91 protein-coding genes, 11 tRNA genes, 1 other RNA gene, 2 pseudogenes and 1 riboswitch (1 of these 106 only partly in view) are annotated in these 114,798 nt (G+C 73.3%); of the genes and pseudogenes, 51 read left to right on the top strand and 54 right to left on the bottom strand.

The features are described 5' to 3' along the window. Positions 1–401 precede the first annotated feature (401 nt). Positions 402–947, bottom strand: coding sequence for a MarR family winged helix-turn-helix transcriptional regulator (locus tag ACFY60_RS03400; protein ID WP_388610188.1), 546 nt, complete (start codon positions 945–947; stop codon positions 402–404). Between the two features lie 130 nt (positions 948–1,077). Here ACFY60_RS03400 and ACFY60_RS03405 point away from each other — a divergent pair, with 130 nt between their 5' ends. After that, entirely contained in the window at positions 1,078–2,370 is a 1,293-nt protein-coding gene (locus tag ACFY60_RS03405) for an MFS transporter (protein WP_388610186.1), read from the top strand. Between the two features lie 186 nt (positions 2,371–2,556). Here ACFY60_RS03405 and ACFY60_RS03410 read toward each other — a convergent pair whose 3' ends face one another. After that, positions 2,557–4,206 (bottom strand): SpoIIE family protein phosphatase, encoded by a 1,650-nt coding sequence (locus ACFY60_RS03410; RefSeq protein ID WP_388610184.1) that lies wholly within the window; start codon positions 4,204–4,206, stop codon positions 2,557–2,559. A 106-nt stretch (positions 4,207–4,312) separates the two neighbouring features. After that, positions 4,313–5,677, bottom strand: coding sequence for an NAD(P)/FAD-dependent oxidoreductase (locus ACFY60_RS03415; RefSeq protein WP_388610181.1), 1,365 nt, complete (start codon positions 5,675–5,677; stop codon positions 4,313–4,315). A 350-nt stretch (positions 5,678–6,027) separates the two neighbouring features. Here ACFY60_RS03415 and ACFY60_RS03420 point away from each other — a divergent pair, with 350 nt between their 5' ends. After that, positions 6,028–6,843: a TetR/AcrR family transcriptional regulator gene (locus tag ACFY60_RS03420; RefSeq protein WP_388610233.1), complete on the top strand. Its 816-nt coding sequence runs from the start codon at positions 6,028–6,030 to the stop codon at positions 6,841–6,843. A 966-nt stretch (positions 6,844–7,809) separates the two neighbouring features. Further along, positions 7,810–9,534 carry a sigma-70 family RNA polymerase sigma factor gene (locus ACFY60_RS03425; protein ID WP_388610232.1) on the top strand — a complete coding sequence of 575 codons (1,725 nt, stop codon included), beginning with the start codon at positions 7,810–7,812 and terminating at the stop codon, positions 9,532–9,534. On the opposite strand, the gene ACFY60_RS03430 is transcribed toward ACFY60_RS03425, so the two are convergent. The 3 genes from ACFY60_RS03430 to ACFY60_RS03440 all read right to left on the bottom strand — a co-directional run bounded on the left by ACFY60_RS03430 (position 9,521) and on the right by ACFY60_RS03440 (position 16,041). Continuing rightward, entirely contained in the window at positions 9,521–12,994 is a 3,474-nt protein-coding gene (locus ACFY60_RS03430) for a BTAD domain-containing putative transcriptional regulator (RefSeq protein ID WP_388610180.1), read from the bottom strand. The two genes, ACFY60_RS03425 and ACFY60_RS03430, sit on opposite strands and share 14 nt — an antisense overlap. A 67-nt stretch (positions 12,995–13,061) precedes the next feature. Then, complete coding sequence (locus ACFY60_RS03435) at positions 13,062–13,670, bottom strand: Uma2 family endonuclease (RefSeq protein ID WP_309051563.1); 609 nt, start codon at positions 13,668–13,670, stop codon at positions 13,062–13,064. 112 nt (positions 13,671–13,782) lie between these two features. Beyond that, positions 13,783–16,041 (bottom strand): asparagine synthase-related protein, encoded by a 2,259-nt coding sequence (locus tag ACFY60_RS03440; RefSeq protein ID WP_388610230.1) that lies wholly within the window; start codon positions 16,039–16,041, stop codon positions 13,783–13,785. A 538-nt stretch (positions 16,042–16,579) separates the two neighbouring features. Between ACFY60_RS03440 and ACFY60_RS03445 the strand changes: the two genes are divergently transcribed. The 4 genes from ACFY60_RS03445 to ACFY60_RS03460 all read left to right on the top strand — a co-directional run bounded on the left by ACFY60_RS03445 (position 16,580) and on the right by ACFY60_RS03460 (position 21,677). Further along, on the top strand, positions 16,580–18,037 hold the full coding sequence (locus tag ACFY60_RS03445; RefSeq protein ID WP_388610178.1) for an MFS transporter: 1,458 nt from the start codon (positions 16,580–16,582) through the stop codon (positions 18,035–18,037). Between the two features lie 75 nt (positions 18,038–18,112). Then, a complete protein-coding gene (lhgO, locus tag ACFY60_RS03450; RefSeq protein ID WP_388610176.1) occupies positions 18,113–19,297 on the top strand; it encodes an L-2-hydroxyglutarate oxidase in 1,185 nt (394 codons plus the stop codon). 187 nt (positions 19,298–19,484) lie between these two features. After that, a complete protein-coding gene (trmB, locus tag ACFY60_RS03455) occupies positions 19,485–20,225 on the top strand; it encodes a tRNA (guanosine(46)-N7)-methyltransferase TrmB (RefSeq protein ID WP_388610228.1) in 741 nt (246 codons plus the stop codon). Positions 20,226–20,321: 96 nt separating this feature from the next. Further along, on the top strand, positions 20,322–21,677 hold the full coding sequence (locus ACFY60_RS03460) for a PrsW family intramembrane metalloprotease (RefSeq protein ID WP_388610175.1): 1,356 nt from the start codon (positions 20,322–20,324) through the stop codon (positions 21,675–21,677). An 88-nt stretch (positions 21,678–21,765) separates the two neighbouring features. On the opposite strand, the gene ACFY60_RS03465 is transcribed toward ACFY60_RS03460, so the two are convergent. The 8 genes from ACFY60_RS03465 to ACFY60_RS03500 all read right to left on the bottom strand — a co-directional run bounded on the left by ACFY60_RS03465 (position 21,766) and on the right by ACFY60_RS03500 (position 29,417). Next, positions 21,766–22,914 carry a M23 family metallopeptidase gene (locus ACFY60_RS03465; RefSeq protein WP_388610173.1) on the bottom strand — a complete coding sequence of 383 codons (1,149 nt, stop codon included), beginning with the start codon at positions 22,912–22,914 and terminating at the stop codon, positions 21,766–21,768. An 11-nt stretch (positions 22,915–22,925) separates the two neighbouring features. Further along, positions 22,926–23,073: riboswitch (cyclic di-AMP (ydaO/yuaA leader) on the bottom strand. 201 nt (positions 23,074–23,274) lie between these two features. Then, complete coding sequence (locus ACFY60_RS03470) at positions 23,275–24,471, bottom strand: PP2C family protein-serine/threonine phosphatase (RefSeq protein ID WP_388610171.1); 1,197 nt, start codon at positions 24,469–24,471, stop codon at positions 23,275–23,277. Positions 24,472–24,637: 166 nt separating this feature from the next. Further along, positions 24,638–25,963 (bottom strand): MFS transporter, encoded by a 1,326-nt coding sequence (locus ACFY60_RS03475; protein WP_388610169.1) that lies wholly within the window; start codon positions 25,961–25,963, stop codon positions 24,638–24,640. Beyond that, positions 25,960–27,195 (bottom strand): PLP-dependent cysteine synthase family protein, encoded by a 1,236-nt coding sequence (locus ACFY60_RS03480; RefSeq protein WP_388610167.1) that lies wholly within the window; start codon positions 27,193–27,195, stop codon positions 25,960–25,962. Before ACFY60_RS03480 ends, ACFY60_RS03475 begins: the two co-directional genes overlap by 4 nt. A gap of 117 nt (positions 27,196–27,312) precedes the next feature. Beyond that, entirely contained in the window at positions 27,313–27,867 is a 555-nt protein-coding gene (locus ACFY60_RS03485; protein ID WP_388610165.1) for a hypothetical protein, read from the bottom strand. 84 nt (positions 27,868–27,951) lie between these two features. Beyond that, positions 27,952–28,692 carry a MerR family transcriptional regulator gene (locus ACFY60_RS03490; RefSeq protein WP_388610164.1) on the bottom strand — a complete coding sequence of 247 codons (741 nt, stop codon included), beginning with the start codon at positions 28,690–28,692 and terminating at the stop codon, positions 27,952–27,954. A gap of 115 nt (positions 28,693–28,807) precedes the next feature. After that, positions 28,808–28,881, bottom strand: a tRNA-Met gene (locus ACFY60_RS03495). A 53-nt stretch (positions 28,882–28,934) separates the two neighbouring features. Beyond that, complete coding sequence (locus ACFY60_RS03500; protein ID WP_388610162.1) at positions 28,935–29,417, bottom strand: rhodanese-like domain-containing protein; 483 nt, start codon at positions 29,415–29,417, stop codon at positions 28,935–28,937. Positions 29,418–29,644: 227 nt separating this feature from the next. Here ACFY60_RS03500 and ACFY60_RS03505 point away from each other — a divergent pair, with 227 nt between their 5' ends. Continuing rightward, a complete protein-coding gene (locus ACFY60_RS03505) occupies positions 29,645–30,580 on the top strand; it encodes a sigma-70 family RNA polymerase sigma factor (protein ID WP_388610161.1) in 936 nt (311 codons plus the stop codon). Between the two features lie 67 nt (positions 30,581–30,647). Here the strand turns inward: ACFY60_RS03505 and ACFY60_RS03510 are convergent, their stop codons facing one another. The 11 genes from ACFY60_RS03510 to ACFY60_RS03560 form a co-directional block, all read right to left on the bottom strand. Continuing rightward, complete coding sequence (locus ACFY60_RS03510) at positions 30,648–31,358, bottom strand: phosphatase PAP2 family protein (protein ID WP_388610159.1); 711 nt, start codon at positions 31,356–31,358, stop codon at positions 30,648–30,650. Next, entirely contained in the window at positions 31,355–32,746 is a 1,392-nt protein-coding gene (locus ACFY60_RS03515; protein ID WP_388610157.1) for a diacylglycerol/lipid kinase family protein, read from the bottom strand. Before ACFY60_RS03515 ends, ACFY60_RS03510 begins: the two co-directional genes overlap by 4 nt. A gap of 116 nt (positions 32,747–32,862) precedes the next feature. Further along, the gene (locus ACFY60_RS03520) at positions 32,863–35,016 is read right to left on the bottom strand and encodes an ABC transporter permease (protein ID WP_388610155.1); all 2,154 of its coding nucleotides are present in this window, start codon (positions 35,014–35,016) and stop codon (positions 32,863–32,865) included. A 92-nt stretch (positions 35,017–35,108) separates the two neighbouring features. Next, positions 35,109–35,813 carry an ABC transporter ATP-binding protein gene (locus ACFY60_RS03525; RefSeq protein WP_388610153.1) on the bottom strand — a complete coding sequence of 235 codons (705 nt, stop codon included), beginning with the start codon at positions 35,811–35,813 and terminating at the stop codon, positions 35,109–35,111. A gap of 76 nt (positions 35,814–35,889) precedes the next feature. Continuing rightward, positions 35,890–36,081: a hypothetical protein gene (locus tag ACFY60_RS03530; protein ID WP_388610151.1), complete on the bottom strand. Its 192-nt coding sequence runs from the start codon at positions 36,079–36,081 to the stop codon at positions 35,890–35,892. Positions 36,082–37,299: 1,218 nt separating this feature from the next. Beyond that, positions 37,300–37,372, bottom strand: a tRNA-Lys gene (locus ACFY60_RS03535). Positions 37,373–37,498: 126 nt separating this feature from the next. Further along, positions 37,499–40,594, bottom strand: a complete 3,096-nt coding sequence (locus ACFY60_RS03540) for an FG-GAP-like repeat-containing protein (RefSeq protein ID WP_388610150.1) — start codon at positions 40,592–40,594, stop codon at positions 37,499–37,501. A gap of 281 nt (positions 40,595–40,875) precedes the next feature. Then, positions 40,876–44,148, bottom strand: a complete 3,273-nt coding sequence (locus ACFY60_RS03545; RefSeq protein WP_388610148.1) for an FG-GAP-like repeat-containing protein — start codon at positions 44,146–44,148, stop codon at positions 40,876–40,878. A 256-nt stretch (positions 44,149–44,404) separates the two neighbouring features. Further along, entirely contained in the window at positions 44,405–46,681 is a 2,277-nt protein-coding gene (locus ACFY60_RS03550; RefSeq protein WP_388610146.1) for a DEAD/DEAH box helicase, read from the bottom strand. A gap of 202 nt (positions 46,682–46,883) precedes the next feature. Next, positions 46,884–47,531 (bottom strand): hypothetical protein, encoded by a 648-nt coding sequence (locus tag ACFY60_RS03555; RefSeq protein WP_388610144.1) that lies wholly within the window; start codon positions 47,529–47,531, stop codon positions 46,884–46,886. A gap of 273 nt (positions 47,532–47,804) precedes the next feature. Further along, a complete protein-coding gene (locus ACFY60_RS03560) occupies positions 47,805–48,155 on the bottom strand; it encodes a metallopeptidase family protein (RefSeq protein ID WP_309050248.1) in 351 nt (116 codons plus the stop codon). 128 nt (positions 48,156–48,283) lie between these two features. On the opposite strand from ACFY60_RS03560, the gene ACFY60_RS03565 reads away from it, so the two are divergent. The 3 genes from ACFY60_RS03565 (at position 48,284) to ACFY60_RS03575 (ending at position 48,569) form a co-directional block, all read left to right on the top strand. Further along, positions 48,284–48,356: transfer RNA gene (locus tag ACFY60_RS03565), tRNA-Glu, on the top strand. A 40-nt stretch (positions 48,357–48,396) separates the two neighbouring features. Then, a tRNA-Asp gene (locus tag ACFY60_RS03570) sits at positions 48,397–48,470 on the top strand. A 22-nt stretch (positions 48,471–48,492) separates the two neighbouring features. Next, positions 48,493–48,569, top strand: a tRNA-Phe gene (locus ACFY60_RS03575). Positions 48,570–48,669: 100 nt separating this feature from the next. On the opposite strand, the gene ACFY60_RS03580 is transcribed toward ACFY60_RS03575, so the two are convergent. The 3 genes from ACFY60_RS03580 to ACFY60_RS03590 are packed head-to-tail and all read right to left on the bottom strand — an operon-like array spanning position 48,670 to position 50,783. Next, on the bottom strand, positions 48,670–49,515 hold the full coding sequence (locus ACFY60_RS03580; protein ID WP_388610142.1) for a cytochrome c biogenesis CcdA family protein: 846 nt from the start codon (positions 49,513–49,515) through the stop codon (positions 48,670–48,672). Further along, positions 49,512–50,246, bottom strand: a complete 735-nt coding sequence (locus ACFY60_RS03585) for a DsbA family protein (protein ID WP_388610140.1) — start codon at positions 50,244–50,246, stop codon at positions 49,512–49,514. The genes ACFY60_RS03580 and ACFY60_RS03585 overlap by 4 nt, the downstream gene beginning before the upstream one ends. Before the next feature lie 57 nt (positions 50,247–50,303). Next, positions 50,304–50,783: a hypothetical protein gene (locus ACFY60_RS03590; protein WP_388610138.1), complete on the bottom strand. Its 480-nt coding sequence runs from the start codon at positions 50,781–50,783 to the stop codon at positions 50,304–50,306. Between the two features lie 124 nt (positions 50,784–50,907). Between ACFY60_RS03590 and hrpA the strand changes: the two genes are divergently transcribed. After that, complete coding sequence (hrpA, locus tag ACFY60_RS03595) at positions 50,908–54,888, top strand: ATP-dependent RNA helicase HrpA (RefSeq protein ID WP_388610136.1); 3,981 nt, start codon at positions 50,908–50,910, stop codon at positions 54,886–54,888. Positions 54,889–54,977: 89 nt separating this feature from the next. After that, a tRNA-Asp gene (locus tag ACFY60_RS03600) sits at positions 54,978–55,051 on the top strand. Positions 55,052–55,619: 568 nt separating this feature from the next. On the opposite strand, the gene bldC is transcribed toward ACFY60_RS03600, so the two are convergent. Both bldC and ACFY60_RS03610 read right to left on the bottom strand, forming a co-directional pair. Beyond that, positions 55,620–55,826, bottom strand: coding sequence for a developmental transcriptional regulator BldC (gene bldC, locus ACFY60_RS03605; protein WP_003949541.1), 207 nt, complete (start codon positions 55,824–55,826; stop codon positions 55,620–55,622). Between the two features lie 561 nt (positions 55,827–56,387). Further along, positions 56,388–57,248 (bottom strand): hypothetical protein, encoded by an 861-nt coding sequence (locus tag ACFY60_RS03610; protein WP_309050253.1) that lies wholly within the window; start codon positions 57,246–57,248, stop codon positions 56,388–56,390. 156 nt (positions 57,249–57,404) lie between these two features. Between ACFY60_RS03610 and ACFY60_RS03615 the strand changes: the two genes are divergently transcribed. Beyond that, positions 57,405–58,496, top strand: a complete 1,092-nt coding sequence (locus tag ACFY60_RS03615; RefSeq protein ID WP_388610134.1) for a Leu/Phe/Val dehydrogenase — start codon at positions 57,405–57,407, stop codon at positions 58,494–58,496. Positions 58,497–58,784: 288 nt separating this feature from the next. Beyond that, positions 58,785–59,039 carry a DUF3073 domain-containing protein gene (locus ACFY60_RS03620; protein WP_309050255.1) on the top strand — a complete coding sequence of 85 codons (255 nt, stop codon included), beginning with the start codon at positions 58,785–58,787 and terminating at the stop codon, positions 59,037–59,039. Positions 59,040–59,219: 180 nt separating this feature from the next. Here ACFY60_RS03620 and purM read toward each other — a convergent pair whose 3' ends face one another. The 4 genes from purM to ACFY60_RS03640 all read right to left on the bottom strand — a co-directional run bounded on the left by purM (position 59,220) and on the right by ACFY60_RS03640 (position 63,761). After that, the gene (purM, locus tag ACFY60_RS03625) at positions 59,220–60,299 is read right to left on the bottom strand and encodes a phosphoribosylformylglycinamidine cyclo-ligase (protein ID WP_388610132.1); all 1,080 of its coding nucleotides are present in this window, start codon (positions 60,297–60,299) and stop codon (positions 59,220–59,222) included. Positions 60,300–60,345: 46 nt separating this feature from the next. Further along, positions 60,346–61,872: an amidophosphoribosyltransferase gene (gene purF / locus ACFY60_RS03630; RefSeq protein WP_309057839.1), complete on the bottom strand. Its 1,527-nt coding sequence runs from the start codon at positions 61,870–61,872 to the stop codon at positions 60,346–60,348. A gap of 230 nt (positions 61,873–62,102) precedes the next feature. Next, positions 62,103–62,918: an META domain-containing protein gene (locus ACFY60_RS03635; RefSeq protein WP_388610129.1), complete on the bottom strand. Its 816-nt coding sequence runs from the start codon at positions 62,916–62,918 to the stop codon at positions 62,103–62,105. A 54-nt stretch (positions 62,919–62,972) separates the two neighbouring features. Beyond that, positions 62,973–63,761, bottom strand: coding sequence for a sterol carrier family protein (locus tag ACFY60_RS03640; protein WP_388610126.1), 789 nt, complete (start codon positions 63,759–63,761; stop codon positions 62,973–62,975). A gap of 74 nt (positions 63,762–63,835) precedes the next feature. Between ACFY60_RS03640 and ACFY60_RS03645 the strand changes: the two genes are divergently transcribed. Further along, a complete protein-coding gene (locus ACFY60_RS03645; RefSeq protein WP_388610123.1) occupies positions 63,836–64,246 on the top strand; it encodes a nuclear transport factor 2 family protein in 411 nt (136 codons plus the stop codon). 89 nt (positions 64,247–64,335) lie between these two features. On the opposite strand, the gene purL is transcribed toward ACFY60_RS03645, so the two are convergent. Genes purL through purS form a run of 3 tightly spaced genes read right to left on the bottom strand, consistent with a single transcriptional unit; the run spans position 64,336 to position 67,504 of the window. Next, complete coding sequence (gene purL, locus ACFY60_RS03650) at positions 64,336–66,585, bottom strand: phosphoribosylformylglycinamidine synthase subunit PurL (RefSeq protein WP_388610122.1); 2,250 nt, start codon at positions 66,583–66,585, stop codon at positions 64,336–64,338. Continuing rightward, the gene (gene purQ, locus ACFY60_RS03655; protein WP_388610120.1) at positions 66,582–67,262 is read right to left on the bottom strand and encodes a phosphoribosylformylglycinamidine synthase subunit PurQ; all 681 of its coding nucleotides are present in this window, start codon (positions 67,260–67,262) and stop codon (positions 66,582–66,584) included. Before purQ ends, purL begins: the two co-directional genes overlap by 4 nt. Next, the gene (gene purS, locus ACFY60_RS03660; RefSeq protein ID WP_015035032.1) at positions 67,259–67,504 is read right to left on the bottom strand and encodes a phosphoribosylformylglycinamidine synthase subunit PurS; all 246 of its coding nucleotides are present in this window, start codon (positions 67,502–67,504) and stop codon (positions 67,259–67,261) included. The genes purQ and purS overlap by 4 nt, the downstream gene beginning before the upstream one ends. Before the next feature lie 367 nt (positions 67,505–67,871). Here purS and ACFY60_RS03665 point away from each other — a divergent pair, with 367 nt between their 5' ends. From ACFY60_RS03665 to ACFY60_RS03700, 8 genes are all read left to right on the top strand, one after another. Next, positions 67,872–68,219: an Lsr2 family protein gene (locus tag ACFY60_RS03665; RefSeq protein ID WP_388610118.1), complete on the top strand. Its 348-nt coding sequence runs from the start codon at positions 67,872–67,874 to the stop codon at positions 68,217–68,219. Between the two features lie 227 nt (positions 68,220–68,446). Further along, a tRNA-Gly gene (locus ACFY60_RS03670) sits at positions 68,447–68,518 on the top strand. Between the two features lie 80 nt (positions 68,519–68,598). Then, positions 68,599–68,671: transfer RNA gene (locus ACFY60_RS03675), tRNA-Gly, on the top strand. A 142-nt stretch (positions 68,672–68,813) separates the two neighbouring features. Continuing rightward, positions 68,814–69,806 (top strand): ABC transporter ATP-binding protein, encoded by a 993-nt coding sequence (locus ACFY60_RS03680; RefSeq protein WP_388610116.1) that lies wholly within the window; start codon positions 68,814–68,816, stop codon positions 69,804–69,806. Next, positions 69,803–70,633: an ABC transporter permease gene (locus ACFY60_RS03685; RefSeq protein WP_388610114.1), complete on the top strand. Its 831-nt coding sequence runs from the start codon at positions 69,803–69,805 to the stop codon at positions 70,631–70,633. Before ACFY60_RS03680 ends, ACFY60_RS03685 begins: the two co-directional genes overlap by 4 nt. Before the next feature lie 46 nt (positions 70,634–70,679). Beyond that, positions 70,680–72,128 carry a histidine kinase gene (locus ACFY60_RS03690; protein WP_388610112.1) on the top strand — a complete coding sequence of 483 codons (1,449 nt, stop codon included), beginning with the start codon at positions 70,680–70,682 and terminating at the stop codon, positions 72,126–72,128. Then, entirely contained in the window at positions 72,125–72,739 is a 615-nt protein-coding gene (locus ACFY60_RS03695; protein ID WP_309057501.1) for a response regulator transcription factor, read from the top strand. Before ACFY60_RS03690 ends, ACFY60_RS03695 begins: the two co-directional genes overlap by 4 nt. 22 nt (positions 72,740–72,761) lie before the next feature. Further along, positions 72,762–72,837, top strand: a tRNA-Gly gene (locus tag ACFY60_RS03700). A gap of 51 nt (positions 72,838–72,888) precedes the next feature. Here the strand turns inward: ACFY60_RS03700 and ACFY60_RS03705 are convergent. The 6 genes from ACFY60_RS03705 to ffs all read right to left on the bottom strand — a co-directional run bounded on the left by ACFY60_RS03705 (position 72,889) and on the right by ffs (position 81,469). After that, positions 72,889–73,788, bottom strand: coding sequence for a phosphoribosylaminoimidazolesuccinocarboxamide synthase (locus ACFY60_RS03705; protein ID WP_388610110.1), 900 nt, complete (start codon positions 73,786–73,788; stop codon positions 72,889–72,891). A gap of 147 nt (positions 73,789–73,935) precedes the next feature. Continuing rightward, positions 73,936–75,396 carry a N,N-dimethylformamidase beta subunit family domain-containing protein gene (locus tag ACFY60_RS03710; RefSeq protein WP_388610108.1) on the bottom strand — a complete coding sequence of 487 codons (1,461 nt, stop codon included), beginning with the start codon at positions 75,394–75,396 and terminating at the stop codon, positions 73,936–73,938. Positions 75,397–75,622: 226 nt separating this feature from the next. Beyond that, entirely contained in the window at positions 75,623–77,548 is a 1,926-nt protein-coding gene (locus ACFY60_RS03715; RefSeq protein ID WP_388610106.1) for a hypothetical protein, read from the bottom strand. A 254-nt stretch (positions 77,549–77,802) separates the two neighbouring features. Next, positions 77,803–79,071 carry a phosphoribosylamine--glycine ligase gene (gene purD, locus ACFY60_RS03720; protein ID WP_388610104.1) on the bottom strand — a complete coding sequence of 423 codons (1,269 nt, stop codon included), beginning with the start codon at positions 79,069–79,071 and terminating at the stop codon, positions 77,803–77,805. Positions 79,072–79,132: 61 nt separating this feature from the next. Continuing rightward, the gene (locus ACFY60_RS03725; RefSeq protein WP_388610102.1) at positions 79,133–81,334 is read right to left on the bottom strand and encodes a DNA polymerase III subunit gamma and tau; all 2,202 of its coding nucleotides are present in this window, start codon (positions 81,332–81,334) and stop codon (positions 79,133–79,135) included. Positions 81,335–81,370: 36 nt separating this feature from the next. Beyond that, positions 81,371–81,469, bottom strand: an RNA gene (ffs, locus tag ACFY60_RS03730) — signal recognition particle sRNA small type. A 130-nt stretch (positions 81,470–81,599) separates the two neighbouring features. On the opposite strand from ffs, the gene ACFY60_RS03735 reads away from it, so the two are divergent. From ACFY60_RS03735 to ACFY60_RS03750, 4 genes are all read left to right on the top strand, one after another. Next, positions 81,600–81,687, top strand: a tRNA-Ser gene (locus ACFY60_RS03735). A 491-nt stretch (positions 81,688–82,178) separates the two neighbouring features. Beyond that, a complete protein-coding gene (locus ACFY60_RS03740; RefSeq protein ID WP_388610100.1) occupies positions 82,179–82,586 on the top strand; it encodes a hypothetical protein in 408 nt (135 codons plus the stop codon). Positions 82,587–82,641: 55 nt separating this feature from the next. Then, entirely contained in the window at positions 82,642–83,316 is a 675-nt protein-coding gene (locus tag ACFY60_RS03745; RefSeq protein WP_388610097.1) for an ABC transporter ATP-binding protein, read from the top strand. Continuing rightward, the gene (locus ACFY60_RS03750) at positions 83,313–85,574 is read left to right on the top strand and encodes an FtsX-like permease family protein (protein WP_388610094.1); all 2,262 of its coding nucleotides are present in this window, start codon (positions 83,313–83,315) and stop codon (positions 85,572–85,574) included. The genes ACFY60_RS03745 and ACFY60_RS03750 overlap by 4 nt, the downstream gene beginning before the upstream one ends. A 64-nt stretch (positions 85,575–85,638) precedes the next feature. Here the strand turns inward: ACFY60_RS03750 and ACFY60_RS03755 are convergent, their stop codons facing one another. Continuing rightward, on the bottom strand, positions 85,639–86,850 hold the full coding sequence (locus ACFY60_RS03755; RefSeq protein ID WP_388610092.1) for an MFS transporter: 1,212 nt from the start codon (positions 86,848–86,850) through the stop codon (positions 85,639–85,641). A 125-nt stretch (positions 86,851–86,975) separates the two neighbouring features. Here ACFY60_RS03755 and ACFY60_RS03760 point away from each other — a divergent pair, with 125 nt between their 5' ends. Genes ACFY60_RS03760 through ACFY60_RS03770 form a run of 3 tightly spaced genes read left to right on the top strand, consistent with a single transcriptional unit; the run spans position 86,976 to position 89,984 of the window. Next, positions 86,976–87,962 carry a DUF5937 family protein gene (locus ACFY60_RS03760; RefSeq protein ID WP_388610090.1) on the top strand — a complete coding sequence of 329 codons (987 nt, stop codon included), beginning with the start codon at positions 86,976–86,978 and terminating at the stop codon, positions 87,960–87,962. 22 nt (positions 87,963–87,984) lie between these two features. Next, the gene (locus tag ACFY60_RS03765) at positions 87,985–88,881 is read left to right on the top strand and encodes an alpha/beta fold hydrolase (protein ID WP_388610088.1); all 897 of its coding nucleotides are present in this window, start codon (positions 87,985–87,987) and stop codon (positions 88,879–88,881) included. Between the two features lie 41 nt (positions 88,882–88,922). Continuing rightward, positions 88,923–89,984 (top strand): aldo/keto reductase, encoded by a 1,062-nt coding sequence (locus tag ACFY60_RS03770; protein WP_388610086.1) that lies wholly within the window; start codon positions 88,923–88,925, stop codon positions 89,982–89,984. Between the two features lie 219 nt (positions 89,985–90,203). Here ACFY60_RS03770 and ACFY60_RS03775 read toward each other — a convergent pair whose 3' ends face one another. After that, positions 90,204–90,833, bottom strand: a complete 630-nt coding sequence (locus tag ACFY60_RS03775; RefSeq protein WP_388610084.1) for a MarC family protein — start codon at positions 90,831–90,833, stop codon at positions 90,204–90,206. Between the two features lie 137 nt (positions 90,834–90,970). Here ACFY60_RS03775 and ACFY60_RS03780 point away from each other — a divergent pair, with 137 nt between their 5' ends. Further along, complete coding sequence (locus ACFY60_RS03780) at positions 90,971–91,387, top strand: YciI family protein (RefSeq protein WP_388610081.1); 417 nt, start codon at positions 90,971–90,973, stop codon at positions 91,385–91,387. 60 nt (positions 91,388–91,447) lie between these two features. Here the strand turns inward: ACFY60_RS03780 and ACFY60_RS03785 are convergent, their stop codons facing one another. Further along, positions 91,448–92,920, bottom strand: coding sequence for an MFS transporter (locus tag ACFY60_RS03785; protein ID WP_388610079.1), 1,473 nt, complete (start codon positions 92,918–92,920; stop codon positions 91,448–91,450). A gap of 65 nt (positions 92,921–92,985) precedes the next feature. On the opposite strand from ACFY60_RS03785, the gene ACFY60_RS03790 reads away from it, so the two are divergent. After that, a complete protein-coding gene (locus ACFY60_RS03790; RefSeq protein ID WP_388610076.1) occupies positions 92,986–93,708 on the top strand; it encodes a TetR/AcrR family transcriptional regulator in 723 nt (240 codons plus the stop codon). A 147-nt stretch (positions 93,709–93,855) separates the two neighbouring features. Then, entirely contained in the window at positions 93,856–94,143 is a 288-nt protein-coding gene (locus tag ACFY60_RS03795) for a metal-sensitive transcriptional regulator (RefSeq protein WP_388610074.1), read from the top strand. Positions 94,144–94,213: 70 nt separating this feature from the next. On the opposite strand, the gene wrbA is transcribed toward ACFY60_RS03795, so the two are convergent. Then, positions 94,214–94,822, bottom strand: coding sequence for an NAD(P)H:quinone oxidoreductase (gene wrbA / locus ACFY60_RS03800; protein ID WP_388610072.1), 609 nt, complete (start codon positions 94,820–94,822; stop codon positions 94,214–94,216). A 185-nt stretch (positions 94,823–95,007) separates the two neighbouring features. Here wrbA and ACFY60_RS03805 point away from each other — a divergent pair, with 185 nt between their 5' ends. From ACFY60_RS03805 to ACFY60_RS03815, 3 genes and pseudogenes are all read left to right on the top strand, one after another. Continuing rightward, a complete protein-coding gene (locus tag ACFY60_RS03805) occupies positions 95,008–95,643 on the top strand; it encodes a TetR/AcrR family transcriptional regulator (RefSeq protein ID WP_388610070.1) in 636 nt (211 codons plus the stop codon). Between the two features lie 161 nt (positions 95,644–95,804). Further along, positions 95,805–96,386, top strand: a pseudogene (locus ACFY60_RS03810) (HhH-GPD-type base excision DNA repair protein); the annotation flags it as partial. Positions 96,387–96,722: 336 nt separating this feature from the next. Continuing rightward, entirely contained in the window at positions 96,723–98,276 is a 1,554-nt protein-coding gene (locus tag ACFY60_RS03815) for a M28 family metallopeptidase (protein ID WP_388610067.1), read from the top strand. A 25-nt stretch (positions 98,277–98,301) separates the two neighbouring features. Here ACFY60_RS03815 and ACFY60_RS03820 read toward each other — a convergent pair whose 3' ends face one another. Then, positions 98,302–99,888: a helicase HerA-like domain-containing protein gene (locus ACFY60_RS03820; protein WP_388610065.1), complete on the bottom strand. Its 1,587-nt coding sequence runs from the start codon at positions 99,886–99,888 to the stop codon at positions 98,302–98,304. A gap of 96 nt (positions 99,889–99,984) precedes the next feature. Between ACFY60_RS03820 and ACFY60_RS03825 the strand changes: the two genes are divergently transcribed. Next, complete coding sequence (locus ACFY60_RS03825; RefSeq protein ID WP_003999914.1) at positions 99,985–100,281, top strand: type II toxin-antitoxin system VapB family antitoxin; 297 nt, start codon at positions 99,985–99,987, stop codon at positions 100,279–100,281. Between the two features lie 87 nt (positions 100,282–100,368). Further along, a complete protein-coding gene (locus tag ACFY60_RS03830) occupies positions 100,369–101,004 on the top strand; it encodes a LytR C-terminal domain-containing protein (protein WP_388610063.1) in 636 nt (211 codons plus the stop codon). A 58-nt stretch (positions 101,005–101,062) separates the two neighbouring features. Here the strand turns inward: ACFY60_RS03830 and upp are convergent, their stop codons facing one another. Next, positions 101,063–101,698: a uracil phosphoribosyltransferase gene (gene upp / locus ACFY60_RS03835; protein WP_309052066.1), complete on the bottom strand. Its 636-nt coding sequence runs from the start codon at positions 101,696–101,698 to the stop codon at positions 101,063–101,065. Positions 101,699–101,790: 92 nt separating this feature from the next. Between upp and ACFY60_RS03840 the strand changes: the two genes are divergently transcribed. The 9 genes from ACFY60_RS03840 (at position 101,791) to ACFY60_RS03880 (ending at position 107,645) form a co-directional block, all read left to right on the top strand. Beyond that, positions 101,791–101,988: a hypothetical protein gene (locus ACFY60_RS03840; protein WP_309052065.1), complete on the top strand. Its 198-nt coding sequence runs from the start codon at positions 101,791–101,793 to the stop codon at positions 101,986–101,988. Positions 101,989–102,246: 258 nt separating this feature from the next. Next, a complete protein-coding gene (locus ACFY60_RS03845) occupies positions 102,247–102,789 on the top strand; it encodes a hypothetical protein (RefSeq protein WP_388610061.1) in 543 nt (180 codons plus the stop codon). Positions 102,790–102,908: 119 nt separating this feature from the next. After that, entirely contained in the window at positions 102,909–103,337 is a 429-nt protein-coding gene (gene tadA, locus ACFY60_RS03850; RefSeq protein WP_309055590.1) for a tRNA adenosine(34) deaminase TadA, read from the top strand. A gap of 67 nt (positions 103,338–103,404) precedes the next feature. After that, a tRNA-Ser gene (locus ACFY60_RS03855) sits at positions 103,405–103,489 on the top strand. A gap of 445 nt (positions 103,490–103,934) precedes the next feature. Further along, positions 103,935–104,099 carry a hypothetical protein gene (locus tag ACFY60_RS03860; RefSeq protein WP_345288341.1) on the top strand — a complete coding sequence of 55 codons (165 nt, stop codon included), beginning with the start codon at positions 103,935–103,937 and terminating at the stop codon, positions 104,097–104,099. A gap of 9 nt (positions 104,100–104,108) precedes the next feature. Further along, positions 104,109–104,402: a Dabb family protein gene (locus tag ACFY60_RS03865; RefSeq protein ID WP_309054367.1), complete on the top strand. Its 294-nt coding sequence runs from the start codon at positions 104,109–104,111 to the stop codon at positions 104,400–104,402. A 233-nt stretch (positions 104,403–104,635) separates the two neighbouring features. Next, positions 104,636–105,484 (top strand): RNA polymerase sigma factor SigF, encoded by an 849-nt coding sequence (locus ACFY60_RS03870; protein ID WP_309054369.1) that lies wholly within the window; start codon positions 104,636–104,638, stop codon positions 105,482–105,484. A 235-nt stretch (positions 105,485–105,719) separates the two neighbouring features. Continuing rightward, a complete protein-coding gene (locus ACFY60_RS03875) occupies positions 105,720–106,730 on the top strand; it encodes an RNA polymerase sigma factor SigF (RefSeq protein ID WP_388610059.1) in 1,011 nt (336 codons plus the stop codon). Between the two features lie 63 nt (positions 106,731–106,793). Further along, the gene (locus ACFY60_RS03880; protein WP_388610058.1) at positions 106,794–107,645 is read left to right on the top strand and encodes a hypothetical protein; all 852 of its coding nucleotides are present in this window, start codon (positions 106,794–106,796) and stop codon (positions 107,643–107,645) included. On the opposite strand, the gene ACFY60_RS03885 is transcribed toward ACFY60_RS03880, so the two are convergent. Further along, positions 107,632–108,570: an oxidoreductase gene (locus ACFY60_RS03885; RefSeq protein WP_388610056.1), complete on the bottom strand. Its 939-nt coding sequence runs from the start codon at positions 108,568–108,570 to the stop codon at positions 107,632–107,634. The two genes, ACFY60_RS03880 and ACFY60_RS03885, sit on opposite strands and share 14 nt — an antisense overlap. Before the next feature lie 81 nt (positions 108,571–108,651). On the opposite strand from ACFY60_RS03885, the pseudogene ACFY60_RS03890 reads away from it, so the two are divergent. Further along, positions 108,652–109,188, top strand: a pseudogene (locus ACFY60_RS03890) (TetR family transcriptional regulator); the annotation flags it as partial. Between the two features lie 285 nt (positions 109,189–109,473). Here the strand turns inward: ACFY60_RS03890 and ACFY60_RS03895 are convergent. Next, a complete protein-coding gene (locus ACFY60_RS03895) occupies positions 109,474–109,698 on the bottom strand; it encodes a hypothetical protein (protein ID WP_309053124.1) in 225 nt (74 codons plus the stop codon). Between the two features lie 160 nt (positions 109,699–109,858). Here ACFY60_RS03895 and ACFY60_RS03900 point away from each other — a divergent pair, with 160 nt between their 5' ends. Continuing rightward, positions 109,859–110,308, top strand: a complete 450-nt coding sequence (locus tag ACFY60_RS03900; protein ID WP_388610054.1) for a MarR family winged helix-turn-helix transcriptional regulator — start codon at positions 109,859–109,861, stop codon at positions 110,306–110,308. A gap of 38 nt (positions 110,309–110,346) precedes the next feature. Beyond that, positions 110,347–111,975, top strand: coding sequence for an MDR family MFS transporter (locus ACFY60_RS03905; RefSeq protein WP_388610052.1), 1,629 nt, complete (start codon positions 110,347–110,349; stop codon positions 111,973–111,975). Between the two features lie 170 nt (positions 111,976–112,145). Here the strand turns inward: ACFY60_RS03905 and ACFY60_RS03910 are convergent, their stop codons facing one another. The 3 genes from ACFY60_RS03910 to ACFY60_RS03920 all read right to left on the bottom strand — a co-directional run. After that, positions 112,146–112,919, bottom strand: coding sequence for a TetR/AcrR family transcriptional regulator (locus tag ACFY60_RS03910; RefSeq protein WP_388610049.1), 774 nt, complete (start codon positions 112,917–112,919; stop codon positions 112,146–112,148). A 34-nt stretch (positions 112,920–112,953) separates the two neighbouring features. Further along, on the bottom strand, positions 112,954–114,534 hold the full coding sequence (locus tag ACFY60_RS03915) for a DHA2 family efflux MFS transporter permease subunit (RefSeq protein WP_388610047.1): 1,581 nt from the start codon (positions 114,532–114,534) through the stop codon (positions 112,954–112,956). Between the two features lie 119 nt (positions 114,535–114,653). Beyond that, positions 114,654–114,798, bottom strand: partial view of a response regulator transcription factor gene (locus ACFY60_RS03920; RefSeq protein ID WP_388610044.1) — the 3' end only. 626 nt of this gene lie beyond the right edge of the window; only the last 145 of its 771 coding nucleotides appear in the window; the start codon falls outside the window, past its right edge — the gene reads right to left on this strand; it ends in the stop codon at positions 114,654–114,656.

Here is a 114,798-nt window from a genome sequence, read left to right on the forward strand (position 1 = left end):
GGCGCTTCCTTCGTTTCCGACTCTATCAGATCTTTCCGATCCGATTTCCTCGGTGCTTTCCGGTCCCTTTCGCTTTCGCTCCGGGCCCTTCCGGCGGTTCCGACTCTATCAGATCCTTTCGGCGTCCGATTCCCCGTCAGAAGGGGTTGTCTTTCCGGCTGTTGGGCCGTTCCGACGTCTCAAACTCTAGCGGATTTCCCCGGCGACTCATAATCGAGTCATTCGAAATGAATTTCGGCATGCCGAAAATCGTCCCGAGAGGGAGATCGTGCTGAGGTGAGGTGCCGCGTCAGCGGCGGGAGTGGCTGTCGAAGAACCGTTCCGGCTCCGTGACAACTCGGAGAACACTACGTATCCGTGCGGGGCGTGTCAACCCCCGCCTGGTGAGGTCTGCGGGGCTCTCAGTCCAGGTCCGTCAGGCGGCCGCCGGCGTCGGGCTGGGTGAGCTCCACGCGGCGGAGGAGGCGGATCAGGACGTCGCCCAGGACGCCGCGCTCCTCGGGGGTGAGGTCCTGCAGGAGGTCCTCCTCGAAGGCGGTGGCCATGCGCATGGCCTCCAGCCACTTCGAGCGTCCCTCGTCCGTCAGCTCGACGATCACGCGCACCCGGTTGTTCTCGTCGCGGTCACGGGTGACCAGGCCTTCGCCCGCCATGCGGTCGATGCGGTGGGTCATCGCGGCCGGGGTGAGCCCGAGGCGCTTGGCCAGCTCGCCCGGGCCCAGGCGGTAGGGCTCGCCGGCGAGGACCAGGGTCTTCAGGACCTCCCACTCGGCGTTGCTGATGCCGAGGTCGGCGAGCTGGCGGCCGTACGCCACGTTCATGCGGCGGTTCAGGCGGCCGAGGGCGGAGACGACCTTCTCCACCTGGGGATCAAGATCGCGGAACTCGCGCTGATAGGCGGCGATCTGCTCGTCGAGGCTCGGCTCCTGCGGAGCGGTGTCGGACATGCGGGGAGTATCCCACGGCAGTCGTTGGCGTTGAAGTCCTTCCATGTGTACAGTTAAGCATCGAACTTTAGTGTTGAAGTCTTGAGGTTTCAGGGGTACACCTCTGAACCTCCGACCGAAGTGGGTGAGTGTGACCAAGGTGAGGGGCGCCGCGATGCGCCGCATTCAGGCAGGCAGCGCGCTGAGCGCGTTCGGACTCGGCTTCACCGTGCCGTACCTCTATGTGTACGTCGCACAGGTGCGGGATCTGGGCGCGACGACGGCGGGCATCGTCCTCGCCGTCTTCGCCATGGCCGCGCTCGTCGTCCTCCCCTTCAGCGGCCGGGCCGTCGACCGGCGCGGTCCCGTGCCGGTGCTGCTCGTCGCCTCCGTGGTCGCGGCCGTGGGGGCCGTGGCCATGGGGCTCGCGTCGAGCGTGCCGGCGGCCGTGGGGGCTGCGGCGCTGCTCGGCGCCGGTACCGCCGTGCTCCAGCCGGCGCTGGCGACGATGATCGTCTGGTGCTCCTCGCCGACCGGCCGCACGCGGGCCTTCGCCCTGCAGTTCTTCCTGCAGAACCTGGGGCTCGGTGTCGGTGGACTCATCGGCGGTCAGCTCGTGGACGAGAGCCGCCCGGGCAGCTTCCTGCTGCTGTTCTCGATCGAGGCGGTGATGTTCCTCGTCCTCGCCGTGGTCGTGGGCACGGTCCGGATGCCGGGCTCCCCCGCGCTGCGCGACACCCGTCCCGCCGAGGGCGGTGCGGGCGGCGGACTGCGGACGCTCCTCGGCCACAAGGCGATGGTGCAGCTCTGCGTCCTCGGCTTCGTCCTCTTCTTCGCCTGCTACGGACAGTTCGAGTCGGGTCTCGCCGCCTACGGCACCGAGGCCGCCGGCATCCAGCCGTCGACCCTGGGCATCGCCCTGGCCGCCAACACCGCGGTCATCGTGGTGGCCCAGTTCCTGGTCCTGAAGTTCGTCGAGCGCCGCAGGCGCACCCGCGTCATCGCGGCCGTGGGACTCATCTGGACCGTGGCCTGGATCTTCGCCGGATACGCGGGGCTCGGGCACGGCAGCCAGGCCATGGCGACGGCGGCCTTCGTCTCCACGTACGCCCTCTTCGGGCTCGGTGAGGCGATGCTGTCGCCGACCGTGGCGCCGCTGGTGGCCGACCTGGCGCCGGAGGCGATGGTCGGGCAGTACAACTCGGCCTTCGCCCTGGTGAAGCAGCTGGCGCTGGCCGTCGGCCCCGCCGTGGGCGGCCCGATGGGAGCGGCCCTCCACGGCCCGTACATCGTGACCTTCATTCTCTTCTCGCTGGGCATCACCTTCCTGGCGGTCCGGCTCGGCCGGCAGCTCACGCCCGAGCAGAACCAGCCGTCGCTCGCCGCGAAGCCGTCGAAGGTGATCGCACAGCACCGGCCGGAGCGGGAGACGGCCGCGGCCTGATCCGGCCCGATCCGGAAGACACCCCTAGGCCGTGTCTTTTGGATCAGGCCGGATCAGGGAGCGGCGTCTGGCGCCGTGCATCGCAAGGCGGAGGAGGGAGTCCATGCGGAGCATCGGCGACCGACGACAACGCAGCGAGGCGCGGTGCCAGACGCCGCGAGCCCGGCAAGATCCGAAAGACACGGCCTAACCCGCGCGGGACGGAAGGGCGAATTCGCACCACACCGCTTTGCCGCCGCCCGGAGTGCGGCGGCTCCCCCAGGACGAGGCGATCGTCGCGATGATCGAGATACCGCGACCCGCCTCGTCCTCCGTTTCCGCCCGGCGGCGGCGCGGCAGGTGGTCGTCGCCGTCCGTGACCTCGATGATCAGGCGCCGGTCGGTACGGCGGAGGCGCAGCCGCATGGGCGGTGTGCCGTGCTGGAGGGAGTTCGCCACCAGCTCGCTGGTGGCGAGGACGCCGAGGTCGCGCAGTTCGACCGGGAAGCGCCAGCTCGCCAGGACACCGGAGGCGAAGGCACGCGCGCGGGGAGCGGCCTCGACACCGCCGAGGAGCTCCAGGGCCGCGTTGTGGAACAGCTCGGCGTCCGCGCCTTCGCGGGACGGGTGCTGGACCACCAGGACCGCCACGTCGTCGTCGTGCTCGGCGGTGACGCCGAGGGAGCGCAGCAGCCGGTCGCAGACGACCTGCGGGGTGCCGCTCGCCCCCGAGAGGGCCCGGGCCAGCGCGGCCACGCCCTCGTCGATGTCCTCGCGGCGGCGCTCCACCAGGCCGTCCGTGTAGAGGACGGCGGTGGAACCGGGCGGCAGGGCGATGGACCCCGAGGCGTGGAGCCAGCCGCCGGTGCCGAGCGGCGGGCCGGTCGGGTCCTCGGCGCGGCGGACGGTGCCGTCCTCGTCCCGCACGAGGATCGGGAGGTGGCCGGCCGAGGCGTAGACGAGCTTGCCCTCGTTGGGGTCGTGGACCGCGTACACGCAGGTGGCGATCTGGCTGGCGTCGATCTCGGCGGCGAGGCCGTCGAGGAGTTGCAGCACCTCGTGCGGGGGCAGGTCCAGGCGCGCGTAGGCGCGGACGGCGGTGCGGAGCTGGCCCATGACGGCGGCGGCGCGGACCCCCCGGCCCATGACGTCGCCGATGACGAGCGCGGTGCGCCCGGCGCCGAGGGTGATGACGTCGTACCAGTCGCCGCCGACGGCCGCGTCGGTGCCGCCGGGCTGGTAGGTGGCGGCGATCCGCAGGTCGTCGGGCTGCTCCAGCTCCTGCGGCAGCAGGGACCGCTGGAGGGTGACGGCGGTCTCGCGGTGGCGCCGCTCGCTGGCGCGGAGCCGCTCGGCGGCGTCGGCGTGGTCGGTGACGTCGGCGGCGTGGACGAGGACCGCGCCTCCCGTCCGCGGACTGTCGACGGGCAGGCAGGTGACCGTGTACGAGCCGCCGTCCTGGGTGCGCCGGGACTTGACCGTACGGGGCGTGCCGCTGCGGAGCACCTGGTCCATGAGCGGCAGCAGGCCGAGCTCCTCCGCCTCCGGGCAGGCGGCGGCGACGGTGGCGCCCGCCGGACGGGGCCCGAAGGCGGCCGCGTAGGCCTCGTTCACGTACGCGATGCGGTGGTCGGGGCCGTGCACGAGCGCGACGAGCCCCGGGAGCCGGCCGATGAGGTCGCGGACGGAGAACTCCTCCAGGGCGGGCACGTCGGCCCGCCCGGCGGCGCCGTCCTCGGCGGACTGCTCCGGCTGCTGACCGTACTCACCGCGGGCGGCGGGCACGGAGCGTTCGGTCCCCCGCGCCGCGCGGCGCTGCGTGCCGGGGAGCCGGGCGCTCCAACGGGTGAAGTTCACGGATCTGTATGCCTCGTGGTGTGGGTGCCGTGCGGAGTCACGCTGTGCAGGTGTGGATCCACCTATGGTCACACGTCCAGTGTGGAGGAGTGCACTGACAGTGATGTCAGGCCGACGGCTTGTCGCCGGGACCGGGCGGTGGAGAGGCGGCCAGTTCGAATTCGGCCCGGGGATGTTCCAGGGATCCGAGGGAGACGATTTCCCGTTTGAACAGGCCTGAGAGGGTCCATTCGGCCAGGACTCGGGCCTTCCGGTTGAAGGTGGGGACCCGGCTCAGGTGATAGGCGCGGTGCATCAGCCACGCCGGGTACCCCTTGAGCTTGCGCCCGTAGACGTGCGCGACGCCCTTGTGGAGGCCGAGGGAGGCGACGGAGCCGGCGTACGCGTGCGCGTACTCCTTGAGCGGCTCCCCCCGCAGGGAGGCGGCGAGGTTCCCGGCGAGGACCCGCGCCTGGCGGACGGCGTGCTGCGCGTTGGGGGCGCAGGTCGTGCCGGGTTCGCGGGCGGTGACGTCGGGGACGGCGGCGGCGTCGCCGGCGGCCCAGGCGTGTTCGACTCCGTCGACGGTGAGCCGGGCGGTGCAGCGGATGCGGCCCCGCTCGTCGAGGGGCAGGTCGGTGGCGGCGAGGACCGGCGCGGGTTTCACCCCGGCGGTCCAGACGACGGTCCGGGTGGGCAGGCGGGTGCCGTCGCTGAGGACGGCGACGCGGTTCTCGCAGGACTCGAGCCGGGTCCGCAGCCGTACGTCGACGTTCCGGCCGCGCAGCTCGCGCACGGCGTACCCGCCCATCTCCTCGCCGACCTCGGGGAGGATGCGGTCGGTGGCCTCGACGAGGACCCACTTCAGGTCCTCCGGTGTGACGTTGTGGTAGTAGCGGGCGGCATAGCGGGTCATGTCCTCCAGCTCGGCGAGCGCCTCCACGCCCGCGTAGCCGCCGCCGACGAAGACGAAGGTGAGGGCGGCGGCGCGGAGCGCGGGGTCGCGGGTGGAGGAGGCGATGTCCAGCTGCTCGAGGACGTGGTTGCGCAGACCGATGGCCTCCTCGACGGTCTTGAAGCCGATGCCGTGGTCGGCGAGGCCGGGGACCGGGAGGGTGCGGGAGACGGACCCCGGGGCGATGACCAGCTCGTCGTAGCCGAGCCGGGTGTCGCCGGTGCCCTCCTCCTCGGTGGCGAGCGTGGAGAGGGTGGCGGTCCGGGCGGCGTGGTCGACGGAGTGGACCTCGCCGATCAGGACGCGGCAGCGGGGCAGCACCCGGCGCAGGGGGACGACGACGTGGCGCGGGGAGATCGATCCGGCCGCCGCCTCGGGCAGGAACGGCTGGTACGTCATGTACGGATCGAGGGTGACCACCACGATCTCGGCGGTACCGGCTCTGAGCTCGGCACCGAGCTGCCGCTGGAGGCGCAGCGCGGTGTACATGCCGACGTAGCCACCGCCGACCACGAGAATGCGCGCAGGTTCGGTCACTGTCCCATGACGCAACGCCGACCGTGGTTTGTCCACAGGCTCGACGGATTGTGTGACCGGAGGGGTACGGAGGCGTGGGGTGGCGTGCGCCCGGCTCGCGCGGAGAACCCCGCAGGTCAGGGTGGGGGTGGCGGGCGGGGAGCGGGGTCGGAATCGGGTGAGTTCCGGTCCTTGCTCCGATCGGGGGGCGGACCGTGCGGAACTCCCCCTTCTGAATTGACTCCGACTCAACTATGTTCGTACTTCATCGGGGTTCCGGGGCTGAGCGCGTGACCGCTGCGCTCGCGAGCCGGACCCCGTGTCAGGGCGGGGAGTCTCCGGGGGGAGACATCATGAGCGGGGGAACGCTTATGCACATGCAGGAAGCACGCTGGCAGAGCGTCGTCGGCACGGCCGGCGACGAGCAGGGTACGGCCGTCGCCGAGCTGCGCAACGGCAGCGGCGCGGGCACCTCGCCGGTGTCCGGCGGCCGGTCCGCGCCGCTGCGGGTGGACGCCCAGCGGAATCTGGAGCACGTCCTGCGCGCGGCGCGCGAGGTGTTCGGCGAGCTGGGTTACGGGGCGCCGATGGAGGACGTGGCGCGGCGCGCCCGGGTAGGGGTGGGCACGGTCTACCGGCGCTTCCCCAGCAAGGACGTCCTGGTGCGGCGCATAGCCGAGGAGGAGACCTCCCGGTTGACGGAGCAGGCGCGGGCCGCGCTGGGCCAGGAGGACGAGCCGTGGTCGGCGCTCTCGCGGTTCCTGCGGACCTCGGTGGCCTCGGGCGCCGGGCGGCTGCTGCCGCCGCAGGTGCTGCGGGTCGGCGTGGACGAGAGTGTGGTTCCGGCCGTCGCCGGAGCGGACGCCGAGCCGGGAACGGTCGCGGAGGACGCGCGGGTGCCGTCCCAGCGCGCCGTCGTGGCCGAGCAGGCCGACGCGCGGGTGGTCGCGCCGCGCGCGGTGCCCGCGGACGAGCGGGACGACGCGAGCGCCGCGGAGCTGCTGGAGGTCGTCGGCCGGCTGGTCGAGCGGGCCCGGGCGGCGGGCGAGCTGCGCAAGGACGTGACCGTGGCCGATGTGCTCCTGGTGATAGCCACCGCCGCTCCGGCGCTGCCGGACGCGGCCCACCAGGCGGCGGCCTCGGCCCGTCTCCTCGACATCCTGCTCGAAGGACTCCGCTCCCGGTAGGGACGGGCCCCGGGAGGGCCTGCCCCACGGGGCGGTGCGAGCGGCGGAGCGCGTCTTTCCTGGTCCGGGCGGACCAACGAGCATGCCACGCACGTGTGAGCGGTCACGCCCGGATACAGGAAGTCGCCCCGGACGAGTGGTAAGTGGACGCGGCGCTTCGGCGTGCCCGCGCGCTGTGGCAGGCTTGGCCGATGTTCGGATCCGAGCGTGCTTACGGGGGCTTCCGCCATGAGCGGTGACAGTCGGGACGATCCACCGGGCAACGGCGGCGCCACGGAAGCCGGGGGCCTGTCCTCCGGACACGTACCGAGCCAGGGCGGCCCGCCGGGGCTTCCCGCCGTTCCGGCACAGCCGACCGCGTCCACCGGCGACGGTCCGGTCCCGGCCGACGCGAGCGTGCCACCGCAGCGCGAGGGCAAGGCGCCCGCCGGGAGCGAGGGCGCGGGAGCGAGGGCGGGGGCGGGGACGGGGTCCGCCGGAGCCTGGCCGGGGTCCGCGGGCTCCGGAGGTGCTGAGGCCCGTCCGGGACCCGCCGGTGCCGGAGGTGCTGAGGCCGGGGGCGTCGCGGGGGCGACTCCCGGGACGGCGCCGTCCGGGTGGGACAGTACGGGGGCCGCCGGCGCGCAGCCGGGCGGGATCGCCGATTCGGGCACCGCCGGCTCGTACACGGGAGCCGCGTGGGGCGGAGAGCCCGGCGCCTACACGGACAGCGCGGGGACCACGGGAGCCGGAACTGCCGGCGCGTACACCGGGACCACGGGGACCGAGGCTGCCGGCGCGTACACCGGGACCACGGGAGCCGGGGCGCCCGGCGCGTACACGCGGGCTGCGGAGACCGGGGCCGCGGGTGCCCTCGTGGACGGTGGGGAGGGGGCGGGACCGGGGGCCGGCGGCGATGAGGGGTACGACTCCGTGCTGCCGCCGCCACGGGAGCTGCCGCCGTCCGACGCCGACCTCGTCCAGCGCATGCGCGAGGGCGACGACACCGCGTACGAGGAGCTGTTCCGCCGCCACTCCGAGGCCGTCCGGCGCTACGCCAGGACCTGTTGCCGGGACGCGCACACGGCCGACGACCTCACCGCCGAGGTCTTCGCCCGCACCCTCCAGGCGGTACGCGGCGGCGCCGGGCCCGAACAGGCCGTGCGCGCCTACCTGATGACCACGGTCCGCCGGGTGGCCGCCACCTGGGTCAGGTCGCAGAAGCGTGAGCACCTCGTCGACGACTTCGCCGTCTTCGCCGCCGAGGCCGCGCGCTCCTCCGAGGTCTCCGACCAGGACACGATGGACCTGGGCGCGGACGTGAAGGCCATGCACGAGGCCGAGCAGTCGCTCGCCATGCAGGCCTTCCGGTCCCTGCCCGAGCGCTGGCAGGCGGTGCTCTGGCACACCACCGTCGAGGAGGAGTCGCCCAGCGATGTCGCCCCGCTGTTCGGGCTGACCGCCAACGCCACCGCCGTTCTCGCCAGCCGCGCCCGCGAAGGGCTCAAGCAGGCCTATCTCCAGGCCCACGTCAGCCAGTCCCTCACCGCGGGCGGCGACTGCGCCCGGTATGCGGACCGGCTCGGCGCCTACGCCCGCGGCGGTCTGCGGATGCGGGCCGAACGCGGACTGCGCAAGCACCTGGAGGAGTGCGTCAAGTGCCGGCTCGCCGCAGGTGAACTCGCGCACGTCAACGCCGGGATCCCCGCGCTCCTGCCGGTCGCCGTCATCGGCTGGTTCGCCGCCGGGTACTCGCTCAAGGCCGCCGGAGTCGTCGCGGGCGGCGCCGTCGGCGCGGCCGGTGCCGGGGCGGCGGCCGCGGCCAACGGCACCTCGGGCGGCGCTGCCGCCGGCGGGGCCGCCGCGGAGGGGCTCGGTGCGCCCGCGAAGGCCGGTATCGCCGCCGCCGTGGCCGTCGCCGCGGCGGCCGGCCTCGTCTGGGCGATGGCCGGAGACCCCCGGCCGGTGGCGGCGCCCGAGCCCGCGCCGACGGTCACCACTCCCGTCGCGCCGCCCCCGTCGGTGAAGCCGAAGCCACAACCGGTGCCGAAACCGGTGCCGCCGCCGCCCGTATCCGCCGAGGCGCCGGCCCCGCCTCCGGCCCCCACCCAGGCCCCGACTCCGACGCCGACCCCTCAGCCGACCGCCCCACCGACCCCCACTCCCACGCCCACGCCGCCCCCCTCACCCACGTCGGCCCCGCCCCCCACCCGGACGCCCACGCCGACGCCGACACCCACGCCGGAGAAACCTTCCCCGAAGCCGTCGCCACCGGCCGTCTACCAGGTCAGTGAGCTGGAGTACGCGACCTTCGGGGACGGTACGAAGCCCGAGGTGTCCCTCGCCGACAGCACCTGGATGTGGCAGCGCGGCGGGCTCTCGATCGGCGGCACCCCCTACGCGCACGGCGTGAGCGTCCAGGCGCCGTCCTCCCTGGTCATCCGGCTCAACCGGCAGTGCACCGGTTACGACGCGACGGTCGGTATCGACGATCTGAGTGCCCCGCTCGGGGTCGGCGGCGTCCGCTTCTCCGTGTACGGGGACGACGAACGGCTCTGGCGTTCCGACGTGGTCAGGCCCGGTGACCCGCCGCAGCCCGTGCACGTCGACCTCACCGGCCGTTCCATCCTCCGGCTCGTCGTGGAGGACCACACGCCCTTCGGCCGGGTCGCCGTCGCCGACTGGGCGATGTCCAGGATCAGCTGCGCCTGACCTTCCCCGCCGGCCCGGCGGGGACGGGAGAGCCGACGGAGCCGACGGCCCGGGCGAACGGCTCGACCAGATCCAGGACCTCGTCCACGCCGAGTCCCGCCCCCGCCGCGCGGGCGGCCGTCACGGCGGAGGCGTCCAGCCGGGCCCGGGCCCGCGCCGCCACCCGTTGGGCGTCCTGGAGCTCCGGGAACGAGCGGGGCGTCCCCTGCCGCCAGTCGTCCACGGCGGCCAGGACCCGTACGGCGGCGGCGGTCTCCCCCGCCTCCGCGAGGGCGACCGCCAGCCCGTCCCCCATGCCCGCCATGATGAAGTCCGCGCACCGCAGGTCCCGTGCCGAGCGCAGGGCCCGCGCGGCCCTGGCGACGGCGGCGGCGCCCTTCCCCTCGTACGCCTCGACGCGGGCGGCGAGCCCGGTCATCACCGCCTCGAAGTGCGGCGGCGGCGTGCCGATCGCGACGGTCCGGTCCGCCTCCTCCAGCTGGGCGCGGGCCTCCGTGACATCGCCCCGGTGGAGGGCGAGGGAGGCGCGGAGGAAGCAGATGTACGTCTGCGTGCCGCGCACGCGGTAGCGCTCGGCCTCGCGGGAGGCCTCGTCCAGGCCGGCCTCGGTGGCCTCCAGGTCACCGGCCCGGTAGGCCAGTTCGGCCAGGCGTCCGAGGAGGAACGGGGCTTCGGCGTGGGCGCCGACCTCGCGGGCGAGGGCGAGCGCCTCCTCGTACGCCTCACCGGCCTCCGCGTGGCGGCCCCGCATCGTGTGGGCCTCGCCCGCCGCGCTCGCGATCTGCGCCGCCATCCAGCGGTCGCCGACGCGCCGGGCGATCTCCCGGAGCTCGACCAGGGCCTCGTCCACCCCGGGCAGGTCACCGGGCATGTCGATGACCATGTGCGTACGGAACATGAGGCTGACGCCGACCTCCCAGTCACCGCCGTGCAGGCGGCAGTTGTCCACGGCGGTGTCGAGCAGGTCCCTGATCACGGCCGCTTCCTCGGTGAGGTAGGCGGTGAACGGCCAGAGCAGGCCGGGGAAGTGGGCGGCCTCCGGGCCCGGCCGGTCCTCGAACGCGGCCCGCACGCGGCGGACGAGTGCCTCCGTCCACCCCCGGTCCTCGAAGGCGCCCGTCGAGTCCTCCGTCTCGACCGCGAGGAAGAACTGCAGCATGCGCAGGCGCATGCGCGGCCAGTGGCGCGGGTCGGCGGGGTCCTCCGGGTCGTCGCCGAGCGCCACCGCGCGGGCCACCCAGGCCTGGGCCTCGGCACGGTAGTTGCGCAGCCACCAGAACCAGCCCATGGCGAAGACCAGGCGGAGCGCGGCCGTTTCGTCGGGGTCGGTGACGAGGGTGCGGTGGAGCGCGGCGCGGATGTTGTCGAGGTCCCGCTCGATCCGGTCGATCCACGGCAGCTGCTCGCGGGAGCGGAGCTTCGGCTCGGCCTCCTCGACGAGGGCGGTGACGTGGGCGGTGTGGGCGGCCTCGGCGGCGGCGCGGAGCTCCGGGGTCTCGGCGGCCCGCTCGGCCGCGTACTCGTGGATGGTCTCCAGGAGCCGGTAGCGCATCTCGCCCGCCTCGGTGGGGGTGGCGACGACCAGCGACTTGTCGACGAGCGCGCCGAGCGTGTCGGCCGCGTCCGGTGCCAGGGCCTCGGCGGCGGCCAGGTCCCAGCCGCCGGCGAAGACGGACACCTGGCGGAGCAGGGCCCGCTCGTCCGGGTCGAGGAGGTCCCAGGACCAGTCCACGACCGCGCGGAGGGTCTGCTGGCGCGGCAGCACGGTGCGGGCTCCGGAGGTGAGCAGACGGAACCGGTCGTCCAGGCGGTCGGCGATCTGCCGGGGCGTGAGGAGCCGGAGCCGCGCGGCGGCCAGTTCGATGGCGAGCGGCAGTCCGTCGAGCCGGCGGCAGATCTCGGCGACGGCCGCCGCTTCCCGGTCGGGGTCGAAGGAGGGGCGCACCGCGCGGGCGCGCTCGGCGAAGAGGCGGTGCGCCGGGTCGGGCGGGAGCGGTTCGACCGGGCGGACGGTCTCGCCGGGCACGCCGAGGGGTTCGCGGCTGGTGGCGAGGACACGGAGCCGGGGGCAGTGGGTGAGGAGCGTCTCGGCGAGCGCGGCGGCCGCGTCGATCACGTGCTCGCAGTTGTCGAGGACGAGGAGGAAGGGGCGCGCGGAGAGGTGCTCGACGAGGTGGGCGGTCGGGTCGTTCTGGAGCGGCGCGCCGTCGCGCCCTATGAGGCTGGTCTCCCGGAGCCGGAGCGCGGAGAGGACGGCGCCGGGGAGGGCGTCGGGGTCGTCGAGCGGTGCGAGTTCCGCGATCCAGGCACCGGCTCCCGCGGCCCGCCGCGCGGCCTCCTCCGCGAGCCGCGTCTTGCCCGACCCCCCGGGGCCGGTGAGCGTGACGAGCCGCGAGCCCGCCAGGTCCTCCCGCAGAGCCGCGAGGTCGGGCTCCCGCCCGACGAAGGAGGTGAGGCGCGGCCGGATGTTGCCGGTGGCGGGGTGCGGGGTGTGCGGGACGGTGGGGGCCGCGGGGGCGGTGTGCGCCGGCGGGGCGGTGGGGGCGGTACGCGCCGGTTCCGCGGCGGCGGTGCGCGTCGGCGCTTCGGCAGGGGTCAGGGCCCGCGTGCCGCTGGTCTCCGCGGTCGCCGGTGACGCCGCGCCGGTGGCCCGTTCCGGGGGCGGAGGCCCGGCGGCGGCCGGGGTCGCCGGATCGGCGGGGTGCCGGGGGAAGGCAGGGGCCGGCGTACCGGGCCCCGCGCCCACCTCCCCCGTCAGCAGTTCGTGGTGGAGGGCCGTCAGGGCCGGGCCGGGGTCCGTGCCCAGCGAGTCCGCGAGGGTGCGGCGGGCGGAGGCGAAGGCGGCGAGGGCGTCGGCGGGGCGGCCCTCGGCGCGCAGGGCGCGGATCAGCTGGGCGTGGAAGGCCTCGTCGTAGGGGTACGTGGCGGTGAGTTCGGTCAGCTCCGGTACGAGCCCGGGGGCGCCGCGCCGCAGGTCGGCCTCGACGCGCCGGCGGAGGGCGGCGAGCCGCTGGGCCTCGGGGCGCAGGCCCGCCGGACCGGGCAGGTCGGCGAGGGCGGGGCCGCGGAAGAGGGCGAGCGCGTCCCGGAAGAGGGCCGCGGCGGTTTCCGGGTCCCCGGCGTCGAGCCGGGCCGTCGCCTCCGCGGCCCGGCGGCGGAAGACGTACAGGTCGATGTCCTCGGGCCGGGCGGCGAGCCGGTAGCCGGGGCCGGGTACCGACAGGACGGCCTCCGGGCCGAGGGTCCGGCGCAGGCGGCCGGCGAGGGCCTGGAGGGCGGCGGGGGCGTCCCGGGGCGGTTCGTCGCCGTAGACGTCGTCCACGAGTTCGGTGACGGAGGCGGGCCGGCCGCCGCGCAGCGCGAGTGCGGCGAGGAGCGCCCGGAGCCGGGCACCGCCGAGGCGGAGGGGGCTGCCGTCGGGGCCGAGGGCCTCGGTGGTGCCGAGGATGAGATACCGCACCGGGTCATTGTGGCCGGTGGGCGGGGCGGGCGCCTCGGGGTTTACCGGGAGCGGGGCCGTCCCGGGGTCACTCGGCCGGGGACCCGCGGAAGGCGGCGGAGTCCAGGGTGAAGCCGAGGGGCGCGGGGAGCGGGACCGCCGTCCCCAGCTTGTGGGCGGCCTTGTGGGCGTAGTCGTCGCCGACGGGTTCCGAGCAGACGACGGCCTCGTCCGCGGCGCGGTCGATGAGCAGGTAGACCGGGATGCCGGCGCGGGCGTAGGCGCGGATCTTCTGGAGGCGGTCGCGGCCGGCCGTGGCGGCGGAGGTGACCTCGGAGACGAGGAGCACGGGGTCGGGGGCGTGCCACGCCTGCTGGTCGTCGAAGCTGCCCCTGGGGGCGATGACGAGGTCGGGGATCACCCGCACCGGGTCGGTGGCGCCGGGGAGGGTGAGGCCGATGCCCGTGTACCGGCCAAGCCGCTTGTCATGATCACGGACCTGACCGGTCAGTTCCGACACGATCTCCTCGTGTTCGCCATTGGCCGGTGGTACCACGTAGATCTCCCCTTCGATCAGCTCCACGCGCCAGCCCTTGGGGGCGGCCGCACTGAACAGCTCGAAGGTCTCCCGCACACTCGCACCCTCACGGTCGGGCAGCTCCTCGGGGAACACGTCCTCCGGAACCGGCATCGCCATGACGGACCTCCTTCGCTCGGTGCGAGATTCTCAGCGTAGGGCCTCACCCGGGGCGGAAACGGGTGCCCTTCACCCGAACGAGCGTGCGGAACGTTTCGCCGGTCCTCCCCCTTCAGGCGGACAGCGATCGCGAGGCGGGGATCAGCGGACCCGGCACCGCGCGGGGCGGGCGGGGGGCCGTGGTGTCGGTCCAGCAGGAGCCGCGGCGGGCGAGGAGGCGGCGGAGCCACAGCTCGGTGGAGATCAGGTCGGCGAGGCCGTCGAGGGGGACGGGCGCGCCGTCGGCGGCGGAGCGCAGCGCCTCGCGGACCACGCGGGCCTCGATCAGGCCGGCGTCGGCGAGGAGCGGGGCCTCGAAGAGGGCCAGGAGCTGGGGCAGCGCCGCGCGCAGTCCGGCGCGGGCGGCGGCGGCCGGGACGGCCGGGTGGGGTGTGCCCCAGCCGGGCGGGAGGTCGTGGATGCCCGCCCCGGCGAGGACGGTGCGCAGGACCCCGGCCCGGGCGTCCGGCTGCACGCGCAGCGATTCGGGGAGGTCGCGGCAGGCCCGTACGACCTGGTTGTCGAGGAAGGGGGCGTGCAGGCGCTGGCCGCGGATCTCCGCCGCCTGTTCGAGGACCCGGTGGTCGGCGGCGGCACGGGCCAGGGCGGCACGCGCGCGTGCCTCGCCGGGGCGCTGGACGGAGGTGGGCAGGGTCGCCGCCCGGTGCAGGCGAACCGATACTTCGGCGAGGGCCTCCCCCGTCAGCCAGCGCGCCGCGGGTCCCGGCCGCGACCAGGCCAGGGCGGACAGCGAGGCCTCCAGGGGGCCGAAGTCGTCGGGGGCGGCGCGGTTGGCCTCCAGGACCCGGCGGGCGGCCGCCTCCAGGCCGGTCCGGTAGGGCGTACGGGCCAGGCGGCGCGCCGCGCGGTAGACGGTGAGCGGCACCAGGAGCGCGCCCGCCGAGGGGCCCGACGCCTTGGCGAGGGCGGTCACGGGCCGCACCAGGGAGCGCCGCCTGCGGTCCATCAGGAGGTCGGCGAGGCGCGCCGGGTGGGCGTCCAGGACCTGCTTGGCGCCCATGCCGGTGAAGTGGTCGGCGCTGCCGCCCGCGAGGCGCCTGCGGTGGCGTTCGGCGGAGACCAGCGCGGGACCCGGTTCGTCGGTGAGGGGGCCGTCGAGCGAGGCGTACGGGAGGGCCTCCTCGCCGGCCGCGACGACCACGTGGTGCAGGCGCGGGTCGGCGGCGAGGGCACGGGCCCGTTCCAGTTCGGCGGTGCGGCCGGGCCCCGGCCGGGTCGCCAGGTCGTTGAAGGTGACGGCGAGCAGCCGCTCCCCCGCGCCCGTGCCGTGACCGGCGATCGTGCCGGGGACGCCGGGCAGACCGGCGGCGAGGAGGGCGAGCGTGCCGGAGGCGCTGCCGCCGGACAGGTCGGCGCCGATGCCGGGCGCGGGGCCTCCGCCCCGGGCGGCGCGCCGGTCGGCCGGCCCCATGCCCGGGACGGGACCGGGGTCGGGCAGGGGCGCCTCGGGGGCGTGCCGGGGGGCGGTGAGCCGGGCGCGTACGGATGCGACGAGGGCGTCCCGTACGGATGCGACGGCCTGGCGCGGGTCGGCCTCGGGCGCGGCGACCGCGAGCGAGGCGACCCGCTCGTACCCGGCGATCTCCCGCGAGCCCTCGCGGAGGATCAGGGCGTGGCCCGGCGGGACGCGCCGCACCCCTTCGTAGGGGGTGGAGTCGCGCAGCGCCTCCGGTGTCTCGGGGCAGGCGAGCAGGGCCGCGAGGTGGCCGATGTCGAGCTGGGCCTCGATCAGGTCGGCCAGCGGCAGGGCGGCGGTGGCGTAGGCGGTGCCGCCGGCCCACGGGGTGTGGAAGACGGGCCGGGCGCCCGCGAGGTCGCCGGTGACGGTGATGCGGCGGCCGGCGCGGACGACGGCGGTGTAACTGCCGGGCCAGGCGGTGAGGTGGCGCAGGGCGCCGCCGCGGGCGGTGAGGAGGCCGAGGCGGAGTTCCTCGTCGCCGGCGGCGCAGCAGCCGAGGACGGCGAGGCGGGTGTGGTCGTCGACGGCGACCACGCGGATCTCGTCGGGGCGCCAGTCGCCGACCGCCCACAGCGGGTCGGGGTCGCCCCACAGGAGCTGTGCGCCCACCGGCTGCACCGTGCGCCCCTCGGCCGCCGGGCCGGCCGTGCCGCCGTACCCGGAGCCGTACGAGGAGCCGGGGCCGTACGAGGAGCCGGGGCCGGAGCCGTACCCCGGGCCGTACGCCGGACCGGAGCCGTGTCCGCCGCCCGCCGGGCCGGTGCCGTACGCGCCGCCGGTCGCCCCGGCGCGGGCCCCCGCGGCCGTCGCGAAGCTCGCGGCGACACTGCTCCAGCCCACCAGCCATCGCATCGGCGCCTCCACATCCGTTTCGGTGGGAGACATGCTGCCACGACAACGGCGCACGGGGCGGGGTGCGGGCGCACGCGCGCGAAAGCCGAATGCGCCCCTGGCATGGGCCAGTTGGCGACGGCGTCATTCGGCCGATTCTCGACCGCCCCCGGATGTTTCGCGGGCGTCCGGCACAGAGCGGCGGTCCGGGAGGCGCTCCCGCCTCCCGGTGCCGTCCGCCGCCCGCGGGGAATGGGGCGGCGGCGTCCCCCGGCCCGCGGCGCCGGGACTCCTGCCCCGGCCGGACGGGCCGACCCACGCGTTCCTCATGGAAGCGCTCCCCCCGGACCCGGACGAGAGCGCACGGCCGGGCGCACGGCCACACGGCGGGAGCACGTCCCGTACCGCCGTCGGCCGCCCGCCGATCCGTCACACAACAATCTCGCCATACGGAACACCGACCCTTAACGGTAGGGATGCGGCGAACTACGCTGTGTTCACGAATGCCGCGCGCCGTGCCCGGCGTCGTGGCGGCCGTCTGGGTGTCGAGGGGTGGCGCATGTCCAGGGAGCAACGCGGGCCGAACGAAAAGCTCGGCACGGTTCTCGCCCTCGCGGGAATCAGCAACGCCGGCCTCGCCCGGCGGGTCAACGACCTCGGCGCGCAGCGGGGTCTGACCCTTCGTTACGACAAGACGTCGGTGGCCCGGTGGGTGTCGAAGGGCATGGTGCCGCAGGGCGCCGCCCCGCACCTGATCGCCGCCGCCATAGCCCAGAAGCTGGGCCGGCCCGTCCCGCTGCACGAGATCGGGCTCGCCGACGCCGATCCGGCGCCCGAGGTGGGACTGGCCTTCCCCCGCGACGTCGGCGAGGCGGTCCGCTCGGCCACCGACCTGTACCGGCTGGATCTGGCCGGCCGGCGGGCGGGCGGGGGCGGCATCTGGCAGTCCCTGGCGGGCTCCTTCGCCGTCAGCGCGTACGCGACGCCGGCCTCCCGCTGGCTGATAACCCCCGCCGATCCGTCGGTGGAGCGCGAGCTCGCCCGGCCCCCGGCGGCGGGCGGCACGGGGGGCGCGGCCCCGGCGGACGGCCCGGAGCACGTGCGCGTGGGCCACAGCGACGTGGCCAAACTGCGCGAGGCGGCCGAGGACGCGCGCCGCTGGGACTCCAAGTACGGGGGCGGCGACTGGCGCTCCTCCATGGTGCCGGAGTGCTTACGCGTGGACGCCGCGCCCCTGCTCCTCGGCTCCTACTCCGACGAGGTCGGCCGGGCCCTCTTCGGGGCGACCGCCGAGCTGACCCGGCTGGCCGGCTGGATGGCCTTCGACACCGGCCAGCAGGAGGCCGCCCAGCGCTACTACATCCAGGCCCTCCGGCTCGCCCGGGCCGCCGCCGACGTGCCCCTCGGCGGCTACGTCCTCGCCTCCATGTCCCTCCAGGCCACCTACCGGGGCTTCGCCGACGAGGGCGTCGACCTCGCGCAGGCCGCCCTCGAACGCAACCGGGGGCTCGCCACCGCCCGCACCATGTCCTTCTTCCGGCTCGTGGAGGCGCGCGCCCACGCCAAGGCCGGTGACGGCGCGGCCGCCGCCGCCGCGCTGTCCTCCGCCGAGGGCTGGCTGGAGCGCTCCCGGCGGGGCGACGCCGATCCGACGTGGCTCGGCTTCTACTCGTACGACCGGTTCTGCGCGGACGCCGCCGAGTGCTACCGGGACCTGCGGATGCCGCACGAGGTGCGCCGCTTCACCGCGCAGGCGCTGTCCCGGCCGACCGAGGAGTACGTACGCTCGCACGGGCTGCGGCTGGTGGTGTCGGCGGTGGCCGAGCTGGAGTCCGGCAACCTGGACGCGGCCTGCGCCGCCGGCACGCGCGCGGTGGAGGTGGCCGGGCGGATCTCGTCGGCCCGGACCACCGAGTACGTACGGGACCTGCTGCACCGCCTGGAGCCGTACGGGCACGAGCCGCGCGTGAGGGAGCTCAGGGAGCGCGCCCGGCCGCTGCTCGTCGCCCCGGCGTGACACGCGTCCCACCCCGTGGGCGTTTAGCGGCTTTGTCAGTGGGCCAGTGCACTATCGGGGTGGGAGGTGGCGCTGGTGTTTGACTGTGACGTGCTGGTGGTCGGCGGGGGGATCGTCGGTCTGTCGACGGCGTACGCCCTGACGCGCCGCGCCCCCGGCACGCGCGTCACGGTCCTGGAGAAGGAGCACGCCCCCGCGCGCCACCAGACGGGCCGCAACAGCGGGGTGATCCATAGCGGTCTCTCCTACCGTCCCGGCTCGCTGAAGGCGCGGTACGCGGTGCGGGGCGCGGCCGAGATGATCAAATTCTGCGCGGAGTGGGGCCTTCCGCACGAGGTGACGGGGAAGCTGGTCGTCGCCACCGCCCGCGAGGAGCTCCCCCGGCTGCACGCGCTCGTGCAGCGCGGCCGGGAGAACGGCATCCCGGTGCGGGAGCTGGGACCGGCGCAGATCACGGAGTACGAGCCACGGGTGCGCGGGATCGCCGCCATCCACGTCGGCACGACCGGCATCTGCGACTACCGGGCCGTCGCGGTCCGGCTCGCCGAGGCCTCCGGGGCGCGGATCCTGTACGGGGCACGGGCGGCCGCCGTCGACCGGCGCCCCTGGGGTGTGGCCGTGCGGACCACGGACGGGCGGATCGTCCGCGCCAGGGTCCTCGTGAACTGCGCGGGTCTCCACTGCGACGAGGTGGCCCGGCTCGCGGGCGACGACCCGGGCATGCGGATCGTCCCCTTCCGGGGGGAGTACTACGAGCTGGCCGACCCCACGCTGGTGCGCGGCCTCGTCTACCCGGTCCCCGACCCGGCCTTCCCCTTCCTCGGCGTGCACCTGACCCGGGGCATCGACGGCGGCGTCCACGTCGGGCCGAACGCGGTCCCGGCGCTCGCCCGGGAGGGGTACGGATGGTCCGTCGTCCGCCCCCGCGAACTGGTCGGCACGCTGGCCTGGCCGGGCTCCTGGGCGATCGCCCGGCAGCACTGGAGACACGGGGCCGGTGAGGTGCGGCGCTCCCTGTCGAAGCGGGCGTTCACCGAGGAGGTGCGGCGGATGCTGCCGGTCGTGGAGGAGTCGGATCTGCGGCCCGCCCCCGCGGGGGTACGGGCGCAGGCGGTGCTGCGGGACGGGACGCTGGTGGACGATTTCCTGATCCGGGAGGCACCCCGCACGGTCCACGTGCTCAACGCGCCCTCCCCGGCGGCGACCGCGGCCCTGCCGATCGGCCGCGACATCGCCGCCCGGGCCCTGGCGCACCTGTAGGGACCGCACCGCCGACGGCCCCGGCTCCCGGCCGTCCCCGGCTCCCGGCGGGTCGCCGTCCGTGCGGGGCTGCCCGGCGGCTCGGCGGCGTCGTGCCGGGCAGGCGGGGGCGCCGTAGGATTGGCGCATTGTGGGTGAGCAGCCAGAGAACGTCAGTCAGCAGAACATCGCACGCCGCGGCAGCCGGATGTTCGCGCCCGGAGAAGGGCCCTCGCCCGACCCCGCCGGCGCGCACTTCGAGCGGCGGATCCGGAGCTTCCAGCCCCGCCGCAGCCGGGTGACCGCCGGGCAGGCGGAGGCGATGCTGAGGCGGTGGCCCGACTGGGGTCTCGACATCGACGGCAAACGGGTCCTGGACCTCGGCGAGATGTTCGGCGGGCTGCCGGTCGTCCTGGAGATCGGCTTCGGGATGGGCGAGGCGACCGCGCAGATGGCCGCCGCCGACCCCGGCACCGGCATCCTCGCCGTCGACGTGCACACCCCCGGCCAGGGCAACCTGCTCGGCCTCGCCGACCGCAACGGGCTCACCAACGTCCGCGTGGCCAACGGCGACGCGATCATCCTGCTCCGCGAGATGCTCACCGAGGACTCCCTCGACGGCTGCCGCGTCTACTTCCCGGACCCCTGGCCCAAGAAGCGGCACCACAAGCGCCGCCTGATCCAGCCCGACTTCCTCACGCTGCTCGCGACCCGGCTCAGGCCCGGCGGGGTGCTGCACTGCGCCACCGACTGGGAGCCGTACGCCGAGCAGATGCTGGACGTCCTCTCCGCCCACCCGGACTTCGAGAACACCGTGCCCGACGGCGGTTACGCCCCCCGGCCGGCCTTCCGCCCGCTCACCCGCTTCGAGGGGCAGGGGCTGGACAAGGGCCACGTCGTCCACGACCTCCTCTTCGCCCGGAAGCGGCGGGACCGGGACGACCGGTAGCGACCCCCGGACGGTCAGGGCCCGTACGGCCGGGCCGGGACAGCCTGGCCCGTAACCCCGTCGCCGCTGTCGGCGGCCCTCGTTAGGGTCGTCGACGTGTCCCAGTCGCCCGCCGAAGCCCCCGCGTCCGAACACCCCGCCCACGGCGGAGCCGCCGCGCCCGTTCCGCACCGCGCCCCGGGGGACCCCGCCTTCCCGGTCGCCGCGGACCGCTCCCAGTGGCGCTACCGGCCGCGCCGCGCGTTCTGGCGCAGCCGGCTGGTCCGGGCCGTCGCCGTGATCACCGTGCTGGCGCTCTGCGCCCTGGTCATCCTGGCGCTGGTCCGCGAACAGACCGGCACCGAGGGCTTCCTGGTGGGCCTCGGCCTCGCCGTGCTCCCCGTACCGCTGCTCATGGCCGCCTTCCGCTGGCTCGACCGGGTGGAGCCGGGCCCGTGGAAGAACCTGCTGTTCGCCTTCGCCTGGGGCGCCTTCGCCGCCGCGCTCGTCGCGATCCTGGCCAACTCCTTCGCGGTCCGCTGGATCGCGACCGCCACCGCCGACCCGGACGCGGCGGACAACCTGGGCGCCACCGTCATCGCGCCGGTGGTGGAGGAGAGCGCGAAGGCCGCCGCGATCCTGCTCCTGTTCCTCTTCCGCAGACGCGACTTCGGCGGCCCCGTCGACGGGGTGGTGGCCGCCGGGTTCACCGCCACCGGCTTCGCCTTCACCGAGAACATCCTCTACCTGGGGAACGCCTTCGGCGAGGACCAGGAGTTCGGCACCTCAGGACTCGGGTCGGTCACCGCCGCGACCTTCTTCGTCCGGGTCGTCATGTCCCCCTTCGCCCACCCGCTGTTCACGGTCCTGACCGGCCTCGGCTTCGGTTTCGCCGCGCTCGCCCCCCGCGGCAGGCGGCTGCGGAAGGTACTGCTGCCGCTCGCCGGACTGCTCCTCGCCATGGGGGTCCACGCCCTCTGGAACGGCTCGGCCACCTTCGGCGGCCCGCTCGCCTTCTACGCCGTGTACGCGGTCTTCATGGTTCCGGCCTTCGGGCTGCTGACCTGGCTCGCCGTGTGGAGCCGGCAGCGCGAACTGCGCACGATCTCGCGGGTGCTCCCGGCGTACGCGGCGGCCGGCTGGCTCGCCCCCGCCGAACCTCCGGCACTCTCCTCCCTGCGCGCCCGCCAGGTGGCCCGCGCCTACGCCGCCCGCGCGTACGGGCCCGAGGCGGCGCGGGCGGTGGGCGAGTACGAGTCGTTCGCGACGACCCTCGCGTTCCTGCGGGACCGGGCCCGGCGCGGGGTGGCGGGCCCGGACTTCACGGCGCGGGAGCAGGAGCTGCTGCACCATCTGTGGCAGCGCCGCCCGGTCGCCTCCCCGGCGCTCACGTACGCGGCGCGGGCCACCGGGCTGGCGTGGGCGCCGCCGCAGTATCTGGACTACGGCGACTTCAATCCGTACCGGAGCTGATCACACGCCGGGGGACCGGCGCGCCTGATCCGGGAACACCGGCGGGCATGTTCCGGGATTTTCGAGGTAGACGGTCCCCGTGCTGCTGCTAGAGCGACAGACCCTTGGAGCGGAGCCACTGCGCCGGGTCGATGCCGTCGCCGCCGGGCGTGTGGACCTCCAGGTGGAGGTGGGGGCCGGTGACGTTGCCGGTGGCGCCGACGCGGCCGATGGTCTCGCCGGTGCCGACGGTCTGGCCCGCCGCGACGGTCATCGAGGAGAGGTGGCAGTACCAGATCTCGGTGCCGTCGGCGAGCTGCAGCACGATCCGGTAGCCGTAGGAGCCGGACCAGCCGGCCGAGGTGATGGTGCCGCCGTGCACGGCCTTGAGCGGGGTGCCGGTGGGCGCCGCGAAGTCGAGACCGGTGTGGTAGCCGGAGGACCACATGTTGCCGGACTGCATGTAGGTGGAGGTCAGGGTGTACGAGGAGAGGGGCATCGCGTAGTCGGCGGCGAGCTTCGCCAGGCGCTCCGCCTCGGCCTTCTCCGCCGCGATCCGCTCCGCCTCGGCCTTGGCCTCGGCCTCCGCCCTGGCCTTCGCCTCCGCTTCCGCCTTGGCCTTCGCCTCGGCCTCGGCGGCCGCCTTCTCGGCGGCGGCGCGGGCGTCGGCGGCGGCCCTCTCGGCGGCGGCGCGCTCCGCGGCCTCCCGCTCGGCGGCGTCGGCGGAGGTCTGCTGCTGCTCGGCCTGCTGGAGGATGCGCGCGCGCAGCGCCTCGCCCGCGTCGGCGGCTCCGGCCGTGGGCCCGGCCGTGCCGGTCGCGGCGCTCGCGGTGGCGGCCGCCGTGGTGCTCTCCTCGGAGAGCGTGGTGTACGCGGCGGCGGTGAGCGGGTTCGGGTTGGCGCGCTCGGCGCTGACCGGCTCGGGTGCCTCGTCGGGAAGCAGGTCGCCGACGCCGGGCAGGTCGTGGGCGTCCGGCAGACCGAGGTCCGGAAGGTCCGGGAGCGATATGGCGACCGGGGGCCTGTCCTGCGCGGTGGCGAGACCGCCCGCGCCGACGGCCGCGATGACGCCGACGCCGAGGACGGTGGAGGAACGGGCAAAGTTGGAGCGCTGCTTGACGACGCGGTGACGGCCGCCGGAGCGGCTCTCGGCGCGGAGGGTTCCCTCGGTCGGGTTCCACTCCCCGGCGGAGCCGGCGGCACCCGCGCCGCCGAAGGGATCGAACGAGGCCTCGGGTGCAGGGGTGTTGGACGCCACGGAGGCGCGCTCCTTTCCTTCCTTCTCGCCTACCGGGTTAGCTGACGGGTTCGGAGCAGGAAGGTCTCCTACGGGCGGTTTCGCACGAGGTGCGAGGGGCCCGATTCACCCCAAGTGGTGGTTCCCCGGTTCCCTTTCGGGATTCGGCGCGTGCGCACGGTGTCGCCTCTTGCGACGACTGGGACGACCGCGCTGCGTTATCGAACGTTAATAGAGACGAGGGTCCTATTCCAAGCCGTTCCCGGTGATCGTTCATTGAATTGGCAGGGAATCGCCCGAGTTGACCCCCTCTCAAAACGGAAGCCCCGTCCACACTAAAACTGACGGTAAGTCAATTGTTATCACTGGGAGACCTCTCGGTCACGGGTGGTGACGGCGCCCACCGCCGGGCGCCACCACCGGCATCGTCCGGCGCCGCTCCGGCTGTCCGGTCGCCGGCCGGCTCACCGCGAGGAGCGCCATGTCGTCCGTCGCCCCGCCGCCCGTGTGCCGCCGTACGTCGTCCACGAGCGCGTCGAGGAGTTCCTCCGGCCCCGGGAAGATCCGCCCGGCCAGCCGCTCCGCCGGATCGTAGAAGACGCCCTGCGCGTTCCGCGCCTCCGAGAGCCCGTCGGTGTAGAGGAGGAGGGTGGCGCCCGGCGGGTAGGCCCGCTCGTCGGCCCGGTCCGGCCAGGCCGCCAGCTCGCCCATGCCGAGCGGCAGGGCCGCCTGGCCCGGCTCCAGCGTCTCCAGGCCGCCGTTCGCCCGCAGCAGCAGCGGGGGCGGATGTCCCCGGTTCACGATCCGTACGACCCCGGCGCCCGGCGGCACCTCCGCCAGGACCGCCGTCGTGAATCCCTCGAAGGCGTCGAGCCCGTGCCGCCGGGTGCCCTCCCGGGCCAGGGCCCGTTCGAGTCGCTGCGCCACCCCCTCCAGGGTCCGTTCCTGCTCGGCGGCCTCCCGGAACGCGCCGATCACCACGGCCACGGCCTCGACCGCGTCCAGGCCCTTCCCCCGTACGTCCCCGACGATCAGCCGCACCCCGTGCGGGGTGTCCTGGACGGCGAAGAGGTCGCCGCCGATGAACGCGTCCGCCTGCGCCGCCTCGTACCGCGCCGCGCAGTGGAGCCCGCCGATCCGTTCGGCCGGCGTCGGCAGCACCGCCTTCTGCGCCGTCTCCGCGATGACGCGCGCGGAGGCGAGCCGCTCCCCGCTGATCCGGACGACCCGGTTGATCAGCAGGCCGAGCGCCGAGACGGTCATGACGGTGAGGGCCTCGGTGAGGGACGGGACCTCGGTGAGGGTGTCGTTGTAGGCGTGCAGACCGAGGCAGGCGAGGACGGCGGCGATGCCCGTGAGCAGGGTCGTCAGGGTGGAGAAGAACGGCGCGGCGATGAGCGGGGCAGCCGAGAACATCGGCGCGGCCGTGAACTGGGGCGGCGTCGACAGGTCGAAGACGGCACCGCCCGCGATGACCAGCGGGGGCAGCGCCCGGAGGAAGCGGCGCGCACCGCGGTACGGGCGGCGGGGCTCGTCGTCCCGCCGCCCGTCACCCGTCGCTCCCAGAGGGTGCCCCACCTGTGCTCTCCTGCCCGGTCGATACCGGCCGCGGCCCGTACCGCGCCCTCCCAGGGTCCCCGCGCCCCCGCCGGGCGGCGACTCCCGGACGGCCGACCGGGGGACCCGGGCGATCAAGGAGCCCCGGGACGCCCAGGGCGTCGACCGGCCGGAAGGAGCCGGGCGATCAGGCGGGGCCGGGCTTCGACGACTCCGGCGGCGCGGACGACTCCGACGACGCGGGCGGCTCGGGCGATGCGGACTGCTCCGACGACGCGGACTGCTCGGGCCGCTCGGGCGGGGGCGCCGCGAGCCGGCCGCCGCGGGCCAGGAGTGCGACGGCCCCCGCGCACACCAGTCCCACCGCGCACAGGGCCAGCCACGGCACCGCCGACCAGCCCGTGACGTCGAGCAGGGCGCCGGTCCCCAGGTTCCCCAGGGTGATGCCGATCCCGCACACGGTGTTGTAGAGCCCGTAGTGGGTGGCCACCCAGCGCCCCCGGGACAGGGCGACGACCGTGTCCATCTCGTACGGGTAGAGCACCGCGTTCGCCACGGCCAGGACCGCCGCGCACAGCAGCAGCCCCGCCACTCCCCGCCCGAACGCCGCCGGGAGCAGGAAGGCGGCGCCCATCAGGGCGAGGCCCAGCACGAGACACCGCTCGCGCCGCAGCCGCGCCTTGCACCAGGCCGTGATGCGCAGCTGCCCGGCCAGCGCCACCAGCGCGGACACCACGAACAGGGCGGTGGTCAGGCCCGTACCCCCGGCCGCGAGCGGCAGGGCCAGATAGACCTGGAAGGACAGCACGTACGAGCCGGTCATGGCCAGCGAGAACAGCCAGAAGGTGCGGTGCGTGAGGACCGTGCGGAACTGGCCCCGGCCGCCGTCGCCGCCGGCCCGGTCCGCCTCCCGGCCCCGTACGGGCAGGTGCCGGAGCTGCACCAGGGTCAGCCCGGCGAAGAGGACGGCCGCCACCACGCACGTCAGCCGGAACGACACCCCGGTGAGCGCCACCCCGACCAGCGGCCCGAGCAGGATGCCCGCCTGGTAGTACGCGTGGAAGAGGGCGAAGGCCTCCACCCGCCGCGCCTCCCCCGCCTCTGCGGCGAGGAAGGCCCGTACCGCCGGGTTGAAGAGGGCGCCCGCGAGCCCCGTGGCGAGCGAGGCGGCGATCAGCACCGGCAGCGACTGGGCGAAGGCGAGCGCGCCGAAGCCGAGGGTCCGCAGGGCGCAGCCGGCCACGATCAGCGGCTTGAAGCCGAGCCGGTCGGCGAGCGCGCCGCCGACCAGGAACATGCCCTGCTGGGAGAGGTTGCGGGCGCCGAGGATCAGCCCCACCGCCCAGGCCGCCATGCCGAGCCCGTCCGCGAGGTGCGCGGCCAGGAAGGGCATGAGCATGTAGAAGCCGAGGTTGATGGTGAGCTGGTTGAGGAACAGCAGCCGGACGGCCGGTTCGAAGGTACGGCTCTGCTTCCAGATGCCGCCCTTGGGCGGCGCGGCGGTGGCGCTCAACGGGTCCGCCCCGTCCGTCCGGCCCGGTCGGCCCCGGAGGGACCGGGGAGACCGGGGAGACCGGGAAGGCCGGGGAGTCCGGACCGGCCGGCGGCACGGTCGGTGTCGCGCGGGCCCGGGCCCCGGTCCGTACCGCAGACACCGGGGGTCCGGGGGCCCAGGCCCGCCGGTGGGTGCGGCCGCGCGGCCCCGTGGGTCCGCCGCTCCGCCCGGTTCAGGACCCTGCGCGTCCAGCCGTCGACGCGCTCGGCGCTCACGTACGGCGCCGGCTCCTCGCGCACCGGGCCGTCGAGGAGGCCGTGCGCCGCGCAGAACTCGTCGTTGAAGACGGTGTCGAAGTACCGCTGCGGCCCGTCCGGGAAGACGGCCGCGATCCGGGTCCCGCGCGGCCGGGTCCGGGCGAGCCACCCCGCGACCAGCGCGACCGCGCCCACGCTCCAGCCGCCGGTCGCGAACTGGCGGGCGGCCAGGCGGCGGGCCGACCGCACCGCCTCCGCCGGGCCGACCCAGTGGACCTCGTCGAAGGCCGCGTGGTCCACGTTCGCCGGGTGGATGGAGGAGCCGAGGCCCCGCATGAGCCGCTCGCCGGCCGGAAGACCGAAGACGGTGGAGTTCACGGAGTCGACGCCGACCAGTTCCAGGGCGGGGCTGCTGGTGGCGCGCAGCGCGCGGGCGATGCCGGCCGAGTGGCCGCCGGTGCCGACCGCGCAGACCAGCACGTCGATCCGGTCGAGCTGGTCGGAGAGTTCGGCGGCGAGCCCGGTGTAGGCGCCGGGGTTGTCGGGGTTCCCGTACTGGTCGGGGCACCAGGCCCCGTCGAGGTCGGCGAGCAGTTCGGCGACCCGGTCCTTCCGCGCCTGCTGCCAGCCGCCGTGCGGACTGGGCTCGGGCACGACGTGGACGCGGGCCCCGTGGGCGACGAGCATCCGCTCGACGATCGGTTCGAGGCCGGGGTCGGTGACGACGTGCACGGGGTGGCCGTGGAGGACGCCCGCGAGGGCGAGCCCGAGGCCGAGGGTGCCGGAGGTCGACTCGACGATGGGCGCGCCGGGGCGCAGCTGCCCGCGCCGCCGGGCCTGTTCGACCATGTGGAGGGCGGCGCGGTCCTTGATGCCGCCGAAGTTGAAGCCTTCGAGCTTGGCCCAGTAGCCGTCGTCCGTCCACAGGACGGGCGTGTTGCCGACGGTCTGACCGGCGATGCCGGGCGGCGGCGGGTACAGGGGCAGGGTCATGGGGGGTACGTCCTTGGAGTGAGTACGCCGGAAGGAAGCCTTGCCGTGTCCGGGGCCGTACGCGTGGCGCCCGGGGCGACCCGAGGGGGCGCCCCAGTGGTCGTACGGCGACAGGGCTCAGTTCCGGTTCACTCCGAGGGCGATGAGCAGGTGCCCGGGCGCCGGCCCGGGGCCCGCCCGGTCCCGTACGCGGCGGGCGTGCGGGTCGGCGGGGAACAGCGCGTCGTGCGCGACGAGCGGCGCTCCGGCCGTGTCCGGGGCGGTGAGCTGGGGGCCGGCGGGTGTCTGCGCCGCCGGCAGATGGACGTCGTGCGGCAGACCGTCGTCGCCGCCCTCGTGACAGCCGTGCGTGGGCGTCCCGGGCACGGGGGACGCGGAGGGGGCGGGCGCCCCGGAGTGGACGGCGGCCACGAAGGGGGCGACGCCCCGGGCCTCGGGTCCGGCATCCGGGACGAGGAAGGGGTCGGGGGCCCGGTCGGCGGCCGCGGGGGCCGCGCCGTGGGCCGGAACCGGCGAGGGGAGGGCGGCCGGGAGCGCGTGGCCGTGGGCCCCGTGGCAGATCCCGGCGAAGAGGGCGAGCACCGTGAGCAGCAGCAGGAGGGCGGGCGCCCGCCGTCCTGCCTGTTCCCGCGTGATCGCCACGCGGTCCGTCACTCCGGTCCCGTCACTCATGGTGCGCGCGAGGCTACGGCGCGCGCTCGGTGGCGGGCAACGGGACGGGCCCTGTTTTGGCCAGCGTTTACTTCGGGACGGTCGCTACAGGTTGCGCTCGGCGAACACCTTCAGCGCGTCCCGCACCAGGATCGCCGTGCCCTCGCCGTGCCGGTCGTAGTTGGCCGTGAAACGCGGGTCGTCGACGTACAGCCGGCCGAGGCCGATCACGTACTCCTTGCTCGGCGCCGTCGTGGCCGACAGCCAGTCGCAGTGCCTCCGGGCGAGCGTCTGCACCTCCGTGGAATCCGCGGCGAGCCCGGCCCGCGCCGCCGCCGCGAAGCCGCGGGCGATGTCCTTCTGCTCGTCCATGAACGCCTTCTTCTCCGCGTCGCTCAGCGACCGCCACCAGCGGTCCCCCTGCTCGTACGCGTCCCGGCCCCAGCGTTCGGTGACCTCCGCCTCGTACCGGGTGTGGTCGAAGCCGTCGAAGACTTCCTCCGCCATCAGTTCCTCTCCTCTCTCGGTCTTGTGGAGAGTGGTCCGCACGGCCTCGATCTGCCGGCCGATGCGCTCCCGTTCCCGCTCCAGCAGGCGCAGGTGGGTACGGAGGGCGGCGGAGGTGTCCCGCTGCCCTTCGAGGACCTCGGCGATCGCGGGCAGCGACAGGCCCAGCTCCCTCAGGAGCAGGATGCGCTGCAGCCGCACGAGCGACGCCTGGTCGTAGTACCGGTAACCGTTCGCGCCGATCCGGCTCGGTTCCAGCAGCCCCAGCTCGCCGTAGTGGCGGAGCGTGCGGCTGGTGGTCCCGGCCTTCCTGGCGATCTCCTGGATCGACCACTCCATGACGCAGACGCTAGAACTTGACGTTGCGTAAAGGTCAAATGCCACTCGGAAGGTTCACCGGGGGAACGCCGAAGGCCCGGATCCGTTTCCGGATCCGGGCCTTCGGGCTACTGAGTAGCGGGGACAGGATTTGAACCTGCGACCTCTGGGTTATGAGCCCAGCGAGCTACCGAGCTGCTCCACCCCGCGTCGGTGAACACCACACTACGGCATGGAGGAGCGAACACGGAAATCGGTTTCCGTCAGCACCCGCAGTCGGCGGATTCCGCCGGTGCCGTGAGGGTGTCCGGGGCCTGCCGCGCGGGGCCCTCCCAGGTCTCGTACGGGAAGCCCTCCCGCGCCCAGTACTCGAAGCCCCCGAGCATCTCCTTCACCTGGAAGCCGAGCTGCGCGAGGGCCAGCGCGGCGCGCGTGGCACCGTTGCAGCCGGGGCCCCAGCAGTACGTGACGACGGGGACGGCCTTGTCGAGGAGCTGCTCGGCCTGCTCGGGGATGAGCGCGGTCGGCAGGTGGATCGCGCCGGGGATGTGGCCCTGGTCCCAGGAGGCGGTCGAGCGGGAGTCCAGGAGGACGAAGCCGGGGTCGCCGCCGTCGGCGAGCGCGGCGGCGACATCGGAGACGTCCGCGTGGAAGGCGAGGCTCGCGGAGAAGTGGGCGACCGCGGCGGCCGGGGAGGCCGGCGGGGTGCGGAGAACGGCATTGACCTGCGGCGTTGTCGTCGTCATGGTGATCAATCTACGGATGCTGAGCACGGGCTTGAAGGAGCGTTCCCCGGCGGTCGGCGGCCTCGGCCGGGGATTCCCGGGCGTTCGGCGCGGAGCGGCGTGGATCTCACGGAACGGACGCGGCGGAGGTTCGCGGGCCCTCCCGGGGCCGTGTCACATTCACGGGTTGCGATCCGTCATGACGCATGACGGGACACGGAGGGGGAGTCCGAGGGATGGATGAGCGCATGGGTACGGCAGTGGGTGGCCCGGGTGGGCGGCCCGGTCACGAAGACGCGGACGAGGAGGCGCTGGCCCTGCGGTTCGAGGCCGACCGGCGGCACCTGCGGGCCGTGGCGTACCGGATGCTGGGCTCGCTGAGCGAGGCCGAGGACGCCGTGCAGGAGACCTGGTTCAAGCTCAGCCGCAGCGATGTCAGCGGGATCACCAACCTCAGCGGCTGGCTCACGACGGTGGTCGGCCGCGTCTGCCTGGACATGCTGCGCTCGCGCGGCTCGCGCCGCGAGGACCCGCTGGAGTTCCACGTCCCCGACCCCGTGGTCCGGGCCGCCGACACCACCGACCCGGAGCGCGCGGCGGAACTCACCGAGTCCGTCGGCCTCGCGCTGCTGATCGTCCTGGAGACCCTGTCACCGGCGGAGCGGCTCGCGTTCGTGCTGCACGACATGTTCGCCGTCTCCTTCGACGAGATCGCGCGGATCGTGGACCGCAGCCCGGCCGCCACCCGCCAGCTCGCCAGCCGGGCCCGCCGCCGGGTGCAGGACGCCTCCCCCGGGCCGGGGCCGGACCCCCGGCGCCAGCGGGAGATCGCCGACGCCTTCCGGGCCGCCGCGAACGCCGGTGACTTCGAGGGCCTGCTCGCCGTCCTCGACCCGGACGTGGTGCTGCGGGCCGACAGCGGCAGCCTCGCGGCCTCCCGGCTGGTACGGGGCGCCGAGGCCGTCATGGCGCAGGCCGTCATGTACTCGAAGTTCCGCCACGCGGTCCTGCCGGTCGTCGTCAACGGCGCGCCCGGCTTCCTGTCGGTGGTCGACGGGCGGCCCGGCTCGATGCTGTCGTTCACCATCTCCGGAGACCGCGTCGTCGCCCTCCAGGTCCTCGCCGACCCGGCCCGCCTCGCGGCGCTCCCGTTCACGGAGGAGGACCTGGCGCGGGCGAGCTGAACGGGCGGGGCCGACCGGGTGGGGCTCGGGCCGGTCCCGTACGGCTCCGGCGGCGGCCGCGCGGGGGTCAGCGCGGGCCGGCGCCTCCCGCGCCCCGGGCCGCCGTCCAGGAGGCGACCGCCGTGAGGGAGGCGGCGGCGCTGGCGACGCCCAGGACGGCGCCGGCGGCGACGTCGCCGGGGTAGTGGACGCCCGTGTGGACACGGGAGTACGCCACCGCCGTCGCGAGCGCCCACAGCGGCGCCGCCGCCGGGGGCAGCGTGGCGCCCACGGCCGTGGCGAAGGCGACCGCCGAGGCGGTGTGCCCGGAGGGGAACGACGCGGAGTCGGGCATGGGCACGTGCCGGCCGGCCACCACCCGGGCCGCCTCGCGGTCGGGGCGGGGCCTGCGGACGAGACGCTTGCCCAGCAGGTTGGCCGACGCGGAGGCGACGGCGACGGCCCCCGCGCCCACGAGCGCGGCCCGGCGGGGCCGGCCGGGGGCGAGGGCGAGGAGCGCCGCGACCGAGAAGGAGATCTTGGAGTGGTCGGCGGCGGTGGAGAGCCGGCGCAGAGCCGCGTCGAGCGTCGGGGTGGAGGTGCCGGCCACCGCCGCGTACACGGCGCCGTCCACGGCCCGCAGGTCCTGCAGGACCGCCCGCGCGGTCCCGGCCCAGCCCCGGGCCTCCTTCCGCGGCCCCCCGCCGTGGCCGGGGCCGGGGGCCTGGCCGCCGTACCCGGAACCGGGGTCGGGATCCTGGCCGCCGTCACCGTGGCCGTGGGTCCTGGGGTCCGTCATGCGCCGCTCCTTGCCGAGGATGGGTTGCCGAGCGCGAGCCGGAGGATCCGCCGCCAGTCCAGGGGCGGCGGCGGGGGCGTGGTCCCCGGCCGGTCGCGCGGTACACGTACCCGCAGAGCGCGGGGACGCAGCACGCACACCACGGGTGTCGGGAGGTTCAGCGCCTCACCGTCCACGGCGACGGCGATGCTGCCGGCGCCGCTCCCGTTCCCGGTGCCGTCGGTGGTGCCGTTCCCGGTGACCTCGACCCGCCGGGCCGTCAGGACGTTCAGGGCCTCCGACTGGGTGCCCCGGACGGCGAGTTCGGCGGCCTGGACCGCGCCTTCCACCCGGATGCCGATGACCCCGAGCCGGCCGCCGTCGAGCCGTGGCCGCTGGGCGGCGCCCGGCGCGAACGGATCGGGGGCGGCGTAGGGGTTGTTGCTGACGAGCAGCGCCTGCTGCGCCGGAAGCCGCTTGCCGTCGGCCCGCGCGTCGAGCCGGGCGCCCGCCCCGCCCTGGAGGAGGTCGGGGAGCAGCTCGATGGCGGTGCCCGCCTTGGCGTCCCGGTAATCCGGGTGCTGGACGACGTCCGCGTACACGCCGAAGGAGACCGTGTTCACGAACGGCCGGCCGGAGACGGAGCCCAGGTCCACACGGAGTTCCTCGCCGTCGGTCAGGGCGTCCAGGCAGGTGGCGGGGTCCGTGCGGTCGAGCCCCAGGTCCAGGGCGAAGTGGTTGCGGGTGCCCGCCGAGATCACCAGGAACGGCAGGTCGTGCTCGGCCGCCACGGCGGCGACCAGCGCCTGCGTACCGTCGCCACCGGCCACGCCGAGCAGGTCGGCCCCTTCGGCGACGGCGCCGCGGGCCAGCGCCTCGACGTCGTTCTCCCGCTCCGGATCGATGAGGATCACGCGGGCGCCGAGCTTCTCCGCCCGCTCGACGAGCCCGAACCGGCCGACCTTCCCGCCGCCCGACTTCGGGTTCATGATGAGCACCGGCCGCAGGGGCCGCCGCGCGGGCACGCCCCGGACCGTCCTGGGCCCCTCGCCGGGCCGGCGCAGCGCGGACCGGGCGAAGCCGAGGGCCACGGCCCACAGGGCGAGCGAGACGAGGGCGATCACCCACACGCCGCCGAGGACGTACAGGGCGAGGACCGCGGCGGGCGACCCGACCGCCAGAACCGCCCCCAGCAGCCGCAGGAGGCCGCGGTGCGCGGCGAACCACCACAGCCCGACGGCCGCGGCGGCCAGCCCCGCCAGACCGCTCAGCAGTATCAGGAAACCCCCGCTGCCCAGCGCCGTCAGCAGCACCACCACGGCACCACCCGCGGCCGCCAGCGCGCACCGCGCCAGCCTCCGGGCCGTCCCCGCCGGATCACCGGGACCCCTCGCCGTCACCGTACTCACCCGCCCACCTCCACCCTCCAGCTTCGCCCCCGCACCCCGTGCGGAAGGGACCGCTCCCGGCCCTCACCCGCGGCCGGTCCGCGCGGCCCGGCGGGCGCGCGTGGAGCGCTTGGGCGTCACTCCCCGCCGGGACGCCACGTCCGGGCCTGCCGGACGGCGACACGGGAGGCCCAGACCCACAGGAACACACCGACCACGAATACCACGCCGATCGTCGCCGCGATCAGCTCACCGGTGACGGAGGACTCGCCGTGGACGCCGACCGGAGCGGCGAGCGCGGCGGCGACGGCGGTACCCGCGGTCGCGGCGACGGCGAGCGGGGCGAGCACCGACCAGGCCGCACTCGTCCGGAAGACGCGCAGCCCTCCGGTGAGGACGGACAGAGGGGCGAGGGCGCGGCCCTGGCGCAGGAACTCCGCCAGGGCGGCGAGACCCGTGGTGAGGGCGAGCACCGCGATGCCGGCCATGCCGAACAGGGCGCTCCAGCGGCCCTGGTCACGGTTGGGGGCGCCCGCGGTGAGCTGGTCCTCGCCCGGTGCCCGGACGACCGCGCCGCGCGGGAACACCTCGTGCGACCACCGCTTGACGGCGGGTACGGAGAGGGGCTTCCCGTCGGGCCGCAGAACGGCGAGGGTCGCACCGCCGTCGTCGGACGCGGCGCGTTCCGCCAGTGCCCGGGCGTCGGTCCTGCGGAGGACGAGCGCCGTGTCGGGGCGGGGGGTCCACCGGAGCAGCTCGCGCAGCTTCACGTCCGCCGGGGGGCCGTCGACGCGCGTCTCGCGGACGGGGCAGGGCAGGCGCAGGGCGGTCAGGGCAGCGCAGTCGCCGTGCAGGGTCGAAGCGGTGCCCCGGTCGCCGGGCGGTGTCAGCAGGACGGCTCGCGTGCCGGGCACGCCGGCGAGGAAAGCCGCCACGGCGGAGGCGGATGCCTCGCCGCGGATGCCGACGGTGACCAGACTCCGGCCGACACGGTCGAGGCTCCGCCTCGCCTCGGCGGTCTGTGTGCCGAACAGCCCCTGCCACGCGACGGCCTGCATGAAGACGATGAGCGCGATCGAGACGCCGGTGACGAGGCGGGCGGTCCCCCCGGGGTGGGTGGCCGTACAACGGCCCGCCACGAGCGTTCCGGGCAGACCGGACGCCCGTCCCCGGCGGGCCAGCAGATGCCCCGCCCGCGCGGTGACGGTCGCGAGGGCGGCCGGGAGGGTCAGAACCGTGAGGGCGATGCCCGTCCAGCTGGTGAGCGTGCGCAGCGCGGTGTCCGGTGCGAACAGGTCGGGGCCCCGCACCGCCAGGACGACCGCGAGGGGACACACCACGGCCAGCCGCGGCAGCCACCTGCCCCGTGCGGTGGCGCGCGGCCGGGTTCCGGACGCGTTCCGGCCCGGGAGGAGGTCGGCGGCCACCACCGCCGCCTGCACGAGCAGGAAGGCTGCGGCCGGCACGAGCACCGCGGCCCAGCCGTACGGGCGCAGGTGCGAGGAGGAGAGGACGTAGTCGGTGTACGGGATGCGGATGTCGCGCAGGCCGGCCGCGGTGACCAGCGCGGCCCCGACGGCCGCGCCCAGGGCGGCCGGTGCCGCGGCCTCACCGAGGGCGATCAGCGCGCGGTCCCGCCGCCGCCCGCCGAGCGCCGCGACCAGCGCGCTCCTGCGGTCACGGGCGTGCGCACCGGTGCGCGCGGCCACGACCAGGAGAGCGACGGCCGGCAGCACGAGCATGCCGGTCACCGCCGCCTGGAACATCCACTCGGGCTTGTCGTCCAGCCGGCCCGAGCCCGGCTCCAGGGCGTGCCGGACCGGTCCGGCCGCCGGGCCGAATCCCGTCACGACGTCGGCGGGCCGCTCGGCGCTCAGGCCGTCGCGCGGCCGGACGTAGGCGAGCCATTCGGACGGCTCGTCCAGTCCTTCCTCGCCGATCGTTCCGGCCAGGGGGCCGTAGCGGTGGTCGATGTCCTCGGTGGCACCTGCCCGGCGCAGGGCCGGCGACAGGACCGCCTGGCCCGGGTCCGGCCAGCGGGCGAGCCCGGGAGGCAGCGGTGCGTCGCCCTGATGAGGAGCCAGGTACACGACGCTGAAACGGCGTTCCCCTTCCAGCGAGTCGGACCCCACCAGCCACGTCGTCGCGCCGGTGGCGCCGCCCGGAGACCCCTCGGGCGCCACGGGCGTCCGGGCCGTCCGGCGCTCCTCCTTGCCCGCGTACACGGCGTGTACGGCCACGAGACTGCCCAGGCCGAGGGTGAGGACCAGCGCCGCGAGCAGCAGCGCCACGACACGTACGCTTCCCGCCTCGGCACGGCGGCCGGCCACCCGCCCGATGGAGAGAAGCCGGCCCGCGAGGCTCCCGGTCCCGCCGACCGGCGTCACGCGGACGCCCCGGTGGCCAGCGGCTTCAGAACGCCCGCGTCGAGCCGCAGGGCGCGGTCGGCCCGCCCGGCGATGCCCGCGTCGTGGGTCACCACGAGCAGCCCGCACGCGTGGCGGCGGGGCAGGCCGAACAGCACCTCGGCCGTACGGTCGCGCGACTCCGTGTCCAGCGCGCCGGTCGGCTCGTCGGCGAGCAGCAGCGCGGGTTCGTTGATCAGGGCGCGGGCGACCGCGGTCCGCTGCCGCTCACCACCGGACAGCTCCTCGCTCGTCACCGCCGACGGCACGCCGAGTTCGTCGAGGAGCGTGCGCGCCCGTTCCCGGGCGCCGTGACGTTCGGTACGGGCCAGCAGCGCCGCGAGAAGCACGTTGTCCAAGGGGCTCAGCTCCGGCAGGAGTTCACCGAACTGGAACACCATGCCGACCGACCGGGCCCGCAGCGCGGCCAGCCGCCCGGGCCGCAACCCCACGACCTCGGTGCCCGTCACCTTGACCGATCCGGCGTCCGGTGCGATCAGGCCCAGCACGCAGGACAGCAGCGTGCTCTTGCCCGACCCGCTCGGCCCGGTCACCGCGACCGACTCCCCGGCCCGCAGGCTCAGCGAAAGCCCCGAGAACAACTCGCGCGCGCCCAGGGAGTGCGTCAGTCCCACGATCTCCAGAACGGGTTTCCCGATGTCCGTGCCGTCTGCCCCGCCCACGTGCTGTCCTCACTGTCTCGCCAGGTGAATGAGAAGGCGCGGTGGAGCGGCCTGGACCGCTCCACCGCCGGGATGCTCAGCGCCCGTCGCCGGGGCGGTCGTCGGGCCCGCACCGGTCCGGGTTGAGCTGGACGTTCAGACAGGCAGTCACCTTGCTCACGTAGTTGGTGGTGTCCATGCCGCTGAACTTCGTGGAGCCATTGCCGTCGTGGTTGTCGAGCCGCAGCCCCGTGTTGTTCTTGCGGTCGTACAGCGTGTAGACAGCCATGCTGTCCCCCGCTGTGTCAGCTATCGCCACCTGGCCGTTCGTACCATGACTGTATGCGTACGCGGAATTCTCGTACCTTGAATCCAGATTTTCCCCGGCGCCGGCGAACGCTTGACCGGCGCCCATCAGTGCTGTCACGGCTGCGGCTGCGACCATGGCCCTGACTGTAATTCCGAAGGACATGTCCCTCCCCTTTCAGTCACATACAAGGACGTGCTGCATCATGACGCGTCTCCCTCACTCGCCATTGCAGCCACCTCAGCCTCACACGACTCAAAGAATGCCTCAAGCACCTTTCTCTTTTTAGCCACCACCGAACACTCGCCATCTGACCGAAGCACGCTGACGCGTTTCGATGCACCTCGACAGCCACCTTGTCCTGCACGGAAGCCACCGGGGTGACAGCGAACGGGAAGGCAGACTCACCCCAGCCGCTTGACCTCCGCCTTCCCCTGAGGTTTCACAATCAACTTATCGAGACGATCTGCCACTCCTCAAGCGCGCATCCCGGCCAGGACGAACAGTGCACTTGAGCCAATCACTCGATCACTCGGACTCAAAATCAATGAAACATCCGCCTCCCACGGCTGGAAATCGCCGCGCCCTGCCTTTCGGCCTGTCACTGCGAGGTGGATTCTCCCGACCAATTGGTGAATGACTGGTTAATGGAACGAAAAATTCGGTGCCCGTTCGAGGCCGATTCTGATCCCATCCGTGCCGACACCGATTCGCGACCGGTTCGCGTGACCGTACGCTGCGACAGCGGTCATGTCGGCCGGCCCCCACAATGGACGGCCACTCATGGGAGCTGTGCCCACGCTGCACGCCCCTCACCGCCGATGGCCGAGGCGTGCCGGCTGATGCCCGCCCCGTCCAGATCGGAACCTACTCTCGGGACGGCTACGCGAGGTGGGAGTGCCGGTGACCGTGCGAACGGCGATGAGCGGGAACCGCAGCACAGTTCAACTTTCACGTCACCGGCTCCGGGGGCGGTCCCGGCCGCAGCGACCGGCTCGAACCGGGCTGCTCCACCGCGCGCGGTCCATGCGCCGTCACGTGCCTCGGGGCGCCACACCGCTCCATGTGAGGAACCTCAGCCCTCGCAGGAGCCGCCGCCTCCGCGGGGCGGCCACGCGGAACGACGGAGCGCCCCGCCCGGTCGACACCGGGCGGGGCGCTCCGTAGCAGGTCGGAGGGTCTCCCCTCCCCCGCTCTCGGTAGGCCGTGTGGGACTCGAACCCACAACCAATGGATTAAAAGTCCACTGCTCTGCCAATTGAGCTAACGGCCCGTGGACAAGCACGCCCATGCAGCATAGCCCGAGAGGTACGCGGAACAGATCGAGTATCCGACACACCCCGCCCCGCGCCGCGCCGCAGGGGTGCGGGGCGGGGCGGGGCGGGTGGTGGGGCGGGGGTCAGAAGAGGCCCTTGAAGCCGTTCCAGCCGCCGGTGCCGATGAGGACGCGGCCGCCGAAGGCGCCGGAGCCGGTGCCTTCGTAGCTGTAGAGGCGGCCGGCGGTGTCGCGGGCCACGAGGTCGGTGACGCCGTCGCCGGAGAGGTCGCCGAGGCCGACCAGGGACGAGTAGCCGTTCCAGCCGCCGCCGAGCTTCACGCGCGGGGAGAGGCCGCCGGTCGCCGTGCCGTAGTAGCGCCAGAGGACGCCCGCCGTGTCGATGCCGAGCAGGTCGTCGCGGCCGTCGCGGTTGAGGTCTCCGGCGCCGATCAGCTTGGTGTAGAGCTTCCAGCCGGTACCGATCCGTACGCGCGGCTTCAGCCGGTGGTCCGCGGTGCCCCCGTACAAGTAGAGGTCGCCGTTGGAGGCCTGGCGGGCGATCAGGTCGGTGAAGCCGTCGCCGTCGAGGTCGCCGGGCGAGGTCAGAACGTCGAAGCCGCCCCAGCCGGAGCCGAGCGGGGTGTACGGGGAGGAGGCGGAGACGACCTGGCCGCAGCCCGGGCGGTAGGACCGCAGCTGGTCCCCGACGCGGGCGAGGACGTCGGCGCAGCCGTCGGCGTTCACGTCGCCGAACGGCACGAGGACCGAGGTGGTGGGGAACTTCGCGCCCGTACCGGCGATGCGGGACGACAGGCCGCCGTACGCGTTGCCCCGGTACATCGAGACGAGTCCGGCCGTGTCCATCACCAGCAGGTCGCCCTGCCGGTCGTTTCCGGCCAGATCCCGCCGGCCGGGGGTGCCGCCGGTGACGGTGATGCCGCCGGAGAGGGCGAGGTCCCGGCCCTGCCCGTCGGCGGTGTTGGCGGTCAGGTCCCAGACGTACGGCCCGTTCGGAGCGGCCTTGCCCGCCGCCGTGCGTCCGTCCCAGGCGATGCCGAGCCGGCCCCGGGTCTCTCCGCCGCCGTAGCTGCGGACGACCGTCCCGGTGTGCGGGTCGCGGATGTTCAGGCGCCACGTCGAGGCGGGCTTGGACAGCGTCCAGGACGCTTTCCAGCCGTCCTTCGACCGCGCGGAGGCGGGGGCGCTCGCCGAGGCGGCGGTGAGGTCGGAGGCCGGCACGCCGGTCCACACGGCGTGGACGCGCTGGTCCGCCCCGCGGTACGCGACGGCCCCGCCGAACCGGTCGACGGTCCACGTCTCCCGGCGCGGGCCGGAGACCGGCTCGGCGTCGACGAGCGTCCGCGTCCGGGCCGTACCGGTGTGGAAGTCGGTGACCCGGAGGTACGAGGCGGCGTCCCGGGACACGTAGAAGCCGTCCCCGAGGAGCCCGCCGCCGGCCACACCCTGTCCGAGCGCGAGCCGCGCACCGGTCCGCAGGTCGTGGACGCCGTGGGCACCGGTCTGTCCGCAGGCCCAGTAGAGCCAGCGGCCCGCCGAGACCTGGAACTCGGTCGCCGGGCAGCCGGCCCCCGTCGAGAACGTCCCGGTCGCCCTGCCCGTCGTCAGGTCGGTCCGGGCCACCTCGCCGTTGACGGCCGTACCCGTGAAGAGGGTGTCGCCCCAGACGGCCGCCGCCGTCCGCGGCTGCTTGCGGACGACGGGCGAGGTGCCGGCCGGTGCGTCCAGGTTCAGGACGAGCGTCTGGCCGCTGCCGCCCTGGAAGACCGCCCACCGGCCGAAGACGTCGGCGAGCTGCCCGTGGTTCTCGCCGGTGAGCGCCCGCGTCACCCGGCCGGAAGCGGTCCGGGCGACGACCTCCAGGGGCTTGAAGTCCTCGTGCGCGAGGTGGACGGTGCGGCCGTCGCCACTGTCGAAGAGCGGGTTGTTCCGCTCCAGGCGCTTCTGCTCCGCGCCCAGCGGGGCCGGCTTCGACTGCCCGGTGTGGAGGGGACCGACCGGCAGCGTCCGCTCGAAGAAGCCGGAGCCCCGCGAGCCGCCCCACTCCAGCGAGGAGAGGCGGCCGGCGCCGAGCGCGATCGACTCGACCGTGGCGGCGACCGGCTCGACGGGGGCGGCGAGCTTCTCCAGGAGCGGCGTGCCGTCCTTGCCCGGCACCACCTTCTGGAGGGCCCAGTCCGTCGGACCGGTGCCGCCGACGACGGCCGCGGCGGCCGTGTCCTGGCCGGTGACCTGGTTGAGTTCGGCCTGGGCCTTCTCCAGGAGGGTCAGCGTCCGGCCGTCCGGGTGGACGGCGACGAGCTTCCGCCGCAGGACCGGGTCCGCGCCCCCGGGCTTCGTGAGGGCGAGGACCCAGTCGCCGACGAGGCCGATCCGGCCCGTGGCGTCCAGGTCGGCGGGGAGGGTGAAGGTCTGCTCGGCGGCGGCGGTCGGAAGGGCGCGGTCCCGTACGTGCACGGTCCGCGACCGGTCCACCCAGGCGATCCGGTCGGGGCCGAGGACCACCGGGCCGGTGGAGTCACTGCTGTACGCCGTGGCGGCGTCCTCGATCGCGGTCACGCGACCGGTGGCGAGCTCGACGAGGCCGAGCCCGGTGAAGTCGTAGGCGCTTCCCTGGCGCGCGTAACGGATCACCGCGACGGTGTCGTCGCCCGCCACGAGCTGCGCCGTGCTCAGGTCGGCGTCGGCGGGCCAGCCCGTGACCGGCGTCTGGGGGCCGGTGAGGTCGGCGGCCTGCACCAGGAAGAAGCCGGTGTTCCGCTGGAAGAGCAGGGAGCCGCCGAGGAGTCCCACGTAACTCGCGTCGGACGGCGGGGTGAACGGCTGCTGGGCGCCGGTCGCCAGGTCGCGGACGGCGTGCTCACCGGGGGCGGGCTCGACGTACACGTAGCGGCCGCCGATCCCGGCCTCGGCGAAGCGCAGGTGGGCCTCGTAGCCCAGCGGGACGCTCGTGCCGGTCGCGAAGTCCGTCCACACGAGCCGGTCGCCGTTGAGACGGTCGCCGTCCTCCGTGGCGTGGGCGTAGCCGCCCGCGGAGACGGCGGTGACGATCTCGCCGCGTGGCACGGCCCGCCAGTCGGGGTCGATGTCCAGCTGGTCGATGCCCACGATCGGCGAGGCGCTCACGGACGGCGCGGCGCCGATCCCCGAGGCCAGCAGCGCGGCGGCGAGGACGGCGATGCGCGCGCGGGGTCGCCGCGCGCGGGGGTGACGAGTCAAAGAGGGGTCCCTCCCCGGGAAACCTGATGTGCGAGAAGGCGGGGCGGGGCGGTTCTCCGCCGGGCCCCCTGGCCGGCGCCCGCGCTCCCGTCGAGAACGTGAGCGTATCCCGCCGCCGTCGCACCCGCGGACGAGGGCGGCTCGACGGGCAGGGCCCGTACGCCACCGAGGTGTCGTACGGGCCCTGGGGACGCGCCGGCGGGCAGGCGCCCCGGTCCGGGAGGCGCCCCGAGCCGGAAGTGCCGCGCCGCGTCGGGCGCCTCGGCCCGGCGGCGCGCCGGTCAGGCCAGCCGCGCGTACATCTGCCAGCCGGTGCCGATCCGGGCCCGCGCGGAGAGGGTGCCGGCGCCGGTGCCGTTGTACCGCCACAGAGCGCCCGCCGCGTCGCGGGCGACCAGGTCCGCCTTGCCGTCGGCGTTGAGGTCGCCGACGCCCACGACCGTGTTGTAGGTCTGCCAGCCGGTGCCGATCCGGACGCGCGGGCCGAAGGTGCCCCTGCCCGTCCCGTAGTACCGCCACAGGGCGCCGGTGCTGTCCCGGGCGAGCAGGTCGCCGGCCTTGTCGCCGTTCAGGTCGCCGGCCGCGACGACCGTGTCGTAGATCTGCCAGCCGGTGCCGACCCGGATCCTCGGCTTGAACGCGCCGGCGCCGTTGTCGGCGTACATCCACAGCTCACCGGCGGGTGTGCGCGCCAGGAGGTCCGTCCGCCCGTCGCCCGTCAGGTCGCCGGGGGCGGACAGGTGGTTGTAGATCTGCCAGCCGCTGCCCAGACCGGCCCGCTTCCCGTTGGGCGAGAACGCGGTGCCGCAGCCGCCGTCGTAGCGGGTCAGGGCCCCGGCGGCGTTCCGCACCAGCAGGTCGCCGCACCCGTCGCCGGTGAGGTCCCCGAAGGGGACGAGCAGGGAGGAGGAGGCCCAGCCGGTCGCCGACGGCCCCGTGCCCACGGTCCCGGTGCCCGTGCCCGGCCGCACGGCCAGCGTGCCGCCCGGCGTGAGGCCGAGCAGGTCGCCCTTGCCGTCGCCGGTGACGTCGTGCCAGGCGGGCCGGGCGGCGGGGGCGCCGCCGGTCACCGTCAGCGCGCCGGTCAGGGAGAGGTCGGCGCCGATGCCGTCGGCGGGCCGGGCGGTGAGGGTCCAGGTGTAGCCGCCGTTCCGCGCGGCCTGGCCGGAGGCGTTCCTCCCGGTCCAGGCGGCTTCGATCCGGCCGCGCGCCTCGGGCCCGGAGGCCGTGTGGACGACCGTTCCGGTGGCGTTCTCCTTCACGGTGACCTGCCAGGCGCCCGTGGGCTTGGAGGTCCACCAGCGGCCGGACCAGCCGGTGCCGGAGGCGGCCAGGTTCAGCGCCGCACCGGTGACGGCGGAGTCGATCACGGTGACGGGCGGCGCGGGGACCCCGGTGGCGACGATGCGGATCCGCTCGTCGGTGCCGGCGTACGCGACGTGGCCGCCGAAGCGGTCGACGGTCCAGTCCCGGCGGGCGTGGGCGTCAGGGCCGAGCTCGGCCGCGGTCGCCAGCGTCCGCTGGGGCACGTCGGCGGCGGAGCCGGAGGCCGGGAGCCCGGCGTGCAGGTCGTACAGGCGCAGGCCCGCTTCCGGGTCCTGCCGCACGACGTAGCCGTCCCCGAGCAGCACGTTGCGGATGTTGCGGCCCGGCAGGGTCATGGACCGCCCGGTCTGCCGGTCGTAGACGCCCGAACCCGTCCCGGGGCTCCAGCCGTCCTGGTCGCAGGACCAGTAGACCCAGCGGCCGGCGGCCTGGAGGTGGGCCGGAGCACACGCGTTGGGGGTGGTGAAGGACGGGCCCGCCGCGCCGGACACCAGCGACTTCGAGGTGACCCGCGGACTGTCCTTGGCGGCGCTCCACAGGGTGGATCCCCACAGGGCGGCGGTGAGGTCGGTGCGCCGTTCGCGGACGGTTCCGGCACCCGACTTCGGGAACTCGACGACGTACGGTTCCTCCCGCAGGACGGTGCTCGCCGAGGCGACGAGCCCGAACCGGCCGGAGAGGTCGACCAGTTCACCGCTGGTCATGCCGGTGGTGACGCTCGGCCCCCCGGCGGTGCTCCTCCCGTTCTCGTACAGCACGGTGTCATCTCTGTACGAATCGTTCCGGCGCCCGTGGAAGCCGTCACCGCTCGCCCACATCACGACGCAGCGGCCGGTGTAGGAGGAGCAGTCGCCGTCGTCGCCGCTCAGCAGCCCGTCCACGGTGGTCCGGAGCGGCTGCGGCTGCCCGGTGGCGGAGAGCCAGGTGGAGCGGTAGACGCCGTAGTAGTCGGCCGGCTGGAAGTAGGTGCTGTTCTCGCCCTGGGTGAGGATGCCGCTGCCCAGGGCGAGGCCGTGGATCTTCGCGGGCATGGGCTCGACGGTGGTGAGCCGGCGCGTCTCCACACCGCCGCCGGAGGCCGGTACGAGCCGGTGCACGGCCCAGTCGAGGTCGCCCCGCGGTTCGGCGGCCGTGGTCCCGGCGGCGAGCGCGGTTCCGTCGGGCGTCACGACGATCTGCCCGCCGGCCAGTTCCAGCACGGGAGGCTTCAGGTCGTCCTCGTCGGTGCCCGGGAGGACCCACAGGGCCGTCCCCCGGTACTCGTTGCTCCCGGGGTTCTGCCGGCTGACGCCGAGGACGGTCGTGCCCACGGCGGCGAAGGTCGCGTCGTACGCGAGGGAACCGGACTCCACCGTGCGGATCAGGGTCTCCGGCGCGGTGCGGTCCAGGACGTCGATCTTGTCCCGCCCGGTGCGCAGCCGCAGGATCGTTCCGGCACCGAGGCGGAAGCCGGTCACGTCCTCCGAGCCGTCCTGCGGTCCCAGGAGCGGCTCGGCCACCCCGTCGGCGAGGTCGGTGAGCGCCCAGTTCTCCTGGCCGCCCGCGGAGTTCCGGTGCCGGAGGACGAGTGAGGTCGCGTCACCGTCCTCCACACCGGTGGGAACGGTCCCCTCCGGCAGTCCGGTGACGGGCGTGTCCGTCACCTTCCCCGCCTCGGACCGCAGCAGGTGGAATCCGGTGGGCGCGTCCGCCTCGCCGGTGCGGGTCACCACGGTGTCACCGAAGGTGCCCACGTACGTCTGGCCCTCCGGGAGGGCGATCTCCGCGAAGACCGCGCCCGCGCCCTTCTGGAGGGTCACGCGCGGGCTGGGGGTGGCGGAGTGCACGGCGACCGTGTCGGAGCCCCTGCCCCAGTGGCCGCCGCCTCCGATGGGCAGCTTCTGCCGCCAGTCCCAGTAGCCGGTCTCGTAGTCGTAGCGCGGCGCCTCCGGCAGGGTGACGGCGAGTGGGGTCGCGGTCCCGGTGGCGTAGTCGATCCACTGGAGGCGGACGTCGCCCTCCTGCGCCAGCAGATAGCCGGTCTCGCCGGCGTTGAGGATCGAGGTGGCGCGCGGCGAGAAGCGCGGCGCGGCCGGCAGCACGGTGGTCTGCGGCGCCGTGTCGGCGACCGCGGGCGGCGCCGTGATCCCGGCGGACGTCGCCGCCGTGACCGTCGCGAGCGCGAGGACGAGGGCGGCGCGGGTGCGTCGGCCCGAACCGCGCGCGCGGTCGTTGCCCTGATGGATCAAGGAAGGTCCCTCCCGGAAAACATGGGGTCAGGGAGGGCGCGGCAGCACCTCTGCGGCGGCACGCGGACGGGAGATCCCGGTCTCGGTCGTCCCCCCTGAGCGGGGTGACCCTACCAACACCCGGCCCGGCGTCGCGACGGTGTTCCGAACCCGTTCAAGACGAAGGGCCCGTACGCCACCGAAGTGTCGTACGGGCCCTTCCCGTCAGGTCGTCACCCGCTCACGCGGACTCGCGGTTCCGCGCGGGTCGACCGGCTCAGCCGTTGCGCTTCCAGCGCGGCTTGTCGTCGCGGCGGCCGCCGCCGAAGGAGCCGGAGCCGGAGCCGGAGGGGCGGTGGTCGTCACGGCGGCCCGAGGGGCGGTCGTCGCGGCGGAAGCCGCCCGCGGGGCGGTCGTCACGACGGTCGCGGTTGAACGGGCGGTCGCTGCCACGGTGGCCGCCGGAGGGGCGGTCGTCGCGGCGGAAGCCACCGGCCGGGCGGTCGTTGTCCCGGCGGTCGTCGCGGCGGAAGCCACCCGACGGGCGCTCGTCACGGTCGCGGAACGACGGACGGTCGTTGTCGCGGCGGAAGCCGCCCGAGGGACGGTCGTCACGGCGGAAGCCACCGCGGTCGTCACGACGGTCGTCCCGGTTGAAGCCGCCGGAGGGGCGGTCGTCGCGGCGGAAGCCGCCCGAGGGACGGTCGTTGTCCCGGCGGAAACCACCCGAGGGACGGTCGTCACGGCGGAAGCCACCGGACGGACGGTCGTTGTCCCGGCGGAAACCACCCGAGGGACGGTCGTCACGGCGGAAGCCACCGGACGGACGGTCGTTGTCCCGGCGGAAACCACCGGACGGACGGTCGTTGTCCCGGCGGAAACCACCGCGGTCCTCACGGTCCCGGCGCTCGTAGCCGCCCCGGTCGTCACGGTCGCGGAAGGCCGGGCGCTCGTCCCGCCGCTCCTCGCGGCGCTCCTCGCGCTCCGCCGCCACGGCGGCGGCCGCGACCTCGGCCTCGGCGGCCTCGGTCACCTCGGCGACGGCGGTCTCCGGGTCCTCGCCGCGCTCGCGGGCGGCGCGGGCGACCAGACGGTCGGCCTCCTCGCGCAGCTCGACGGCCCGGCGCTGGAGGCGCTCCAGCTGCTTGGTCAGGTCCACGACCTCGCGCTCGGCCTGCTTGGCGGCGTTGTTCGCGGAGTCGGCCTGGACCTCGGTCAGCGAACGGGCACCGGTGATCTCGGCGACCTCGGGGTCGAAGGCACCGGCTCCGCCGACGATGTGGCGCGAGGCGTCGACGCCCGCGTCCTCCATGAGGCGGAAGATCTGGCGACGCTGGTGCGGCAGGGCCAGCGACACGACCACGCCGGACTTGCCGGCGCGGGCGGTACGGCCCGAGCGGTGCAGGTAGTCCTTGTGGTCGCCGGCCGGGTCCACGTTCAGGACCAGGTCGATGCCGTCGACGTGGATGCCGCGGGCGGCGACGTCGGTGGCGACGAGGGCGTTGACGTAACCGTCCTTGAAGTCGGCGAGCGTACGGGTACGCGCGCCCTGGGTCATGCCGCCGTGCAGCGCGTCCGCCTTGACGCCCGCCTCGCGCAGCTGCTCGGCGATGCGGTCGGCGCCCAGCTGGGTGCGGACGAAGATGATGGTGCGGCCCTTGCGGGCGGCGATCGCGGCGGTGACCGGCGCCTTGTCCTTGGGCTTCACGACCAGGACGTGGTGGGTCATGGTCGTGACGTTGCCCTGGGCGCTGTCGACCTCGTGGACGACCGGGTCGGTCAGGTAGCGCTTGACCAGGGTCGCGATCTCGTTCTCCATGGTCGCGGAGAAGAGCAGGCGCTGGCCGCCGGCCGGGACCTGGTCGAGGAGCTCGGTGACCTCGGGCAGGAAGCCCAGGTCGGCCATCTGGTCGGCCTCGTCGAGGACGGCGACCTGGACGGCCTCCAGGGAGCAGGCGCCGCGGTTGATGATGTCGCGCAGACGGCCCGGGGTGGCGACGAGGATGTCGACACCGCGCTCCAGGGCGTAGATCTGGTTGCCCATGGAGGTACCGCCGCAGACGACCTTCATCTTGAGGCCGAGCACGTCGCCGTACGGCTGGAGGGCGTCCGCGACCTGCATCGCGAGCTCGCGGGTCGGGGTCAGGATGACGCCGCGGGGCTTCTTCTTCTCGGTGTGGCCGTCGGCCAGGGTGGCGAGCAGCGGCAGACCGAAGGAGAGGGTCTTGCCGGAGCCGGTACGGCCGCGGCCGAGGATGTCCTTGCCGGCCAGGGCGTCCGGGATGGTCGCGGCCTGGATCGGGAAGGGGGTGGTCACGCCGTTCTGCGCGAGCTTGCGCACGACGCCCTCGGGCAGGCCCAGGTCACCGAAGGTGATCTGCGGGGTCTCGTCGGCCTCGTCGGCGTCCGTCGCCTCGTCGGTGTCGGCGGCCAGGTCGGCCTCTGCGGCGTCGAGGGCCTCGACGACGTCGACGGTCTCGGCGGCCTCGGCCGCGTCGGAGACGATCTCGTCGTTCTCGGGCAGGACGGCGTGGTCAGAACTGAAAATGGACATGCGAAATGCGAAACCTTCCGGAGTCTCGGCACGCGCCCGTCAACTCCGTGTTTCGCACTACGACCGCCTCGATGCGGTCAGTCACGGCAAGGGAGAGTACGCGCCAGTCGCGGCGCTCATCGATAGTGGCGCCGGGGGCAAATGGGATCAAACGATCTACCACCATACGCACCCTCCCCCACTCATGGCAAACCGGCCCGGGTCACACCGGCCCGACCTGCGGTGATGCCGTCGGCTCGGACGGTTCACCGGCCTCCTGCGCCGCCCACATGGCACCCATCTGGGTGTCCGGACCCGGCGCCGGCGGGTCGCTGGGATGGGTGGTCGGCTCGGGCGTCGGTTCCGGGGTCGGTTCGGGGGTGGGCTCCGGCGTCGGCTCGGGGGTCGGCTCCTGGGGCTCCGGGGTCGGGGTGGCCCCGCCGCCGGTGTCACCGGTCCCGCCGCCGACGGTCCCGCCACCCCCGCCCGTACCGCCGCCGCTCCCCGTGCCGCCCCCACCGCTGCCGCCGCTTCCCCCTCCGGAACCGCCCGAGCCGCCGTCCTGGCCGCCGTGCCCACCGCCCGCCGAGGGCAGGGGCTTCACCGGGCCGCCGGGTGCCGGGGTCCGGTCCGCGGGTCCCTTCACGCCGGGTGAGGACTGCGCCGGGGCCGAGGCGGAGGCGGAGCCGCCGGGCACCGGGGTCTCGGTCACCTCACCCGCCGCGTCGGGCCCGCTCCGGGCGGTCGGCCCCGCCCAGGCGCCGTCCTGGCCTGCCGCGCCCCCCGCGCCGCCCTCGGCCTCGGCCGCCGCGCCCCGCTCGGAGCCGGAGGCGCCGGGCGCCGGCTTGGCCCCGTCCTCACCGACACTCATACAGCCGCTCAGGCCGGCACAGGCGGCGACCGCCAACGCGGTGGCGGCCCATCTCACACGGGTGGGCAAAGTGCGCACAGGGGGACCTCCAGGACACAACGGGCAGGAACGGAACGCGTTGCCCTGCCCAACTCCCCCGGCGCCGCGGGGGACACGCCCCGAACGCGCCCGGTACGCGCCCCGCACGCGCGGGCCCGCCCCATGCCGCCCCCGTCCGCCGGTCACTCCTGGGGGTGTCCGGGCCCGGGCACTTCCCGTACGCCCCCGGTCCGATCAGCCGTAGCCCAGCGCGTGCAGCCGCTCGTCGTCGATGCCGAAGTGGTGGGCGATCTCGTGGACGACCGTGATCTCGGTCTCGGCGACCACGTCCTCGCGCGACGCGCACATCCGCAGCGTCGGCCCCCGGTAGATCGTGATCCGGTCCGGCAGCACCCCCGCGTACCACTCACCCCGCTCGGTCAGCGGCGTCCCCTCGTAGAGCCCGAGCAGTTCGGGGTCGTCCGCCGGGGGCTCGTCCTCGACGAACACCGCCACGTTGTCCATCAGCCGGGTCAGTTCCGGCGGGATCCGGTCCAGGGCCTCGGCGACAAGCTCCTCGAACTCCTCGCGCGTCATCTCCAGCACGGGCCCATTCTCCCCCGGAAGGAGCCCGTTCCCACGGGCCCGGGGAAACCGTTTTGGCGATACCGGCCGACATCCCATATGCTTCTCACGTCCCCGACGCGCTGAGAAGCGCCCAGGTGGGGCCGTTAGCCCTCATCGTCTAGTGGCCCAGGACGCCGCCCTTTCAAGGCGGTAGCACGGGTTCGAATCCCGTTGGGGGCACGCATCACCCTGTGCGAGACTTGTCTCGCACAGACAGCAAGGTCCTGTGGAGCAGTTGGTTAGCTCGCCACCCTGTCAAGGTGGAGGTCGCGGGTTCAAGTCCCGTCAGGATCGCTGAGGTCAGCAATGGCCTCGTGGCTGGGTAGCTCAGTTGGTACGAGCGATCGCCTGAAAAGCGATAGGTCGCCGGTTCGACCCCGGCCCCAGCCACCACCGGAAGGCCCCGTTCGAAAGAACGGGGCCTTCCTCGTTCCCCGGCCCCCTGGTCGGGGGATCCCGTACGGGGAGGGGCGCCGCCCCCTCCCCGTACGGCTCAGGCCTCCTCGCGCTCCACCGGGGGCCCGGCCCCGCGCCTGCCCCGCACCGCGACCACCACCGCCACCGCGGCCACCACGGCCACGAGCAGCGCCCAGTCCGGCACCGACCGGCCCAGCTCCGCCACCCGCCGCTCGACCGCGAACGAGTCGTCGACCGAGAGCAGCCCCGGCAGGGCGGTCGTCCCGTCGAAGACCAGGAACATCGCCCCCAGGGCCACGAAGAACAGGCCCGAGAGCAGCGAGGTCGAGTGGACCGTGAGCGGTCCGAGGCGGACCGGGCGCCCGCGCAGCCAGCGCCGCCGCCCCAGGTCGTACCGCTCCCAGAGCAGCGCCAGCACGAACAGCGGAACCGCCATGCCCAGCGCGTACACGGCCAGGAGGAGCCCCCCGTACACCGGGCTGCCGCTCAGCGCCGCCACCGTCAGGACGCTGCCGAGGATCGGGCCGGCGCAGAAGCCGGCCAGCCCGTAGACCAGGCCCAAGGCGTAGACCGAGACGGCGCTCGTCGGGCGGATCCGGCCACTCGCCTCCGCGATCCGGCGGGAGGCGAAGCCGAGCCCGAGGATCTGGAGGACGCCGAGCCCGACGATCAGCCAGCCGCCGGCCGTGACCAGCAGATCCCGGTGGCCGTGGAAGAACCGGCCCGCGAAGGACCCGGCCGCGCCCAGCGGGACGAGGGTGGTGGCCAGACCGGCGTAGAGGATGCCGGTGCGGGCGACCAGCTTCGCCCGGGTCTCGATCGAGTACGCGAAGAAGGCGGGCAGGAGCAGGGCGCTGCACGGGCTGAGCAGGGCGAGCAGGCCACCGAGGAAGGCCGCGAAGTAGCCGATGCCCGAGGTCATCCCCGGCCCTTCGCCGAGGCCGTCTTCGCGGCCGCCGCCGCCTCGATGGCCTCGGTGAAGGTCTCGAGGGGCTGGGCGCCGGCGATCGGCCGGCCGTTGATCAGGAAGGACGGGGTGGAGGTGGCGCCGAGGCTGTAGCCCTGCTCCTGGTCCTTCTTCACGGCCTCTCGGGCCTCCGTGCCCTCGCTGTCCCGCGCGAACCGGTTCAGGTCCGGGACGCCGGCCTCCTCGGCGAGGGCGGTCAGCCGCTCCTTGCCGAAGCCCTTCCGCTTGGCGTCCTCGGCGTACGCGGCCTTGTGGAACTGCCAGAACCGGCCCTGCCGACCGGCCGCCCAGGAGGCGCGGGCCACCGCCTCGGACTCCTCGCCGAAGATCGGGAAGTTGCGCCACTCGATGCGCAGGGTGCCGCTGCGGACGTACTTCTCCACCAGGACCGGTTCGGTCTCGCGGGCGAACTGGCCGCAGTAGCCGCACTTGAAGTCGGCGTACTCGATGAGGACGACCGGCGCGTCGGCCCGGCCGAGGGCGAGGCCGTCGGACGCGTCGCGCCGGGCGTACGCCTCCAGCTCCGGATAGACGCCCTCGGACGGGCCGGCCGACACCTCGGCCACCGCGGAGGTGCCGGCGGCGCCGGGGGCGGCGGGCTTGGTGGCGGTGTACGAGGCGAAACCGGCGAGCACGGCGGCGACGGCCACCCCGGACACGATCGTGATCGTCTTGGACCTGGACATGCGGAAGCGCTCCTGAGGGAGGAAGAAGGGGAGAGGGGTACGGGGAGGCCTGCGCCTCTACACCCTCAGGACCGACAGCTCCACCGGTGACGGCGGTACGAGCTCCGGCGGCTCGCGGCCCGGTGCCGGGCGCCCCGCCTCCGGGTCGGCGCCCCAGGCGCCCGCGGCGGGGGCGCGGCCGGTGGTGAGCGCGGGAAGCAGGTCGGCGAAGCCCTGGGCCCGTGGCGGTACGGCGGGGCCCTCGGCCCCGGCCTCGGCGGGGTTCCGGTGCCCGCAGCCCGGCACGGGACCGTCCCCGTCCGGCGCGCTCACCCCACCGGTCCCGTGGGCGACGGCGGTCACCACCGCGGCCGCCTCCGTCCCGGAGACCTCGTACGGCACCCGGTCCGGCCCCGCCCCGGGGTCCCCGTACGGCACCGGAGCCGCGCAGAGCAGGAGTCCCAGGACCAGGCCGAGCAGCGACGTGAGGAGCGGGCCCCGCCGCGCGACCGCCGGGGCGGCGCACGCGGGGTGCGCTCGGGCGGTGGTGCGGAACATGCGAAACCCCTCGGATCCGGTCGGTGTGCCCGAAATATTACGCAGGCGTACGGGGCCCGCCCCCGGACGCGGCCCGGAAATCGGTTCGCCGGTTCTCGGCCGCAGGTGCGATCCTGGAATCCGTATGTCTACTTCCTTCGCCGCCCTCCAGACCGTCCTGGCCGGGGTCTCGCTGCGGGACGCCCACCGGCTCGGCCGCCGTCTCGAAGGCGCCCGCCGCATCCGCAAGCCCGAGGCCCGCGCGGCCGTCCTGGACGAGATCGCCGCCGAGGCCGGCAAGGCCAAGGAGCGGGTCGACGCACGCGCCGCCCTCGTGCCCGCCGTCACCTATCCCGAACAGCTGCCCGTCTCCCAGAAGAAGGACGAGATCCTGGAGGCGATACGCGACCACCAGGTCGTGATCGTCGCCGGTGAGACGGGCTCCGGCAAGACCACGCAGATCCCGAAGATCTGTCTCGAGCTGGGCCGGGGCGTCCGCGGCATGATCGGCCACACGCAGCCGCGCCGGATCGCCGCCCGCACGGTCGCCGAGCGCGTCGCCGAGGAACTGAGGACCCCGCTCGGCGGGGCGGTCGGCTGGAAGGTCCGCTTCACCGACCAGGTGAACCCGGACGAGACCTTCGTCAAGCTGATGACGGACGGCATCCTGCTCGCCGAGATCCAGACGGACCGCGAGCTGCGCGCCTACGACACGATCATCATCGACGAGGCCCACGAGCGCTCCCTCAACATCGACTTCCTGCTCGGCTATCTGGCCCAGCTGCTGCCGAGGCGCCCCGACCTGAAGGTCGTGATCACCTCCGCGACCATCGACCCGGAGCGCTTCTCCCGCCACTTCGGCGACGCGCCCATCGTCGAGGTCAGCGGCCGCACGTACCCCGTCGAGGTCCGCTACCGGCCCCTCCTCGAAGAGGACTCCGAGGACGCCGACCGCGACCAGATCACGGCGATCTGCGACGCCGTCGACGAGCTCCAGGCCGAGGGCCCCGGCGACATCCTGGTCTTCCTCTCCGGCGAGCGGGAGATCCGCGACACCGCCGACGCGCTGCTCAAGAGGAAGCTGCGGAACACCGAGATCCTCCCCCTGTACGCCCGGCTCTCCCACGCCGAACAGCACCGGGTCTTCCAGGCGCACTCCGGCCGCCGGATCGTCCTCGCCACCAACGTCGCGGAGACCTCCCTCACCGTCCCCGGCATCAAGTACGTGATCGACCCGGGCACCGCCCGCATCTCGCGCTACTCGCACCGCACCAAGGTGCAGCGGCTGCCGATCGAGCCGGTCTCGCAGGCCAGCGCCAACCAGCGCAAAGGCCGCTGCGGCCGTACGTCGGACGGCATCTGCGTCCGGCTCTACTCCGAGGACGACTTCCTCACCCGTCCCGAGTTCACGGACGCGGAGATCCTCCGGACCAACCTGGCCTCCGTCATCCTCCAGATGACCGCGGCCGGCCTCGGCGACATCGAGAAGTTCCCCTTCATCGATCCGCCGGACCACCGCAACATCCGGGACGGCGTGCAGCTCCTCCAGGAGCTGGGGGCCCTGAACCCGGCGGAGAAGGACCCGAGGAAGCGGCTGACCGAGCAGGGCCGCAAGCTCGCCCAGCTCCCGGTCGACCCGCGGCTCGCCCGCATGGTCCTGGAGGCGGACAAGAACGGCTGCGTCCGCGAGGTCATGGTGATCGCGGCGGCCCTGTCCATCCAGGACCCGCGCGAGCGGCCGGCCGAGAAGCAGGCGCAGGCCGACCAGATGCACGCCCGCTTCAAGGACGAGACCAGCGACTTCCTCGCCTTCCTCAACCTGTGGCGCTACATCCGCGAGCAGCAGAAGGAGCGGGGGTCGTCCAGCTTCCGCCGCATGTGCAAGCAGGAGTACCTGAACTTCCTGCGGATCAGGGAGTGGCAGGACATCTACGCGCAGCTCCGCACGGTCGCCAAGCAGATGGGGATCCACCTCAACGAGGAGGACGCGCCGGAGCAGTCGGTCCACGTGTCCCTCCTGGCCGGCCTGCTCTCCCACATCGGTCTGAAGGACGTGAAGGACGCCAAGGACGGCGGCGGAGGCGGCAGGGACGCCAAGCGCGAGGGCACCCGGAACGAGTACCTGGGCGCCCGCAACGCCAAGTTCGCGATCTTCCCCGGCTCGGCGCTCTTCAAGAAGCCCCCGCGCATGGTGATGTCGGCCGAGCTGGTGGAGACCTCCCGCCTCTGGGCGCGGGTCAACGCGCGGATCGAGCCCGAGTGGATCGAGCCGCTCGCCCAGCACCTGGTGAAGCGGACGTACAGCGAGCCGCACTGGGAGAAGGACCAGGCGGCCGTGATGGCGTACGAGAAGGTGACGCTGTACGGCGTGCCGATCGTCGCCGACCGCAAGGTGAACTACGGGCGCATCGACCCGGAGGTCTCCCGCGAGCTGTTCATCCGCAACGCGCTGGTGGAGGGCGACTGGCGCACCCACCACAAGTTCTTCGCGGACAACCGCAAGCTGCTCACCGAGGTCGAGGAGCTCGAACACCGGGCCCGGCGCCGGGACATCCTGGTCGACGACGAGACCCTCTTCGACTTCTACGACAAGCGGGTGCCCGAACACGTTGTCTCGGGTGCGCACTTCGACTCGTGGTGGAAGCACAAGCGCCGTGAGGAGCCGGAGTTCCTCGACTTCGAGCGCGAGATGCTCATCAACGAGAAGGCGGGGGCGGTCACCAAGGACGACTACCCGGACTCCTGGCGGCAGGGGCCGCTGAAGTTCCGGGTGACGTACCAGTTCGAGCCGGGCGCGGACGCGGACGGCGTGACCGTCCACATCCCGCTCCAGGTGCTCAACCAGGTCACCGACGAGGGCTTCGACTGGCAGATCCCGGGGCTGCGCGAGGAGGTCGTCACGGAGCTGATCAGGTCGCTCCCGAAGCCGATCCGCCGCCACTACGTGCCCGCGCCCAACTTCGCGACCCGCTTCCTGGACTCCACCGTCCCGGTGCAGGAGCCGCTGACGACGGCGCTCGCCCGTGAGCTCCGGCGGATGGTCGGAGTGCCGCTCACCCCCGAGGACTTCGACTGGGCGAAGGTCCCCGACCACCTCAGGATCACGTTCCGGATCGTCGACGAGCGGCGCCGGAAGCTGGCCGAGGACAAGGACCTGGAGGCGCTGAAGCTGACGCTGCGTCCCAAGGCCCGTCAGGCCCTCTCGAAGGCCGCCGCCGCTGCCACGGCGGGCCCGGACGGCTCGGGGCCCTCGCTGGAGCGCTCGGGGCTGCGGGAGTGGACGATCGGCACCCTCACCAAGGTCTTCGAGACCCGGCGGGCTGGCCAGCCGGTCAAGGCGTACCCGGCGCTCGTCGACGAGGGCGACTCCGTGGCCGTACGCCTCTTCGACACGGAGGCCGAGCAGGCGCAGGCGATGTGGCGGGGCACCCGGAAGCTGATCATGCTGAACATCCCGGTGAACCCGGCGAAGTTCGCCTCGGACAAGCTGACCAACCAGCAGAAGCTGGCCCTGTCGGCGAATCCGCACGGTTCGATCCAGGCCCTCTTCGAGGACTGCGCGACCGCGGCGGCCGACCGGCTGATCACGGACCACGGCGGCCCGGCGTGGGACGAGGAGTCCTTCCGGAAGCTGTACGACAAGGTGCGCGCCGACCTCGTGGAGCTGACCGTCCGCACGGTGGGCCAGGTCCAGCAGGTGCTCGCGGCCTGGCAGGCCTGCGAGCGGCGGCTGAAGGCGACGAACAGCCCGGCGCTGCTGCCGAACCTCAAGGACGTCCGGGACCAGCTGTCCTGGCTCATGCCGCCCGGTTTCGTGACCCGTACCGGCCTCAAGCGGCTGCCGGACCTCATGCGCTATCTGGTGGCGGTCGACCGGCGGCTGCAGCAGATGCCGACCGGGGTCCAGCGGGACACCACCCGGATGGAGAAGGTCCACGAGATGCTGGACGAGTACGCCTGGCTGCTCGAACAGCTCCCGCCGGGCCGCCCGGTGCCGGCGGAGGTGACCGACATCCGCTGGATGATCGAGGAGCTGCGGGTGAGCTACTTCGCCCACGCGCTGGGGACGGCCCATCCGGTCTCGGACAAGCGCATCGTGAAGGCGATCGACGCCGCGGCCCCGTGACGGGGGCACCGGCCCGGGTGCCGGAGGCGGCCCCCGGCACCCGGTTCGACCAGAGCCCCGAAACTGCTGTACAGTCGTTCTCGCAACGAGGTCCTGTGGAGCAGTTGGTTAGCTCGCCACCCTGTCAAGGTGGAGGTCGCGGGTTCAAGTCCCGTCAGGATCGCCTCGGAAAAGGCCCGCATCACACGATGCGGGCCTTTTCGCTGTGCGCGGGCGGACGGTCCCGCACGGATGGACGGTCCCGCGCGCGGATGGACGGGCGGACGCGGGGTAGGCGGACGGGCAGGCGCCAAGGGCGCGGACCACCTGGGGCCCCGGGACATCCCGCACGGGGCCGTGCGAGCCCCGGGCGGACACCCGGCGGCCGGGGACGAAAGTCCCATCGGCCGGTGACCAACGGCGGGTTGGGGGCGTTCCCGGGAGTGGGAGGCTGTTCCTTGGCAAGAGTTGGCCTCTGTGACGGGTGTCACTGAAAGTGTTTCAGAAACCGCTTCACTTACACCCTCCCTACACCAGCCGGATTTAATATGTGCAATTGCACGGGCAGGCGACGCTCGGCCGGGGCACAAAAAAGATCGCGCCGGACCCGGCGGAGTCCAGCGCGATCGGTGACGGAGACCTGTTGGGGCAGGTGACCGCCGGCAGAGCTAGGGGTGGGCGACCGGATTGGGGGATCCGGCCAGGCCCGGTGTTACGGGGTACTGCGGGGTGTTACAAGTGCTGCGCGAACCTCAGGCCTCGCTGCGCTGCTGCGGAATGCCCGCCAGCAGCGCGCGAACCTCGGCCTCGCGGTACCGGCGGTGCCCACCCAGCGTGCGGATGGACGTGAGCTTGCCCGCCTTGGCCCACCGGGTCACCGTCTTCGGGTCCACGCGGAACATCGTGGCAACCTCGGCAGGGGTCAGCAGCGGCTCGGCATCAGGGGTGCGAGCGGTCATGAGCGGCCTCCTCGGGAGAACCGAACCTTCTCGGTTCTTTCCTCTAAATTCTGCACCTTGACCCGCGTTGCCCGAAATGGCAGAAGCGGGCCGAGTCGGTTATAGGACGAACGGCTTGTCCTCGGCACTACAACTACACCATCCGTCCAGCCACGTCGGCCAAACCGATGGAATTGCCCTCGCAGGTGTTCATCAGCGGCGGAAGTCGATGGACCATGCCATAACGGACAGTCACGCCACTGTGACGATCAGTCACAGAGCGATCAGGAGTCCTCAGACCCCCCATAGAGTGCAATGCTGAGCGTTCCGCCCATAGTTGGACGGAAGGAACCCTCCCCGGACTCCTTGTCCTATTTTGGCACGAGGATGGGTGATGGACGCAAGGGTGCGTTAAGTGCGATCCGTCACGCTTGAGTCAAAGGCCCGGATCGGGACCAACGTCCCCGCCGGGCGTACCGAACGGCCCGGGGACCCGCCTCCGGGTGTATGAAGATCATTTACACCGGCCGGTGCCGTCCTGTCGATGGACACCTGACAGACTCCGGCGGCGGATCTTGACGGTCAGTTCGCGAACTGGAGCTCGCGCACCAGCCGCCACCGCTCCGCGAGCCGCCCGTAGACCTCGCTCGCCTCCTCGCCGTCGCCCGCCTTCAGGGCCGCGATCCCGGCCGCCACCTCCGCCGCCGAGCGCTCCCCGGCCAGCCACTCCTCCGGCACGGCGTGCACCAGGCCGCCGAAGTCCAGCTCCACCAGGGCCCTCGGGTGGAACTCCTCCAGCCAGCGGCCCACCTCGACGAGCCCCCGGGTCATCGGCCCCTCGTCGATCGACTCCCGCAGCGCCCGCAGCGAGCGCGCGAGCCGGCGCCGCGCCTGCGCCATGGTCGTCCGGTACCGCAGCACCGGCGCCCGCACCGGTCCCTCGCCGTCCCGCCGCCCGGGCTCGTACTGCCGGTCCTCCTCCCCGAACAGCGCGAACCAGCGCAGCGGCACCTGCCACACCGCCGTCCGGATCCACGGCCGCGCGTCCGGGTTCTCCACCCGCCAGCGCTCGTGGTCCGCCGCCGCCTGCTCCCGCACCACCGGCGGCACCATCGCGTCGAGCACCGGCCCCGGGAACGCCCCGGCCGCCAGCTCCTCCAGGGCGAGCAGCGCCCGCAGCCGGGTCCGCCACGGGCAGATCACCACCGCCCCGCCCAGATGCGCGACGAACGCCTCCCCGCTCTCCTCGACCGGCACCGGGACCGGAGGCGTCGGCACCAGGTCCGCGAGGGAGCGCCGCAGCTCCTCCTGCGCGCCGGGAGTGCCCGCCCGGCGGGCGTAGCGGGCCCACTGGGACCGCTCGGGTTCGGGAAACGCGGCCAGCGGCTCGTACACCCGCAGATAGGACGCGTAAGGGACGAGGACCGAAGAGGCGACCGACATGTCGCAAATCCTTCCACGGAGGTACTCCGCGAGGGGGTGATCCTGAGCACTGCGGCCGATCTACGCACAGGTAGCACTTACTCTCGTGCGGAACATGGTCCTCCCCCACCCGTAGGGAGGGCCGCAACCGCCGCTTCGTACTTGGGAGTCACCACCGTGACCGATGTGACCGGCGTTCCTGCTGACGTACTCCACACCCTCTTCCACTCGGAGCAGGGTGGCCACGAGCAAGTCGTGCTCTGCCAGGACCGCGCCACCGGCCTCAAGGCCGTCATCGCCCTCCACTCCACCGCCCTCGGCCCCGCCCTCGGCGGCACCCGCTTCTACCCGTACGCCACGGAGGCCGAGGCGATCGCCGACGCGCTCAACCTGGCGCGCGGCATGTCGTACAAGAACGCCCTGGCCGGCCTCGACCACGGCGGCGGCAAGGCCGTGATCATCGGTGACCCGGAGAAGATCAAGACGGAGGAGCTCCTCCTCGCCTACGGGCGCTTCGTCGCCTCCCTCGGCGGCCGGTACGTCACGGCCTGCGACGTCGGCACCTACGTGGCCGACATGGACGTCGTCGCCCGCGAGAACCGGTGGACCACCGGCCGCTCCCCGGAGAACGGCGGCGCCGGCGACTCCTCCGTCCTCACCGCCTTCGGCGTCTTCCAGGGCATGCGGGCCTCCGCCCAGGCCGTGTGGGGCGACCCGACGCTGCGCGGCCGCAAGGTCGGCGTCGCGGGTGTCGGCAAGGTCGGCCACTACCTCGTCGAGCACCTCCTCGAGGACGGCGCCGAGGTCGTGATCACCGATGTGCGCGAGGAGTCGGTGCGCCGGATCACCGACAAGTTCCCGCAGGTGACCGTGGTGGCGGACACGGACGAGCTGATCCGCGTCGAGGGCCTCGACATCTACGCCCCCTGCGCGCTCGGCGGCGCCCTGAACGAGACCACCGTGCCGTTCATGACCGCGAGCATCGTCTGCGGAGCGGCCAACAACCAGCTCGCCCACCCGGGCATCGAGAAGGACCTCGTGGAGCGCGGGATCCTCTACGCGCCCGACTACGTGGTCAACGCCGGCGGCGTGATCCAGGTCGCCGACGAGCTGCACGGCTTCGACTTCGACCGCTGCAAGGCCAAGGCGACGAAGATCTTCGACACCACCCTGGAGATCTTCGCACGTGCGAAGGCCGACGGGATCCCGCCGGCCGCCGCGGCCGACCGGATCGCCGAGCAGCGGATGGCCGACGCCCGCCGCGCCTGAGCCGTACCGCCGTACGGAGGGGCCGGCCCGCCATCCGGGAGACTTCGCTCACGCCGGTCGGCGGGTCGGCCCTTCAGAAGAGGTTAAAATCGCGATTGACCAGCGAGGAAAGGGCTCCTCGAAGGTTCTGTACCGGGGTATGTGATGCGCGCGGCGTACCGTAGACCCGAGGAAACAGGTACCGTTGAAGCCCTACGGACCGGTCTCTCTGCCGAGAGCCCGTTCCGAACCATGAACGCGTGTCAAGACTCTGGGGCCAGCGAGCCCCGTCACCGAGGGGGTCGAGCCATGGGGCGCGGCCGGGCAAAGGCCAAGCAGACCAAGGTCGCCCGCCAGCTGAAGTACAGCAGCGGCGGGACCGACCTTGCGCGTCTGGCCCACGAGCTGGGCGCTTCGACTTCGAACCAGCCGCCGAATGGCGAGCCGTTCGAGGACGACGACGAGGAAGACGACCCGTACGCGCAGTACGCGGATCTCTACAACACGGACGACGAGGACGAGGACGACGAGTCCGGCCCGTCCGCGTCGCGCCGTCGCGCTTGACCTTCTGAACACGAAACCCGGCCCGGGTCACCCCGGCCGGGTTTCTGTGCTGTCCGCGGATCTTCGCGGGCCGCCGCCGTCCGCCGGGCGGCCGGTACGCCTCGGCAGGCCGAGGGTCCGGCGTGCGGGGGTACGGCTCAGGGGGCGCCCCGAGGAGCGCCCCCTGTTCCCTGACCGCTTCTACCGGGCGTAGTCGCCGACCAGCTCGGCACCGGACGTCCGGTCGCCGCGCTCGGTGATCTCACCCGCGACCCAGGCGTCGAGGCCCCGGTCCGCCAGCGTGGTCAGGGCCGCGTCCACGGACTCGGCCGGGACGACGGCCATCATGCCCACGCCCATGTTCAGGGTCTTCTCCAGCTCCAGGCGCTCCACCTGTCCGGCGGTGCCGACCAGGTCGAAGATCGCGCCCGGGGTCCAGGTCGAGCGGTCGACCGTGGCGTGCAGGCCGTCCGGGATCACCCGGGCCAGGTTGGCGGCCAGGCCGCCGCCCGTGATGTGGCTGAAGGCGTGGACCTCGGTGGTGCGGGTGAGGGCCAGGCAGTCCAGGGAGTAGATGCGGGTCGGCTCCAGGAGCTCCTCGCCCAGGGTGCGGCCGAGCTCGTCCACCTGCTGGTCGAGGGTCATCCCGGCGCGGTCGAAGACCACGTGCCGGACGAGCGAGTACCCGTTGGAGTGAAGCCCGGACGAGGCCATGGCGATGACCGCGTCACCCGTACGGATGCGATCCGCGCCGAGCAGCCGGTCGTACTCCACGACACCCGTGCCCGCGCCCGCCACGTCGAAGTCGTCCGGGCCGAGGAGGCCCGGGTGCTCCGCAGTCTCGCCGCCGACCAGGGCGCAGCCGGCCAGGACGCAGCCCTCGGCGATGCCCTTGACGATGGCGGCGACCCGCTCCGGGTGGACCTTGCCCACGCAGATGTAGTCGGTCATGAAGAGGGGCTCGGCGCCGCAGACGACGATGTCGTCCATGACCATCGCGACCAGGTCGTGGCCGATCGTGTCGTACACGCCCATCTGGCGGGCGATGTCGACCTTCGTGCCGACGCCGTCGGTGGCGGAGGCGAGGAGCGGGCGCTCGTAGCGCTTGAGGGCGGAGGCGTCGAAGAGACCGGCGAAGCCGCCCAGGCCGCCGAGGACCTCGGGGCGCTGCGTCTTCTTCACCCACTCCTTCATCAGCTCGACGGCGCGGTCGCCCGCTTCGATGTCGACGCCCGCGCTCGCGTAGCTGGCGCCGCCTCCGGCACTGGGGTTCTGAGACATGGGTTCAGAGCTTTCGTGTCGTACTGCGGGGGTGTGCGGCGGGGTCCTACGGGCGCCGGAGCGCGTCGGAGGCCGCGGTCGCGGCCGGCCCGGCGGCCAGCTCGGTCTCCAGGAGCTGCTTGCCGAGCAGCTCGGGATCCGGCAGTTCCATCGGGTACTCGCCGTCGAAGCAGGCGCGGCAGAGGTTCGGCTTCTGGATCGTGGTCGCCTCGACCATCCCCTCCAGGGAGATGTACGAGAGCGAGTCCGCGCCCAGCGACTTGCCGATCTCCTCCACGGACATGCCGTTGGCGATCAGCTCCGCGCGGGTGGCGAAGTCGATGCCGAAGAAGCAGGGCCACTTGACCGGCGGCGAGGAGATCCGGATGTGGACCTCGGCCGCACCGGCCTCGCGGAGCATGCGGACCAGGGCGCGCTGGGTGTTGCCGCGGACGATGGAGTCGTCCACGACCACGAGCTTCTTCCCCTTGATGACTTCCTTGAGGGGGTTCAGCTTCAGCCGGATGCCCAGCTGGCGGATGGTCTGCGAGGGCTGGATGAAGGTGCGCCCGACGTAGGCGTTCTTCACCAGGCCGGCGCCGAAGGGGATACCGGAGGCCTCGGCGTAACCGATCGCGGCCGGGGTGCCGGACTCCGGCGTCGCTATCACCAGGTCGGCCTCGACCGGCGCCTCCTTGGCGAGGCGGCGGCCCATCTCCACGCGGGAGAGGTACACGTTCCGGCCGGCGATGTCCGTGTCGGGACGGGCCAGGTACACGTACTCGAAGACACAGCCCTTGGGCTTCGCTTCCGCGAATCGCGAGGTACGGATGCCGTTCTCGTCGATGGCGATCAGCTCGCCGGGCTCGACCTCGCGGACGAAGCTGGCGCCGCAGATGTCGAGGGCGGCGGACTCGGAGGCCACCACCCAGCCGCGCTCCAGCCGGCCGAGGACCAGCGGGCGGATGCCCTGCGGGTCACGGGCCGCGTAGAGCGTGTGTTCGTCCATGAAGACGAGGGAGAAGGCGCCCCGGACCTCGGGGAGGACCTTCGCGGCGGCCTGCTCGATGGTGAGCGGCTCGCCGTCCTCGTCCACCTGGCCCGCGAGGAGCGCGGTGACCAGGTCCGTGTCGTTGGTGGCGGCGACCTGGGTCGCGCGCCCTTCCCTCTTGGGCAGGTCGGCGACCATCTCGGCGAGCTGCGCCGTGTTCACCAGGTTGCCGTTGTGGCCGAGCGCGATCGAGCCGCGGGCGGTCGCCCGGAACGTCGGCTGCGCGTTCTCCCACACGGAGGCCCCGGTGGTCGAGTAGCGGGCGTGTCCGACCGCGATGTGACCTTGGAGGGAACCGAGAGAGGTCTCGTCGAAGACCTGGGAAACGAGCCCCATGTCCTTGAAGACGAGGATCTGGGAGCCGTTGCTGACCGCGATTCCCGCGGATTCCTGGCCCCGATGCTGGAGGGCGTAGAGCCCGAAGTACGTGAGCTTTGCGACCTCTTCACCCGGAGCCCAGACACCGAAGACGCCACACGCGTCCTGGGGGCCTTTCTCGCCGGGGAGCAGGTCGTGATTGAGTCGACCGTCACCACGTGGCACGTTTCCGAGTGTAGACGGGCTCGACCACTGGTCCGAATTGGCGAAATCGCGGACCCGCCCCACTCGTATGATCGCACGTATTGATCGACTTCGCCTTGGAGAGGCCTACAAGGCAGGCGCCGGAAGGGTTCCCGCCGCCCGCACCCTCCCGGGAGGGGCCCCGTACCGGCCCGTAACCCCACGGTCGATGTGACGGAGTTCGCAATCCAGCGTCCCGTCACCGGCCCGCGCTACGCGCGTCCGGGGGTCTCGGCCCGCGCCGTGAACCCCTCCCCCGAGGCGTCCGTGAGGGTCAGCGAGCGGTGGTCCAGCCGGTAGGTGAGCGGCCCGTCGAGGAGTTCGTACAGCTTCGTCTCCAGGCTCATCTGCGGGCTCGTGCAGATCATGCGGGTGGTGGCCGCCGGGCCCTCGACCGTCAGGGTCCGCTCGTCGGCTCGGGCGGTGGCGGAGAAGTTGTTGCAGCCGAGGTTGCCGGTGACCCGGCCGTCCGTGCCGATCACCATCCGGGCCTTGCCCCCGCTGCCGGCGGGCAGCGAGGCGGCGGTCCCGCCGGAGACCAGCCCGTCGATCCTCCAGGTCGTGCCCCGCAGCGGCGCGGACGGCTCACGGGTCAGCTCCACACCGCCGCGGCCGTCGGCGGAGGCGAGGGTGAGGGCGTCCCCGTCCAGGCGGCCGTTCAACTTCCCGGAGAAGGCCTTGAGCAGGGCGGATTCAAAGCGTTCCCGGTCGGCCGGGCAGCCCATCGCGGTGACCTCGTGCGAGGAGACGGTGAGGGTGTCGCCGTTCACGGCGACGGCGGCCCCGAAGTGGTTGCAGCCGGAGTTCCCCTTCGCCCGGCCCTTCCCCTCGAAGTCGAGCGAGGCCCCGTCCGGGGCCGCGGACCTGGTCCCGTCGACCGTGACCGACTCGATCGTCCAGTGGGTGCCGGTGACGGGCAGGTCCGGGGCGACCGTGCCCGCTCCGGGGCCTGTCTCCCCTCCTTCCGTGCCGCAGGCGGCGAGGAGGAGGACCAGGGCGGCGGCTGCGAGAGTGCGCGGCTTCTGCATGCCGGTGGGACGGGAGCGGCCCCGGGTCGGTTCCCCTCCCCCCGTTTCCGCCGGTCAGCCCATCAGGGGCAGCAGCGCGGCGAGATCGGCCCGTTCACCGCTCGCGCTCACCCGGGCCGCCTCCCGCTCCGCCGCCCACCCGGTACGGCCGGTCGCCAGCCGGATCCAGGTGAGCGGGTCCGTCTCGACCACGTTCGGCGGAGTGCCCCGGGTGTGCCGGGGACCCTCCCCGCACTGCACCACCGCGAATGGCGGAATCCGCACCTCCACCGCCCCGCCCGGCGCCTTCACCGCGAGCGCGTCGGCCAGCAGCCGGGTGCAGGCGGCGAGGGCCTGCCGGTCGTACGGGACGGCGGCACCGGTCGCCGCCACGAGGTCGTCGGTGTGGACGACCAGTTCGACGGTCCGGGTCACCAGGAAGTCGGCCAGGGTCATGGCACCGAGGCCGACCGGGAGGAGCCGGGCGTCGTCGGCGGCGGCCACCGCCTCCTCGTACGCCCGCGCCGTCCGGTCGTACAGCGCGGGGAGGTCGGAGGCGTCGATGCCCCGGGTGTGCCCGTCGATCCGTTCCGCCGCCGGGGCGGTCGCGAAGGGCCAGTCGGTCAGCGCCAGTTCCGCCGCGGCCGGGGCGGGCCGGCCGAGCAGCTCCGCCACGGATCCGACCATCCACGCCAGGTGCGCCGCGAGGTCCCGTACGGTCCACTCCCCCAGCCGCGTCGGCCCGTCGAGCTGCTCGGGCGTGAGCGCCTCCACGGCCTCGCGCACGTGCCCGAACTGGGCGCGCACGGCGGCGCGGGTCTTGGCGGAGTCGTAACGGCGGGGGCGCTTCGCGGCGGGTGGCATGGGCAGAGGCTAGCGCCGAGACTGGAGGAGGGAGGCACACCCTCGCGACAGGCAGTGAAAGCAGGCGACGGGACATGACCCACCACGAGCACCCCGACGCGGCCCTGATCCGCCGCGCCTACTCGGCGTTCACCTCGGGAGACATGGAGACGCTGGGTTCCCTGATGACGGGTGACTGCACCCACCACGTGCCCGGCGAGACCCGCTTCGGCGGCCACTTCAAGGGCCGGGACAACGTCCTCGGCATGTACCGGGACCTCGGCGAGTACACCGGCGGCACCCTGCGCGCCGAACTCGGTTCCGTCCTCGTCGACGGGCGCGGCCACGCCGTCGCGACGCACCAGCTGTTCGCCGAGCACGGTGACCGGGGCATCGAGATGCCGGGCGCCCTCGTCTTCACGATCATCGGCGGCAAGATCTCCGACATCGACGAGTGCGTGGCGGACATCGAGGAACTCGACGCCTTCTACTCGCTCGACGGCTGAGCCGGGCGCGGGCCGCACCGGCGGTGGGACGCGGACGAGCCCCCGCCCGGACCGTCAAGGTCCGGCCGGGGGCTCTCCCGGATGAGAGGTCAGGCCAGCAGCGCCGGGATCGTGGCCTCGTGGGCCGTGCGCAGCTCCTCCAGGGAGAGGCTGAACTCGCCCTGGACCTCGATCGTGTCACCGTCGACGACGCCGATCCGGGTCGCCGGCAGACCCCGCGCGCCGCACATGTCGGTGAAGCGGAGCTCCTCGCTGCGCGGGACGGCGACGACCGCGCGGCCCGCCGACTCGGAGAAGAGGAAGGTGAAGGCGTCCAGGCCCTCGGGGACGACCAGACGCGCGCCGTTGCCGCCGCGCAGGCAGGACTCGACGACCGCCTGGACCAGACCGCCGTCGGACAGGTCGTGGGCCGCGTCGATCATGCCGTCGCGGGAGGCCGAGATCAGGATCTCGCCGAGCAGCTTCTCCCGGTCGAGGTCCACGGCCGGCGGCATGCCGCCGAGGTGCTGGTGGATCGCCTCGGACCAGGCCGAGCCGCCGAACTCCTCATTGGTGTCGCCCAGCAGGTAGAGGAGCTGGCCCTCTTCCGCGAAGGCGATCGGGGTGCGGCGGTTGACGTCGTCGATCACACCGAGGACGGCCACGACGGGCGTCGGGTGGATGGCCACGTCACCGGTCTGGTTGTACAGCGACACGTTGCCGCCGGTGACCGGGGTGCCGAGCTGGAGGCAACCGTCCGCGAGACCGCGGGTGGCCTCGGCGAACTGCCACATGACGGCCGGGTCCTCGGGCGAACCGAAGTTCAGGCAGTCCGAGATGGCCAGCGGCTTGGCACCGGAGGCGGCGACGTTGCGGTACGCCTCCGCCAGCGCGAGCTGCGCGCCCGTGTACGGGTCGAGCTTCGCGTACCGGCCGTTTCCGTCGGTCGCCATGGCCACGCCCAGGTTCGACTCCTCGTCGATCCGGATCATGCCCGCGTCCTCGGGCTGCGCCAGGACGGTGTTGCCCTGCACGAAGCGGTCGTACTGGTCCGTGATCCACGCCTTGGAGGCCTGGTTCGGGGAGGAGACGACCTTGAGGACCTGGTCCTTGAGCTCCTCGCCGTTCTGCGGGCGGGGCAGCTTGCCGGCATCGTCGGCCTGGAGCGCGTCCTGCCACTCCGGGCGCGCGTACGGCCGGTGGTAGACCGGGCCCTCGTGCGCGACCGTGCGCGGCGGGACGTCGACGATCTGCTCGCCATGCCAGAAGATCTCCAGGCGCTCTCCGTCGGTCACCTCACCGATGACGACGGCGATGACGTCCCACTTCTCGCAGATCTCCAGGAAGCGGTCGACGTGCTGCGGCTCGACGATCGCGCACATGCGCTCCTGCGACTCGCTCATGAGGATCTCCTCGGGCGAGAGCGTCGCGTCGCGCAGGTGGACCTTGTCGAGGTCGACCCGCATGCCGCCGGAACCGGCGGAGGCCAGCTCGGAGGTGGCGCAGGACAGGCCGGCGCCGCCGAGGTCCTGGATGCCGGCGACCAGCTTCTCCTTGAAGATCTCCAGGGTGCACTCGATGAGGAGCTTCTCCTGGAAGGGGTCGCCGACCTGCACGGCGGGGCGCTTGGTGGGCTTCGTGTCGTCGAAGGTCTCGGACGCGAGGACCGAGACGCCGCCGATGCCGTCGCCACCGGTGCGGGCACCGTAGAGGATGACCTTGTTGCCGGGGCCGGAGGCCTTGGCGAGGTGGATGTCCTCGTGCTTCATGACGCCGATGCAGCCGGCGTTGACCAGCGGGTTGCCCTGGTAGCAGGAGTCGAAGACGACCTCGCCGCCGATGTTCGGCAGCCCCAGGCAGTTGCCGTAGCCGCCGATGCCGGCGACGACGCCGGGCAGGACGCGCTTGGTGTCGGGGTGGTCGGCGGCGCCGAAGCGCAGCGGGTCGACCACGGCGACCGGACGGGCGCCCATGGCGAGGATGTCGCGGACGATGCCGCCGACGCCGGTGGCCGCGCCCTGGTAGGGCTCGATGTACGACGGGTGGTTGTGCGACTCGACCTTGAAGGTGACCGCGTAGCCCTGGCCGACGTCGACGACGCCGGCGTTCTCGCCGATGCCGACGAGCATGGCGTCGTTCTCGGGGGCCTTCTCGCCGAACTGCTTCAGATGGACCTTGCTGCTCTTGTACGAGCAGTGCTCGGACCACATGACGGAGTACATGGCGAGCTCGGCGCCGGTGGGACGGCGGCCGAGGATCTCGCGGATGCGCGCGTACTCGTCCTCCTTGAGGCCGAGTTCCTTCCAGGGCTGCTCGACGTCGGGCGTCTCGGTCGCGTGCTTGACGGTGTCGAGAGTCATGCGTTGACCAGCTTCTTGAGGATCGAGGTGAAGAAACCGAGCCCGTCGGTCCTGCCGGTGCCGACCAGCGGCTCCACGGCGTGCTCGGGGTGCGGCATCAGACCGACCACGTTGCCCGCGGCGTTGGTGACGCCCGCGATGTCGCGCAGGGAGCCGTTGGGGTTCACGTCGAGGTAGCGGAAGGCCACTCGCCCCTCGGCCTCCAGCTCGTCGAGCGTGCGCTCGTCGGCGACGTACCGGCCGTCCATGTTCTTGAGCGGGACCTCGATCTCCTGGCCCGCGGCGTAGTCCGAGGTCCAGGCGGTCTCCGCGTTCTCCACCCGCAGCTTCTGGTCGCGGCAGATGAAGTGGAGGTGGTTGTTGCGCAGCATGGCGCCGGGCAGCAGGTGGGCCTCGGTGAGGATCTGGAAGCCGTTGCAGATGCCGAGGACGGGCATGCCCGCCTTCGCCTGCTCGATGATCGTCTCCATCACCGGCGAGAAGCGGGAGATGGCCCCGGCCCGCAGGTAGTCGCCGTAGGAGAAGCCACCGGCCAGGACCACGGCGTCGACCTGCTTGAGGTCCTTGTCGCGGTGCCAGAGCGGGACGGGCTCGGCGCCCGCGAGGCGGGCGGCGCGCAGCGCGTCCTGGTCGTCGAGCGTTCCGGGGAACGTGACGACGCCGATGCGTGCGGTCACGACTCCACCTTCACGACGAAGTCTTCGATCACGGTGTTGGCAAGGAAGGTTTCGGCCATCTCATGGATGCGGGCGAGGGCGGCGTCGTCGACCGGTCCCTCCACCTCCAGCTCGAAGCGCTTCCCCTGACGGACGTCGGCGATTCCGGCGAACCCGAGGCGGGGCAGTGCACGCTGCACCGCCTGTCCCTGCGGGTCGAGGATCTCCGGCTTGAGCATGACGTCGACTACGACGCGTGCCACTGGCACTCCCGGTGGTGTGTTGCGTGGGCGGTTCCCTCAGCGTACCTGCCTCCAAATTCTACGCGGGTAGAGATCTGAAGGATCCTACAAATGCCCTCCCGTGGACGCCCACCCGGAGGATGATCCACTCCAATGCCCCGCACACCCCGCCGCACATGAAATGCGAGTGAAATATCGCACCCGCCAATGCCCCGGGACACGCTGAGACAATTGGCAGGGCTTCACAATGCGCCGCCCGTCGCTGTACAAAGGATTCCAGAGGAAAGAAACATTGTCCCTGGGCAGCCATATGCCCGGCATCGCCGCACGTCAGAGCGGAATCGAACGCCCCTGATACGTGGCGGGCCACAGGAAAGGACCGATATCCGTGGCGCAGCGTGTGGTGGTCACCCTCTCCGACGACATCGACGGCGGAGAAGCGGCGGAAACGGTCGCCTTCGGCCTCGACGGGAAGATGTACGAGATCGACCTGAATGCTGCCAATGCAAAGAAACTCCGCAAGGCCCTCGCCCCCTACCTCGCGGCCGGCCGGAAGCTGACCGGCAAGGCGGCGGCGGGCGGCGGCACGGGCGGTGGGGCCGGGACGTACACGCACACCGCCCTCGCCCCCGACCCGGCGGCGGTCCGCGCCTGGGCCCAGGCCCACAAGATGGACGTTCCCGCGCGGGGCCGCATCCCCAAGGCCGTGTACGAGGCGTTCCGCGCGGCGAGCTGAGCGGCACCGGGCGGCGCGTGCCCGGCCGGGTCCCCGGGGCGGTGCCGACCGGCACGGCCGACGGACGGCCCGGCGTCGGGCGGTGCGGACGGCGGGCGGCCCGGGGGATCTCCGGGGAGGCCTCCGGCCCCCGCGCCGGAGCCGATTTGCATTGCACCCCCCATGATCCGCTAGAGTCTGAAGCACGCCGAGGGGCGAGGCCGAAAAGGCCGAACCTCACGCAGCGTGCGGGTGTAGTTCAGTAGTAGAACATCCCCCTTCCAGGGGGAAGGCGCAGTGTGCGATCCCTGTCACCCGCTCTGCACCGCTCGACCGACCACTCCGGTGGATGAGGTAGAGTGGTGCTCGCACCGCCCGGTGAAAGCCGGTCGGGAGCAATGCGGACGTGGCTCAGTTGGTAGAGCATCACCTTGCCAAGGTGAGGGTCGCGAGTTCGAATCTCGTCGTCCGCTCAGGGAGCGAAGGCCCCGGTTCTCAGGAACCGGGGCCTTCGTCGTTCCCTCCCCGGCACGTCTGCCGCCCCATGACATTTGTCAGCGGGGGCGATGACAGCGCGCACTGCCCCCCGGCCCCGCCCGGCGCCAGCCTGGATCCATGACACCTGCGATCGAGGCGACCGAGCTGCGCCGCACCTACGCCGGCGGCGCGTCCGGCGGCCCCGGGGAACGTTCCGGGGCGCGGTCCACGACCCGTACCTCCCGGCGGTCCGGAGGCGGCTACGACGCGGTGCGCGGGATCTCCTTCAGCGTCCCGCGCGGCGAGATCTTCGCCCTCCTCGGCACCAACGGAGCCGGAAAGACCTCCACCGTCGAACTCCTGGAAGGCCTCGCCGCCCCGAGCGGCGGCACCGCCCGGGTCCTCGGCCACGACCCGTACCGCGAGCGGTCCGCCGTCCGCCCCCGCATCGGCGTCATGCTTCAGGAGGGCGGCTTCCCCTCCGACCTGACCGTGGCCGAGACCGTACGGATGTGGGCCGGCTGCACCAGCGGCGCGCGCCCCGCCGGCGAGGTCCTCGCCGCCACCGGGCTCGCCGGGCGGGAGCGCGTACGGGTCAAGCAGCTCTCCGGCGGTGAGCGGCGCCGGCTCGACCTGGCGCTCGCCCTCCTCGGCCGCCCCGAGGTCCTCTTCCTCGACGAGCCCACCACCGGCCTCGACGCCGAGGGCCGCCGCGACACCTGGGCACTCGTCCGCGCCCTGCGCGCGGAGGGCACGACCGTCCTCCTCACCACCCACTACCTGGAGGAGGCCGAGACGCTCGCCGACCGGCTCGCGATCATGCACCAGGGCCGGATCGTCCTCTCCGGCACCCCGGCCGAGGTCACCGCCGCCCAGCCGGCCCGGATCCGCTTCACGCTCCCCGACGGCGTCCCCGCCGGCCGGCTCCCGCTCCGGCTGCGGGCCGCCGAGACCGCCGGCCGCGTGGAGATCCGTACCCACGCCCTCCAGGACGACCTGACCGAACTCCTCGGCTGGGCCCGGGAGGAAGGCGTACGGCTCGACGGGCTCGACGCCCGGTCCGCCTCCCTCGAAGAGGCCTTCCTCGACATCGCGTCCCGCACCGAACGGCAGGAGGCCGACGCCCGATGAGCACCACCCCGCCCTCCGCATCCGCATCCGCGGCGGTCCCGGCCCCGGCGTCCGCCGGCGGGGCCTCCACGACCCGCACCCGGCTCGCCGCCCTCGGCCGCGCCGAACTGACCCTCCTCGGACGCAACCGGAACAATCTCTTCATCGCGGTGCTCATGCCGCTGCTCATGGTGTTCCTGCTGCGCTCCTCGCTCGGCGGCCTCGACACGGAGACCCTGCCGATGGGCACCGGGGCGGCCACGCTGATCGGCGGCACCGGCATGATCGTGCTGCTCGTCGTCTACATGGGACTCGTCTCCAGCCTGGTCGCCCGGCGGGAGGAGCTGGTCCTCAAGCGGCTGCGCACGGGGGAGGCGAGCGACGCCGAGATCCTCGCCGGGGCCGCCCTGCCCTCCGCCGCCATCGCCCTCGTGCAGTGCGCGGTCCTCACCGTCGCCGGATTCGCCGTCCTGGACGTGGCGGCGCCCGCCCGCCCGGACCTGCTGGTCCTCGGCCTCCTCGCCGCGATCGCGCTCATGGCCGGGCTCGCCGCCGTCACCACGGCCGTCACCCGCACCGTCGAGAGCGCCGGGCTGACCACCCTGCCGCTGTTCCTCATCTCCGCCTTCGGCTCGGGCCTCTTCGTCCCGCGCGACGCGCTGCCGCCGCTCGCCGCCGACCTGTGCGGACTGCTGCCCCTCAGCGGCGTCATGGAGTTCGTCCGCGCCGGATGGCTCGGGACGGCGCACGCGGGGAGCCTCCTGACCGCCGCCCTCAATACAGTGGCCTGGGGCGTCCTCACCGGCTGGGCGGTCCGGCAGTGGTTCCGCTGGGAGCCGCGGCGCTGAAGGAATCGGTGAGGCCGGTGACGCGGGGAAGGGGAGGCCGGGAGACATGTCCGGACTGACGGGGTGGTGGTCCCGGCGCAGCAGCGCGGCCAAGGTCGAGCTGTACACCCGGTGGACCTTCCACATCTTCGCGCCGCTGGAGGTCGTCTCGCTCGGCGGCATCCCGCTGGCCCGTGACGCGCGCAGCCCGCTCGGGACGACCGGGGCCCTCGCCCTCTCCCTGGCGGTCTGTCTCCACGCCGTGCTCTGCGCGGTGCTGTCCTCCCGCGCCCTCGACCACACCACCGGCAAGCGGGAGCGGCCGGTCCGGCTCGCCCTGGTGGTGGCCTCCCTCACGGCGGGCGCCGGAATCCTCCTCAACATCCTGTGGGCGGCCGGCGCGATGCCGGACGGGGCGGTCAACGTGAGCGTCATGACCGGCGCCGCCGTCTTCACCGTCGGCGCCGTCGTGCTCTGCGTGGACCGGGTACGGCACATCACGGGCGCCGTGCTGGTGGCGGCGCTCGCCACCGGCGGCCCGGTGGCCGCCGCCGGCAACGGCCTGCCGGAGGCCGCGGGTTCCACCCTCGGCGTTCTCATCGGCGGCTGCTTCGTGGCCATGGCCTGCGGCTTCTCCTCCTGGCTGCTCGGGGTCGTGCAGGAGCTGGAACGCTCCAGGGACCTCAAGGCCCGGCTCGCCGTCGCCGAGGAGCGGCTGCGCTTCGGCCGGGACCTGCACGACGTCATGGGCCGCAACCTGTCGGTCATCGCCCTCAAGAGCGAACTCGCCGTCCAGCTCGCCCGGCGCGGGCGCCCGGAGGCCGTGGACCAGATGGTGGAGGTGCAGCGGATCGCGCACGAGTCGCAGCGCGAGGTCCGCGAGGTCGTCCGCGGTTACCGCGAGGCCGACCTGCGGGTCGAACTGGAGGGCGCCCGGGGCGTCCTGGGCGCCGCCGGCATCGACTGCGCGGTGGACGCCCCGCCGCTGGACCTGCCGGACGAGGTCCAGTCGGCGCTGGGGTGGGTCGTCCGGGAGACCACGACGAACGTCCTGCGGCACGGGGACGCGCGCCGCTGCGCGATCGTGCTCCGCGCGGAACCGGGCGCGGTGCTGCTGACCGTCGAGAACGACGGCGCGGGGGCCGAGGCTCAAGGCGCCGGGGCGTCCGGGACCGCAGCGGGGGCCCGGGGGCCGGGTTCCGGTCTGGCCGGGCTGCGGGAACGCCTCGGGGCGGTGGACGGGACCCTGGCGGCCGGTCCTGCCGCTCCCCACTCCTTCCGCGTGACCGCCCGGGTGCCGCTGCCCCGCGCCGCTCGCCGTGGCCCCGTGGGTACGCGGCGGGGAACGGGCGCCGCCGGGGACGGGGGCGGTCCGGCCGCGGACCTCACGCAGGATCCGGTGCCCGGCGGCCCCGCCCGGGACCTCGCGCAGGATCCCGTGCCCGGCCGCCCCGCCGGGGACGACCTCGGCGGCCCCGTGCGTGAACCCGTCCGGAAAGAGGAGGTCGTCCCGTGACCGATCCCGTGCGCGTGCTGCTCGCCGATGACGAGCACCTCATCCGGGGCGCGCTCGCCGCCCTGCTCGGTCTCGAGGACGATCTCGTCGTCGTCGCCGAGGCCGCGACCGGGCCCGAGGCTCTGGCCATGGCCCGGGCGCACCGGCCCGACGTCGCCGTACTCGATCTGCAGATGCCCGGGGCGGACGGTGTGACGGTGGCCACATCGATCCGGGAGGAACTCCCCGCCTGCCGCACCATGATCGTGACCGGTCACGGCCGACCCGGGCACCTGAAGAGGGCCCTCGCGGCGGGCGTCCGCGGCTTCGTGCCCAAGACGGTCAGCGCCCAGCGGCTCGCGGAGCTCATCCGTACCGTCCACGCCGGAAACCGTTACGTGGACCCGGAGTTGGCGGCCGACGCCATCGCCGCCGGCGACTCCCCGTTGACCGCGCGGGAGGCCGAGGTCCTGGAGTGCGCCGCCGACGGGGCGCCGGTCTCGGAGATCGCCCGGCGCGCCTCGCTCTCCCCCGGCACCGTCCGCAACTACCTGTCGTCCGCCGCCGCGAAACTCGGGGCCGAGAACCGGCACACGGCGGTGCGCCTCGCGCGCTCCAAAGGTTGGGTATAGTAGTTCCCGCGCTACGGCGCATGCGGACGTGGCTCAGTTGGTAGAGCATCACCTTGCCAAGGTGAGGGTCGCGAGTTCGAATCTCGTCGTCCGCTCCATGAAGAAGCCCCCGGTCGATCCGACCGGGGGCTTTCTCGTGTCCGCGCCGCTCAGCTCCAGCTGGTGCCGGTGAGGAGTTCGTACGCCTCGATGTACTTGGCGCGGGTGGCGTCCACGACCTCCTGCGGGAGGGCCGGCGGCGGCTGCTCGCTCCGGCGGTCCCAGCCGGAGGCCGGGGAGGTCAGCCAGTCGCGGACGAACTGCTTGTCGTACGAGGGCTGGGCGCGGCCCGGCTGCCACTGGTCGGCCGGCCAGAAGCGCGAGGAGTCCGGGGTGAGGACCTCGTCGGCGAGCACCAGGTGCTCCCCGCGGAAGCCGAACTCGAACTTGGTGTCGGCGAGGATGATCCCCCGCTCGCGGGCGATGTCCCGGGCACGGGAGTACACGGCGAGGGTGACCTGGCGCAGCATGGCGGCGGTCTCGGCGCCGACCTGCCGGGCGACCTCCTCGTACGAGACGTTCTCGTCGTGGTCGCCGACGGCGGCCTTGGTGGCCGGGGTGAAGATCGGCGCGGGCAGCTCGGACCCGTCGCCGAGCCCCTCGGGCAGCGCGACGCCGCAGACCGTACGGGACTCGTTGTACTCGACGAGGCCCGAACCGGTGAGGTAGCCGCGGGCCACGCACTCGACCGGAACCATGTTCAGGGAGGAGCAGATCAGGGTGCGGCCCGCCCAGTCGGCGGGGGCGCCGGCCGGCAGCTCGGTGGACAGGACGTGGTGCGGCACCAGGTCGGACAGCCGGTCGAACCACCAGAGGGACAGCTGCGTGAGGACCCGGCCCTTGTCGGGGATCTCGGTGGGCAGCACCCAGTCGTACGCGGACATGCGGTCGCTCGCCACCATCACGAGGTCGCCGTCCTCGTTGCGGTAAAGGTCGCGGACCTTGCCCGTGTGGAGATGGGTCAGACCCGGGACCTGGACAGGCTCGGGCTTTTCTACGAATCCGGACACGGTTCCTCCGCGTAGGTTGATCCAGGAGCGCATCGATTCTCTCGCACCGGAACGAGCCGTCGGCGGGCGGGCCCGGTCGGTTCCGATCGGACACCCGTCGGAGCCTGTCGCACTCGATCCCGCCAGGTCGAGCACGGTCGGTCCCGGTCAGTCCCTCTTACAGATCCGGTCGAGGAGGTTGGCGGTGGCGCGCTGGACACGGGCGTCGACATGGCCCGGCCGGTCCAGCGCCGGCGACCACGCGAAGGTCCCCGAGGCGAACACCCACGCGCCCGACGGAGCCCGGTACAGCGAGGTCTCCTGGTGGCGCAGCGCGCCCTCGCCGTCCCGGTAGGGCGAGTGGGCGAGCAGCATGCGGCCCTCGTGCTCGGGCAGCGGCGTACGCGGGAAGTAGCGGTCGGCCTCGCCCGCGACCAGCCCCGGCAGCTCGTCGCCCTCCCCGGCTCCGGTGGCCTCCCAGAGCCAGTGCCCGGCGTTCCGTACGACCAGCGGCTGCGGTTCGGGCACCCGGCCCGCGTACTGGATGCCGAGGAGCTGCTGCTCGGGCCGGTCGACCTCGCGCCAGAGCGCGGGGCGGCCGGGGCCCCGGCGCTTGCGGCAGGTCAGCAGCCGGTCCGGCACCCCGGACGGGGACGGGCCCAGCTCCACCTGCCAGTACATGGTGTTGGCCGAGAGGAAGACCAGCGAGGTGCCCTGCTCCCGGGCCTGCTCGACGGTCCGGCGCATCGGCACCGACCAGTACTCGTCGTGCCCGGGGAAGACCAGGCCCCGGTACTTCGTCGGATCGACCCGCCCCGCGTGCAGGTCGCGCGTCTCGGCGTACGCCAGGTCGTAGCCGTACCGCTCCGCCCAGCGGATGAAGTCGTACGCGTGCCCCACGTGCAGCGGCAGGCCCGCGCCCGCGTAGGGACGGTCGAAGGAGACGGTGACGGCCGCGTCCTCCTCGCCGAGCAGCCGGCCCTCCTCGTCCCACGCGTGGTACAGGCTCGCGCCCGTCCGCCCGTCCTCCGGGTAGAGGTTGTACGCCTGCCAGGTCACGTCCGGCAGGACGAGCAGCAGGTCCGCCGGATGGCTGTCCCGGACGGTGAAGGGGATGTGCGAGCGGTGCCCGTCGGCCGTGGTGAGGACGGCGACGTACGCCCCGATCGACCAGTACGACGGGACCTGGAGGCGCCACGACTGCCACCAGTGGTGGCAGGAGACCGTGCGGTCGGCGGTGAGCGGAGCCGGCTGGACGATCCCGGCGAGCCGGGGGCTCGTGGTGATCTTGGCGGCGCCGTGACCGCCGTAGTGACCGATCCGGTAGATGTCGACCGAGAACTGCTGCGGCGGGTCCACCGTGATGTGGAAATCGATCGACTCGCCCGGCGCGACGGCGCCGTCCGAGGCGAAGCCCTTGATCTGGCGCCGCACGTCGTCGGCGGTGCGCGGACCGCCGCCGCCTCCGCCGGCGAGTGTCTCGTCGGCGTACCAGGGCACGAGCTGGCCCGTGTCGTCGAAGTAGTTCTCCGAGCCGCGCAGCCAGGGCAGCGGGCCCTGGCCGAAGGGATCGCTGACGGCGTGCGCGAGCGCTCCCGACTCCCACCGCCTGATCTGATCCGCCCCCATGCTGCGCCCCTCCCTCGACTCCCCCGGTCGGCTGCTTCGGCTGGTCGGTGCCTGTGGTGTGAATGGCTGTGGACCGCGAGGGAAACCCCTCGCGTCCGTCTCTGTCAGTGACGGTCTCCAGCACATCACATAACGCACGCACTCCGTCACCGTTCGTCGTGAATTGACGAGAGTGGAAGCGCTGGCTCCGGAAATCTTCCGGTGGACCGGCCTGGCGGCGAAAGCCTCAGACGAGCCGGACGGGCTTCTCCGCACGAACCCCGGTCGTCGTGAGCCAGGCCCGCAAGGGCTCGGGATCGCCGTCCTCGACCAGGGCCAGGACGCGGGGACCGAGGTCGGCCGCGCGTTCGCCCCCGACGAGCAGCGTCGGGCCGTCGAGCCAGTCGAGACCGGGGGCGGCCTCCGCCGTGTCCACGGCCGCGCAGCACACCATCGCCGTCACATGGTCGGCGAGCAGGTCACGGCCGGTACGGGGCGGCTCGATCGGACAGAGCGGCAGCGGGCCGTCGGGGCCGCCGACGATCACGGGGGAGTCGGCGGAGCCGGTTCCCCCGGTGGCCCCTCCGTCGTGCCCGTCCTCGCGGCGGGCGGCGGAGGCCGCCCGTGCCTCCCGGTCCGCCTCCTCCCGCGCGAGATGCGCGGTGAGAGCCCCGGCCAGGGCCTCGGCCGCCGCGTTCACGACGGGGTCCTCGTCCTCCGGGAAAACGGCGTCCGCGTCGAGATCGGGGTCGGGCGCCTTCGTGGCGGGAGCGGCCGGTGCGGCGGCGGTGGTCGTGGCCACGGGCGCCCCGGTGCGGGCCGGGCCGGCCGGTGCGGGCTCCACCAGACCGCCCCGCGGGACCGCCCCGGTGTCCGGGCCGGCGGGGAGGGTCAGGTGCGCGATCACCCGGGTCAGGGTCGGGGCCGCGGCGGTCCGCACCCCGCCCGGCGCGGGCTCCGCGACGCCCATCCGGTCCAGGACCTCGTGCAGACGGGCCGCGTCCGTACGCCACTTCCGGTCCACGACCTCCTCCGGGTACCGGCTCCACTCCACCGGGCTCCAGTCAGGGCCCGTCTCCGCCGGGCCCCCGTGGAAGAGGCGGGCGGCCAGCAGGGAGGTCGCCTCGTCGACCGCGCCCGGCTCCTCCAGGAGGTCGCAGGCCGGGCGCTCGGCCAGCCGCGCGGCGTAGCCCTCGGCGAGCCGGTCGCGGCGGGAGAGTTCGGTGAGGGCGGAGACCACGCCCGCGTCGAGCCGGGCGGGCCAGCGGCCCATCCTCCAGGCGGGCAGCGCCACCCGGGTCAGGAGCCGGTCCCAGCCCGCGTACGCCAGGCCGACCTGCTCCTGCGCCACGATCCGTACCCCGTGGTCGACGGTCTGGGCCCGCTCCGAGCCGGCGGCGGCCACCCCGCGCTCCATCTCGGCCGCGTGCCCCCGGCAGCCCCGCAACAGGATCCGGGCGACCTGCCCGACCGCGCGGGCACCGAGGCGGCGCAGCGGATCGAGGTCGGTGCGGCGCGGCACCGCCACCGCCGCGTCCAGCCCGCGCACGAAGCGGCGGGCGGCGGCTATGTCCGGGTGGGCCGCCGGGCCCGTACCGGCGACGACGGGGGCGAGGACCGCGCGGAGCTCACCCACACGCATCCACCAGAGGAACGGCGAGCCGATGACGAGCACGGGCGCCGCCGGCGCGCGGTCGGCGCCCCGGTCCCGGCCGGAGTGCGCCAGGTGGCGGGCGCGGTGGGCCCGGTGCGTACGGTCCTCCAGCCAGCTGTCGCAGTCGGGCGTCAGCGCTATCGCGGAGGGCGCGGGGACACCGAGCCGGTCCGCCAGCTCGCGCACCAGCCGGTACAGATCGGGGGCCGCCCTCTCGGACAGCTCCACCGTGGGCGTGACGGCGGGGCGGGCCCGGGCGACGACCAGCCCGATGGCGGCGGCGGCGAGCAGGACCACGACGGCGAGGACCGTCGTCACGGCACGGGCGGTGTCCCAGCCCGTACCGCCGAGGAGGCCGGTGCCCCCGCCCGCGTGGAGGACGACGGCGACGGCGGCGGGGAGCACGGCGAGGCCGAGGGCCCTGCCGCGCACGCGCAGGACGGCGAGCGCCCGGGAGCGCGCGGCGCGCGCGCCCCACTCCTCGCCGAGGCCGGAACCGGTACCGGACACGCCGTACATCACCCCCTCCTGCCCTCGTCGGGACTGCCCGTGGCGGTGTTGCTCACTCCCCCACTGTGGCACCCGTCACTGACATCGCAATGCCGGTGGGCCAAGTGCCGGACGCCTCCGCCGCACCCTAGTTGGGGTGTCGGCGAGCGTCATCCGTATGGCCGAGCCGTCACTCGATGGAATGGCTTTGGGCAAAGGTGATGACGGTGGCGCCGTCGTGCGGTTCACTGCCTCTCCGCCGCACGACCGGCGCCTCCTGCCGCTTAGACTCCGGTGCTCCCGGCGTCCTCCGCGGCCTTCCGCGCGATGTCCGTACGGTGCTGCGCGCCGTCAAGACGGATGCGGCCGACCGCCGCGTAGGCACGCTCGCGCGCCTGCGTCAGGTCCGTTCCGGTGGCGGTGACCGAGAGGACCCGGCCGCCCGCACTCACGATCCGGTCGCCGTCCCGCTTCGTACCGGCGTGGAGGACGTACGCGTGCGGCGCGTCCCGCTCCGCCACCTCGGCCAGGCCCTCGATCGGGTCGCCGGTGCGCGGCGTCCCCGGGTAGTTGTGGCTCGCGACGACCACGGTGACGGCCGCCTCGTCACGCCAGGCCAGCGGCTCCTGGTCGGCCAGGGTGCCGGTGGCGGCGCGCAGCAGCACACCCGCGAGGGGGGTCTTGAGACGGGCCAGGACCACCTGGGTCTCGGGGTCGCCGAAGCGGGCGTTGAACTCGATGACCCGCACGCCCCGGCTCGTGATCGCCAGACCCGCGTAGAGCAGGCCGGAGAACGGGGTGCCCCGGCGGCGCAGCTCGTCGACCGTCGGCTGCAGGACGGTCTCCAGGACCTCGTCCACCAGCTTCGGGTCGGCCCACGGCAGCGGCGAGTAGGCGCCCATGCCGCCGGTGTTCGGGCCCTCGTCGCCGTCGAGCGCGCGCTTGAAGTCCTGCGCGGGCTGCAGCGGGAGGACGGTCGTGCCGTCGGTGACGGCGAAGAGGGAGACCTCGGGGCCGTCGAGGTACTCCTCGATGACGACCCGGTCGCAGGCGAGGGCGTGCGCCCGGGCCTGCTCGACGTCCTCGGTCACCACGACGCCCTTGCCGGCCGCGAGACCGTCGTCCTTGACGACGTACGGGGCGCCGAAGGCGGCGAGGGCCTCGTCGATCTCGGCCGGGGTGGTGCAGACGTAGCTGCGGGCGGTGGGCACCTCGGCGCCCGCCATCACGTCCTTCGCGAAGGCCTTGGACCCCTCGAGGAGGGCAGCCTCGGCGGACGGGCCGAAGACGGGGATGCCGACCGCGCGCACGGCGTCGGCGACGCCCGCGACGAGCGGGGCCTCCGGGCCGACGACGACCAGGTCGGCGTCGAGCTCCGTGGCGAGGGCGGCGACCGCGCCGCCGTCGAGCTGGTCGACGGGGTGCAGCGCGGCGACCTCCGCGATTCCGGCGTTGCCGGGCGCGCAGTGCAGAGCGGTGACGTCGGGATCGAGGGAGAGAGAGCGGCACAGGGCGTGTTCGCGGGCGCCGCCGCCGATGACGAGGACCTTCACGCCAGCCAGAGTAGCCCGCCGTCCGGGACGGCCCTTGTGCGGGCCACCGAGCGAGACGGCGCTACTCGTTCGTGTATTCCTCCACAACGGTGGCCCCGAGCTCGCGGACGATCAGTTCGTGGCCCGACAGCGCGGACTCGACCAGGTCCGGATCGTCCTCCTCCGGTACGTCGTCCTCCGGCGCCACCGAACGCGGCGGCGGCGCGGAGGCCGGCGCCTGCTGACCGGCGGACGGCGCCTGCTGCCCGGGGGCGGGCTGCGCGGCCCGTACGGGGGCGGGCCCGCCCTGCCCGTGGGCGGACGCCGGCGAAGAACCGGCGCCGGGCTGGGGCGCCGGGGCCTGACCGTACGCCTGGCCCTGGCCGTAACCCTGTCCCTGGCCCGGGCCGTGGCTCTGCTGCGGAGGTCCCGGGGTGTGGCTCTGCGCGGCGGGACGGCCGCCGAAGCCGCCGGCGGCGGGCGGCGGGTTGACACCGCCCGAGGGATCGACGATCGCCTCGATCTTCCACTGCACGTTGAACTGTTCGGCCAGGGCCTGCTTCAGGACGTCCTCGCTGCCGCTGCTCGCGAAGTTGTCGCGGGCCCCGGCGTTGAGGAAACCGAGCTGGAGCGTGGTGCCGTCGAAGCCGGCCACCTGCGCGTTCTGGCTGAGCAGGATCCACGTGAAACGGCGCCGGTTCTTCACCGCGTCGAGGATCGACGGCCACATGTTCCGCACCTGGGCCGCTCCCTGCGCCATGTCGCCGGCCCCGGCGGCGGGCGCGGGCGCGGACCCGGCGGGCTGCGCGGCCGGAGCGGGTGCCTGCGGCGGGGCGGCGGGCGCGGAGGCCCCCGGCCAGGCGCCGGGCGCCCCGCCACCGGGCCGGGCGGCACCGGGCCACGCCCCGGGCCGGGGCGCGTCGGACTGCGGCACCTGCGCGGGCGGGGCCGGCTGCGGCGCGGCCTGGACGGGCTGGGACCTCTCCTGCGGCGGCGGTACGGGAGCGGCGGCCGGAAGCGGCGGCGGGGCCATCGGCGTGTGGGCCTCGGGCCCGGGCACGTACGCCACCGCGGGCGTGGGCGGGCCGGGCGTGAAGACCGGCCCGGGGGCGGCGACCGCCGTGGCGGCTCCGCGCTCCAGCCGGTCGAGCCGGGCCTGCGTCGAACGCTCGTCGTCGAAGGCGGCGGGCAGCAGCACGCGCGCGCAGATCAGCTCCAGCTGGAGCCGGGGAGAGGTGGCGCCGCGCATCTCGGTCAGCCCGGCGTTCACCAGGTCCGCCGCCCGGCTGAGCTCGGCCGCGCCGAAGACGGAGGCCTGCGCCTGCATGCGCTCGATGACATCGGCCGGCGCGTCGACCAGCCCCTTCTCGGCGGCGTCCGGCACGGCGGCCAGGATCACCAGGTCACGCAGCCGCTCCAGCAGATCCGCGACGAACCGGCGCGGATCGTTGCCGCCCTCGATGACCCGGTCCACGATCTCGAAGGCCGCGGCCCCGTCCCCGGCGGCGAACGCGTCCACCACCGAGTCCAGCAGCGACCCGTCCGTGTACCCGAGGAGCGAGGTGGCCATGGCGTACGTCACACCGTCGTCGGCCGCGCCCGCGAGGAGCTGGTCCATCACGGACATCGAGTCACGCACCGACCCCGCGCCCGCGCGCACGACCAGCGGCAGCACCCCGTCCTCGACCGGGATGCCCTCGCGCCCGCACACCTCGCCCAGGTATGCGCGGAGCGTGCCCGGCGGCACCAGACGGAAGGGGTAGTGGTGCGTACGGGAGCGGATGGTCCCGATGACCTTCTCCGGCTCCGTCGTCGCGAAGATGAACTTGAGGTGCTCCGGCGGCTCCTCGACCACCTTCAGGAGGGCGTTGAAGCCCGCCGAGGTGACCATGTGGGCCTCGTCGATGATGTAGATCTTGTACCGGCTGGAGGCCGGCCCGAAGAAGGCCTTCTCCCGCAGCTCACGGGCGTCGTCCACACCACCGTGCGAGGCCGCGTCGATCTCGATGACATCGATGGACCCCGGCCCGTTGCGCGCGAGGTCCCGGCAGGACTGGCACTCGCCGCACGGCGTCGGCGTCGGCCCCTGCTCACAGTTCAGGCACCGGGCCAGGATCCGGGCGCTGGTCGTCTTTCCACACCCGCGGGGGCCGCTGAACAGGTACGCGTGGTTGACCCGGTTGTTCCGCAGGGCCTGCTGCAACGGGTCGGTGACATGCTCCTGCCCGATGACCTCGGCGAAGGATTCGGGGCGATAGCGGCGGTAGAGCGCGAGAGACGACACGTATACGAGGTTATAGGCGCCCACCGACAACCCGGGAACGCAAGCGCCCCCCACGCACCCGCCAGAGCCGACCTACCCTTGCTGCCTTCCGGCCCTGGGGGAGTTCAGTCAGATAGCGCCGCGTGAGGGGCTCCGCCCAGCCTACCCGATCCCCCACCCCCCGATGACCCACCTCCCCCACCCCGATCCCTCCGGGAACCCTCCCGGGACCCCCCTCCCGGATCGAGTTCGCGAGCACCCCCTTCGGTCATGTAATGTTCCCGGCGGAGGATTCGCCTAGAGGCCTAGGGCGCACGCTTGGAAAGCGTGTTGGGGGCAACCCCTCACGAGTTCGAATCTCGTATCCTCCGCCAGTGCCTCACCGGGCACGATGTCGAAGGGCCCCACCGCGAGGTGGGGCCCTTCGTCGTTGGGGGGCCTGGAGGCCCCGCACGCCGGCATCGCGGCCGTCACCGGTCGGGCACTCCAGTGGTTCGGCACGGAGGCCGGTACTGCTGCGAGACCTGCCCGGGCTGCTCGTGTACGGCCGGCTGCACGCGCTGCGGTCCCGTCTTTGCGCTGGTCGGCGCACTCTCGGAGGCCAGAAGCCTGAGCCATGGACGACAGAGCGGCACCGAAGAACCGGGACGCCGGGTCTACCTACGCCACCGTCTTCCCAAGGTGAAGTTCGCCGCCTTCTCGCCTTCCGCCGCGAGCCGAGTGAACACCCGGCGGCACCTTGATGAAGACGGATTCACTGCTTCGGGGCCAAAAATTCGGCAGGGACGTTACTGCGCCTTCCGAGGGACTGCGCTTCCGCTACTTTCTGCTGCGACCCGCCCGTTCGGACTATACAGGGGTATTCATGCGGAAGTTGGCAGTGGCGGCGGTCGCCGCGAGTCTTTTCTTCGGTGGCATGGGAGCGGCCGTGGCCGATTCCTGGAAGGAAATGACGATGCACACGAACGGCGCCTCGTTCAAGGGCAGGTACACCTGGCAGCCGAAGAACCAGCCACCGAGCGGTCTCCACATCCAAGGTGTACTGCGGGACGAGTCCGCCGCGGACGATCACAACGTCTACATCGAATCGAAGATCGCCGAGTACCCGAAGAAGCGAATCAAGGGAATTCAGAAAGGGGACGTCAGGGTCGACAAGGTGCTCTACGACCCCGCGCTTCAAATCACGCGCAAGGTGGAAGTGCGGCTGTGTCGGGACCGCGGATCCTTCCGGCCGGACAACTGCTCGCCGCTTCGGACGTTCGAGCGCAATTAGCCGGTGATTCGGGGAGCCGCCCACCGGCGGCTCCTTCCCCAGGGAGCACCTCACTATGGACATCATTCTCCGCGCGGAAAGCGTGGACCTCTTCTACGGCACGCACCAGGCAGTGCGTGGTGTCGACTTCACGTTGGATCGGGGCGAAGTCGCCGCCATCATGGGGAGCAGTGGGTCGGGCAAGTCGTCACTGCTCTACTGCCTCGCGGGCATCCTTCCACCGTCCAACGGAAAGATCGTCTTCGACGGCATCGATTTTGCCTCCCTGCCGGACGGGGAACTGAGTGCGCTCAGGCGGGGGCGTCTCGGTTTCGTCTTCCAGTACGGAGAACTGCTTCCCGAATTGACCGCCGAGGAGAATGCCGCTCTTCCTCTGCGTCTGGCGGGCATCAGTAAAGATCACGCCCATGCGGTCGCAGCCCAGGTACTCGGCCGACTCGGAATGAGCGATTTCCTCCGGCAACGGACCTCCAAACTGTCGGGAGGCCAAAGTCAGCGCGTCGCCGTGGCACGGGCGCTCGTCCACCGACCGGACGTCGTGTTCGCCGACGAACCGACCGGCGCCCTTGACAGTGCCAACGCAGACGCGGTCCTGAGCGAGTTTCTTCACCTGGCTCGTCGACAGAAAACTGCGGTGGTCATCGTCACGCACGATCCGAACGTGGCCTCCAAGGCCGACAAGCAGTACACGATGACCGACGGAGTTCTGGCTCAACGGGTGGCTGTGTGAATGCCTTCCTGCTCGGCCTACGCCTGCTCCGGGGAAGCGACCGCCGAGGACGCGTCCGCTTTTCGTTGATGACTCTGGGCTCCGCGCTGGGTGTGGCCTGTCTGGCAGCCGTTCTCACGATTCCGTCCATCGTCACGGCACACGACGCCCGCACCGCCTCTCGGGAGGCCCTCCCCGGTGACCCCGCGACCAGCAGTTTCGTCCACGTCGAACACAGGGATCCGTACGGATCACGACCACTCCGCCGCGTCTTCGTCGCCCGCGTCCGGCCCGGGCCCGGGCCGGTCCCGCCCGGGGTCAGCGCACTCCCAGCAGCCGGTGAGGCTGTGGTCTCCCCGGAGTTGCGCGACCTTCTGGCTAAGCACCCCGGCGTCAAAGGCCTCGTACCGGGGCGAGTGACCGGTGTCATCCGGCCCGAAGGGCTGGGCGGCCAGGAAGATCTCTACGCCTACATCGGCACCGAGGCGAAGACGCTGACCGACGCCGTCCCTCTCGGGTCGTTCGGGAGCAAATACTCCAGCCAGGAAGTCATCGAACCCTCCACCCTCGACGCCCTCCGTTTCACCCTCGCCTGCGTCGTTCTTCTCCCCCTCGTCATCTTCCTGTCCGTCTGCGCCCGGCTTTCCGGGGAATCGCGTGCCCGGCGGTTGGCCGCGCTGCGGCTGGTAGGGCTGAGTGCGCGGGACACCATGCGGGTGAATGCCGGGGAGAGTGTGGTCGCGGCGTTCGTGGGAGCCGTGGTCGGGGTCGGGGTGTATGTCGGGGTCAACGAGGTGATGGCGCGGGTCGGGTTGCCCGGGTTGCATTGGTATCCGGCGGACGGGCGGCCCGGGTGGGAGACCGTCGCGTGGTGTCTGGTGGGGTGTCCGGCGCTGGCGTGGGTGGTGGGGCAGTTCGGTGCGCGGCGGGCCGCGAAGTCGCCGATCAGTGTGCGGCGGACCGGGGAGCGGCGGACGCCGCGGAAGGCGGGGGCGCTGTTGCTGGTGCCCGGGCTCGGGGTCATCGGCGGGTACTGCGTGCTCAGCGTCATGGGGCGGGACCCGTCGGGTGGGTCCGCCAGTTCGCTGCTCGTGCCCGGGGCCGTCCTGCTGACGGGTGCCGGGCTCGTGTGGGGTCTGGCGCCGATCACGGCGTGGCTGGCGAAGCGGGTGGCGGGGACGGTGAAGTCGTTGCCGCTGGCGCTGGCGATGCGGCGGACCGAGGTGGACCCGGGGGCCTCGCTGCGGGTGGTCACCGGTCTGGTCCTGCTGCTCTTCGGGGCCTCGCTGACGCAGGGGGTGCTCGTGGAGCTGGACCAGGTGAGCCGGCGGACCGACCCGGTGCAGGAGTACCGGATCGAGCTGGACCAGATCGACGCGGCGCAGCGGAGGGCGCTGGAGCGGGTGCCGGGGGTCGTGGATCACGTGGTGTCGTACCGGTCCTGGGATCCGCTGGACGGGAGCGACGTGCCGCAGACCTCGATGGTGGTCGCCACCTGCGCGCAGCTCACCGCGATCACCCGGCGGGCGTCCGGCTGCGTCGACGGGAAGGTCATGCAGCTGCGGAACACCGACTCGGCCTTCGCGTACGACCCGAAGCCGGGCGAGCGGTACGCGTTCGCCCTTGAGAACGGGCGCAGGGCGATGTTCACCGTCCCGCCCGAGCGGGTCGACGTGCGTCCGTGGAGCGTGTCCGTCGTCGCGTCGGGCGCGCTGCTCGTGCCGCCGTCGCTGCTCCCGGCGCACGTCGCCGAGGCGGGCGGGGCGCTCACGCTCGTGAGCGGCGCCGATCCGGCCACCGTGCGGCGGGTGCTCGACGGCATCGGCGCCGTGGCTCCCACCGCCGCCGTGGAGCCGGTGGGGATCGTGGTCGAGTCCCTCGCGCAGCTCACCGTCATCCGCAGTCTGCTCGCCGTGGGCATGGTGCTGGGGCTCGTCATCGGGGTCGCCGCCTTCGTCGTGTCCGTGGCCGACCGGGCGATGGAGCGGCGGGGGCAGGTGGCGGCCCTGGCCCTGCTGGGCGCCCGGGCCGGGACCTTGCGGGTGGTGCAGGTGGTGCAGGTGGTGCTGCCGCTGGCGGTCGGACTGGGCGCCGCACTCGTCACCGGCTGGCTGGCCGAGTCGAGTTACCTGATCACCGGCGGCGGCGCCGTGCACTGGGACTGGGACGCGCTGCCGCTGCTGTTCGCCTGCGCGCTGGGGGTGCTGCTGATCGCCGGGGTGGCCTCCGTACCGATGGTGCGGCGGCATGTCGACCCCGAGCACATCCGGCGGGACTGAGGAGCGCGCGGGACGCCGGTGCTCCCCTCGCGGACGTGCGCGAGGGGAGCACCGGTGGGGTCGTTCAGGCCGCGAGGGTGTGGGCGTCGGCGGTACGGCGGGTGATGCGGGCGCTCAGGGACAGGAGCGCCGCCGCGGTGGCCGTGCCGGCGACGAGGGCCGTCCACCAGAGCGCGGCCGGGCCGAGCTGGGTGTAGACGGTGACGCCGAGGCTGAGGGCGGCGAAGCGGGCCACGCCCCAGGTCCAGCTGAAGGCGCCCTGGTAGCGGCCCCGGGCGTGCGGCGGGGCCAGGCTGGCGACGATCCCGGCGGCGATGCCGGCGACGACGACCTCGCCCAGGGACCAGACGACGACCGACACGGTGTAGCCGACGATCCCGTCCGCGAGGCCGGTGAGCGCGACGCCCACGGCGATCAGCGCACTGCCCGCGCTCTGCACCCGCAGCTGCGGGAAGCGGGCCAGCCGGGTCGTCACGAAGGGCTGGAGCGCGACCACGAGGGCCGCGTTGACGGCCGCCATCGCGCCGTACACCGCCGGGGAGAGGCCGCTGTCGCGGACGGCGAGCGGCAGGGCGACCTCGGTGAGCGAGTACACGAACAGCTGTACTCCGAGCAGCGGCAGCAGGAGCAGGGTGAGGCGGTCGCGCAGGACGACTCCGTACCCGATGCCGTCCTTCTGCCGCGGGGCGGTCGCGGCGCGCGGCGGTTCGGGGAGGCGGAGGGCGACGACCAGGGCGTAGAGCAGCATCGAACCGGCGTCGACCGCGAACAGCAGCCAGTAGCCCCGGGCGGCGAGGTAGCCGCCGAGGACGCCCGCGACCGCCGTGCCGATGTTGACGCCCCAGCCGAGGAGCGCGTACGCCCGTTGGCGGTGCTCGCCCTCGACGGCGTCGGCCATCAGCGCGTACGCCGCCGGGGACACGGTGCTGCCGGCCGCGCTGATCAGCAGCGCGGACACCGCCATCGTCACCACGCCCGGGGCGGCGAACAGGGCGCCCTGCGCCGCCGCCGCGCCGATCAGTCCGATCAGCATCGTGGGCCGGCGGCCGAGCCGGTCGGCGAGGACACCGCCGACGGCGGGACCGAGGAGGTTGCCGGCACCGAGCGCGCCGAGGACGTAGGTGGTCTCGGCACCGGTCACGCCGCGGGACGCGAGGAAGAAGACGAGGAAGGGGGTGACCAGGTAGCCGAGGCGGTTGACGATCGTTCCGGCGAAGACGGTCCAGACGAGGGGCGGGAGGCCCCGGAACGGGGCGGTGGTCCGAGTGGCAGGCATGGGGGAAGACTGGCCGCCGTCCCCCGGCGCCCTCCAATGATTAAGCTCAGGCCGAATCCGGGCGCCGGAACCGGGGGAGGCGGTGCCTGCCCGGTCCGCCCCTCCCCCCAACCCGAGGTGAGACCGTGGAATCCGAGCTCAGTTTCTCCGCCGCCGATCTCGCCCAGACGCGCTTCGCCGTCTCCCCCATGTGGGAGGTCGTCACCAGCTACCGGGCCCTCACCGGCGCGGCCGGTGAGGGCACCGCGGCCCCGCACCGGCGCTGGGCGGCACAGGTGCGGCCCCGGCTCGCGCGGGCCGGGCTCGACCGGGGCTGGCTGGCCGCCCTGATACCGGCCGGAGGGTACCTGGCCGACTTCCTCAACCCCACCCCCGCCGGCCCCTTCCCCACCCTCTCCTCCGAACTCGACGCCATCCGCCGCACCCCCGCCGCCCAGGTCCGTGACGACCTGCGCAAACTCCTCGCCGAACAACCCGGCAACGCCCGGCTCCACCTGCTCGACCGGGCGCCCGAGCAGGCCCTGCGGAAGGTCACCGACGAGATCGAGACCTACTGGGAGCTCGCCCTCGCCCCTTACTGGGCCCGCATCCAGAAGGTCCTGGAGGCGGACGTGTTCCACCGGGCCCGGCAGGTGGCCGAGCACGGTTCCGCCCGGGTCCTGGGCGAACTCCACGAGACCGTACGGTGGGACGACGGCACCCTGCGTCTCGTACGGCGGCACTGCGCGCTCACCCGTGACCAGGCCGGCTCCGGGCTGCTGCTCGTGCCCTCCGTCTTCGCCTGGCCCCGGATCCTCACCCGGTCCGTCCACCCCGACCCGCCCCAACTCGCCTACCCGGCACGCGGGATCGGCTCCCTGTGGGACCCACGGCCGGCCGCCGCCACCGACGCGGTCGCCGCCGTCCTCGGCCGGTCCCGCACCCTGCTCCTCACCGAACTCGACACCCCCGCCTCCACCACACAGCTCGCCGCCCACTGCGGGCTCTCGGCCGCCGGCACGTCCCAGCACCTCATCGCCCTGCGGAACGCGGGCCTGGTCACCGCGCACCGCAGCGGGCGCTCCGTCCTCTACGCCCGCACCGCCGTCGCCGACCAGCTCCTCAACCCCTAGCGTCCCGGGGGATCATGGCCCCATGACGGCCACCGATGACACGGCGCGGACGACCGAGGGGGTCGTCGTACGGGACGGCGTACGGCTCGCGTACCGCGACCACCGCCCCGAGGGTCCGGGAGGCGGCGGCACGCGGCCGCCCGTACTCCTGCTGCACGGGCTCGCCGGGCACGGCGGGGAGTGGGACGCCACCACCCGGCTGCTGGCGGGGGCCGGGCACCGGGTCGTCGCCCTCGACCAGCGCGGGCACGGGAACAGCGAACGGCGCCCGGCGGACACCTCACGCGCCGCGTACGTCGCCGACGCCGCCGCCGTCGTACGGGAACTCGGGCTCGGGCGCGTGGTGTTGGCGGGCCAGTCGCTGGGCGGGCACACGGCGCTGCTCACGGCGGCCGCCCATCCCGGGCTCGTCGCCGCGCTCGTGCTCGTCGAGGCGGGCCCCGGCCGGGCCGCCCCGGGGCTGCCTGGGGTGATCGGGGAGTGGCTGGCCGGCTGGCCGGTGCCGTTCCCCTCGCGCGAGGCGGCCGTCGCGTACCTCGGGGGTGGCAACCGGCCCGTGGGGGAAGGCTGGGCGGACGGTCTGGAGCGGCGGGCGGACGGCGGGCTGTGGCCCCGGTTCGACCCCGAGGTCATGGTGGCGTCCGTGGCGGAGAACGCCCGCCGCGCCTTCTGGGACGAGTGGGCGGCGATCACCTGCCCCGTCCTCGAGGTCCTCGGGGAGGGCTCCCGGGGCGGCATCGTCGGCGCGGAGGAGTACGCGGAGATGGCCCGGTTCCTGCCCCGCCTCCGGGGCGCGAGCGTGCCGGGCGCGGGGCACGACGTCCACCTGGAGCGGCCCCGGGTCCTGCACCGGCTGGTCGCCGGCTTCCTCGCCGAGGCCCTGGGGCCCGGGACCGCGGAACGGGAGCGAACGGCCTGAGGCCTTGCGCTGGAGCGCACTCCAATTCCTAGAGTGCGCGCATGCGCTATCGGGTACTCGGCGGGACCGGGATCGAAGTCAGCACCTACTGCCTCGGCACCATGATGTTCGGGGCGGTCGGCAACCCCGACCATCAGGAGTCCGTACGGATCATTCACGCCGCCCTCGACCAGGGCGTCAACTTCGTCGACACGGCCGACATGTACTCCGTGGGGGAGTCGGAGGAGATCGTCGGCAAGGCGCTCCGCGACCGGCGCCGCCGCGAGGTCACCGTCCTCGCCACCAAGGTCTACTTCCCCATGGGCGAGGGCCGCAACAGGGGCGGTCTGTCCCGGCGTTGGATCACCCAGGCCGTCGAGAACAGCCTGCGGCGGCTCGGTACCGAATGGATCGACCTCTACCAGGTCCACCGGCCGGACCCGCGGACCGACATCGAGGAGACGCTCGGCGTCCTCGGTGATCTCGTCACCCAGGGCAAGATCCGGGCGTTCGGCTGCTCCACCTTCCCGGCGGAGGACATCGTGGAGGCGCACACGGTCGCCGAGCGGCGCGGCCTGCGCCGTTTCCGCACCGAGCAGCCGCCCTACTCGCTGCTGGCGCGGGGCGTGGAGGCCTCCGTGCTGCCGGTGGCCCAGCGGTACGGGATGGGCGTGCTCACCTGGAGCCCGCTCGCGTCGGGTTTCCTCACCGGCCGGTACCGCAAGGGGCGTCCGATCGACCTCAGCAGCGGCCGGCCCGCGCTCGTTCCGCACCGCTTCGACCCGGCGCTGCCCACGACCGCCGCCAAGCTCGACGCGGTCGAGGAGTTCGTGGCGCTCGCCGACGACCTCGGCTGCACTCTGCCGGAGCTCGCGATCGCCTTCGCCGCGGCGCATCCGGCGGTGAGTTCGGTGATCATCGGGCCGCGCACCATGGACCAGCTGGAGGGGCTCCTCAAGGGCGCGCCGGTGCTGCTCACGGACGAGGCCATGGACCGGATCGACGCGATCGTGCCACCGGGGACCGACCTGTACGCCCCCGACGGCGTCTGGCGTCCCGCCGCCCTCACCGATCCGGCCCTGCGCCGGCGGCCGTTGGGGGACCGGGCGGCGGCCGACGCCTGAGTCCGCCGGGCGGGCGGTGGTTCAGGAGGGCAGGAACTGTTCGGTGCCGACCATCCTGAGGAGGCCGAGGCCCTCATTCCGAACATGCCGCCCACACCGGGCACGTCGTCTTCTTCGAGCAGGAGGACGTCTTCGTCCGGACGGTCACGGACTTCGTCGCCCGGCCGGCCGGCCCCGCCCCGGCGCGTCCCTGACGGGCGACCGCGCGGCGCCCGTGGGTCAGTGGCGGGTGGTGAGCCCCGGCACGCCGAGGTCCGAGAGCCCGTCGAGGACCAGGTCGACGCCGACGGCGGCCAGCAGCAGGCCCAGCAGGCGGCCGAGCAGTTCGATCGTGGCGTGGTGGGTGCGGCGCAGGATCCGGGTGAGGAGCAGGACGCAGACCAGGTCGAGGGCGATGACGGTGACGTACGCGCCGACGACCGTCGAGCGCCAGCTGAAGGAGTCGCGGGCCGCCGCCTCGATGAGGACCGCCGTCATGGCGAGCGGACTCACCACGTACGGCATGAGCAGCTCGCGCACCCCGCTGACGAGATCCGGGGCGTCCTGCCGGATCCCGTCGGAGCCGAGGTGGATGCCGAGGACGAGGCCGACGGCGTACAGGAAGAAGATGACGCCGCCGGCGAGCTGGAGCGCGGGGGTGCTGATGTGGAAGAGGTCGAGCAGCCAGGGCGCGGTGATGCCGGTGACCAGGCCGACGAGGACGGCGGCGGCCGAGGAGATGAGGGCGATCGTCCGGAGCTGGCGGACGGGGTGGACCTGGGCGAGGCCGGCGAAGGAGAGGAGCACCTTCGGGGGGCCGACGACGGAGAAGAAGGTGATGAAGGCGGCGGAGAAGGTGAATGCGTTCACACCGGCATGATGGTGCTCCCGGGTGATTCATCCGGCTTTCCCTTCTTTTTTCCCGCGCGGTGTCGAGAACGCGCCCGCCGCTCCGACTCTCCTGCGAAGGCGGCGGAGAGCCGCGGGGAAGTCCGGAGGAGGACGTCATGAAGTACCTGGTGATGGTGTTGGGTTCGCAGGCGGACTACGCGGCGATGACGGGCCGCGGTTCGGAGGCGAGCCCCGCCTGGGACAAGGAACAGCTCCAGGTCATGTTCGACCACATGAACGCGATCAACGAGGACCTGGCGGCCTCGGGCGAGCTGCTCGACGTGCAGGGGCTCGCCGCCCCGTCCACGACCCGTTTCGTGACGGTGGACGGGGACGGCCGGCCGGTCGTCACGGACGGGCCGTACGCGGAGACGAAGGAGGTCCTGGCGGGGTACTGGCTCCTGGACTGCGCGAGCCTCGACCGCGTGACGGAGATCGCCGCCCGCGTCGCCCGGTGCCCCCAGCCGCCCGGGGCCCCGGAGTACCCGGTGGTCGTCCGCCCGGTCGACGAGACGGGCCCGAGCCAGGACTGAGGCGGGTTCGCCGGGCGGCCCGCGACGCCGGCCACCCCTTGCGTACCCGTCGGGCTCCGCTCAGTGCATCCCGTGCGGCCCGCCCGTCAGGTGGGGCGTGCCGCGCGGGACGAGGAAGGGGGCCGCGAGAGCGGTGGCCGCGGCGGCCGCGGCGCACAGGGTGAGGGCGGCGGTGAAGCCGTCCGGGCGGGGCAGGGACGTGGCGCCGAGGGCGACGGTCGAGGCGACGGCGACGCCGACCGATCCGCCCAGTTCGTGGAAGGTGTTCACGATGCCGGAGGCGAGGCCGGCCTCGTGCGGGGCGACGAGGCCCAGGGCGGTGGTGGTGGCCGTGACGAAGACCGCGCCGAGGCCGAGGGAGGCCGTCGCGAGGGCGGGCAGCAGGATGGTCCAGGGGTTGGCGCCGCCCGGGGCCGGGCCGAGGAAGGTCAGGGGCAGACAGGCGAGGGCGGCGAGCGCCATGCCGCCGGTGGCGCAGGCGCGCGGGCCGGCCGTGGTGATCAGGCGGGAGCCGAGGTGGGCGCCGAGCGCCGTGGTGAGGGCGACCGGGAGGAAGAAGAGGCCGGTGCGCAGGGCGTCCAGGCCGTGGACGTGCTGGAGCCGCAGGGAGCCCAGGAAGAAGAAGGAGATCAGGAGCGCGGTCGCGACGAGCATGAGCAGGGAGCCGGCGGCGACCGGGCGCCGGGTGAACGTCCGGGGGTCCATCAGCGGGGCCCGGCTCGCGCGTTCGACGGCGGCGAAGGCCGCGTACAGGAGCAGCGCGCCGGACAGGGGCAGCAGGGTCGCCGGGGAGACCCAGCCGGAGTCGCCCGCCCGGACGAGGCCGTAGACGAGGGCACCGGTCGCGGTGGTGACGAGCAGCGCCCCGGGGACGTCCGGCCGGCCTCCGGTGCCGCGCGGCGACGGCGGCAGCAGCCTCGGGAGGGTGAGCAGCAGGGCCAGGCCGACGGGCACGTTGACGTGGAAGATCCACGGCCAGCCGGGGCCGTCGGTGAGCGCGCCGCCGAGCAGCACGCCGACGGCCGAGCCGGTGCCGCCGACGGCGGCCCACACGCCGAGGGCGCGGGCGCGGTCGGTCCCGTGGAAGCCCGTGGTGACGAGGGCGAGGGCTGCGGGCGAGAGCAGGGCGGCGCCGATGCCCTGGGCGGTCCGGCCGGCGAGGAGGACGGCCGCGTTCCCGGCGAGACCGCAGGCCAGGGAGGCGGCGGTGAAGACGGCGAGGCCGGTGAGGAGGACCCGGCGGGCGCCGAAGGCGTCGGCGAGGCGCCCGCCGAGCAGCATGAGGCCGCCGAAGCAGAGGGTGTACGCGGTGACGACCCAGGTCAGCGCGGTGCGGTCGAGGTCGAGGTCGGCGGCGAGGGAGGGCAGGGCGACGTTCACGACCGTGACGTCGAGGATCAGCATGAACTGGGCGGCGCAGAGGAGCGCGAGGGCGGCCCAGCGGCGGCGGGGCGTAGCCGGGTCTCCGGGCGGCGGGGCGTGGGGGTCGGGATGGGCAGGGGTGTGCCCCGGTGCGGGGTGTCCGGTCGTCATGAACTGAACTGTACGGATCAGTTCAGTTGAACTCAAGAGTTCAGTTGCGTTGGTACGCTGCCCTCATGACCGCCCAGCCCGCCCCCGGGGCGCCGGCAGCCGCCGGGCCCGACTCCCAGGCAGCCGCCCCTCAGGCACCCGCCGCCGGGTCCCGGCCCGCCCCCTCCGGACCCCGCGCCGCCCGCAAGCGGCAGGCGATCGTGCGGGCCGCCCGCGACCTGTTTCTGCGCGAGGGGTTCGGCGTCGGCATGGACGCCATCGCCGCCGAGGCCGCGGTCTCCAAGGTGACCGTCTACAACCACTTCGGCAGCAAGGAGGCCCTCTTCACCGCCGTCGTCGCGGGCGCCCTCGACGAGCCGCTGACCACCGGACCGGAGGGGCCGGACCTGGCCGGGCTAGCGGAGGCCACCGACCTGCGGGCCGCGCTCACCGAGGCGGGCCGCGCCTGGGTGCGGGCCGTCCGCGCCGACGACGAGGCCCGCGCCCTGCGCAGCCTCGTCGCCACCGAACTGCACCGCTTCCCCGAGCTCGGCCGGGCCTGGCGCGCCCACGGCCCCACGGGCCACCACCCGGCCGTCGCGGACGCCCTGCGCGCCCTCGCCGACCGGGGCCGCCTGGAGATCCCGGACCTGGAGGTGGCGGTGCTCCAGCTCTACTCGCTGCTCGTCTTCCCGCAGATGGTCTTCGAGCAGTACGGGGCGGACCTCGGCGACGAGCTGAGCGAACGGCTCCTCGCCGACGGGGTGGAGATGTTCCTGCGCCGGTACGCGGCGGCCGGCACCGTCTGAGACCGCCGCCGGGAGCACCGGGTGCGGCCCCGGCGCAACCGGCGGCCGGGGAGAGGGGCGCGGGCGCCGCGGGTGACATCCTGGGAGCTCGACGGGCCCCCGTACAGGAAGCGGAACGACACCCCGGGGCGTCCATGGAGGAGCAGCGTGGAACTCGATCTCGCCGGCGCGGAGCTGAAGTCCGTCCTGAACCGGCTCCGCCGGGCACAGGGCCAGATCTCCGGTGTCATCCGCATGATCGAGGAGGGCCGGGACTGCGAGGAGGTCGTCACCCAGCTCGCCGCCGCGTCCCGCGCGCTCGACCGGGCCGGGTTCGCGATCATCGCGACCGGACTCCAGCAGTGCCTGACCGACACCGGCGAGGGCGGCGCGTCCCCCGAGGACCGCGAGGTCATGCGGGTCCGCCTGGAGAAGCTGTTCCTGTCCCTGGCGTGACGGGGCACGGACGCGAGGACCCCCGGGCGGCGCGGGTGCGCCGCCCGGGGGTCCTCCGCGTCACGGCCGGTCAGTCGACCGCGAGGCCCTTCAGGCGCTGGGTGACCTCGGTCAGGCGCTTGCCCTGGTAGCGGGCGGCCTGCAGGACGGTCTCGGCCGGGGCGCCGTTGGCGCCGGGGTGGGCGGTGCCGTAGGGGTTGCCGCCGGCCGCGTACACGGACGGGTCCGTGAAACCGGGCGAGACGATGATCGAACCCCAGTGGTGGAAGGTGTTGTAGAGCGCGAGCAGGGTGGACTCGTTGCCGCCGTGCAGGTTGTGGGCGCTGGTGAAGGCGGTGGCGGGCTTGTCCGCCGTGACGCCCCGCTGCCACAGGCCGCCGGTCGTGTCGATGAACTGCTTCAGCTGCGCGGCGACGTTGCCGAAGCGGGTCGGGGAACCGAAGGCGTAGGCGTCGGCCCACTCGACGTCGTCCAGGGTGGCGACCTCGATGTCGCCGGTGGCGTCGACGTGGGCGCGCCAGGCCGGGTTCGCGTCGATCGCGGCGTCGGGGGCGAGCTCTGCGGCCCGGCGCAGACGCACCTCGGCACCGGCCTTCTCCGCGCCCTCGGCCACGGCCTGGGCGAGCTGGTGAACGGCGCCGGTGGCCGAGTAGTAGATGACGGCGACCTTCACGGACATGACGGACTCTCCTCATTCGGATTACTTTCCGTTTCCGTCACGAGGCTAAGTGGATAGCTGTCCGCTTGGCAAGGGCTGCCGGTATGCTCGAACCGGGGCACCGGACGCGTCCGGGACCCACCGGGGAGGCCAGGGGGGCCTCCCGTACGAGGGCGGGGGCGGCGCACGAGAACGGGAGCAGGCTGATGAGCACGAGGAAACCGCAGGCCGGGGACGGTCCGGCGCCACTGCTCGGCCTCCTGCCCACCAGGGGGGCGCCCGCCCCCGAACGGGCCGACGCCGCCCGCAACCGGCGCAAGATCCTGGACGCGGCCGCCCGGATCGTCGCCGAGAAGGGCCCCGAGGCCGTCACCATGAACCAGGTCGCCCACGCCAGCGGCATCGGCGTCGGCACCGTCTACCGGCGCTTCGGGGACGTCTCCCAGCTGCTCTGGGCGCTCCTCGACGACCGCGAGCGCCGGTTCCAGGAGGCGTTCATGAGCGGCCCGCCCCCGCTCGGCCCCGGCGCCCCGCCCGGTGAACGCCTCGACGCCTTCCTCGACGCCCTCGTGGACCGGGTCGGGGAACAGCGCGAGATCCTCCTCGCCGCGCACTCCGCCGCACCGCGCGGCCGGTACACGGGCGGCGCCTACCGCGTCATGCACACCCACGTGGCGCTGCTCCTCACCCAGCTGCGCCCCGGGGCCGACGGCGCGCTCCTCGCCCACCTCCTCCTCGCCCCCTTCTCGCCGGACCTGATCCACCACCTCACCGTGGACCAGGACCTCTCGACGGACCGGCTCAAGGCGGGCGTACGCGCTCTGCTGCACCTGCGCTCCTGAGAACCGGCCCGGCACCGTGCCGCACCAGGTCGGTGAGGGCGCGCGCCGGGCGAGCCGGCGGCGCGTCCTGGTGACCCCCGCCCGGTTCGCGGAGGGGCGCCCCCGTCCCGGAGGGGTGAGCCCGCCGGGCGACCCGGCGGGACCGGCGGGATGATCGGAGCATGAGCCCCGAGATCCACCTCGCCCAGCAGCCGGAGGCCGACGCCCTGCTCGGCCGCTCCCCGCTCGCCGCCCTCGTCGGCATGCTGCTCGACCAGCAGGTGCCCATGGAGTGGGCGTTCTCCGGCCCGTACACGATCGCCTCCCGGCTCGGCGCCGACGACCTCGACGCGCACGACATCGCCGCCCGCGACCCCGAGGAGTTCGCGGCCCTGCTCTCGGAGAAGCCGGCCGTGCACCGCTACCCGGGCTCCATGGCGCAGCGGATCCAGCAGCTGTGCCGCTTCCTGGTCGAGGAGTACGGCGGCGACGCCGAGGCCGTCTGGGCGGACGTGCCGGACGGCCGCGAACTGCTCGCCCGCCTCCAGGCCCTCCCCGGCTTCGGGAAGCAGAAGGCGCAGATCTTCGTGGCCCTGCTCGGCAAGCGGTACGGGGTGCGGCCCCCCGGCTGGCGGGAGGCGGCCGGGGCGTACGGCGAGGAGGGCGCGTACCGCTCGGCCGCCGACATCACCGGACCGGAATCGCTGGCGAAGGTCCGGGCCCACAAGCAGGAGATGAAGGCGGCCGCCAAGGCGGAGAAGGCCGCCGGGACCACCGCCGGAACGCGCACCACAGGAACCGCCGGGACCACCGCCGGAACGCGCACCACCGGGACCGCAGGAGCCACGGCCACCGGAACCACCACGACCGGAAGCGGAACCACCGGGACCGCCACGACCGCAAAGGGGGGACCTCACGCACCAAGGCGAGCAAGAGCGACAAGGGGACCAAGGGCGCCAAGAGCGGCAAACCGGCCGGGAATTGATAATTCCAGGTGTCATTCCTGCTCATCCTGACAGGAATTGCGAAGAACCTGTTCACAGAGCGCCCCCCAGATCGCTAACTTCCCCTCAACCGCGTCCGTATCGGGAAGGACTTCTGTGAACGCAACCCAGCGTCGAGCCGCTGCCATTCTGGCCGCCGCCGCCCTCGCCACCCCCCTGGTCCTTGCCTCGCCGGCCACCGCCGGCCAGGACCCGGCGGCCGCCCCGGCCCGCGACGCCGCGAAGCTGGCGAAGAAGCTGGTCCGGGAGACCTCCGCACAGGGCGCCTACAAGCACCTGCAGAAGTTCCAGGCGATAGCCGACTCGGCCGGCGGCCACCGCGCGGCCGGCTCGCTCGGGCACGACGCCTCGGCCGCGTACGTGTACCAGCAGCTGAAGAAGGCCGGTTACCTCGTCTCGTACGAGAAGTTCGACTTCATCTACACCCAGACGCTGGCCGAGAAGGCCTCCGTCCTCGGCGACGCGCCCCGCGCGCTCGACATCAAGGCGATGACGTACACCAAGTCCACGCCGGTCGGCGGCATCACGGCCGCTCTGGCCGCCGCGCCCGTCGACGCCGACGGCACCTCGGGCTGCGAGCCGGGCGACTTCGCCTCCGGCACCTTCACCGGCAAGATCGCCCTGATCAAGCGCGGCGGCTGCGCCTTCGCCGTCAAGCAGGAGAACGCCGCAGCGGCAGGCGCCGTCGGCGCGGTCATCTACAACAACACCGCGGGCCTGCTCTCCGGCACCCTCGGCGACCCGGCGGCCGGCAAGATCCCGACCGGCGGCATTCCGCAGGCCGAGGGCGAGAAGCTCGCCGCCGACCTGGCCAAGGGCCCGGTCAACCTCTCCTTCGAGATCCGCCAGCTCCAGGAGAAGCGTTCCACCAACAACGTCATCGCGGAGACGAAGGGCGGCAACGCCGCCAACACCGTGATGCTCGGCTCCCACCTGGACTCGGTCACCGCCGGACCCGGCATCAACGACAACGGCTCCGGTTCCGCCGGCCTCCTCCAGGCCGCCCTGGAGCTGGCCGAGTCCAAGGACAAGCCGCGCAACAAGGTCCGCTTCGCCTGGTGGTCCGCGGAGGAGGTCGGCCTCCTCGGCTCCGAGCACTACGTCAAGAACCTGACGGAGCTCGACCGCAAGGAGATCAAGCTCTACCTCAACTTCGACATGATCGCCTCGCCGAACTACGGCCTGTTCGTGTACGACGGCGACAACTCCGACAACGTCGGTGAGGGCGCGGGCCCCGAGGGCTCCGCCCAGCTGGAGCGCGACATCACCGACTTCATGGACAAGCGCGGTCTCCCGCACGAGGGCACCGACTTCACCGGCCGCTCCGACTACGGCCCGTTCATCAAGGTCGGCATCCCCTCCGGCGGCACCTTCACCGGCGCCGAAGGCATCAAGACCCCCGCGCAGGCGGCCAAGTTCGGCGGCCAGGCCGGCGTCGCGTACGACGTGAACTACCACGCGAAGGGCGACGACCTCAGCAACGTCAACATGACGGCCTTCGACGCCAACATCGACGTCATCGCGAACGCCGTGGGCACCTACGCCCACGACATCTCCTCCCTCCGCAAGCCGGTCGTCTCGGTCCCGACCGAGGGTGACGCGGGCAGCGGCGGCGGCCTGCACGACGACCACCACGAGGTCACCGAGTAAGGAGGACGCGGTCCCGGGTCCTCCCTCACCGCCGCCGGCGGGCGGTGCCGAAGAGGGAACGGGTGATCTCCCGGCCCAGCTGGGTGCCGACCGACCGGGCCAGGGACCGGAAGATCCCGCTGCCGACGACCTGCTCGACGAGCGAGGGCTCCTCCTCCGGGGCCCTCGCTCCCGTGTCCCCGGAGGGCGCGGTGCCGGCCGGGCGACCGGACGGCTCCGCGGCCTCCTGGCCCGCCGCGGCCCGGGGCGCCGCCGCCTCGGCCGCCGCCTCCGCCGCCCGCTGCTCGCCGGTCAGCCTCTCGTACGCCGACTCGCGGTCCACCGCCTGCGCGTACCGCCCGTACAGCGGCGAGGCCTTCACCGCCGCGTCGAGGACCTCCGGCGCGACCGGGCCCATCAGCGACTCCGGTGCCCGCATCCGGGTCGCCGCCACCGGGGTCGGCGCCCCCGTCTCGCTCAGGACGGTGACCACCGCCTCGCCCGTCCCGAGCCCGGTCAGCACCTCCTCCAGGTCGTACGGGGAGCGGGGGAAGGTCCGCACCGTCGCCTTCAGCGCCTTCGCGTCGTCCGGGGTGAAGGCCCGCAGCGCGTGCTGCACCCGGTTGCCGAGCTGCGCGAGCACGTCCGCCGGCACGTCCTTCGGGGTCTGCGTCACGAAGAAGACCCCGACCCCCTTCGAGCGGATCAGCCGCACCGTCTGCGTGATCGACTCCAGGAAGGCCTTCGAGGCGTCCTTGAACAGCAGGTGCGCCTCGTCGAGGAAGAAGACCAGTTTCGGCTTCTCCGGGTCGCCGACCTCCGGAAGGTCGTGGAAGAGGTCCGCGAGCAGCCACATCAGGAAGGTCGAGAACAGCTGGGGCCGGTCCTGTACGGCGGGCAGTTCCAGGACCGAGACGGTGCCGCGCCCGTCGTCCGCCGTGCGGAGCAGCTCACCGGTGTCGAACTCCGGCTCCCCGAAGAACGCTCCGGCGCCCTGCTGCTCGAGGGCGGTGATCGCCCGCAGGATCACCCCGGCCGTCACGGTCGACAGGCCGCCGATCCCCTTCAGCTCGGCCTTCCCCGTGTCCGACACCAGGAAGGCGACCACCGCCCGCAGGTCCTTGAGGTCCACCAGCTCCAGGCCCTTGGCGTCGGCGTAGTGGAAGATCAGGCCGAGGGACTGCTCCTGCGTGCGGTTCAGCTGGAGCACCTTGGAGAGCAGGACGGGGCCGAAGCCGGTGACGGTGGCGCGCACCGGGATGCCGGGGCCGGTGCCGCCGAGCGCGTAGAAGGCGCAGGGAAAGCCCTTCGCCTCCCAGGTCTGCCCCACCTCCGCGGCCCGCGCGCGGACCTTCGCGCCGTCCTGGCCGGGGGCCGAGATCCCGGAGACGTCCCCCTTGATGTCGGCCAGGAAGACCGGCACGCCCTGCGCCGAGAGCTGTTCGGCGATCAGCTGGAGGGTCTTCGTCTTGCCGGTGCCGGTGGCCCCGGCGACCAGACCGTGCCGGTTGAGGGCGGCGAGCGGGACGCGGACCGGCGCGTCCGGATGGCAGGCGCCGTCCCACAGCAGGGCCCCCAGATCGAGGGCCGGCCCGTCGAAGGCGTATCCGGCGGCGATCTCACTCACGCTCATGACGGACCCCGATTTCGCTTATGTCATGGTTTGCATCAGCATCCCACCGCCCCCGCGTGGCTGCGCCGGGAGCCGCTCGCCCGGTAGGCTTTCCGTGTGATCTTCAAGCGCATCGGAAACGGCCGGCCGTATCCCGACCACGGCCGGGAAAGCACCCGGCAGTGGGCGGACGTCGCCCCGCGCCCGGTCCGCCTCGATCAGCTGGTGACCACCAAGGGCCAGCTGGACCTGGAGACGCTGCTCGCCGAGGACTCCACCTTCTACGGCGACCTCTTCGCGCACGTCGTGAAGTGGCAGGGCGATCTCTACCTCGAGGACGGACTGCACCGCGCCGTCCGCGCGGCGCTCCAGCAGCGACAGGTGCTGCACGCCCGCGTCCTGGAACTCGACTGACCCTTTCGGGGGCAGTTCACCCCCATCCGGACGCGATCACATGATCATCAAGTAGGCATCGCCGACGGGCGGCATTACGCTGCGCTCATGAGCATGCTCACTCCCCCCGGAATGGGCGGAAAGTACCGCATCACGGGGGACGTCTACCCGCGCATGCGCCGCCCCCACCGCCGGCGCCGGATCGTCCTCGCCTCCGCGGCCGCCGTCGTCGTGCTCGGTGCCGCCGGCTGGGGCACGCTCCAGCTCGTCGACGTCTTCTCGGGCGGCGACGGGGGGACGAGGAGCGCGGCGGCCGGCAAGCAGGGCGCCGACTGCAAGCCCGCGCCCAGGCCGACGGCGGCGCCCGCCGCCGCTCTGCCCAGACCCGCGCAGATCACGGTCAACGTCTACAACGCCACCCCGCGCAGCGGACTCGCGAAGGCGACCGCCGACGAGCTGAAGAAGCGGGGCTTCAAGATCGGCAAGGTGGGCAACGCGCCCGCCGCGTACGACAAGAAGGTGCCGGGCGCCGGGATGCTGCTCGGCGCGAACACGGCCGCCAAGGGGATCTTCCCGGTGCTGGCCACGCAGTTCGCGGGCGCCACGACGAAGGTCGACACCCGCGCCACGGCGGATGTCGACCTGATCATCGGAACGGCCTTCAAGAACCTGTCACCGAAGGCCACGGCGGACGCGGCCCTGGCGGCTCTCGCCAAGCCGAAGCCGGCGCCCACCCGCTGCTGAGCGCGGAGGGCGGACGCCCGGGCCGTGCCCCGCGGGACACGGCCGCCCGGCCCGCCTCCTACTCGGCGGTGCCGTACATGCGGTCGCCCGCGTCGCCCAGGCCCGGGACGATGTAGCCCTGCTCGTTGAGCCGCTCGTCGACCGAGGCGGTCACCACCGTCACCGGCGTGCCCGCGAGCTCGCGCTCCATGACCTCGACGCCCTCGGGGGCGGCGAGCAGCACGACCGCCGTGACGTCGTCGGCCCCGCGCCTGATCAGCTCCTGGATCGCCGCGACCAGCGTGCCGCCGGTCGCCAGCATCGGGTCCAGGACGTAGACCTGGCGGCCCGAGAGGTCCTCCGGCATCCGCGTGGCGTAGGTCGACGCCTCCAGCGTCTCCTCGTTGCGGATCATGCCGAGGAAGCCGACCTCCGCCGTCGGGAGCAGCCGCACCATGCCGTCGAGCATGCCGAGGCCGGCGCGCAGGATCGGCACCACCAGCGGGCGCGGGTGCGACAGCTTCACGCCGGTGGTGGGCGTGACGGGGGTCTCGATGTCGACCTGCTCGGTCCGGACGTCCCTGGTGGCCTCGTAGGCGAGCAGGGTGACCAGTTCGTCGGCGAGCCGCCGGAAGGTCGGGGAGTCCGTGCGCTTGTCGCGCAGGGTGGTGAGCTTGTGGGCGACCAGCGGGTGATCGACGACGTGGAGACGCATGACTCAACAGTAGCCCGCCCCGCACTGGCATCGATTCCCGCCACTGGGGGAAGGTGGGGGCACAGGGACCCAGTCGCAGGGTGGTGTGGCCGATGCCGGACCCGGAAGAGACCGCAGGCCAGGAGCGCGGAAAGCCTGAGCCGGAGACGGACGCGGAGCGCCGCAGGCGCCGCGCCCAGTTCCTGCGCGAGCTCAACGAGGCCAAGGCCCTGCGCGAGCGCGTCCAGCCCCGGCGGGCCCGCGCGGCCCGGATGCGGCAGGCCATGCGGATGCGCACCTTCCGCTGGTGAGGCCACCCCGTACGGACGCGGGCGCGACCGTCTCCGTACGCGTGCTCCGCACCGGCGACCGGTGCGGGCGCCCCCGCTGTGCGCCCCCTTCGTGCGCCGGGGTCGCGCGCCGCCCGATCGCGGTGTCGTTCAGACTGATGCACGACGCAAGAGCCGAAGACCTCTCCTGCGGCCCTTGTTTCTGTCACGATGCCGATTGGGCGGGGCATCAGGAGCGCGCCGCCGGATCGTCACACCTCTGATCAGTGGGAGAGTCAGGTGTACTTCGCCGCACTGCTCGCGCGCACCGAAGACGGGTGGGAAGCGAGCGACACGGAGCTCGACGACGTGGAGACCCTGTCCGATCTGGTCGACCGGGCCCGCGAGGCCTCCGTCGACGACGACACGGTGATCGTCTTCATCGAGCAGGAGGACGCGTGGTTCGGCATCGTCCGTGTGGAGGGTGAGGACGACCCCCGGATCTACGTCTCCGACGGCGCCGCCGCCGCCCGCTCCTCGTACGGGGAGATCCTCACCCGGGAGATCCTCGGCGACGACCTGGACGGCGCCGCCCTGGACGACCTGGACACGCTGGACCTGGACGGTACGGAGGACGGGGAACCGCTCGACGTCCCGGCGGACGGCGACGACGAGGAGGAGGCCGCCGCCGCCGAGACGGTGCCCGCCGCCCCCGTGGGTGACCGGCTGGTCCTCGCGGACCTCGGCGTGCCCCCGAACGACCTCCTCGCGCTCGACACCGACGCGCTCGCGGAGATCGCGGACGCGCTGGGCGCCGCGGAGGTCCTGGAGGCCGTGCGCTAGTGCCCCCGCACCTCCCGGCGGAGCCCGTGGGGCCGGCGGGCGCCGCCGGCTCGGCGCCGCCCACCCCCACGGACTCCGCCCCGGCGCCCGACCCCGTACGGGATCCCTGGCGGTCCGCGATGCGGCTGGCGCTCGCCGAGGCCGACGCGGCCGCGGCGGCCGGTGACGTACCGGTCGGCGCGGTCGTGCTCTCCCCGGACGGCGAGGTGCTCGCCCGCGGCCACAACGAGCGGGAGGCCACCGGCGATCCGACCGCGCACGCCGAGGTCCTCGCGCTGCGGCGGGCAGCCGAGGCCACCGGCGAGTGGCGGCTGACCGGGTGCACGCTGGTCGTGACCCTGGAGCCGTGCGTGATGTGCGCCGGCGCGCTCGTGCAGGCGCGGGTGGCGCGGGTGGTGTTCGGCGCCGTCGACGAGAAGGCGGGAGCCGCCGGCTCGCTCTGGGACCTCGTCCGGGACCGGCGGCTCAACCACCGGCCCGAGGTGATCCACGACGTGCTCGGCGAGGAGTGCGCACAGCAGCTGACGGCCTTCTTCCGGGCGCGCTGACCCCCCGTCCGACCTGCGGATCGATACGGATTTCATCGCCGGGGGAGTTTGGGCTAAGCTCTCTCTCGGTAGCGTGTCCGAGCGGCCGAAGGAGCTCGCCTCGAAAGCGAGTGTGGCGCAAGTCACCGAGGGTTCAAATCCCTCCGCTACCGCTTCGACGGAAGGGCCCGGTGCGTGAGCACCGGGCCCTTTCGCATGCCCTCTCCCCCCGTACGCGAAAGGACCCCGGCGCTCGGGGAGAGCGGCCGGGGCCCTCGGCGAAGGACGGGGGGAGCGGCATCGGGGGGACAAGCCGCTCCCCCCGGCGAGAACCGGTCCGGATGGTCCCGCGCCACGGTCAGGGGGGAAGCTCGCGGCGCGGGCCCCGCAGTGCGGGCCGGTTCCACAGCCCGGGGATTCCTGCCAGATCCGCCGGGCTCGGTGTCCATCCTGCTCCTCCGCTCCCCTCCCGGGGGGCGGCAAAAGGCCCCGATCACCGGGTCCTTGGTCCATAAAGGCTCGGTTAGAGTGGCGCGGTCGTCCGGCGAGACGGGCGGAGCCGGGTGGGGACAGCCGGGCGGGGCGAAGCCGGGCGGGGACACGGGAGGGCCGGAGCAGATGGCACAGGCGAAGAAGATCGCGCTGTACGCGATCGGGGTCTTCGTGCTCTACACGATCATCACCTCCCCGGCCCGGGCGGCCGATCTGGTGCAGGTAGGGTTCGAAGGCATTTCCAGCGCCGCCCAGGGTGTCGGCGAGTTCATGACCGAACTCATCAACTAGGAGCCCTCCGTGATCCGCCATCTGGTCCTCTTCAAGCTCAACGAGGGCGTCGCACGTGACGAGCCGCGCGTGGTCGCCGGCGTCGAGGCGTTCCGCGCGCTCGGTGAGCAGATCCCCGAGCTGCGGTTCTGGGAGTGCGACTGGAACATCACGGACCGCCCGATCGCGTACGACTTCGCCATCAACTCGGCCGTCGAGGACACCGAGGCGCTCCAGCGGTACCTGGACCATCCGGCCCACCAGGCGGGTGTGGCCCAGTGGCGCGAGTTCGCCACCTGGGTGATCGCGGACTACGCCTTCTAGCCCTCCCTCCCCTTCCCCGTCCGGTTCTCCGTCGCCGAGCCCCCCGCTGTTCAGGTGGGGGGCTTCGTGGTGTTCCGGCCTCCTCTTTCGGGTCCTTGATGTCCTCAACACGTGGTTATGCGGTGCTTGCACACAGTGGACATGTCTTGTGATGCTATGACCGCTTTTGACGGATGAGTTGACCGTAGTTGACCCAGTCGACCAGCTACACCAGCCAAAGGGGTGGCGTGAACGTGCCGGCCAGTACAGCACCTCAGGTCCCGCCCCAGCACGAAGCGGGCGGAGCGGCGGACGCCCCGCGCCCCCGTCCCCAGAGCACCCGTGGCGCCGACACCCGCGCCCTCACCCAGGTGCTGTTCGGGCAGCTGAAGAACCTGGAGCCGGGCACGCCCGAGCACCAGCGGGTGCGCGGGGCCCTGATCGAGGCCAACCTGCCCCTCGTGCGGTACGCGGCGGCCCGCTTCCGCTCCCGCAACGAGCCGATGGAGGACGTCGTCCAGGTCGGCACGATCGGCCTCATCAACGCGATCGACCGCTTCGACCCCGACCGGGGCGTGCAGTTCCCCACCTTCGCGATGCCGACGGTCGTCGGCGAGATCAAGCGCTACTTCCGCGACAACGTCCGCACCGTGCACGTCCCCCGCCGCCTCCACGAACTGTGGGTCCAGGTCAACGGCGCCACCGAGGACCTGACCACGGCCCACGGCCGCTCACCCACCACCGCCGAGATCGCAGAGCGGCTGAAGATCGGCGAGGACGAGGTGCTCGCCTGCATCGAGGCCGGCCGCTCCTACCACGCCACCTCCCTGGAGGCCGCACAGGAGGGCGACGGGCTCCCCGGCCTGCTCGACCGGCTCGGGTACGAGGACCCCGCCCTCGCGGGCGTCGAACACCGGGACCTCGTCCGGCACCTCCTCGTCCAGCTCCCGGAGCGCGAGCAGCGGATCCTGATGCTCCGCTACTACAGCAACCTGACCCAGTCCCAGATCAGCCAGGAACTCGGCGTCTCCCAGATGCACGTGTCAAGACTCCTCGCCCGCAGCTTCGCCCGTCTGAGATCCGCAAACAGAATCGAGGCGTAACCGGATCAGGTAGACCCGTTCGGAGTAACCTGACGGAGCACCAAAAGACGTACACCCCTTGTTTCCTGCGGATATGACCTCACGCCATGTCGACAAGTCACTACAGCGTGTTGCCGACATGTGACATTCTGCTGGAACCGAGTTTGCCGCAGCCCTGCCGCCGGTATTCAGGTGGAGGCTGCGTTCCTCAGACGGTCGCGGCCACCGCGACCGTCCGCGACCTCAAGGGGGTGGCATGTCCGCAGAACAGGGCAGCTCGAAGGTGCTCACGCTCACGCCCGCGTCCGTGACCGTGCCCGCGTCCGTCACCGCACCCGCCGTCGTGCCCGGGTCCGACCTCGTGTCCGCGTCCGCGTCCCTCTCCACGCCCCTCGCGGTGGCCGTGGCGGGCGCGCCCGTGCAGACGACGGCGCCGACCGCGGCCGACAGCACCACAACCCCCGCTCCGCCGCCGACGGTCGTCCCGGAGACCCTCGACACCCGCACCCTCTCGCGCTCCCTGTTCCTCCGCCTGCGCGCGCTCGACGCCGAAGGCGTCGCCGCCGACAGCCCGGAGCGGACCTACGTCCGCGACACGCTCATCGAGCTCAACCTCCCCCTCGTGCGGTACGCGGCGGCCCGCTTCCGCTCCCGCAACGAGCCGATGGAGGACATCGTCCAGGTCGGCACCATCGGCCTCATCAAGGCGATCGACCGCTTCGACTGCGAACGGGGCGTGGAGTTCCCGACGTTCGCGATGCCGACGGTCGTCGGCGAGATCAAGCGCTTCTTCCGCGACACCTCGTGGTCCGTGCGCGTCCCGCGCCGGCTCCAGGAGCTGCGGCTCGCCCTCACCAAGGCCGGCGACGAACTGGCGCAGAAGCTCGACCGCTCCCCGACCGTGCCCGAACTGGCCGCCGTACTGGGCGTGTCGGAGGAGGACGTGGTCGACGGCCTCGCGGTCGGCAACGCGTACACCGCCTCCTCGCTGGACTCGCCGTCCCCCGAGGACGACGGCGGCGAGGGATCGCTCGCCGACCGCCTCGGCTACGAGGACACCGCCCTGGAGGGCGTCGAGTACCGCGAGTCGCTGAAGCCGCTGCTCGCCAAACTCCCGCCCCGGGAGCGGCAGATCATCATGCTCCGCTTCTTCGCCAACATGACCCAGTCGCAGATCGGCGAGGAGGTCGGCATCTCGCAGATGCACGTCTCGCGGCTGCTCACCCGCACCCTCGCCCAGCTCCGCGAGGGGCTCATCTCCGACTGACCGGAGAGAACGGAGTTCGGCGAACCGCCCGCCCCGCGAGGGTCCGTCGGCCACACTGGCGACATGGGGCGAAGGAGGCCGGGACTCGTGACGGTGGCGCTCTGCCTCGGCGGAGCGCTGACCGCCTGCGGCATCGGCGGGGACGGCGACGACGCGTACGCGCCCCTGGGCGCCGGCCCGGGGCGGCACGGCACGGTCGTCCCCTCCGGCGCGGCTCCCCCGGACGGCCCCGCCGCCCTCCCGACCCTCGCCTCCAGCACCCGCTCCCCCTCGCCCCTCCCCTCCCCCGTGGCCTCGTCGGCGTCCTCCGCCACGGGTACGCCGGCGGACCCCGGATCCGGGACGGGCAGCGGCACGGGACCCGGCGCGTACGGCGGCACGGAACCGGGAGAAGGTACGGAAGCCGGCGGCGGTACGGAACCGGCGGCTCCGGCGCCGGGCCCGCCCCGTACGGACATCGCCACCGCCCCTCCCCGCACTCCTCCGCACTCCGCGCCGGGCACGAGCGGGCCCGGCGCCGGCCCCCGGCCCGTGCCACCGCCCCGGGGAGCCACCCCGGGGCCCGCCTCCCCGCCCACGCCACCGCCGTCCCCGGCCCCGGCGCCGGCCCCCGCCGCGCTCACCGTCTCCGTGCCGGTCCTCGCGGACACCGACCGGCGCTGGTGCGAGCGCGTGACGGTCACCTTCCGGAACACCGGCGGCACCCCCGTGGTCGCCGGAACCGTCACCTTCGGGACGCACGTCGTCGGCGCCCTGGGCATCGACTGGGGCACCGTGACCGGCACCCGGCCGCTGCCCGCCCCGATCGCCGCCGGGGCGGCGCGGACGGAGACGTACACCGTGTGCGTGGAGTCCTGGCGGGTGCCGCCGGGCACCCGTGTCGACACCCGCGAGGTCGGCGCTACCTGGCGCTGAGCGCGAACCGCACGCCGGTCAGGCGCTCCGACTCCGCCCACAGCCGGCGCCCCGTGTCCGGGTCGGCCGCAGCCTCGGAGAGCCGTACGCGCGTCGGGTCGCCGCGCAGTTCGCCGGGTCCGTCCGGGCCGATGAACTCGCCTCCCGCGACGGCAGGTTCGGTCGCCGCGTACAGCTGCGGCAGGGCGCCGCGCTCCGGACGCTGGGCGAACAGCGGGTTGCCGATGCCGCCGAGCACCACGCGCAGCAGTCCGCGGGTGTCCTTGGTCTGGAGGCTGGTGGCGGTGTAGCCGGGGTGGGCGAGCACGCTGCGGACCGGGCTGCCGGCCGCGCTCAGGCGCCGGTGCAGCTCGCGTCCGAAGACGGCGTTGGCGAACTTCGACTGGTTGTAGAAGGTCATCGGGGCGTAGCCGCGCTCGCCGGTGAGGTCGTCGAAGCGGAGTCCGCCCTGCCGGTGGTTGATGGAGCTGACCGTCACCACGCGCGGGTCGCGTCCCTCCGCGAGCCGGTCCAGCAGGAGCGCGGTCAGCGCGAAGTGGCCGAGGTGGTTGGCGGCGAACTGGAGCTCGTGCCCCTGCGGGCTCAGCGTGCGGGGCGGCGCCATGACGCCCGCGTTGTTGACGAGCACGTCCAGGCGCGGGTGCTCGGCCCGCAGCCCGTCGGCGAAGGCCCGTACCGCGTCGAGGTCGGCGAGGTCGAGCCGCCGTACGTCGAGCGACCCGGGACTCGCCCCGCCGGTCACCAGCTCGTCCACCGCCCGGTGGCCCTTCGCCTCGTCCCGTACGGCGAGGACCACGTGCGCCCCCCGACGGGCCAGGGCACGGGTGGTGGCGAGGCCGAGGCCGCTGTTGGCCCCGGTGACGACGAAGACCCGCCCGGACTGGTCGGGGATCAGGTCGGCGGTCCAGCGCTGTTTCCTGGTCATGCGACACACGTTGCCGTTCGTGTCACCGAGTGTCAAGAGCGACTTTTGGTGTCACGTGGGTCACCGCACTACCATCGCCCCGTGACCACCCGCCCCGCCGAGAGCAGCCTCGCCCAGCGCAAGCGCCAGCTCGTCGCGACCGAACTGACCGAGGCGGCCCTCCAGCTGCTCGCCCGCAAGGGCTTCGACGCCGTGACGGTCGACGAGATCGCGACCGCCGCCGGCGTCTCCAAGCGCACGTTCTTCCGCTACTTCGCGTCGAAGGAGGACGTGGTCGTCCAGTTCCTGGCGGGCATGGGAGCCGACATGCGCGCCGAGCTCGCCGCCCGGCCGGCCGGGGAGCCGCCTTCCGAGGCGCTGCTGCGCGCCGTCTCCGTACCGCTGGCCGCCTGCGGCGACCACCCCGAGCGCACGCTGCCCGTGGTGCGGCTCATCCTGCGCACGCCCGCGCTGCTCGCCCGCTTCCTGGAGCACGAGGGGCGGTGGCGCGAGGAGTTGACCGAGGAGCTGGCGGGGCGGCTGGGGCTCGATGCGGCGACGGAGCTGTACCCGCGGCTCGCGGCGGGCATGGCGCTCACCGCCTTCGACACGGTGCTGCACCGGTGGAGCGGCGGGGGCCCGGACGGACCGGAGGACGTGACGGCGGCCGGTGCGGGCGCGGGGACGGCCGGTGCGGGCGCGGGGACGGCCGGTGCGGGCGCGGGGACGGCCCGCACGGGACGGGGAGCCGGCGGGGCTCCGGGGCGCCCCGCCCGGGAGCGCGAGGACCCGCTCGCGCTCACCCGCCGCGCGTTCGAGGTGATCGCGCCGGCCCTGGACGCCGTACCGGCCCCGTGAAAGCCGGGTGGGCCGGGTCCGCACGGCGCGGACCCGGCCCACCCGGGACGGTTGGAGGAGCGTCGGTCAGCCGAATGCCAGCCAGGCGACCGCCGCCAGGACCACGATCGCGGCGACCACGCCCACGATCAGGCCGACCCGGGGGCCGGCCGAAGGTGCCGGGGTCTGCTGCTGCCGCTGCGGAGTCCCCTCGTCGACGAAGGCGCGGAACATCTGGGTGCTGCCGGCGGGGTCGTAGGAGCCCTCGGGGCCCTGGCCCTGTCCGTACGGTGCTTGGGGGTTGTGTGCCATGGGCCAGGACCCTAGCGAAAGCGGGGTGAGGGGCCCAAGCCCCGGCGCCCCCGACCGCCCTTTGCCGATTCTTTAGCGCCGTTTGACCGATTTAGTTTGCCTGGAGCAACCATCCATCTCTATGGTTGCCCTAAGCAACAAGATGAGCCGGAGTGCCCCGATGGAGACGCGGAACCGCAACCGCTACGAAAACCTGGCCCGCCAGGTCAGCGCCATCGGCGCCGTGAAGCGCGGGCTCGCCCGCGTCCTCCCCGTCGAGTGCCAGGGCGGGGCCGCCGCCGTTCTCGCCCTGCTCCACCACCACGGCGACATGCGGATGAGCCGGCTCGCCGAGCACATGGCCGTGGACATGTCCGTCTGCAGCCGCCATGTCGCCCACACCGTCGAGCACGGCTGGGTGGAGCGCCGGCCCGACCCGGCCGACCGGCGCTCACGCATCCTCCGGCTCACCCCCGGAGGGGAGGACATGCTCGCCGAGCTCGACCGGCGGGTGACCGAGACCTTCGCCCGCAACCTCGCGGAGTGGTCCGACGACGACGTCGCACTGCTCACCGCGCTCCTCGCCCGGCTGCGCGACTCCTTCGGGGACTGCCGGGCGCACCACGCTTGAGAAACCACTCCGGCAACGACGTCAGACAAAGGAAGTTCATGGCTACGACCACACCCGACACCGGTGTGCGGGGCGCCCCCTCCGGTACGGGAGCCGGCGGGACCGCCGAGACCGCTCCGATGACGCACCGGCAGATCATGGAGGCGCTGTCCGGGCTGCTGCTCGGCATGTTCGTCGCCATCCTGTCCTCGACGATCGTCTCGAACGCGCTCCCCCAGATCATCACCGACCTGGGCGGCGGCCAGTCCGCGTACACCTGGGTCGTCACCGCCGCGCTCCTGGCGATGACCGCCACCACGCCCCTCTGGGGCAAGCTGGCCGACCTCTTCTCCAAGAAGCTGCTCGTCCAGATAGCCCTGATCGTCTACGTGGCGGGATCGATCGTCGCCGGCCTCTCCCAGAGCACCGGCATGCTCATCGCCTGCCGCGTCGTCCAGGGCATCGGCGTCGGCGGTCTGACCGCCCTCTCCCAGATCATCCTGGCCGCCATGATCTCCCCCCGGGAACGCGGCCGGTACAGCGGCTATCTCGGCGCCACCTTCGCCGTCGCCACCGTGGGCGGCCCGCTGCTCGGCGGCGTCATCACCGACACCGACTGGCTCGGCTGGCGCTGGTGCTTCTACGTCGGCGTGCCCTTCGCGATCATCGCCCTGCTCGTCCTGCAGAAGACCCTGAAGCTCCCCGTCGTGAAGCGCGAGGTCAAGGTCGACTGGTCCGGCGCCTTCTTCATCAGCGCCGCCGTCTCCCTGCTCCTCGTCTGGGTCACCTTCGCGGGCGACAAGTACGACTGGATGTCCTGGCAGACGGCCGCGATGGTCGGCGGCTCGGTGCTCCTCGGCGCGGTCTTCGTCCTCGTCGAGTCCCGGGCGAGCGAGCCGATCATCCCGCTGCGCCTGTTCCGCAACCGCACCATCACGCTGGCCTCGCTCGCCTCCCTCTTCGTGGGTGTCGCGATGTTCGCGGGCACCGTCTTCTTCAGCCAGTACTTCCAGCTGGCCCGGAACGAGTCGCCGACGATGTCCGGCGTCCTCACCATCCCGATGATCGCCGGCCTCTTCGTCTCCTCCACCGTCTCCGGTCTGATCATCACCAAGACCGGTCGGTGGAAGGCCTGGCTGGTCAGCGGCGGCGCCCTCGCCACCGCCGGCCTCGGGCTGCTGGGCACGATGCGGTACGACACCCCGTACTGGCACCTCGCCCTCTACATGGCGGTCCTCGGCCTCGGTCTCGGCATGATGATGCAGAACCTGGTCCTCTGCACGCAGAACCAGGTGGCCCCGTCCGACCTGGGCGCCGCCTCCTCCGTCGTCACCTTCTTCCGCTCCCTGGGCGGTGCGGTCGGCGTCTCGGCGCTCGGCGCGGTCATGGCCCACCGGGTCACCGACTACGTACGGGACGGGCTCGCCGAACTCGGCCCGAAGGCGGCCGGGGCCATGGGCCAGGGCGGCGGCAGCGGGGCCATCCCCGACATGGACGCCCTGCCCGCGCCGATCCGCACGGTGATGGAGAGCGCGTACGGGCACGGCGTCGCGGACGTCTTCCTCTACTCCGCGCCCTTCGCGCTGATCGCCTTCCTGGTGACGCTGTTCATCAAGGAGGTCGCGCTCAAGAGCCACGGCGACAGCGCGTCGAAGGCCGAGGCGGGGCAGGAGAAGGCCGCCGTCTAGGGCCTTCTCCGGGTCGGGCCGACCCACACAGAACCCCCGGTCCGTTTCGAGCGGAGGCGGACCGGGTCACAGAGCGGGGCGACGAGCAGGGGACGGCTCGTCGCCCCGTCTCGTGCGCCGGGGCGCCTCCGGGGTCCTGCCGTCCACCGGCGGGGGGAGCGTCGGGCCCGTCAGGCGTGCCGCTGGACCGTGACCTCGATGCCGGCGATGAGGATGTCGAGGGCGTACTCGAAGTCCCGGTCCCAGATGACGGTGACGCTGTCGTGCGAGGCGCGCTCGTCGAGGAGTTCCGCCATCGGTTCGAGGGCTTCCACGAACTGCGGTTCGTCCCGGAAGGCCTTCAGCGCCTCGCCGTAGAAGTCGTCCGCCGACATGCCGGCCTCGGCCGCCCGGCGCCCGAACTGGGCCTCGATGGTGCCGTAGCCGTACACGAACTGGAAGACCGCCGACATCGTGCTCGGCAGGCGCTCCAGCGGCAGACCGGTGGCGCGGATCGTCTCCTGGATCTTGGATCCGACCGCGATCGCGTGGGGGCCGATGTTGAGGTACTGGCCGGCGCTCGGGGACATCCAGGGGTGGCGGACCAGCATCCGGCGGTATTGGAGGGCGAGTTCCCGGATCTGCTGCCGCCAGTCGCCGGCGGCGTCGACCACGGCGAGGTCGATCTCGCCGTAGACGGTGTCCACGGCGTACTCGATGATGTCGTCCTTGGTGTCGACGTACCAGTAGAGGGACATCGCCGTGACGCCGAGGTCGGTGGCGAGCTTGCGCATCGACAGCTTCGCCAGGCCCTCCTCGTCGAGGATGCGGATCGAGGCGGCCACGATCCGGTCCCGGTCGAGCCCGGCCGGGCCGCCCCCGCTGCGGGCGGCCCGGCCGTCCTTGTTCTCCAGCCAGACGCTGGAACGCGCCGGGTTCTTGGCCCGATCGGTTGCCTTGACCATCGCGTTCCTCCGTCTTCAGTCGTCCGCGCCCATGCTATGCAGACGCTCCGGCCTTCTCGGACGGGTCGCCGCCGGATCCCCCGGTCCCGCCGGACTCCCCGGCCGCCGCGCCGCGTTCGGACCGCTCGGCGCGGGCGAGGAGGGCCGCCGCGAGGAGGCCGCCCGCGAAGACCGCGATCGCGCCCACGAGCTGGCTGGTCTGGAGGCCCGAGGCGAAGGCGCCGGAGATGTCCGCCCGCTCGGCGTCCGTCCCCGCCGCCGCGAGCGCCGCGGGCAGCGAGGTCGCGGTGACGGTGACGAGCGCGGCGAACCGGGCGTTGAGGACGGCACCGAGGACGGCCACGCCGAGACCGTTGCCGAATTCGGCGAGGGTGCCGTTGACGCCCGCGCCGACACCGGCCTTCTCCGGCGGGATCGCGCTCATGATGGCGTTGGCCATGGCCGGGTTGGAGACGGCGAGGCCGATTCCCATGAGGACCAGGCCGAGCAGCATGCCCCAGTACGTGCCGTCGGAGCCGCCGCCGATCAACGCGATCGAGCCGAGGCCGGCCGCGACGAGGGTCATGCCGACGGTCACGGTGAGGGGCGTGCCGAGCTTCATGACGATTCGCGGGCCGACACCGGTGAGGTTGAGGGCGACGACGGTCAGCGCGAGCGGCGCCATCCTCAGACCGGCCTCCAGCGGTTCGTACCCGAGCACGAACTGCAGGTGCTGGGTGAGCAGGAACATCGAGCCGCCCATGCCGAACATGACCAGGATCGCGCCCGCGACCGCGCCCACGAACTTCTGGTTGCGGAAGAAGTGCATGTCGAGCATCGGGTACGGGACGCGCAGCTCCCACAGGGCGAAGCCGGCCAGGACGACGACACCGATCGCGGCGGGGACGAGCACCTCGGTGGAGGTCCAGCCGTGCTCAGGGCCGGTGATGATCGCGTAGACGGCGGCGGTCATGCCGATCGTGGAGAGCAGCGCGCCGACCAGGTCGGGACGCTCGCCCTGCGGGTTCTTGGACTCGGGGACCAGCTTGACGACGGCGATCAGGCCGATCAGGGCCACCGGGATGTTGATGAGGAAGATCATTCCCCACCAGAAGTGGTTGAGGATGGCACCGCCGATCAGCGGCCCGGCGGCGAAGCCGAGCGAGCCGACCGTGGCCCACAGTGCGATGGCCTTGACCCGCTCGGAGTCGTCGAAGATCTGCATGACGACGGCGAGGGTGGTGGTCATGAGCAGCGCGCCGCCGACGCCCATGCCCGCGCGGGCGGCGATCAGCTGGGCGGTGGAGTCGGCCAGCCCGGCGGCCAGCGAGCCGAGCCCGAAGAGGGCGAGGCCGGCGGCCAGCAGCTTCTTGCGGCCGTAGCGGTCGGCCGCGTTGCCTGCGGTGAGGAGCAGGCCGGACTGGACCAGCGAGTAGGCGTTGATCATCCACTGGATGTCGCTGGTGGAGGCGTTGAGTTCCGAGGTCAGTGAGGGGATGGCCACGCTGAGCACGGTGTTGTCGAGCAGCACGGTGAGCTGGGCCAGGCAGATGACGCCGAGGATCAGCCAGCGCTGCGGGTGGCCACCGCCGACCGGGGCGGGGGGCGGTTCGTTCGCGGCGGTCGTCGCCGTCATGGCAGCTCCTTGTACGGTGTACGAGAACGTGACTCGTACACCGTACAAGGAATTCTCGTACGCTGTATAGCGATTACTTTCGGAGCGCCGGACGAACCGCGCCGACCTCCCCTCGGGGGCTACTCGCCGGGCTTGATGAGGTAGCCCGCACCGCGCCGGGTGTGGATCATCGGGGATCGGCCGGCGTCGATCTTCCGGCGCAGGTAGGAGATGTACAGCTCGACCACGTTGGCGTGGCCGCCGAAGTCGTACGACCACACGCGG

This window comes from Streptomyces sp. NPDC012827 (genome assembly GCF_042900905.1).
Classification (GTDB): Bacteria; Actinomycetota; Actinomycetes; order Streptomycetales; family Streptomycetaceae; genus Streptomyces; species Streptomyces gulbargensis.

Excerpts from the sequence above, each read along its gene's own strand:
- ACFY60_RS03400 (WP_388610188.1), bottom strand. The coding sequence starts at position 947 with ATGTCCGACACCGCTCCGCAGGAGCCGAGCCTCGACGAGCAGATCGCC.
- ACFY60_RS03420 (WP_388610233.1), top strand. The coding sequence starts at position 6,028 with ATGCACATGCAGGAAGCACGCTGGCAGAGCGTCGTCGGCACGGCCGGC.
- ACFY60_RS03425 (WP_388610232.1), top strand. The coding sequence starts at position 7,810 with ATGCGCGAGGGCGACGACACCGCGTACGAGGAGCTGTTCCGCCGCCAC.
- ACFY60_RS03435 (WP_309051563.1), bottom strand. The coding sequence starts at position 13,670 with ATGGCGATGCCGGTTCCGGAGGACGTGTTCCCCGAGGAGCTGCCCGAC.
- ACFY60_RS03440 (WP_388610230.1), bottom strand. The coding sequence starts at position 16,041 with ATGCGATGGCTGGTGGGCTGGAGCAGTGTCGCCGCGAGCTTCGCGACG.
- ACFY60_RS03445 (WP_388610178.1), top strand. The coding sequence starts at position 16,580 with ATGTCCAGGGAGCAACGCGGGCCGAACGAAAAGCTCGGCACGGTTCTC.
- trmB (WP_388610228.1), top strand. The coding sequence starts at position 19,485 with ATGTTCGCGCCCGGAGAAGGGCCCTCGCCCGACCCCGCCGGCGCGCAC.
- ACFY60_RS03480 (WP_388610167.1), bottom strand. The coding sequence starts at position 27,195 with ATGACCCTGCCCCTGTACCCGCCGCCGCCCGGCATCGCCGGTCAGACC.
- ACFY60_RS03485 (WP_388610165.1), bottom strand. The coding sequence starts at position 27,867 with ATGAGTGACGGGACCGGAGTGACGGACCGCGTGGCGATCACGCGGGAA.
- ACFY60_RS03490 (WP_388610164.1), bottom strand. The coding sequence starts at position 28,692 with ATGGAGTGGTCGATCCAGGAGATCGCCAGGAAGGCCGGGACCACCAGC.
- ACFY60_RS03500 (WP_388610162.1), bottom strand. The coding sequence starts at position 29,417 with ATGACGACGACAACGCCGCAGGTCAATGCCGTTCTCCGCACCCCGCCG.
- ACFY60_RS03505 (WP_388610161.1), top strand. The coding sequence starts at position 29,645 with ATGGGTACGGCAGTGGGTGGCCCGGGTGGGCGGCCCGGTCACGAAGAC.
- ACFY60_RS03510 (WP_388610159.1), bottom strand. The coding sequence starts at position 31,358 with ATGACGGACCCCAGGACCCACGGCCACGGTGACGGCGGCCAGGATCCC.
- ACFY60_RS03530 (WP_388610151.1), bottom strand. The coding sequence starts at position 36,081 with ATGGCTGTCTACACGCTGTACGACCGCAAGAACAACACGGGGCTGCGG.
- ACFY60_RS03550 (WP_388610146.1), bottom strand. The coding sequence starts at position 46,681 with ATGTCCATTTTCAGTTCTGACCACGCCGTCCTGCCCGAGAACGACGAG.
- ACFY60_RS03555 (WP_388610144.1), bottom strand. The coding sequence starts at position 47,531 with ATGAGTGTCGGTGAGGACGGGGCCAAGCCGGCGCCCGGCGCCTCCGGC.
- ACFY60_RS03580 (WP_388610142.1), bottom strand. The coding sequence starts at position 49,515 with ATGACCTCGGGCATCGGCTACTTCGCGGCCTTCCTCGGTGGCCTGCTC.
- ACFY60_RS03585 (WP_388610140.1), bottom strand. The coding sequence starts at position 50,246 with ATGTCCAGGTCCAAGACGATCACGATCGTGTCCGGGGTGGCCGTCGCC.
- ACFY60_RS03590 (WP_388610138.1), bottom strand. The coding sequence starts at position 50,783 with ATGTTCCGCACCACCGCCCGAGCGCACCCCGCGTGCGCCGCCCCGGCG.
- hrpA (WP_388610136.1), top strand. The coding sequence starts at position 50,908 with ATGTCTACTTCCTTCGCCGCCCTCCAGACCGTCCTGGCCGGGGTCTCG.
- bldC (WP_003949541.1), bottom strand. The coding sequence starts at position 55,826 with ATGACCGCTCGCACCCCTGATGCCGAGCCGCTGCTGACCCCTGCCGAG.
- ACFY60_RS03610 (WP_309050253.1), bottom strand. The coding sequence starts at position 57,248 with ATGTCGGTCGCCTCTTCGGTCCTCGTCCCTTACGCGTCCTATCTGCGG.
- ACFY60_RS03620 (WP_309050255.1), top strand. The coding sequence starts at position 58,785 with ATGGGGCGCGGCCGGGCAAAGGCCAAGCAGACCAAGGTCGCCCGCCAG.
- purM (WP_388610132.1), bottom strand. The coding sequence starts at position 60,299 with ATGTCTCAGAACCCCAGTGCCGGAGGCGGCGCCAGCTACGCGAGCGCG.
- ACFY60_RS03635 (WP_388610129.1), bottom strand. The coding sequence starts at position 62,918 with ATGCAGAAGCCGCGCACTCTCGCAGCCGCCGCCCTGGTCCTCCTCCTC.
- ACFY60_RS03640 (WP_388610126.1), bottom strand. The coding sequence starts at position 63,761 with ATGCCACCCGCCGCGAAGCGCCCCCGCCGTTACGACTCCGCCAAGACC.
- ACFY60_RS03645 (WP_388610123.1), top strand. The coding sequence starts at position 63,836 with ATGACCCACCACGAGCACCCCGACGCGGCCCTGATCCGCCGCGCCTAC.
- purL (WP_388610122.1), bottom strand. The coding sequence starts at position 66,585 with ATGACTCTCGACACCGTCAAGCACGCGACCGAGACGCCCGACGTCGAG.
- ACFY60_RS03680 (WP_388610116.1), top strand. The coding sequence starts at position 68,814 with ATGACACCTGCGATCGAGGCGACCGAGCTGCGCCGCACCTACGCCGGC.
- ACFY60_RS03685 (WP_388610114.1), top strand. The coding sequence starts at position 69,803 with ATGAGCACCACCCCGCCCTCCGCATCCGCATCCGCGGCGGTCCCGGCC.
- ACFY60_RS03690 (WP_388610112.1), top strand. The coding sequence starts at position 70,680 with ATGTCCGGACTGACGGGGTGGTGGTCCCGGCGCAGCAGCGCGGCCAAG.
- ACFY60_RS03710 (WP_388610108.1), bottom strand. The coding sequence starts at position 75,396 with ATGGGGGCGGATCAGATCAGGCGGTGGGAGTCGGGAGCGCTCGCGCAC.
- ACFY60_RS03715 (WP_388610106.1), bottom strand. The coding sequence starts at position 77,548 with ATGTACGGCGTGTCCGGTACCGGTTCCGGCCTCGGCGAGGAGTGGGGC.
- ACFY60_RS03740 (WP_388610100.1), top strand. The coding sequence starts at position 82,179 with ATGCGGAAGTTGGCAGTGGCGGCGGTCGCCGCGAGTCTTTTCTTCGGT.
- ACFY60_RS03745 (WP_388610097.1), top strand. The coding sequence starts at position 82,642 with ATGGACATCATTCTCCGCGCGGAAAGCGTGGACCTCTTCTACGGCACG.
- ACFY60_RS03755 (WP_388610092.1), bottom strand. The coding sequence starts at position 86,850 with ATGCCTGCCACTCGGACCACCGCCCCGTTCCGGGGCCTCCCGCCCCTC.
- ACFY60_RS03765 (WP_388610088.1), top strand. The coding sequence starts at position 87,985 with ATGACGGCCACCGATGACACGGCGCGGACGACCGAGGGGGTCGTCGTA.
- ACFY60_RS03770 (WP_388610086.1), top strand. The coding sequence starts at position 88,923 with ATGCGCTATCGGGTACTCGGCGGGACCGGGATCGAAGTCAGCACCTAC.
- ACFY60_RS03780 (WP_388610081.1), top strand. The coding sequence starts at position 90,971 with ATGAAGTACCTGGTGATGGTGTTGGGTTCGCAGGCGGACTACGCGGCG.
- ACFY60_RS03785 (WP_388610079.1), bottom strand. The coding sequence starts at position 92,920 with ATGACGACCGGACACCCCGCACCGGGGCACACCCCTGCCCATCCCGAC.
- ACFY60_RS03790 (WP_388610076.1), top strand. The coding sequence starts at position 92,986 with ATGACCGCCCAGCCCGCCCCCGGGGCGCCGGCAGCCGCCGGGCCCGAC.
- wrbA (WP_388610072.1), bottom strand. The coding sequence starts at position 94,822 with ATGTCCGTGAAGGTCGCCGTCATCTACTACTCGGCCACCGGCGCCGTT.
- ACFY60_RS03805 (WP_388610070.1), top strand. The coding sequence starts at position 95,008 with ATGAGCACGAGGAAACCGCAGGCCGGGGACGGTCCGGCGCCACTGCTC.
- ACFY60_RS03820 (WP_388610065.1), bottom strand. The coding sequence starts at position 99,888 with ATGAGCGTGAGTGAGATCGCCGCCGGATACGCCTTCGACGGGCCGGCC.
- ACFY60_RS03830 (WP_388610063.1), top strand. The coding sequence starts at position 100,369 with ATGAGCATGCTCACTCCCCCCGGAATGGGCGGAAAGTACCGCATCACG.
- upp (WP_309052066.1), bottom strand. The coding sequence starts at position 101,698 with ATGCGTCTCCACGTCGTCGATCACCCGCTGGTCGCCCACAAGCTCACC.
- ACFY60_RS03840 (WP_309052065.1), top strand. The coding sequence starts at position 101,791 with ATGCCGGACCCGGAAGAGACCGCAGGCCAGGAGCGCGGAAAGCCTGAG.
- tadA (WP_309055590.1), top strand. The coding sequence starts at position 102,909 with ATGCGGCTGGCGCTCGCCGAGGCCGACGCGGCCGCGGCGGCCGGTGAC.
- ACFY60_RS03860 (WP_345288341.1), top strand. The coding sequence starts at position 103,935 with ATGGCACAGGCGAAGAAGATCGCGCTGTACGCGATCGGGGTCTTCGTG.
- ACFY60_RS03875 (WP_388610059.1), top strand. The coding sequence starts at position 105,720 with ATGTCCGCAGAACAGGGCAGCTCGAAGGTGCTCACGCTCACGCCCGCG.
- ACFY60_RS03880 (WP_388610058.1), top strand. The coding sequence starts at position 106,794 with ATGGGGCGAAGGAGGCCGGGACTCGTGACGGTGGCGCTCTGCCTCGGC.
- ACFY60_RS03885 (WP_388610056.1), bottom strand. The coding sequence starts at position 108,570 with ATGACCAGGAAACAGCGCTGGACCGCCGACCTGATCCCCGACCAGTCC.
- ACFY60_RS03895 (WP_309053124.1), bottom strand. The coding sequence starts at position 109,698 with ATGGCACACAACCCCCAAGCACCGTACGGACAGGGCCAGGGCCCCGAG.
- ACFY60_RS03900 (WP_388610054.1), top strand. The coding sequence starts at position 109,859 with ATGGAGACGCGGAACCGCAACCGCTACGAAAACCTGGCCCGCCAGGTC.
- ACFY60_RS03905 (WP_388610052.1), top strand. The coding sequence starts at position 110,347 with ATGGCTACGACCACACCCGACACCGGTGTGCGGGGCGCCCCCTCCGGT.
- ACFY60_RS03910 (WP_388610049.1), bottom strand. The coding sequence starts at position 112,919 with ATGGTCAAGGCAACCGATCGGGCCAAGAACCCGGCGCGTTCCAGCGTC.
- ACFY60_RS03915 (WP_388610047.1), bottom strand. The coding sequence starts at position 114,534 with ATGACGGCGACGACCGCCGCGAACGAACCGCCCCCCGCCCCGGTCGGC.